Annotated in this window: 90 protein-coding genes, 2 tRNA genes and 4 pseudogenes (1 of these 96 running past the window's edge); 55 read left to right on the plus strand and 41 right to left on the minus strand. The window is 71.8% G+C overall.

What is annotated here, in order from left to right; genetic code table 11:
* The 9 genes from ACIRP7_RS24185 to ACIRP7_RS24225 all read left to right on the plus strand — a co-directional run.
* On the plus strand, positions 1-462 hold the final stretch of the coding sequence (locus ACIRP7_RS24185; RefSeq protein WP_403663115.1) for a class I adenylate-forming enzyme family protein. It extends 1,104 nt beyond the left edge of the window; the window shows 462 of its 1,566 coding nt (coding positions 1,105-1,566); the start codon falls outside the window, past its left edge; its stop codon occupies positions 460-462.
* Position 463: 1 nt separating this feature from the next.
* Positions 464-3,388 (plus strand): amino acid adenylation domain-containing protein, encoded by a 2,925-nt coding sequence (locus ACIRP7_RS24190; protein WP_403663118.1) that lies wholly within the window; start codon positions 464-466, stop codon positions 3,386-3,388.
* Positions 3,385-4,626, plus strand: a complete 1,242-nt coding sequence (locus ACIRP7_RS24195; RefSeq protein ID WP_403663121.1) for a cytochrome P450 — start codon at positions 3,385-3,387, stop codon at positions 4,624-4,626. Before ACIRP7_RS24190 ends, ACIRP7_RS24195 begins: the two co-directional genes overlap by 4 nt.
* Positions 4,627-4,640: 14 nt before the next feature.
* Positions 4,641-4,874 (plus strand): MbtH family protein, encoded by a 234-nt coding sequence (locus tag ACIRP7_RS24200; protein WP_403663124.1) that lies wholly within the window; start codon positions 4,641-4,643, stop codon positions 4,872-4,874.
* Complete coding sequence (locus tag ACIRP7_RS24205; RefSeq protein WP_403663127.1) at positions 4,871-5,581, plus strand: O-methyltransferase; 711 nt, start codon at positions 4,871-4,873, stop codon at positions 5,579-5,581. Before ACIRP7_RS24200 ends, ACIRP7_RS24205 begins: the two co-directional genes overlap by 4 nt.
* Positions 5,582-5,622: 41 nt before the next feature.
* On the plus strand, positions 5,623-6,891 hold the full coding sequence (locus ACIRP7_RS24210) for a cytochrome P450 (protein WP_403663130.1): 1,269 nt from the start codon (positions 5,623-5,625) through the stop codon (positions 6,889-6,891).
* Between the two features lie 138 nt (positions 6,892-7,029).
* Positions 7,030-22,659: an SDR family NAD(P)-dependent oxidoreductase gene (locus tag ACIRP7_RS24215; protein WP_403663133.1), complete on the plus strand. Its 15,630-nt coding sequence runs from the start codon at positions 7,030-7,032 to the stop codon at positions 22,657-22,659.
* Positions 22,660-22,719: 60 nt separating this feature from the next.
* Positions 22,720-23,538 carry an arylamine N-acetyltransferase gene (locus tag ACIRP7_RS24220; protein ID WP_403663136.1) on the plus strand — a complete coding sequence of 273 codons (819 nt, stop codon included), beginning with the start codon at positions 22,720-22,722 and terminating at the stop codon, positions 23,536-23,538.
* Between the two features lie 142 nt (positions 23,539-23,680).
* Entirely contained in the window at positions 23,681-24,922 is a 1,242-nt protein-coding gene (locus ACIRP7_RS24225) for a condensation domain-containing protein (protein ID WP_403663139.1), read from the plus strand.
* 12 nt (positions 24,923-24,934) lie between these two features.
* On the opposite strand, the gene ACIRP7_RS24230 is transcribed toward ACIRP7_RS24225, so the two are convergent.
* Complete coding sequence (locus tag ACIRP7_RS24230; RefSeq protein WP_403663142.1) at positions 24,935-25,726, minus strand: putative protein N(5)-glutamine methyltransferase; 792 nt, start codon at positions 25,724-25,726, stop codon at positions 24,935-24,937.
* Between the two features lie 231 nt (positions 25,727-25,957).
* Between ACIRP7_RS24230 and ACIRP7_RS24235 the strand changes: the two genes are divergently transcribed.
* From ACIRP7_RS24235 to ACIRP7_RS24250, 4 genes are all read left to right on the plus strand, one after another.
* Positions 25,958-27,619 (plus strand): acyl-CoA carboxylase subunit beta, encoded by a 1,662-nt coding sequence (locus tag ACIRP7_RS24235; protein WP_403663145.1) that lies wholly within the window; start codon positions 25,958-25,960, stop codon positions 27,617-27,619.
* Positions 27,620-27,654: 35 nt separating this feature from the next.
* Positions 27,655-28,857: an acyl-CoA dehydrogenase family protein gene (locus ACIRP7_RS24240; RefSeq protein ID WP_403663148.1), complete on the plus strand. Its 1,203-nt coding sequence runs from the start codon at positions 27,655-27,657 to the stop codon at positions 28,855-28,857.
* A 132-nt stretch (positions 28,858-28,989) separates the two neighbouring features.
* The gene (locus ACIRP7_RS24245; protein WP_403663151.1) at positions 28,990-29,958 is read left to right on the plus strand and encodes a zinc-binding dehydrogenase; all 969 of its coding nucleotides are present in this window, start codon (positions 28,990-28,992) and stop codon (positions 29,956-29,958) included.
* A gap of 545 nt (positions 29,959-30,503) precedes the next feature.
* A complete protein-coding gene (locus ACIRP7_RS24250; RefSeq protein ID WP_403663154.1) occupies positions 30,504-30,989 on the plus strand; it encodes a hypothetical protein in 486 nt (161 codons plus the stop codon).
* On the opposite strand, the gene ACIRP7_RS24255 is transcribed toward ACIRP7_RS24250, so the two are convergent.
* Genes ACIRP7_RS24255 through glyA form a run of 5 tightly spaced genes read right to left on the minus strand, consistent with a single transcriptional unit; the run spans position 30,929 to position 37,193 of the window.
* Positions 30,929-31,549 (minus strand): sarcosine oxidase subunit gamma, encoded by a 621-nt coding sequence (locus tag ACIRP7_RS24255; RefSeq protein ID WP_403663157.1) that lies wholly within the window; start codon positions 31,547-31,549, stop codon positions 30,929-30,931. The genes ACIRP7_RS24250 and ACIRP7_RS24255 overlap by 61 nt on opposite strands.
* A complete protein-coding gene (locus ACIRP7_RS24260) occupies positions 31,542-34,367 on the minus strand; it encodes a sarcosine oxidase subunit alpha family protein (protein WP_403663160.1) in 2,826 nt (941 codons plus the stop codon). Before ACIRP7_RS24260 ends, ACIRP7_RS24255 begins: the two co-directional genes overlap by 8 nt.
* Entirely contained in the window at positions 34,364-34,645 is a 282-nt protein-coding gene (locus ACIRP7_RS24265) for a sarcosine oxidase subunit delta (protein ID WP_403663163.1), read from the minus strand. Before ACIRP7_RS24265 ends, ACIRP7_RS24260 begins: the two co-directional genes overlap by 4 nt.
* A 26-nt stretch (positions 34,646-34,671) precedes the next feature.
* On the minus strand, positions 34,672-35,892 hold the full coding sequence (locus ACIRP7_RS24270) for a sarcosine oxidase subunit beta family protein (protein WP_403663166.1): 1,221 nt from the start codon (positions 35,890-35,892) through the stop codon (positions 34,672-34,674).
* Positions 35,889-37,193 (minus strand): serine hydroxymethyltransferase, encoded by a 1,305-nt coding sequence (gene glyA / locus ACIRP7_RS24275; RefSeq protein WP_403663169.1) that lies wholly within the window; start codon positions 37,191-37,193, stop codon positions 35,889-35,891. The genes ACIRP7_RS24270 and glyA overlap by 4 nt, the downstream gene beginning before the upstream one ends.
* 95 nt (positions 37,194-37,288) lie before the next feature.
* Between glyA and ACIRP7_RS24280 the strand changes: the two genes are divergently transcribed.
* Complete coding sequence (locus tag ACIRP7_RS24280) at positions 37,289-37,948, plus strand: GntR family transcriptional regulator (RefSeq protein WP_403663172.1); 660 nt, start codon at positions 37,289-37,291, stop codon at positions 37,946-37,948.
* 84 nt (positions 37,949-38,032) lie between these two features.
* Here the strand turns inward: ACIRP7_RS24280 and ACIRP7_RS24285 are convergent, their stop codons facing one another.
* Positions 38,033-39,028: a glycoside hydrolase family 43 protein gene (locus ACIRP7_RS24285; RefSeq protein WP_403663592.1), complete on the minus strand. Its 996-nt coding sequence runs from the start codon at positions 39,026-39,028 to the stop codon at positions 38,033-38,035.
* A gap of 178 nt (positions 39,029-39,206) precedes the next feature.
* Positions 39,207-39,866 carry a TetR family transcriptional regulator gene (locus ACIRP7_RS24290; RefSeq protein ID WP_403663175.1) on the minus strand — a complete coding sequence of 220 codons (660 nt, stop codon included), beginning with the start codon at positions 39,864-39,866 and terminating at the stop codon, positions 39,207-39,209.
* A gap of 93 nt (positions 39,867-39,959) precedes the next feature.
* Between ACIRP7_RS24290 and ACIRP7_RS24295 the strand changes: the two genes are divergently transcribed.
* From ACIRP7_RS24295 to ACIRP7_RS24305, 3 genes are all read left to right on the plus strand, one after another.
* A complete protein-coding gene (locus ACIRP7_RS24295; protein ID WP_403663178.1) occupies positions 39,960-40,655 on the plus strand; it encodes a class II aldolase/adducin family protein in 696 nt (231 codons plus the stop codon).
* Positions 40,652-41,581 carry a carbohydrate kinase family protein gene (locus tag ACIRP7_RS24300; protein WP_403663181.1) on the plus strand — a complete coding sequence of 310 codons (930 nt, stop codon included), beginning with the start codon at positions 40,652-40,654 and terminating at the stop codon, positions 41,579-41,581. The genes ACIRP7_RS24295 and ACIRP7_RS24300 overlap by 4 nt, the downstream gene beginning before the upstream one ends.
* Before the next feature lie 108 nt (positions 41,582-41,689).
* The gene (locus ACIRP7_RS24305; RefSeq protein ID WP_403663184.1) at positions 41,690-42,019 is read left to right on the plus strand and encodes a DUF2218 domain-containing protein; all 330 of its coding nucleotides are present in this window, start codon (positions 41,690-41,692) and stop codon (positions 42,017-42,019) included.
* Between the two features lie 9 nt (positions 42,020-42,028).
* On the opposite strand, the gene ACIRP7_RS24310 is transcribed toward ACIRP7_RS24305, so the two are convergent.
* The 4 genes from ACIRP7_RS24310 to ACIRP7_RS24325 are packed head-to-tail and all read right to left on the minus strand — an operon-like array spanning position 42,029 to position 46,010.
* The gene (locus tag ACIRP7_RS24310) at positions 42,029-42,565 is read right to left on the minus strand and encodes an NUDIX hydrolase family protein (protein ID WP_403663187.1); all 537 of its coding nucleotides are present in this window, start codon (positions 42,563-42,565) and stop codon (positions 42,029-42,031) included.
* Between the two features lie 33 nt (positions 42,566-42,598).
* Complete coding sequence (locus ACIRP7_RS24315; protein WP_403663190.1) at positions 42,599-43,753, minus strand: amidohydrolase family protein; 1,155 nt, start codon at positions 43,751-43,753, stop codon at positions 42,599-42,601.
* A 2-nt stretch (positions 43,754-43,755) separates the two neighbouring features.
* Positions 43,756-45,159, minus strand: a complete 1,404-nt coding sequence (locus tag ACIRP7_RS24320) for a glutamine synthetase (protein ID WP_403663193.1) — start codon at positions 45,157-45,159, stop codon at positions 43,756-43,758.
* Positions 45,160-45,197: 38 nt separating this feature from the next.
* Positions 45,198-46,010 carry an SAM-dependent methyltransferase gene (locus ACIRP7_RS24325; protein WP_352380608.1) on the minus strand — a complete coding sequence of 271 codons (813 nt, stop codon included), beginning with the start codon at positions 46,008-46,010 and terminating at the stop codon, positions 45,198-45,200.
* A 170-nt stretch (positions 46,011-46,180) separates the two neighbouring features.
* On the opposite strand from ACIRP7_RS24325, the pseudogene ACIRP7_RS24330 reads away from it, so the two are divergent.
* A pseudogene (locus tag ACIRP7_RS24330) lies at positions 46,181-46,622 on the plus strand (ion channel).
* Between the two features lies 1 nt (position 46,623).
* Here the strand turns inward: ACIRP7_RS24330 and ACIRP7_RS24335 are convergent.
* The 4 genes from ACIRP7_RS24335 to ACIRP7_RS24350 form a co-directional block, all read right to left on the minus strand.
* The gene (locus tag ACIRP7_RS24335; protein WP_403663196.1) at positions 46,624-47,325 is read right to left on the minus strand and encodes a response regulator; all 702 of its coding nucleotides are present in this window, start codon (positions 47,323-47,325) and stop codon (positions 46,624-46,626) included.
* Between the two features lie 408 nt (positions 47,326-47,733).
* Positions 47,734-49,722 (minus strand): FtsX-like permease family protein, encoded by a 1,989-nt coding sequence (locus ACIRP7_RS24340; RefSeq protein WP_403663199.1) that lies wholly within the window; start codon positions 49,720-49,722, stop codon positions 47,734-47,736.
* Between the two features lie 15 nt (positions 49,723-49,737).
* On the minus strand, positions 49,738-50,421 hold the full coding sequence (locus tag ACIRP7_RS24345) for an ABC transporter ATP-binding protein (protein WP_403663202.1): 684 nt from the start codon (positions 50,419-50,421) through the stop codon (positions 49,738-49,740).
* Positions 50,422-50,441: 20 nt separating this feature from the next.
* The gene (locus ACIRP7_RS24350; protein WP_403663204.1) at positions 50,442-50,810 is read right to left on the minus strand and encodes a DUF4333 domain-containing protein; all 369 of its coding nucleotides are present in this window, start codon (positions 50,808-50,810) and stop codon (positions 50,442-50,444) included.
* A 191-nt stretch (positions 50,811-51,001) separates the two neighbouring features.
* Here ACIRP7_RS24350 and ACIRP7_RS24355 point away from each other — a divergent pair, with 191 nt between their 5' ends.
* From ACIRP7_RS24355 to ACIRP7_RS24390, 8 genes are all read left to right on the plus strand, one after another.
* Entirely contained in the window at positions 51,002-52,147 is a 1,146-nt protein-coding gene (locus ACIRP7_RS24355; protein ID WP_403663207.1) for a sensor histidine kinase, read from the plus strand.
* 539 nt (positions 52,148-52,686) lie between these two features.
* Complete coding sequence (locus tag ACIRP7_RS24360; RefSeq protein ID WP_403663210.1) at positions 52,687-53,316, plus strand: helix-turn-helix domain-containing protein; 630 nt, start codon at positions 52,687-52,689, stop codon at positions 53,314-53,316.
* A 52-nt stretch (positions 53,317-53,368) separates the two neighbouring features.
* A complete protein-coding gene (locus ACIRP7_RS24365; protein WP_403663213.1) occupies positions 53,369-54,733 on the plus strand; it encodes a M24 family metallopeptidase in 1,365 nt (454 codons plus the stop codon).
* Positions 54,720-55,697 (plus strand): thiamine pyrophosphate-dependent dehydrogenase E1 component subunit alpha, encoded by a 978-nt coding sequence (locus ACIRP7_RS24370; RefSeq protein ID WP_403663215.1) that lies wholly within the window; start codon positions 54,720-54,722, stop codon positions 55,695-55,697. Before ACIRP7_RS24365 ends, ACIRP7_RS24370 begins: the two co-directional genes overlap by 14 nt.
* Positions 55,685-56,665, plus strand: a complete 981-nt coding sequence (locus ACIRP7_RS24375; RefSeq protein WP_403663218.1) for an alpha-ketoacid dehydrogenase subunit beta — start codon at positions 55,685-55,687, stop codon at positions 56,663-56,665. The genes ACIRP7_RS24370 and ACIRP7_RS24375 overlap by 13 nt, the downstream gene beginning before the upstream one ends.
* 22 nt (positions 56,666-56,687) lie before the next feature.
* A complete protein-coding gene (locus ACIRP7_RS24380) occupies positions 56,688-58,034 on the plus strand; it encodes an amidohydrolase family protein (RefSeq protein ID WP_403663221.1) in 1,347 nt (448 codons plus the stop codon).
* On the plus strand, positions 58,031-58,903 hold the full coding sequence (locus ACIRP7_RS24385; protein WP_403663224.1) for a cupin domain-containing protein: 873 nt from the start codon (positions 58,031-58,033) through the stop codon (positions 58,901-58,903). The genes ACIRP7_RS24380 and ACIRP7_RS24385 overlap by 4 nt, the downstream gene beginning before the upstream one ends.
* Positions 58,900-59,589 carry an SDR family oxidoreductase gene (locus tag ACIRP7_RS24390; protein ID WP_403663227.1) on the plus strand — a complete coding sequence of 230 codons (690 nt, stop codon included), beginning with the start codon at positions 58,900-58,902 and terminating at the stop codon, positions 59,587-59,589. Before ACIRP7_RS24385 ends, ACIRP7_RS24390 begins: the two co-directional genes overlap by 4 nt.
* A gap of 5 nt (positions 59,590-59,594) precedes the next feature.
* On the opposite strand, the pseudogene ACIRP7_RS24395 reads toward ACIRP7_RS24390, so the two are convergent.
* Positions 59,595-59,880 (minus strand): annotated as a pseudogene (locus ACIRP7_RS24395) (histidine kinase); the annotation flags it as partial.
* A gap of 46 nt (positions 59,881-59,926) precedes the next feature.
* Positions 59,927-60,721 (minus strand): SAM-dependent methyltransferase, encoded by a 795-nt coding sequence (locus tag ACIRP7_RS24400; RefSeq protein ID WP_403663230.1) that lies wholly within the window; start codon positions 60,719-60,721, stop codon positions 59,927-59,929.
* A gap of 36 nt (positions 60,722-60,757) precedes the next feature.
* Here ACIRP7_RS24400 and ACIRP7_RS24405 point away from each other — a divergent pair, with 36 nt between their 5' ends.
* Complete coding sequence (locus ACIRP7_RS24405) at positions 60,758-60,994, plus strand: hypothetical protein (protein ID WP_403663233.1); 237 nt, start codon at positions 60,758-60,760, stop codon at positions 60,992-60,994.
* Here the strand turns inward: ACIRP7_RS24405 and ACIRP7_RS24410 are convergent.
* The 3 genes from ACIRP7_RS24410 to ACIRP7_RS24420 are packed head-to-tail and all read right to left on the minus strand — an operon-like array spanning position 60,984 to position 62,083.
* The gene (locus ACIRP7_RS24410; RefSeq protein WP_403663236.1) at positions 60,984-61,316 is read right to left on the minus strand and encodes a DUF3140 domain-containing protein; all 333 of its coding nucleotides are present in this window, start codon (positions 61,314-61,316) and stop codon (positions 60,984-60,986) included. The genes ACIRP7_RS24405 and ACIRP7_RS24410 overlap by 11 nt on opposite strands.
* Positions 61,317-61,349: 33 nt before the next feature.
* Entirely contained in the window at positions 61,350-61,829 is a 480-nt protein-coding gene (locus tag ACIRP7_RS24415) for a Dps family protein (RefSeq protein ID WP_403663239.1), read from the minus strand.
* Complete coding sequence (locus tag ACIRP7_RS24420) at positions 61,826-62,083, minus strand: WhiB family transcriptional regulator (protein ID WP_403663242.1); 258 nt, start codon at positions 62,081-62,083, stop codon at positions 61,826-61,828. Before ACIRP7_RS24420 ends, ACIRP7_RS24415 begins: the two co-directional genes overlap by 4 nt.
* Positions 62,084-62,309: 226 nt before the next feature.
* Between ACIRP7_RS24420 and ACIRP7_RS24425 the strand changes: the two genes are divergently transcribed.
* The 3 genes from ACIRP7_RS24425 to ACIRP7_RS24435 all read left to right on the plus strand — a co-directional run bounded on the left by ACIRP7_RS24425 (position 62,310) and on the right by ACIRP7_RS24435 (position 65,196).
* Positions 62,310-63,497, plus strand: a complete 1,188-nt coding sequence (locus tag ACIRP7_RS24425) for a thiolase family protein (protein WP_403663245.1) — start codon at positions 62,310-62,312, stop codon at positions 63,495-63,497.
* Positions 63,498-63,574: 77 nt separating this feature from the next.
* Positions 63,575-64,348: a sulfite exporter TauE/SafE family protein gene (locus ACIRP7_RS24430; RefSeq protein WP_403663248.1), complete on the plus strand. Its 774-nt coding sequence runs from the start codon at positions 63,575-63,577 to the stop codon at positions 64,346-64,348.
* A gap of 98 nt (positions 64,349-64,446) precedes the next feature.
* Positions 64,447-65,196, plus strand: coding sequence for a cobalt-precorrin-6A reductase (locus ACIRP7_RS24435; protein ID WP_403663251.1), 750 nt, complete (start codon positions 64,447-64,449; stop codon positions 65,194-65,196).
* 55 nt (positions 65,197-65,251) lie between these two features.
* Here the strand turns inward: ACIRP7_RS24435 and cobF are convergent, their stop codons facing one another.
* Entirely contained in the window at positions 65,252-66,025 is a 774-nt protein-coding gene (gene cobF, locus ACIRP7_RS24440; RefSeq protein ID WP_403663254.1) for a precorrin-6A synthase (deacetylating), read from the minus strand.
* Between the two features lie 468 nt (positions 66,026-66,493).
* Positions 66,494-67,015, minus strand: coding sequence for a DUF309 domain-containing protein (locus tag ACIRP7_RS24445; RefSeq protein WP_403663257.1), 522 nt, complete (start codon positions 67,013-67,015; stop codon positions 66,494-66,496).
* A gap of 100 nt (positions 67,016-67,115) precedes the next feature.
* Between ACIRP7_RS24445 and ACIRP7_RS24450 the strand changes: the two genes are divergently transcribed.
* A tRNA-Pro gene (locus tag ACIRP7_RS24450) sits at positions 67,116-67,189 on the plus strand.
* Between the two features lie 578 nt (positions 67,190-67,767).
* On the opposite strand, the gene ACIRP7_RS24455 is transcribed toward ACIRP7_RS24450, so the two are convergent.
* From ACIRP7_RS24455 to dhaK, 4 genes are all read right to left on the minus strand, one after another.
* Entirely contained in the window at positions 67,768-69,243 is a 1,476-nt protein-coding gene (locus ACIRP7_RS24455) for a cellulase family glycosylhydrolase (RefSeq protein WP_403663595.1), read from the minus strand.
* Between the two features lie 145 nt (positions 69,244-69,388).
* The gene (locus tag ACIRP7_RS24460) at positions 69,389-70,567 is read right to left on the minus strand and encodes a cellulose binding domain-containing protein (RefSeq protein WP_403663260.1); all 1,179 of its coding nucleotides are present in this window, start codon (positions 70,565-70,567) and stop codon (positions 69,389-69,391) included.
* Between the two features lie 16 nt (positions 70,568-70,583).
* Positions 70,584-71,846: a cellulose binding domain-containing protein gene (locus ACIRP7_RS24465; protein ID WP_403663263.1), complete on the minus strand. Its 1,263-nt coding sequence runs from the start codon at positions 71,844-71,846 to the stop codon at positions 70,584-70,586.
* Positions 71,847-72,449: 603 nt separating this feature from the next.
* Positions 72,450-73,454, minus strand: a complete 1,005-nt coding sequence (gene dhaK / locus ACIRP7_RS24470) for a dihydroxyacetone kinase subunit DhaK (protein ID WP_403663266.1) — start codon at positions 73,452-73,454, stop codon at positions 72,450-72,452.
* A gap of 578 nt (positions 73,455-74,032) precedes the next feature.
* Here dhaK and ACIRP7_RS24475 point away from each other — a divergent pair.
* The 5 genes from ACIRP7_RS24475 (at position 74,033) to ACIRP7_RS24495 (ending at position 80,934) form a co-directional block, all read left to right on the plus strand.
* Entirely contained in the window at positions 74,033-74,887 is an 855-nt protein-coding gene (locus ACIRP7_RS24475) for an MIP/aquaporin family protein (RefSeq protein WP_403663269.1), read from the plus strand.
* A gap of 86 nt (positions 74,888-74,973) precedes the next feature.
* On the plus strand, positions 74,974-76,491 hold the full coding sequence (glpK, locus tag ACIRP7_RS24480; protein ID WP_403663272.1) for a glycerol kinase GlpK: 1,518 nt from the start codon (positions 74,974-74,976) through the stop codon (positions 76,489-76,491).
* A gap of 81 nt (positions 76,492-76,572) precedes the next feature.
* Positions 76,573-78,285, plus strand: coding sequence for a glycerol-3-phosphate dehydrogenase/oxidase (locus ACIRP7_RS24485; protein WP_403663275.1), 1,713 nt, complete (start codon positions 76,573-76,575; stop codon positions 78,283-78,285).
* 247 nt (positions 78,286-78,532) lie between these two features.
* Positions 78,533-79,579, plus strand: coding sequence for a glycosyl hydrolase 53 family protein (locus ACIRP7_RS24490; RefSeq protein WP_403663278.1), 1,047 nt, complete (start codon positions 78,533-78,535; stop codon positions 79,577-79,579).
* Positions 79,580-79,593: 14 nt separating this feature from the next.
* Entirely contained in the window at positions 79,594-80,934 is a 1,341-nt protein-coding gene (locus ACIRP7_RS24495; protein ID WP_403663281.1) for a right-handed parallel beta-helix repeat-containing protein, read from the plus strand.
* Positions 80,935-80,952: 18 nt separating this feature from the next.
* On the opposite strand, the gene ACIRP7_RS24500 is transcribed toward ACIRP7_RS24495, so the two are convergent.
* A complete protein-coding gene (locus ACIRP7_RS24500; RefSeq protein ID WP_403663284.1) occupies positions 80,953-82,962 on the minus strand; it encodes an acyltransferase in 2,010 nt (669 codons plus the stop codon).
* A 133-nt stretch (positions 82,963-83,095) separates the two neighbouring features.
* Between ACIRP7_RS24500 and ACIRP7_RS24505 the strand changes: the two genes are divergently transcribed.
* Both ACIRP7_RS24505 and ACIRP7_RS24510 read left to right on the plus strand, forming a co-directional pair.
* Complete coding sequence (locus ACIRP7_RS24505; protein ID WP_403663287.1) at positions 83,096-83,758, plus strand: NUDIX domain-containing protein; 663 nt, start codon at positions 83,096-83,098, stop codon at positions 83,756-83,758.
* A gap of 104 nt (positions 83,759-83,862) precedes the next feature.
* Positions 83,863-84,846 carry an aldo/keto reductase gene (locus ACIRP7_RS24510; protein ID WP_403663290.1) on the plus strand — a complete coding sequence of 328 codons (984 nt, stop codon included), beginning with the start codon at positions 83,863-83,865 and terminating at the stop codon, positions 84,844-84,846.
* A gap of 31 nt (positions 84,847-84,877) precedes the next feature.
* Here ACIRP7_RS24510 and ACIRP7_RS24515 read toward each other — a convergent pair whose 3' ends face one another.
* The 3 genes and pseudogenes from ACIRP7_RS24515 to iolC all read right to left on the minus strand — a co-directional run bounded on the left by ACIRP7_RS24515 (position 84,878) and on the right by iolC (position 88,646).
* On the minus strand, positions 84,878-85,663 hold the full coding sequence (locus ACIRP7_RS24515; RefSeq protein WP_352380548.1) for a GntR family transcriptional regulator: 786 nt from the start codon (positions 85,661-85,663) through the stop codon (positions 84,878-84,880).
* Positions 85,664-85,698: 35 nt separating this feature from the next.
* Entirely contained in the window at positions 85,699-87,576 is a 1,878-nt protein-coding gene (iolD, locus tag ACIRP7_RS24520) for a 3D-(3,5/4)-trihydroxycyclohexane-1,2-dione acylhydrolase (decyclizing) (RefSeq protein WP_403663293.1), read from the minus strand.
* A gap of 94 nt (positions 87,577-87,670) precedes the next feature.
* Positions 87,671-88,646 (minus strand): annotated as a pseudogene (gene iolC, locus ACIRP7_RS24525) (5-dehydro-2-deoxygluconokinase).
* A gap of 257 nt (positions 88,647-88,903) precedes the next feature.
* Between iolC and ACIRP7_RS24530 the strand changes: the two are divergent.
* From ACIRP7_RS24530 to ACIRP7_RS24555, 6 genes are all read left to right on the plus strand, one after another.
* Positions 88,904-89,923 (plus strand): sugar ABC transporter substrate-binding protein, encoded by a 1,020-nt coding sequence (locus ACIRP7_RS24530; RefSeq protein WP_403663296.1) that lies wholly within the window; start codon positions 88,904-88,906, stop codon positions 89,921-89,923.
* Positions 89,923-91,002 (plus strand): ABC transporter permease, encoded by a 1,080-nt coding sequence (locus tag ACIRP7_RS24535; protein ID WP_403663299.1) that lies wholly within the window; start codon positions 89,923-89,925, stop codon positions 91,000-91,002. The genes ACIRP7_RS24530 and ACIRP7_RS24535 overlap by 1 nt, the downstream gene beginning before the upstream one ends.
* A 7-nt stretch (positions 91,003-91,009) precedes the next feature.
* Positions 91,010-91,927, plus strand: a complete 918-nt coding sequence (locus ACIRP7_RS24540; protein WP_403663302.1) for an ATP-binding cassette domain-containing protein — start codon at positions 91,010-91,012, stop codon at positions 91,925-91,927.
* Position 91,928: 1 nt separating this feature from the next.
* Complete coding sequence (locus ACIRP7_RS24545) at positions 91,929-92,831, plus strand: sugar phosphate isomerase/epimerase family protein (protein WP_403663305.1); 903 nt, start codon at positions 91,929-91,931, stop codon at positions 92,829-92,831.
* A gap of 10 nt (positions 92,832-92,841) precedes the next feature.
* Positions 92,842-93,861: a Gfo/Idh/MocA family protein gene (locus tag ACIRP7_RS24550; RefSeq protein WP_403663308.1), complete on the plus strand. Its 1,020-nt coding sequence runs from the start codon at positions 92,842-92,844 to the stop codon at positions 93,859-93,861.
* A gap of 130 nt (positions 93,862-93,991) precedes the next feature.
* Positions 93,992-94,948 (plus strand): hypothetical protein, encoded by a 957-nt coding sequence (locus ACIRP7_RS24555; protein ID WP_403663311.1) that lies wholly within the window; start codon positions 93,992-93,994, stop codon positions 94,946-94,948.
* Here ACIRP7_RS24555 and ACIRP7_RS24560 read toward each other — a convergent pair.
* The 5 genes from ACIRP7_RS24560 to ACIRP7_RS24580 form a co-directional block, all read right to left on the minus strand.
* Positions 94,945-95,946: a Gfo/Idh/MocA family protein gene (locus tag ACIRP7_RS24560; RefSeq protein WP_403663314.1), complete on the minus strand. Its 1,002-nt coding sequence runs from the start codon at positions 95,944-95,946 to the stop codon at positions 94,945-94,947. The genes ACIRP7_RS24555 and ACIRP7_RS24560 overlap by 4 nt on opposite strands.
* Positions 95,947-95,992: 46 nt before the next feature.
* Positions 95,993-97,264 carry a protoporphyrinogen/coproporphyrinogen oxidase gene (locus ACIRP7_RS24565; protein WP_403663317.1) on the minus strand — a complete coding sequence of 424 codons (1,272 nt, stop codon included), beginning with the start codon at positions 97,262-97,264 and terminating at the stop codon, positions 95,993-95,995.
* A 140-nt stretch (positions 97,265-97,404) separates the two neighbouring features.
* On the minus strand, positions 97,405-98,409 hold the full coding sequence (locus ACIRP7_RS24570) for a Gfo/Idh/MocA family oxidoreductase (RefSeq protein ID WP_403663320.1): 1,005 nt from the start codon (positions 98,407-98,409) through the stop codon (positions 97,405-97,407).
* Between the two features lie 71 nt (positions 98,410-98,480).
* Positions 98,481-99,257, minus strand: a complete 777-nt coding sequence (locus ACIRP7_RS24575) for an SDR family oxidoreductase (protein WP_403663323.1) — start codon at positions 99,255-99,257, stop codon at positions 98,481-98,483.
* A gap of 37 nt (positions 99,258-99,294) precedes the next feature.
* Positions 99,295-100,461, minus strand: coding sequence for a phytanoyl-CoA dioxygenase family protein (locus tag ACIRP7_RS24580; protein WP_403663326.1), 1,167 nt, complete (start codon positions 100,459-100,461; stop codon positions 99,295-99,297).
* Positions 100,462-100,568: 107 nt separating this feature from the next.
* Here ACIRP7_RS24580 and ACIRP7_RS24585 point away from each other — a divergent pair, with 107 nt between their 5' ends.
* On the plus strand, positions 100,569-101,588 hold the full coding sequence (locus tag ACIRP7_RS24585; RefSeq protein ID WP_403663598.1) for a LacI family DNA-binding transcriptional regulator: 1,020 nt from the start codon (positions 100,569-100,571) through the stop codon (positions 101,586-101,588).
* A gap of 11 nt (positions 101,589-101,599) precedes the next feature.
* Here ACIRP7_RS24585 and ACIRP7_RS24590 read toward each other — a convergent pair whose 3' ends face one another.
* Positions 101,600-102,748 (minus strand): Gfo/Idh/MocA family protein, encoded by a 1,149-nt coding sequence (locus ACIRP7_RS24590; protein ID WP_403663329.1) that lies wholly within the window; start codon positions 102,746-102,748, stop codon positions 101,600-101,602.
* Between the two features lie 116 nt (positions 102,749-102,864).
* Here ACIRP7_RS24590 and ACIRP7_RS24595 point away from each other — a divergent pair, with 116 nt between their 5' ends.
* A complete protein-coding gene (locus tag ACIRP7_RS24595) occupies positions 102,865-103,875 on the plus strand; it encodes a LacI family DNA-binding transcriptional regulator (RefSeq protein ID WP_403663332.1) in 1,011 nt (336 codons plus the stop codon).
* Here ACIRP7_RS24595 and ACIRP7_RS24600 read toward each other — a convergent pair.
* Positions 103,865-104,209 carry a cupin domain-containing protein gene (locus ACIRP7_RS24600; RefSeq protein ID WP_266511061.1) on the minus strand — a complete coding sequence of 115 codons (345 nt, stop codon included), beginning with the start codon at positions 104,207-104,209 and terminating at the stop codon, positions 103,865-103,867. The two genes, ACIRP7_RS24595 and ACIRP7_RS24600, sit on opposite strands and share 11 nt — an antisense overlap.
* 123 nt (positions 104,210-104,332) lie before the next feature.
* Between ACIRP7_RS24600 and ACIRP7_RS24605 the strand changes: the two genes are divergently transcribed.
* Positions 104,333-104,845: a hypothetical protein gene (locus ACIRP7_RS24605; RefSeq protein ID WP_403663601.1), complete on the plus strand. Its 513-nt coding sequence runs from the start codon at positions 104,333-104,335 to the stop codon at positions 104,843-104,845.
* A 226-nt stretch (positions 104,846-105,071) separates the two neighbouring features.
* On the opposite strand, the gene ACIRP7_RS24610 is transcribed toward ACIRP7_RS24605, so the two are convergent.
* Entirely contained in the window at positions 105,072-106,550 is a 1,479-nt protein-coding gene (locus ACIRP7_RS24610) for an MFS transporter (protein WP_403663335.1), read from the minus strand.
* Positions 106,551-106,664: 114 nt separating this feature from the next.
* On the minus strand, positions 106,665-107,180 hold the full coding sequence (locus tag ACIRP7_RS24615) for a hypothetical protein (RefSeq protein WP_403663338.1): 516 nt from the start codon (positions 107,178-107,180) through the stop codon (positions 106,665-106,667).
* Between the two features lie 152 nt (positions 107,181-107,332).
* On the opposite strand from ACIRP7_RS24615, the gene ACIRP7_RS24620 reads away from it, so the two are divergent.
* The 5 genes from ACIRP7_RS24620 to ACIRP7_RS24640 are packed head-to-tail and all read left to right on the plus strand — an operon-like array spanning position 107,333 to position 111,512.
* Positions 107,333-107,983 carry a GntR family transcriptional regulator gene (locus tag ACIRP7_RS24620; RefSeq protein ID WP_403663340.1) on the plus strand — a complete coding sequence of 217 codons (651 nt, stop codon included), beginning with the start codon at positions 107,333-107,335 and terminating at the stop codon, positions 107,981-107,983.
* A 49-nt stretch (positions 107,984-108,032) separates the two neighbouring features.
* Positions 108,033-108,782, plus strand: coding sequence for a PIG-L deacetylase family protein (locus ACIRP7_RS24625; RefSeq protein WP_403663343.1), 750 nt, complete (start codon positions 108,033-108,035; stop codon positions 108,780-108,782).
* Positions 108,779-109,483: a 4-carboxy-4-hydroxy-2-oxoadipate aldolase/oxaloacetate decarboxylase gene (locus ACIRP7_RS24630; protein ID WP_403663345.1), complete on the plus strand. Its 705-nt coding sequence runs from the start codon at positions 108,779-108,781 to the stop codon at positions 109,481-109,483. The genes ACIRP7_RS24625 and ACIRP7_RS24630 overlap by 4 nt, the downstream gene beginning before the upstream one ends.
* Positions 109,480-110,562 (plus strand): 4-oxalomesaconate tautomerase, encoded by a 1,083-nt coding sequence (locus ACIRP7_RS24635; protein WP_403663348.1) that lies wholly within the window; start codon positions 109,480-109,482, stop codon positions 110,560-110,562. The genes ACIRP7_RS24630 and ACIRP7_RS24635 overlap by 4 nt, the downstream gene beginning before the upstream one ends.
* On the plus strand, positions 110,562-111,512 hold the full coding sequence (locus ACIRP7_RS24640; RefSeq protein WP_403663351.1) for a catechol 2,3-dioxygenase: 951 nt from the start codon (positions 110,562-110,564) through the stop codon (positions 111,510-111,512). The genes ACIRP7_RS24635 and ACIRP7_RS24640 overlap by 1 nt, the downstream gene beginning before the upstream one ends.
* A 502-nt stretch (positions 111,513-112,014) precedes the next feature.
* Here ACIRP7_RS24640 and ACIRP7_RS24645 read toward each other — a convergent pair.
* Positions 112,015-112,593 (minus strand): TetR/AcrR family transcriptional regulator, encoded by a 579-nt coding sequence (locus ACIRP7_RS24645; protein ID WP_403663354.1) that lies wholly within the window; start codon positions 112,591-112,593, stop codon positions 112,015-112,017.
* Between the two features lie 175 nt (positions 112,594-112,768).
* Between ACIRP7_RS24645 and ACIRP7_RS24650 the strand changes: the two genes are divergently transcribed.
* From ACIRP7_RS24650 to ACIRP7_RS24660, 3 genes and pseudogenes are all read left to right on the plus strand, one after another.
* Positions 112,769-114,196 (plus strand): MFS transporter, encoded by a 1,428-nt coding sequence (locus ACIRP7_RS24650; protein WP_403663357.1) that lies wholly within the window; start codon positions 112,769-112,771, stop codon positions 114,194-114,196.
* Between the two features lie 80 nt (positions 114,197-114,276).
* Positions 114,277-114,350 (plus strand) — tRNA-Pro (locus ACIRP7_RS24655).
* A 396-nt stretch (positions 114,351-114,746) separates the two neighbouring features.
* A pseudogene (locus ACIRP7_RS24660) lies at positions 114,747-114,998 on the plus strand (transporter); the annotation flags it as partial.
* Positions 114,999-115,030 lie beyond the last annotated feature (32 nt).

Consider the following 115,030-nt stretch of genomic DNA (forward strand, 5'->3'; position numbering starts at 1 on the left):
CAGATGGCCGGCTACTGGAACGAACCCGAACTGACGGCGCGTACGGTGCGGGACGGCTGGGTGCACACCGGGGACATCGGACACCTCGACGAGGCGGGCTGGCTGCACCTGCACGGCCGGATCGCGGACGTCATCAAGGTCAAGGGCATCAAGGTCCATCCGAGCGCCGTCGAGCGCGTGCTTCTGGAGCACCCGGGTGTGGAGGCCGCCGCGGTCTTCGGCGTCGAGGACGAGCAGCGCGTCGAGCGGATCTGCGCCGCCGTGGTGCCGCGCGACGGCGTGACCCTGGACCGCGCGGTACTGGAACGGCACATCACCGCCGAGCTGTCGGCGAACCATGTGCCCGCCGAGATCGAACTGCGGGAAACGCTGCCGCTGGTGGGTCCCGGCAAGCCGGACCGGGTGCGGCTGCGCACCGAGGCCGTGGCACGGGCCGCGCGGGCCGAAGGGACGGCGAGCTGACATGGCGCGAGCGACACTCCCCACCCACGTGGTCACGCTGGTCGACGTCGACGGCCCCCTGGACGGCGCCGCGCTGCGGCAGGCCGTCGCCGAACTGGCGCGGCGCCACCCGCACCTGCGGTCGGCGCCGGACGCGGAACTGCCCTGGCGCGAGATCGACCTCGGCACCATGGACGGGCCCCGGCGCGAGGCCGAACTGGACCGGCTCGACGCCGAGGAGGACGAGGGCCCGGCGGTCCCGCTGCGGCTGCTGCTCGCCAGCCTCGGTCCCGAACGGCACCGGCTCCGGCTGAGCAGCGCCCCGGCGGCCGTCGACGCACAGTCGCACCGCGTGCTCATCGACGAACTGCTCACCGTGTACGGCGGAAGGAACGCTGACCTGCCGCGGGTGCCGAGCCACGCCGACTACGCCGGCTGGCTGGCCGTTCAGGACCGCGAAGCGGCCGACCTGGTCTGGTCGACCCACCTCGCCGAGGCCGAGCCGACCCTGGTGGGCGGCCAGGCGTCCCCTGTGCGGCCGGGCCCGGTCGAACGGGTCTCCGGTGAGCTGCCCGCGGACGTCGGCAGCGGCCTCCTGGGAATGGCCCGTGACCATGGGCTGGCGTTCGAGACGGTCGCGCAGGGGGTGTTCGGCATCCTGCTGGGCTGGCTGACCGGCCGGGACGACGTCGTACTCGGGGTCGCGGCCCGGCCGCGCTTCCTCGGGATCGACATCATGGCCGGCCGCTTGGCCGAGCCGAGGCCGGTGGTGGTGCGGGCCGCCGCAGGGGACGCGCTGCTCGACGTGTTCTTCCGGCTGGCCGATGAACAGGCCCGGCTCACCGGCGTCCTGGCGCCCCGCGCGGTCGACGGCATCTTCGACACGCTGGTCTCGGTCGACTGCGGCGAGCCGGCGTCGGTCGCCGACATCCGGGTGGTGGCCGTGGAACAACGGCCACAGGTGCCCGGTGCGCTCGCCTTCCGGGTGCGCGGGACGGGCGAGCGGCTGCGGCTCGACCTCGACTTCCGCCCGGACCTGCTGGAGCGCGCCGATGTCGAACGGATGCTGGAGGTGCTGACCCGGCTGTTCGGCGCCGTGGAGAAGGACCCGACTCAGCGCGTCGGCGCGGTGGACCTGCTGCCACCGGCGGAGCGGCGGCGCGTGCTCCAGGAGTGGAACGACACCGGCACAGCGGCACCACCCTGCACGCTCTCCGAACTCCTGCGCCGCCCGGTCGTCCGGACCCCGGACGCGACCGCGCTGATGTCGGCGGGCGAAACCCTCTCCTTCGCCGAACTCGGCCGACGTGCGGACCGGCTCGCCCGGCTGCTCGCCGACCGCGGAGCGCAGCCCGGACGGCTGGTGGCGCTGGCGCTGCCCCGTTCGGTCGACCTCGTCGTCGCCGTACTGGCCGTGGCCCGGACCGGAGCCGCGTTCGTGCCGATCGACCCCGGCTACCCCGCCGAGCGGGTCGCGTTCATGCTCGAGGACGCCGCGCCGTCGCTCGTCTGCACACACTCCACCACCGATCTCGCGGACCTGCCGCACTCCCTGCTCCTGGACCGGCCGGAGGTACGGGACGCGGTGTACGGGCACGCCGGGACGGACGGGACGGAGTACCCGTACCCGGTCCCCGCGCCGGCCGATGTCGCCTACGTCATCTACACCTCCGGCACCACAGGGCGGCCCAAGGGCGTCGTTGTGCCCCATGCCGGGCTCGTCGACCTGGCCACCACCATGGCCGAGGGCATGGGACTGGACGGTGACAGCAGGCTCCTGCAGTTCGCGTCGCCCAGCTTCGACGCGTTCATCGCGGAACTGCTCGGCGCCCACCACGTGGGTGCCGGGCTGGTGATACCGCCGGACGTGCCGCTCGCCGGTGACGCCCTCGCCGAGGTGATCACCGAGTACGACGTGACGCGTCTGCTGCTGCCGCCGGTGGCCGCCGCGAGCGTGGAGCCGGAGCAACTGACCGGGGTTCAGGGCCTTATGACCGCGGGGGAGGCCTGCTCGGCCGACCTGGTCGCGCGCTGGTCGCCGGGGCGCCGGATGGTCAACGCGTACGGCCCGACCGAGGTCACCGTCTGCGCCACCTGCAGCGAACCGCTGACCGGTGACGGCACGCCTTCGATCGGACGGCCGATCGCCGGCGCCTCGGTCTACGTGCTCGGCAAGGGACTTCAGCCGCTGCCGCCGGGTGTGCCCGGCGAGCTGTATGCGGCGGGCGACGGACTGGCGCGGGGATATCTCGGGCGTCCGGGGCTCACCGCGGAGCGATTCGTGGCCGACCCGTTCGGGCCGCCCGGCTCCCGCATGTACCGGACCGGTGACATGGTCTCCTGGCGGCCGGACGGGACGCTGGCCTTCCACGGCCGCGTCGACGACCAGGTGAAGCTGCGTGGCTTCCGGATCGAACTCGGCGAGGTCGAGACGGTCCTGTCCGACTGCCCGGGCGTCGTGCACGCGGCGGCCGTGGTCCGCGGCGGGGACGGGGAGCGCGACGTGCTCGTCGGGTACGTCACGCCCCAGGACGGAGTGACGCTCGACGCGGCCGACGTGCGGGAGCACGCATCCCGGTTCCTGCCCGACTACATGGTGCCCGCCGCCGTCGTCGTGCTGGACGCCTTCCCGGTCACCCCGGGCGGCAAGCTCGACCGGTCGGTGCTCCCGGCGCCCCGGGCCGTCGTGCCGGAGAGCGGCGGCCGTGCGCCGCGCACCCCAGCGGAAGACGTGTTCTGCACGATCTTCGGAGAGCTGCTCGGTGTCGCCCCGGTGGACGTCGACGCCGACTTCTTCGCCCTCGGCGGCGACAGCATGCTCGCCATCAGCGTGATCCAGCGGGCCCGCGCCGCCGGTTTCGCCGTCTCGCCCAAGGAGATCATCAACAACCCGACGGTCCGCGCGCTCGCCGCGGTCGCCACCTCCACGCAAGGCGGCGGCCGATGACGTCGCTGCCCCTGGTCTCACCCGACGAACTGGACGAACTGGACTTCGCCGACCTCCGGCTGCACGCCGAGCACGACCTGACCGAGGTGTGGCGCCGGCTGCGGGCCGAGCGCCCCTTCCACTGCCAGCCGGCGCGCGGCTCGCAGCCGGCGTTCTGGGTGATAACCCGGTACGCCGACGCGGTGGAGGTCTACCGCAGCCGGGAGTTCACCACCGAGCACGGCAACGGCCTGCCGACCCTGCTCACCGGAGGGGACGCGGCCGCGGGAACGATGCTCGCGGTGACCGACGGGCCGCGCCATCAGCAGATCCGCACGATTCTGACGAGGGCGTTCTCCCCGCGGGTACTCGCCGCCATCCGGGACGGCGTCCACCGCACGGTGGACGAACTCATGGCGGCGGCCGTCGCCAAGGGCGAATCCGACTTCGTCCGGGACGTCTCCGCGAACATCCCGCTCGGCGCGGTGTGCGACCTGCTCGACGTGCCGCGGCGCGACCGGCAGTACCTGCTCGGCCTCACCTCGCAGGCATGGAGTTCCGAGCACGCGGACGCCCCGCCGGAGGACTCCTGGACCGCCAAGAGCGAGATCCTGCTCTATTTCGCGGACCTGGCGCGGAACCGGCGCGGCGGTGACGGCAACGACGTGGTGAGCCTGCTCGCCAACTGCCGCATCGACGGGGAACCGCTCAGCGACGCCGAGCTGATGGCCAACTGCTACGGCCTGATGATCGGCGGCGACGAGACCGGCCGGCACGCCATCTCCGGCGGCCTGCTGGCGCTGATCGAGAACCCGGAGCAGTGGGACGCGCTCAAGAGCGGCGCCCTGAACCTGCAGACGGCCGCCGACGAGGTCCTGCGCTGGACCGTGCCCTCGCTGCACGGCGGCCGGATGGCCACCGCCGACGTCGAGGTGAACGGACAGCTGATCCGGGCGGGCGAGATCGTCAGCGCCTGGATCGCCTCGGCCAACCGGGACGGCGACGCCTTTCCCGACCCCGATCGCTTCGACCTCACCCGCACGCCGAACAAGCACCTGACCTTCGCCTTCGGCGCGCACTACTGCCTCGGCCACTACCTTGCCCGGGCCGAGATCGAGGCCGTGCTCGACAGCCTGCGCCGGATGGTGTCCGGCGTGCGGCAGACCGCGCCCGAGACCTGGATCTACTCCAGCGTCCTGCACGGCATGAACACCCTGCCCGTCGCGTTCGAAGCCGATCCGGCGGGTCTGTCCCCATGAACGAGGAGCACGGAGTGTCCCCTGTGTTCGAAGACGACGACGCGGACTATCTGGTGTTGCGCAACGGGGAGCGGCAGTACTCCCTCTGGCCGGCGTATCTCGCCGTACCCGGGGGCTGGCACGTCGTGTCCGGACCCGCCGCCCGCACCGACTGTCTCCTCCACGTCGAGCAGAACTGGCATGACCTGCGGCCGGCTTCGCTCGCCGCGACCGGCGACCGGACCCAGCAGAACGGAATACATTCGTGATCAACACATCATTGCCCATAGTCCCGCAGGACAGCGCCGACCAGCGGGAGGTCTTCGCCACCGCTCTGGTCCGCCAGGCGCCGCTGCCCGAGCCGCTGAACAGCGTCATGATGGAGATGGAGAAGGTCGCGAGGGACGAGGGCATCCCGGTCATCGGGCGCCTCGAAGGCGCGATCGTCCGGACGCTCACCGCGCTGCGCGGCGACGCCGTGACGCGCGTGCTCGACATCGGCACCGCGATCGGCTACTCGGCCCTGTGGCTGGCGTACGCGCTGCCCGAGGGCGGCAAGGTGACCAGCATCGAACTGGACTCCGAACGGGCGGCACGTGCCGCGGACTTCATCAGCCGCGCGGGCATGGCCGACCGCATCGAGATCCTCGTCGGCGACGCCTTCGAGCTGATCCCGGAGCTCGGTGCCTACGACCTGATCTTCCAGGACATCATGAAGCACCGGTACTTCGGCAGCGACCCCTCGCTCGCCACCGAGTTGCTCAAACTGTCGAAGGCGCATCTCGAGGTGAACGGCTTCTTCATGATCGACAACGCCTTCTGCGGCGGCGGCGTCGTCGCCGGGGAGTCGGCCGAGCACTCCAACGAGCTGATCGGCGTACGGAACATGAACAAGGCGCTCGCCGAGGATCCCGACTTCGACGGCGTGATCCTGCCGGTGCGCGACGGTCTCTGGATCGCGCGGCGCACGGCCTGAGGACCGGACGACAGCCCAACGACACCGACGAGGGGAGCGCCATGACGACCGGGCAGGACATCGAGGAGCTGGTGCGGTTCGTGCTGGCGCCGGGCAGGAGCGACGACCCGTTCGCCCACTACCTCCGGCTGCGTGAACTCGCCGACGTCCACCGCAGCGAACGAACGGGCATGACGCTCCTGTCGCGGTACGCGGACTGCCGGCAGGTTCTGGGCGACCAGGAGACCTTCCGGGTCGTCGACACCGACTGGATGGCTGCCAACATCCCCGGATGGCGGCCGTCGCCGGGCCAGGAGCAGTTCCTCTCGTCGCTGTTCTTCCGCAACCCGCCGGACCACACCAGGCTGCGGCGGCAACTGTCGCGGGGGTTCACCGCACGCCGGTTGCAGGTGCTGCGTCCGTTGGCGGAGAAGGAGGTGCTGCGCGCGCTCGACCGGCTCGCCGCCGTCCCGTCCGGCCAGGTCGCCGACTTCCAGGAACTCGTCTCCGTTCCGCTGAGCCTGGCAGTGCTCGGCGGCCTGCTGGGCATCCCGGCGAGTGAACACACCCGCTGCTGGACGCTGCTGAACGAAGCGGTCCCGGCACCCGACCCCGCCGCGGACGAGGCGGCCAGGGCGGCCATGAGCAAACGGGCGGACGAGGCCGCGGCCGAACTCGCCGCCTTCTTCACCGAGTTGATCGCCCGAAAGCGCACCGAGCCCGGCGACGACCTCGTCAGCGCCTGCCTGGCGGAACAGGTGGGCGACCCGGAGCAGTTGACCGACAGCGAGCTGGCGCTCGCGATGCTCCCCGTCTTCGGGGCCGGCCTGACGACCCTGAGCGACACCCTCGGCAACATCATGCACACCCTGCTGACCAACCCCGACCAACTGGAACGGCTCTCGGCCGACCCGACACAGGCCGAGCGGGCCGCCGCCGAGGCGTTCCGCCACTGCGGCGGTTACCACATCACCCGCCGCTATGCGACGCGCGACACCGAGATCCGCGGGGTTCCGGTCGCCGCGGGCTCGGTCGTGGTGCTCCTGCTGGCCGGGGCGAACCGTGACCCGGAGGCGTTCGGCCGACCGGAGGAGTTCGACATCGAGCGCCCCGAAACCGCCTCGCTGGCGTTCGGTTCCGGAATCCACCACTGCCTCGGCGCGGCGCTGGCGAAGCTGCTGGTCGAAACAGTGTGCGGGGCGCTGCACCGGGCGCCGGCGCTGCGCCCCGCCGGGGCGCCGCAGTGGCGGCCGTCCGTGCTGTTCTTCGGACCGGTGCGCCTGCCGGTCACGGTGGTGGCGGACCCCCGCACGGTGCGGCCGGCGCGGTAGCGGCCGACCGCCGCCGACAGCGCACGCACACAGACCCACTCGCTCCCGGACCGGCGGCACGGGGCGCCGTCGATCGGCGAACCGCACCGACGCCCCGACGCCCCGACGCGTTCGATTCGACAAGCCTGGAGGACGGACTTGAGCACGCCGGAACAGGATCTCGTAAAGGCTCTGCGCGCATCGGTCAAAGAGACCGCGCGCCTCCGGCAGAAGAACGCCCAGCTGCTCGCTGCCGCCTCCGAACCGATCGCCGTCGTGTCGATCGGCTGCCGCTTCGCGGGCGGGATCGCCGGTCCGGAGGACTTCTGGAAGGTCGTCTCCGAGGGCACGGACGTGTACACGCCGTTCCCCGACGACCGTGGCTGGGATCTCGAAGGGCTCTACGACCCCGACCCGGACACCCCCGGCACGACCTATGTGAACCAGGGCGCCTTCCTCCACGACGCGGCCCAGTTCGACGCGCGGTTCTTCGGGATCTCCCCGACCGAGGCCATGGCGATGGACCCCCAGCAGCGGCAACTCCTCGAGGTGTGCTGGGAGACGCTGGAGCGGTCCGGAATCGACCCGCAGAGCCTGCGCGGCTCCGAGACCGGCGTCTACGCCGGCATCGTGCACCAGGACTACGCGCCCGACCTTCCCGGAGTGGAGGACTTCCTCAGCCTGGAGCGCGCGCTCGGCAGCGCCGGCGGCATCACCTCCGGCCGGGTGGCCTACTGCCTCGGGCTGGAGGGCCCGGCCGTCACCGTCGACACCATGTGCTCCTCGTCGCTGGTCGCCATCCACCTGGCGTCCCAGGCGCTGCGTCGCGGCGAGTGCTCGCTGGCCCTCGCCGGCGGGGCCACCGTGATGGCCACCCCGGGCGGCTTCGTCGGTTTCGCACGCCAGCGCGGCCTCGCCTTCGACGGACGGTGCAAGTCCTTCGCCGCCGCCGCGGACGGCAGCAGCTGGGCCGAGGGTGTCGGCGTCGTTCTGCTGGAACGGCTCTCCGACGCGGAGCGCAACGGACACCGGGTCCTCGCCGTGATCCGCGGCTCGGCGGTGAACTCCGACGGCGCCTCCAACGGGCTGACCGCTCCGAACGGGCCCTCGCAACAGCGCGTCATCCGCAGCGCACTGGCGGCCGCGGGCCTGTCCACCGACGACGTCGACGCCGTCGAGGCCCACGGCACCGGCACCACCCTGGGCGACCCGATCGAGGCGCAGGCGCTCATCGCCACGTACGGGCAGGGCCGCGACCCGAAACGTCCTCTGCTCCTCGGCTCGGTCAAGTCCGTCCTCGGCCACACCCAGGCCGCCTCCGGTGTGGCCGCCGTGATCAAGACCGTGCTCGCGCTGCGCCACCGCCACCTGCCGGCGACCCTGCATGTGGACGCCCCGACCCCGCAGGTCGACTGGTCCGCCGGAACCGTCGAGCTGCTCACCGAGGGGCGCGAGTGGCCGAAGAGCGGCCGGCCGCGCCGGTGCGGCATCTCCTCGTTCGGCGCGAGCGGGACCAACGTCCACATGATCCTGGAGGAGGCTCCCGACACTCCGGAGGCCGAGGTCCCCGTCGCCGGTCCGACCGAGCCGGAGCAGAAGCTTCCGTTCATCGTCTCGGCCCGTACTCCGACGGCGCTGGCCAACCAGGCCCGGCTGCTCGGCGGCTCCGTCGACGACGGCGTCGCACTCGGTGACCTCGCTTCCACCCTGGTGACCGGCCGCGCGCTGATGAGCCATCGGGCCGTACTCCTCGCCCGCACCCGGGACGAGCTGCGCTCCGGACTCGCGCTGCTGGCCGAAGGCCGCGCCGGCACCGGGGTGATCACCGGTGCCGCGGGCCAGACCGGGCCCGGCAAGACCGTCTTCGCGTTCCCGGGGCAGGGCACCCAGTGGGCGGGCATGGGGCGCGAACTGCTCGACGCCTCTCCGGTCTTCGCCGTCCGAATAGCCGAATGCCAGGAGGCGTTCGAGCCATGGGTCGACTGGTCGCTGACCGACGTGCTCCGAGGTGACGGCACCGAGCTGGAGCGCGTCGATGTCGTGCAGCCCGTGTGCTTCGCGGTGATGGTCGCCCTGGCCGAGGTCTGGAAGTCCGCGGGCGTCGTCCCGGACGCGGTGATCGGCCACTCGCAGGGCGAGATCGCGGCGGCCTGCGTGGCCGGCGCGCTGTCCCTCGCCGACGCCGCCCGGGTCGTGACCCTGCGCAGCCAGGCCATCGCCGAAGTGCTGCCGCGCGGCGGCGGGATGGCCTCCGTCGGGCTGCCGGTGGACGAGGTGCGCGCACTGATCGAACCGTGGGCCGAACGGCTGCAGATCGCCGCGGTCAACGGGCCGTCCACGGTGGTTGTGGCCGGCGAGAGCGCCGCCCTGGACGAACTGACCACTCACGCGGCCGAACAGGACTTCCGGTTCCGTCGGATTCCCGTCGACTACGCCTCGCACAGCCACTACGTCGAGAGCATCAGGCCCACTCTGGAGGCCGACCTCGGCGGGCTGGCATCGTCGGCGCCGCGTATCCCCTTCTACTCCACGGTCGAGAGCCGGTGGCTCGGTGAGGAGGACCGGCTCGACGCCGACTACTGGTACCGCAATCTGCGGCAGACGGTCCAGTTCGATCCGGCCGTCCGGGAGCTGATCGCCCAGGACCACCGGGTCTTCGTCGAACTCGGAGCGCACCCCGTCCTGGTGCCGTCCGTCACCGACATCGCCGAGGAACTGGACGCGGACGTCCTCGCGGTCGGCTCGACGCGGCGGGACGAGGGTGGCACGGATCGAATCCTCGCCTCGATGGCCGAGGCGTTCGTGCGCGGCGTGACGGTCGACTGGAACACGGCCGTCCCCGAACGCGGGCCCGCCCCGGTGGAACTGCCCACCTACCCGTTCGACCACCAGCGGTACTGGATCACCATGCCCGGCACCGGGGCCGGCGCCGAGTCACTGGGCCAGGTGACCAGCGACCACCCACTCCTCGGCGCGGTGGTGGAACTGCCGCAGACCGACGGCCTGGTCTTCACCTCGCGGCTGTCGCTCTCCACCCATCCCTGGCTGGCCGGCCACCGCATCCAGGACACCGTGCTGGTGCCCGGAACCGCCTACGTCGATCTGGCCATCCGGGCCGGCGACCAGTTCGGCCACGGAGTCCTCGACGAACTCGTGATCGAGGCACCCCTCGTGCTCCCCGCCGAAGGCGCCGTCCGGGTCCAGGTCGCGGTCGGCGGCGCGGACGCGACGGGACGCCGCCCGGTCGAGGTGTACAGCTCCCGGGACGGGGAGGGCTGGACCCGCCACGCGGCGGGCATGCTGGCCGACTCCTACGCCGGCACCGGCGGCAGCGGATTCGACTTCGGCCAGTGGCCGCCGCCCGGCGCACGTCGGGAGGACACCGACGACTTCTACGCCCGCCTCGCCGAACGCGGATACGACTACGGGCCGGCCTTCGCCGGACTGACCGCCGTCTGGCGGCGCGGCGAGGAGATCTTCGCCGAAGCCGTGCTGCCCGCCGAACACCGCGAGAACATCGAGAAGTTCGGCATCCATCCCGCGCTCCTGGACGCCGCGCTGCACGCGAACGCCTTCCACCGGCGCGACGACGACCGCAACGTCCTTCCCTTCGCCTGGAACGGCGTCCAACTGCACGCTGCGGGCGCCGACGCACTGCGTGTCAGGGTCGCGCCGTGCGGTCCGGACGCCCTGTCCTTCGACGCCGCGGACGAGAGCGGGTCGCTGGTCCTGACCATGCAGTCCCTGGTCTCCCTGCCCATGTCGGACCTGAGCGCGACGCCCGCCCGTCAGGCCCCCGACACGCTCTGGCAGCTCGACTGGGAGCGCGTGCCGTCGGGGGCCGGGCAGCCGGCGGGCGACCAGGCCGTCGTCGCCACATCCGGTGACGTGGCGCGGATGGCGCTCGCCGAGGATCTGGGCGAGCCGGTGCCCGGCCTCGCCCTGCTCGACCTCACCGCACACACCGACGCCGACGCCGGCGCCGGTACCCGCACGGGGGACGATCCGCTGCCGCTGCTGGGCCGGGTGCTCGGAGTGCTCCAGGCCTGGCTCGACGAGCCGGTCCTCGCCTCGGTGCCGTTGGTCGTGGCGACCCGGGGCGCGGTACCGGCACCCGGCCCCGTCACCGACCTGGACGGCGCCGCGGTGTGGGGACTGCTGCGCGCGGCGCAGGCCGAGAACCCCGGCCGGTTCGTCCTGGTCGACATCGAGTCCGGAGCCGACCGGGACCGGGCGATCGCGGCGGCCCTCGCGACCGGCGAGCCGCAGACCGCCGTACGCGACGATGCCGTACTCGCGCCGCGACTGGGCCGCGCCCGGCTCACCGAACCCGACGCGCCCATGGAGTTCGCCGAGGACGGCACCGTGCTGATCACCGGCGGTACCGGAGTGCTCGGCGCGCTGCTGGCCCGGCACCTGGTGAACGAGCACGGGGTGCGTCGCCTGGTGCTGGCGAGCCGGCGCGGCACGGCCGCCGAGGGCGTGACCGCGCTCGTGGACGAACTGACCGAGCGGGGCACGTCCGTCGTCGTCGCCTCGTGCGACGTGTCGGACCGTGACGCGCTCGCCTCGCTGCTCGCCTCCATCCCGTCCGAGCACCCGCTGACCGGCGTCATCCACGCCGCCGGTGTCCTGGACGACGGCGTGGTCGCCGGCCTGGACCCGCACCGCATGGCCGGCGTGTTCGCGCCGAAGGCCGGCGCGCTGCGCCTGCTGGACGAGCTGACCCGCGAGCGGCCGCCCCAGGTCTTCGCCGCGTTCTCCTCGGCCGCGAGTGTCTTCGGCTCCGCGGGCCAGGGCAACTACGCGGCGGCCAACGCCTACGTCGACGCGGTCGTCTCGGCCCGGCGAGCGGCGGGGCTGCCCGCCGTGTCCCTGGCCTGGGGCCTGTGGACCCCGGTCACCGGGATGACGGGACAGCTCGCCGAGGTCGACCGCACCCGGATGAGCCGGGGCGGCGTCCGTCCGATGTCGACGGCCGAGGCACTCACGCTCTTCGACCTCGGCATCCGCTCGGGCAACCCGCTCCTCGTACCGATCCGGCTCGACCTCGGCGCCGTACGCGCCGAGGCAGCCGCGGACGGGACCGTTCCGCCGCTGTTCCGCGCCCTCGTGCGTCCGCCGCGGCGGACGGCCCAGGCCGGTCCCGGCGCCGCGAGTGCGCTGGCCCGCCGGCTCGCCGGGCTCTCCGACCAGGAGCAGACCGAGCTGGTGCTCGAACTCATCCGCACCGAGGTGTCGGTCGTCCTCGGGCTGGGCGAGGCCGACCCCGCCATGGACTCCGAGCGGTTCGGCGACATCGGCTTCGACTCGCTGACCGCCGTCGAACTGCGCAACCGGCTGTCCGCGGCCACCGCCGTCAAGCTGCCCGCCACGCTCGTCTTCGACTACCCCACGCCCCGCGTGCTCGCCCGGTACCTGCTCGAACAGGTGGGCGGCACGGTCGACGCCGTCGCACCCGTGCGCCAGACCGCGCCGGCGGAAGCCACGGACGACGACCCCGTCGTGATCGTCGGCATGGCGTGCCGGCTGCCCGGCGGGGTCACCTCGCCCGCCGAACTGTGGCAACTGGTCACCGACGGCCGGGACGGCATCTCGGAGTTCCCGGACGACCGCGGCTGGAACCTCGACGGTCTCTTCGACTCCGACCCCGACCGCGCAGGCACGGCCTACACCCAGCGGGGCGGATTCCTCCAGGACGCCGGGTACTTCGACGCCGCCCTGTTCGGCATCTCCCCGCGTGAGGCACTGGCCATGGACCCGCAGCAACGGCTGCTGCTGGAGACCACCTGGCAGGTGCTGGAGGGCACGGGCATCGACCCGTCGTCGCTGCGCGGGGAACGCGTCGGCGTCTACACCGGCATGTCGATCCACGACTACCTCGGCTCACTGGCCGACGTACCCGCCGAACTCGAAGGCTTCACCACCACCGCCACCGCGGGCAGCGTCGCCTCCGGCCGGGTGTCCTACGTGTTCGGGCTGGAGGGCCCGGCCATGACGGTGGACACCGCCTGCTCCTCGTCCCTCGTCGCGATCCACCTCGCGGCACAGGCGCTGCGCCAGGGCGAGTGCGAACTGGCCCTCGCCGGCGGCGTCGCCGTCATGGGCTCCCCGGTCGGTGTGACCGGCTTCTCGCGCGCCCGCGGACTGGCCGCGGACGGCCGGTGCAAGGCCTTCGCCGCGGCGGCCGACGGCACCGTGCTGTCCGAGGGCGTGGGCGTCGTACTCCTGGAACGGCTGTCCGACGCGCGGCGCAACGGTCACCGCGTCCTCGCGAAGATCCGCGGCTCCGCCGTGAACCAGGACGGCGCGTCCAACGGCCTCACCGCGCCGAACGGTCCGTCGCAGCAGCGGGTGATCCGCGCGGCGCTGGCCGCCGCCGGGGTCGCACCGGACGAGGTCGACGCGCTGGAGGCGCACGGCACCGGCACCACGCTCGGCGATCCCAGCGAGGCCGAGGCGATCATCGCCACCTACGGCCGGGACCGCTCGCCCGACCAGCCGCTGTGGCTGGGCTCGGTCAAGTCCAACCTCGGCCACACCCAGGCCGCGGCCGGCGTGACCTCGGTGATCAAGATGGTCGGGGCCCTGACGCGTGGCGTCCTGCCCGCGACCCTCTTCGTGGACGAACCGACACCGCACGTCGACTGGTCCGCGGGCACCGTCGCCCTGCTCACCGAGGAACGCCCCTGGCCGGAGACCGGCAGGCCCCGCCGGGCCGCTATCTCCTCCTTCGGCATCAGCGGCACCAACGCGCACCTGATCCTCGAACAGGCCCCGGCCGAACCGGCCGCGTCCGACGCCGCGGCCACCGCGCCCGAGCCATCGGACGACGGAGCCGACGCCGTACTGCCCTTCGTCGTCTCGGCGCACAACCCGGTCGCCCTGGCAGGCCAGGCGAAGCGGCTGCGCGCGGCCGTGGCGACCGGGCTGTCCCTGCCGGGCACAGCGCGGACTCTGCTCAACGGCCGTGCCCTGCTCGCCCATCGGGCCGTCGTCGCCGCGGCGGACCGGGAAACCCTCATCGAGCGGCTCGACGCGCTCACCGCCGGTGAGTCCGTCCCCGGCGCCACTGTCGGGACGGCGGCGGCCGGCGCCGCCACGTCGGTGGTGTTCGTGTTCCCGGGGCAGGGATCGCAGCGGCCCGGCATGGGAGGCGAGCTGTACGCCCGCTTCCCGGTGTATGCGGCGGCCTTCGACGAGGCCTGCGCCCGCCTCGACGACCGGCTCCGCGGCGCGATCGCCACCTCCGTGCGGGATGTCGTCCTCGCCGAACCGGACAGCCCGCAGGCGGCACTGCTGGACCAGACCGTCTACACCCAGGCGGCGCTGTTCGCGGTCGAGACCGCGCTGTTCCGCCTGGCCGAGTCGTGGGGCATCCGCCCGCGGATGCTGCTCGGCCACTCCATCGGCGAGATCACGGCGGCGCACGTCGCCGGAATGCTCTCGCTGGACGACGCGGCGACCGTGGTGGCCGCCCGCGGCCGACTCATGCAGGCGTTGCCCGCCGGCGGTGCCATGGCCGCCGTGGCCGCCGACGAGGACGAGGTCCGCCCGTTCCTCGGCTCCGGTGTCGACATCGCCGCCGTGAACCAGCCCTCCTCGGTGGTGCTGTCCGGCGACGAGGAAGCGGTGCTCGCCGCCGCCGACGCGCTGCGCGCACAGGGCCGCAAGGTCAAGCGGCTCCAGGTCTCCCACGCCTTCCATTCCGCCCGGATGGACCCGATGCTCGCCGAGTTCCGCGCGGCGATCGCCGACGTCACCTGGCAGCCGGCGCGGATCCGCATCGTCGCCCACCAGGACGGCGACATGACCAGCACCGAGTACTGGGTCGAGCACGTACGCCGCACGGTGCGCTTCGCCGACGGCATGGCCGCCGCGCTCGATGGGAGCGGACAGCTGTTCGTGGAGATGGGGCCGGGCGCCGCCCTGACCGCGCCGATGCTGGAGACGGCCGCCGCCGCGGGTGCCGAACCGCTGTGCACGCCGATGCTGCGCGACGGCCACGACGAGGCACAGACCGCGATCGGCGCGCTCGCCGAGCTGTTCGTACGGGGCGTGCCGACCGACTGGCAGGCACTGCTCCCGGCCGACGCGCCCCCCGTCGAGCTGCCGACGTATGCCTTCGACCGCACGCACTACTGGCTGAAGACGGCAGGCGGACGCACCGACGCGACCGGCCTCGGGCAGGTGGCCGCCGACCACCCGCTGCTGTCCGCCATCGTCCCCGTGCCGGACACCGGCGGGCTCGTCGGCACCGCCCGGCTCTCGTCGGCCACTCACCCGTGGCTGGACGAGCACCGGGTGCACGGGGCCACGGTAGTGAGCACCGCGGCCCTCCTGGACCTGGCTGTCCGGGCCGGCGACGAGGTCGGATGCGGGGTGGTGGCGCGCCTCGCCGTCGAGACCCCGCTGGTCGTTCCGCCGAACGCCGGGATGCGGGTGGAGGTCGCCGTGGGCGCGGCCGACGAGCAGGGCTGCCGTCCGGTCACGATCCACGGCGCCCAGGACGGTTCCGGCACCTGGGTCCGGCACGCGAGCGGTGAGCTGTCCGCGCGCACGCCGGTCGCCCCCGACCCGGAGCCGGAGGCATGGCCGCCGGCCGGGGCCGAGCCGGTCGAGACGCACGCGGAGAACCCCTGGCTGCTGGGCGTGTGGCGCCGAGGCGAGGACACGTACGCCGAAGTCGCGCTCCCCGACGACGGCAGCGACCCGGGTGGCACTGCGCAGTTCGGCCTTGATCCAGCCCTGCTGGACGCGGTGACGCGGGCGGTGACGGCCGACGCCACGGCCGCCACGGTGTGGGAGGAGGTCGTGCTGCACGCGAGCGGCGCACGCTGCCTGCGCGCCCGGCTGGCCCCGCTCGGAGACGACCGGTGGACCCTCGACGCGACCGACGAGTCCGGGATCCCGGTCCTGTCCGCCCGGTCCTGGACGGCGGCGCCGATCCGGCCGGAGGACGTGGGCACCAGCGCCGCCGCGAACGCGATGTACCGAGTCGTCTGGACCGCCACGGAACCGTCCCCGGCGCTGCCCGAGCGGACGGCGACGGCCCCGGTGGCCTGCCCGGCGGACGTGACGGCGTTCGCCGGGCGGATCACCGCACCGGCCGCCGGACCCACGCAGACCGCCGCGGAGGAGATCGGACACCGCGCACGGCAGCACGGCCTGCCGACCACCGCGGTGCTCGATGTCGCCGCCTGCCGCGACGCGCAGCCGCTGCTCGCGGACGTCCTCGCCGTGCTCCAGGCCTGGCAGCACGAGGCTCCGGCCGACGCCCGGCTCGTTGTCGTGACCCGCGGTGCCGTTCCCGCCGGCACGACCACCGTCACCGACGTCCCCTCGGCCGCCGTCTGGGGCCTGGTCCGCGCCGCCCAGGCCGAGACGCCGGACCGGATACTGCTGCTCGACCTCGATCCCGGGGCGGAGACCGATACGGCGGTCGCGACGGCCCTGGCCACCGGCGAACCGCAGGTGGCGGTGCGCGGCACCACACTCCTGGTGCCCCGCCTGGCGCCCGCCGGACCGCTCGCGGAGCAGAGCGCCGAGCAGCCCCTGGACCCCGACGGCACCGTCCTGATCACCGGCGGCACCGGCTCCCTCGGCGCCCTCGCGGCCCGCCACCTGGTCCGCGCCCGAGGTGTCCGGCACCTCCTGCTGGCCGGCCGGAGCGGACCGGCGGCCGAAGGCGCCGAGGAACTCGTGGCCGAACTGTCAGAACTGGGCGCCACGGTGACCGTGACCGCTTGCGACGTCTCGAACCGCGACGACGTGGCCGCGCTCCTCGCCGGCATTCCCGCCACTCATCCGCTCACCGCCGTCGTGCACACCGCCGGCGTCCTCGACGACGGGTTGCTCGGCGCGATGGACCCGGCCCGCCTCGCCGCGGTCCTCGGCCCGAAGGCCGAAGGCGCGCGGCACTTGGACGAGCTGACCCGGGACCGCGATCTCGCCGCGTTCGTGGCGTTCTCCTCGGCCGCCGGCCTGCTCGGCTCCGCCGGACAGGCCAACTACTCCGCCGCCAACGCCTATGTGGACGGGCTCATGACGGCACGCCGCGCGGCCGGCCGGCCGGGCGTGGCCCTCTCCTGGGGCCTGTGGGACCAGGCCGGCGGCATGACCGGGCACCTGGACGCCGCGGACCGGGCGCGGATGAGCCGTGGCGGCGTGCTGCCGCTGCGCCCGGAGGAGGGACTCGCTCTGCTCGACGCCGCCCTCGACAGCGGCGAGGCCCACCTGGTGCCGATCAAACTGGATCTCGCCGCGGCCCGCGCCGACGCGGCTTCCGGCGGCACGGTCCAGCCGCTGCTGCGGCAGCTCGTCAGGGCGCGCCGGCGCGCAGTCGGCACGGCTGCCGCGGGCGATCTGCTCGCCGCGCTCGTCGGCCGGTCCCCGGCCGAGCAGGAGACGCGGTTGCTGACCCTGGTCCGTTCCCGGGCCGCCCTGGTCCTGGGACACAGGTCCGCCGACGACATCGAGCCGGACAACGCCTTCCAGGCCGTCGGCATGGATTCGCTCGGCGGGGTGGAACTGCGCAACCGCCTGGCCGCCGCGACCGGGCTGACCCTGCCCGCCACCCTGGTCTACGACTACCCGACCCCCCGGCAGCTGGCAGGATTCCTGCGCGATGAGCTGGCCGGCACCGCCGCGCCCGCCGAGGCGGCACCGGTGGTGGCCGGAGGAGCGCACGACGACATCGCCGTCGTGGGACTCGGCTGCCGGCTGGCGGGCGGGGTGCGGGGAGTGGACGACTTCTGGGAACTGCTGGTCCGCCGCGGCGAGGGACGATCGCCGTTCCCGACCGACCGTGGCTGGGACCTGTCCACCCTCCCGGTGGAGGCCGGCAGCTTCCTGACGGACGCCGCGGAGTTCGACGCCGGCTTCTTCGGCATCTCCCCGCGCGAGGCGGTGGCGATGGACCCGCAGCAGCGGCTGCTGCTGGAGGTGGTGTGGGAGGCGCTGGAGGACGGTGGCCTCGACCCGGCCAGCCTGCGCGGCACCGACGTGGGCGTGTTCGTCGGCGTGATGGGCCAGGGCTACGGCATGTTCGGCGGCGACGCGCAGTCCGACGGCCTGCGCGGCACCGGCGGCGCGGTCTCCGTGGTCTCCGGCCGGGTGTCCTACGCGTACGGCTTCACCGGCCCGGCGGTGTCCGTGGACACCGCCTGCTCCTCCTCCCTGGTCGCGATGCACCTGGCCATCCAGTCGTTGCGCAACGGGGAGTGCTCGCTGGCCGTGGTCGGCGGCGTCACCGTGATGGCCACGCCGGGCGCATACGTCGAGTTCGCCAAGAACGGCGGACTCGCCGGCGACGGCCGCTGCAAGGCGTTCGCCGCCTCGGCCGACGGCACCGGCAACGGCGAGGGAGTCGGCGTGGTGCTGCTGGAACGCCTGGCCGACGCCCACGTCAACGGACACGCCGTCAGCGCCGTGGTACGCGGTTCCGCGGTCAGCCAGGACGGCGCCTCCAACGGGCTCACCGCGCCCAACGGGCCGGCGCAGCAGCGGGTGATCCGGCGCGCCCTCGCGGTCGCCGGGGTGGCGCCCGCCGACGTGGACGTCGTGGAAGCGCACGGAACGGGCACCCGGCTGGGCGACCCGATCGAGGCCCAGGCGCTGTTGGCCACCTACGGCCGCCGCGACCCCGAGCAGCCGCTGTGGCTCGGTTCGGTGAAGTCCAACATCGGGCACACCCAGGCCGCCGCAGGCGTGGCGAGCGTGATCAAGATGGTGCTGGCCCTGCGTCATCAGGCCCTGCCGGCCACCTTGCACGTGGATGCCCCCACGCCCGAGGTGGACTGGTCCAGCGGCACGATCCAGCTGCTGACCGACGCCCGGCCGTGGCCGTCCCGGCCCGGCCGGACCCGCCGCGCGGGCGTGTCCGCGTTCGGCCTCAGCGGCACCAACGCCCACCTCATCCTGGAGGAGCCGCCGCAGCGCCCGGGCGAGCCGGCGCAGAGCCCCGCCGAGGACGTCCCCCTGCCGTTCGTCCTGACGGCCGGGAACCCGGCTCGGCTGGCCGCGCTCGCGGCCCGGCTGGCCGACTTCGCCGAGCGCGGCACCGCGCCGTTGCCGACGCTGGCCGCCGCCCTGGCCCACGGGCGGACGCGCCACGAGACGCGAGCCACCGTGATCGCGGCCGACCGCGCCGAACTCGTCGACGGATTGCGGGCGTTGGGGACGGGCGACGCCGACCGTGCGCCGGCCGGCGGACCGTCCGGACCGGGCACCGAGGTGGTGTTCGTCTTCCCGGGCCAGGGCGGCCACTGGGTCGGCATGGGCCGCGAACTGATGGACCACTCGCCCGACTTCCGGGCCTGGGTGCAGCGATGCGACGCGCTGCTCGCCGAGTACGACCTCGACTGGACGCTGGAGCAGGCGCTCGGCGGCGAGAACGATCTGTCCCGGGTGGACGTGATCCAGCCCGCGTCGTTCGTGATGATGACCGGCCTGGCCCAGCTCTGGGCGGCCACCGGCGTGGTGCCGGACGTGGTGCTCGGCGCGTCGCAGGGCGAGATCGCCGCCGCGTGCGTCGCGGGTCTGCTGTCGGTGGAGGACGGGCTGCGCGCGATCGTGCTGCGCTCCCGCATGGCCGCGCGGCTGCCGTCCACCGGTGCGATGCTCGTGGTCGGCGTGAGCCGCGCCCGGATGACGGAGATGCTCGCCGACTACCAGGGCCGGGTGGAGATCGGTGCGGTGAACGGTCCGGCGACCGTGGCCGTCTCCGGCGAACGCGCCGCCATCGAGGAGCTGGCCGCCACCATGGCCGACCAGCAGCTCTGGTTCCGCAGGATCCAGGCGGACTACGCCTCCCACTCGTTCCTCGTCGACGAACTCCGGGAGCCGATGCTGGCCGCCCTGGACGGGATCGGGGAACGGCCGGCGCAGGGCCTCGTCCCGGGCTGCCGGTTCTACTCCACCGTCGACGGCCGCTGGATCGGCCCGGACGAACTCCTGGATGCCGCCTACTGGTTCCGCAATCTGCGCCGGCCGGTCGAACTGGACGCCGCCGTCCGCGCCGTGAGCGCCGACGCGCGGGCCGTGGTGGAGGTCTCCGCCCACCCCGGGCTGGTCCCCTCCCTTCTCGACATCATCCAGGACACCGGTCGGACCACGCCGGTGCTCGCCACCCTGCGGCGCCGTGAGGGCGGCCGGGAGCGGTTGACGACGGCCTTCGCGGAGGCCTTCGCCGCCGGGCTGCCGGTCTCCTGGGAGACGACAGTGCCGGCCGAACCCGCCGACTGGCGGGAACTCTGCCGCGAACTGCCGACCTATCCGTTCGACCACCGGCGCTACTGGCTGCGCAGCGCGCCGACGACCGACACCGGCGCTCTCGGGCTGGCGCGCACCGAGCATCCGCTGCTCGCCACGATGATCGAACTGCCGCAGTCGGACGGGCTGATGGCCGTCACGCGGCTGTCAGGGCACGACCAGCCCTGGCTCACCGCCGGCTCCGAGGGCGGTCCGGTCGAGGTGCCCGGCTCGGTCTGGGTCGAGCTGGCCATCCGGGTCGGGGATGAGGTCGACTGCGGCAACCTGGACGTGCTGGACCTACGGGCACCCCTGATTCTGGGCCCCGGCGACGCGGTGCGGCTGCAGATCTGCGTCGACGGCCTCGACGCAGCCGGCTGCCGCCCGGTGACCGTGCGGTCGGCGCCCGTGACGACGGACCGGCGCCGACCGGAGTGGACCCTGCACGCCCAAGGAGTGCTGTCGCCCCCGACCACTGCCGCCGCGCGCGAGCCGGACCCGGCCCCCTGGCCGCCGACGGGCGCCGAACCGGTCGCTCTCCACGAACTGCCCGGCGCCACCCTGCCGCCGGCCCTGCACGCGGTGTGGCGGCGCGGCGAGGACACCTACGCGGAGGTGGCCGTACCCGCGGACCAGGACTACGAGGCCGACCGCTTCGGCGTCCACCCGCTGCTGCTGGAGGCCGCGGCGCACGCGGCGGGCTTCCCCGCGGGTCACACCCCGTCGGCCTGGCAGCAGGTCGTGCTGCACGCGTCCGGCGCCTCGGCGCTGCGTGTCCGGCTGCGGCGGACCGGCGACGGCGTGAGCCTCGAAGCGGCCGACCGTACGGGCCTGCCGGTCCTCACCGCGGCCCGTGTCACGGCCGGGCCGGCGACCGTCGCACCGGCCGACCGGCGGAGCCGTGCGCTGCGGACCGAATGGGTCCCGCTCGACAACGGGCGGGCCGGCACCGCCGTCGAGGTCGTCACCGTGGACAGCGACAGCGCCGTGTTCGAACTCGCCGCCGAGCCGCCGACCGTGGGGGCTGTGGCTGCCGTGTTCGACGTGGGCGCCGGCCAGGAGCCCGAGGACGCCTGCCGTCGTGCGCTCGCCGTCGCACAGGCGTGGCTGGACGAGCCGGACCTGGAGGGCCGCCCCCTGGTGGTGCGCACCCGTGCCGCGGTGCCGGCCGGTCCCCGGGGCACCGGTCCCGCGGCGCTCGACCCGGCAGCGCCCGACCCGGCAGCGGCGGCGGTGTGGGAGATGCTCGCCGCGGTCCAGGCCGCGTACCCGGGACGGTTCGTACTGCTCGACGCCTCGCCCGGGGACGCCGACGCCTCGCCCGAGAACTCCGGTGAGGCGAGCCTCGGCCGTGTCCTGGCCGCGGACGTACCGCAGGCCGCCGTGCGGCTCGGCCGGGTGTACGTTCCGCGGCTGGTACCGGTCGATGCGACGGTAGATGCGACGATCACGACGGCCCCGCCCGTCGACCCGGACGGCACCGTCGTGATCGTCGGCGGCACCGGCACGGCCGGCGGCCGGGTGGCCCGGCACCTGGTCGCCGAGCACGGGGTGCGCCACCTCGTTCTCGTCGGCCGGGGCGGGCCTGCCCCCGAGGACACCGAGGACGCCGAGGCGCTTGCCGCCGACCTCACTGTGCTCGGCGCGTCGGTGACCGTCCGGGCCTGCGACGCCGACGACCGGGACGCACTGCGACGGTTGCTGGACGGCATCCCGGACGACCACCCGCTCATCGGAGTGGTGCACGCCGCGGGGCTGCCGGACGACACCCGGCTGGCGGAACTCGACGCGAAACGGCTCACCGAGGTGCTCGCCGCGCGCACCGTGTCGCTGCGGCACCTCGTCGACCTCACCGCCGACGACCGCCTCGCCCTGTTCCTGGTGATCACGTCGGCGACGGCCTTGCTGGGACCGGCGCATCATCCGGCGAACGCCGCGGCCGACGGCTTCGCGCGGGCGATCGTCGCCCGCCGCCGGACCGCCGGGCTCGTCGGCTGCGCCCCCGTGCTGTTGCCCGCCGCGGCCGTGACCGACGCCGACGGCACGCCGGATCAGGACGTGTCGCTGTCCGCGGTGTCCGAGGCGCTGCGCTCCGGCGAGCCGTTCCCGGTGCCCGGCCGGCCCGAACTGTGGGCCGCTCCGGCGGCGGGCCGTCCTGTGCCGCCGCTGCTGCGCGGGCTGGTACGGCCGCGTCGGCGGTCGGCCGCCCACACGGCGGAGCCGGGCGTGGGCGCCGAGAACGGGTGGACGGACCTGCTGAACGGGCAGAGCCCCGAGGAGCGGGAGCGGACCGTACTGGACCTGGTGCGCGCGCAGTTGGCCGAGGTACTCGCACTGGATCCGGCCGAGCCGGTCGACGCGCAGCGCGGGTTCTTCGAGCTGGGCCTCGACTCGCTGCTGGCGATCGAGCTGTCCCGGCGGCTCGGCGGCCGCACCGGCACCGCGCTGGCTCCCGCCGCCGTCTTCGGCCACCCGACCCCGGCGGCGCTCACCGGCTACCTGCTGGCACGCCTGGAGGACACGAAGGCCGATGCCTGACGGATCCTCACCCGCGGCGGTGACCGGACGCACAGCGCGACTCCCCGGAGCAGAGAGGCAGTGACCGTGTTCGACACCGACATCTACCTGCGGCGGCTGGGCCACGACAGTGAGCGGGCCGGGCGTCCGGCACCCGACCTGGACACCCTCGTCCGGCTGCACAAGCGGCACATGGAGACCGTGCCCTTCAGCAGCACCGGCTCCCTGGCCGTGCCGACCACGAGCGGCGAGGTGGTCGATCTGGTCGACTTCGACCAGGACGCCACCTTCGACGCCGTCGTCGCGGCGGGCCACGGCGGCGGCTGCGTCCAGATGACCCGGCTGTTCCTGCGCCTGCTGCGTGACCTCGGCTACGACGTCGACCTGATCGCCGGCACCACGGCGGAGGGGGAGGCGGACTACGGGGTCGATGTCGAGCACATGCTGATGGTGGCCCACGTCGACGGCGTGCGCTGGCTCGTCGACGTGGGATACGCCGGGCCGTCGTTCCTCGCGCCGCTGCGTCTCGACGGTGCCACGGACGGGCGGGAGCAGGTGCAGTACGGCTGCCGGTACCGCCTCGTCGAGGACGGCGACGGCGTGCTCCTGCAGCGCAGGCCGCGGCTGGGACGCTGGAGCCTGGTCTTCCGCTTCACCCCGAAGGTCCGCGAGCCGGCCGAGTGGTGCGCCTTCCAGGACCTGGCGAACGTGAAGCTGGCCGCGGTGACCCAGGAGAGCGCGCCCCAGCTGTACAGCCGGGCCGTCGCAGACGGCCAGGTGGTGCTCAAGGGCCGGCGCCTCCTGACGGTGCGGACCGGCATCGAGAAGTCCCGGACCATCACCGACGACGAGGAACTGCGCGCGGTCCGGGACGGGATCCTCGGCGGCACGCTCGACTGAAGCGCGGCACACCGTTCCCTCGCTCGATACGGGGCCCACACCGCTCATCTCGTCACCGTCGACAGAAGTCGACAGAAGTCGACAGAACAGGATGGACATGCGTCGCAACCTATCCCGCTCGGAGAGCCTCTATGCCGGGGAGATGAGAACCCAGGCCGTGCGCATGTACATGGTGCGCGGCGGCGTCGACCCCGACGCGCTCGACGCGGCGTTCGCCGCGGTGCTGGCCGACCATCCCTCGCTGCGCAGCTGCCTCGAGCGGGACGCCGAGGGCGGTTTCCTCAGCCCGCTGAAGCCCGACGAGCTGCCAAGCCTGGTCGTGCGTCCCGACGGCCCGGACGTGCTGGTCCAGGAGTGGAACACGCCTCTGCCGCTGGGCGGCCCGCTGGTCCGCGCGGTGCTGCTGACCGGCGAGCACGAGGACACGCTGCTCCTCGGCGCCGACCACGCGATCTGTGACGGCCGCAGCGCGACCGCCCTGTGTTTCCGCTTGTGGCAGTACTACGCCGACATCAAGGCCGGCACGCACCCGGCCGACCGGCCTGTCCAGGAGGACTGGCCGACGGCGATCGACGACCGCCTGGCATCCGTCTCCGAGGCCGACGTGGCCGCCTACGTCCAGGCGCGGCTCGACCGGGCCGAGGGCGCCCCCGTCGCCGCCCTCCCGTACCTCGCGGCCCGGAACGGCGAAGTGGCGCCCCAGCAGGGCCGGACCCAGTCACGCCGGCTCCGGTTGACCGCTTCCGAGACCACGGCGCTCCTGGCGTTCGCCAGGAGCGCCGACGTGTCGGTGCACGGACTGGTCGGCGCGACGGTTCTGGCAGCCGTACGTTCCGGCCTTCCCGCGGAGTACGCCGACCACCGGCTGGCCTGCGTCTCCACGGTGGACCTGCGCGAGCGTGTGGAGCCCGCGCTGAGCCGTGAAGTGATGGTCCCCGCGGCCTCGTGGTACCAGGATCTGGTCGACGTACCGGCGGGGGCCGACCTCGTCGCGCTCGGCCGTCGTCTTGGCGCGGGCCTGAGCGCCGCGGTCGACCGGGGTGATCCGGCCCTGGAACTGCGGGCGCTGGACCGGCTGCTGGCCACCCCGCAGCTGCTGGCGGCGAGCATGGTGATGACCAACATCGGACGGGTCACCCTCCCGCCGTCCCCGCCCGGACTGGAGATCGTCGACATGCGAGGGTTCGCGGTGTCCAGCAAGGCGCCGTCGTTCCTGCAGCACGGCCCGGTGCTCGCCTCGCTGACGACGGTCCGCGACCGCTTCCGCATCGAGATGCCCTACAGCACCGAGTGCTTCACGGAAGAGCAGATGGACGCGGTCCACGATCATGTCCAGGCGACCTTGCGGGAGTTCACCGAACGTGCGCCGATTCCGGTCGGGTGAGGCCCCGGCGTGCTATTGGCCCGCGCGGGTTCCGACGACGACCGTGCAGTACATCTCGTCGTTCGTCGACACGCGCGGGACGAGGCCGTGGTCGGCCATCGCCTGCGCGGTGAGCGGCGCCTGCTCCTCGCTGGTCTCGATCAGCAGGCTGCCGCCCGGAACCAGCCACGCCGGTGCGCCGGCGGCGACCCGCCGGTGCACCTCGACACCGTCGGCGCCGCCGTCGAGCGCGTGCTTCGGTTCGTGGTCGCGTGCCTCGGGCGGCATCATCGCGATCTCGTCCGTCGGCACGTACGGGGCGTTGACGACCAGGACGTTCACGCGACCTCGCAGCGAGCCGGGCAGCGCGTCGTAGAGGTCACCCTCGTACACATGGGCGTCGGGGCCGGCGTTCAGCCGGGCGCAGCGGACCGCGCGCGGGTCGACGTCGGCGCACGACAGGTCGATCCCGGGGACCCGCGCGGCGACGGCGGCGCCGATCGCTCCGGTTCCGCAGCACAGGTCGACCACGACCGAGCCCGGCCGGGCCAGCTCCGCCGCGAGGTCGACCAGGAACCGGGTGCGCTGACGCGGGACGAACACACCGGCGTCCACCCGGACCCGCAGGTCGCAGAACTCGGCAAATCCGAGGATGACTTCGAGCGGTTCGCCGACGACGCGGCGGTGCACCAGCACGTCCAGCTCGGCGGGTGTCGCAGCGGCATCGAGGAGCAACTGCGCCTCCTCCTCGGCGAACACGCATCCAGCGCCTCGCAGTGTGGTCACCGTGCGTGACAGCACGTCATCGGCGGGGGTGATCGACATCGAAGCCTTTCGAGGAAGAACCCGGCCTGCCCGGCCGATCCGCCGGCCGCGGATGCGTCACGTGCCGTCAGACCGGGGGATGTGGCATGAGGGGATATCAACTTACGGTGACCAGCGGACGGTTCACGCAGCTTAGCAGGAGAGGTCAATGGAGCTTGTGACCAGGGAAGTTGACGTCGTCTGTGGTCCGGCGGCCATGAGGGCCGCACGGTGGCGGGCGGCTGGGCGATCATGAGTACGGTCACCGGCCCCGCGCACGTCTCCGCGGTCGCCGCCCCCGATACCCCCGATACCCCTGATACGCCTGATACGCCCGACCCGCGCACGACGGCAGGCAGGCTGGCCGACCTCCAACAGCGCACCGACGCCGCGATGCACGCCGGCAGCGCCGCCGGGGTGGAACGCCAGCGGGCGAAGGGGCGCGGAACGGCCCGCGAGCGCATCGATGCCCTGCTCGACCCCGGCTCCTTCGTCGAACTCGACGCGCTGGCCCGGCACTCGTCGGCTCCCGGCACACAGGAGCGTCACACCATGGGGGACGGCGTCGTCACCGGCACCGGCACGATCGACGGCCGCCCGGTGGCCATCTACAGCCAGGACGCCACCGTGTTCGGCGGAACACTCGGCGAGGTGCACGGCGACAAGATCGTCAAGCTGATGCGCCTGGCGGCCAAGGTCGGCTGCCCGCTCGTGGGCATCAACGACGGCGGAGGTGCGCGCATCCAGGAGGGTGTCGGCACGCTCGGCCGCTACGGCGAGATCTTCTACCACAACGTGCGCTGCTCCGGCGTCGTTCCGCAGATCTCGCTGATCATGGGCGCGTGCGCCGGGGGTGCGGTGTATTCGCCGGCGCTCACCGACTTCACCGTCATGGTCGACCGGACCAGCCACATGTTCATCACCGGGCCCGAGGTCATCAGGACCGTCACCGGTGAGGAGGTCGACTTCGAGACCCTCGGGGGCGGCCGCCCCCACAACGCACGGTCGGGGGTGGCGCACTATCTGGCCTCCGACGAGGACGACGCGCTGTCCTACGTCAAGGACCTGCTCAGCTATCTGCCGAGCAACAACCTCTCCGTGCCGCCGGTCTACTCCTCCCCGGAGCCGGCGGGTTCGAGCGCCCACGGGCCGACCGCCACCGATCTCGAACTCGACACGATCGTCCCGGACTCGCCCCACCAGGCCTACGACATGTGCGAGGTCATCACCAGAGTGCTCGACGACGGCGAATTCCTTGAGGTACAGAGGATGTTCGCGCCCAACATCGTCGTCGGCTTCGGCCGGGTGGACGGGCGCAGCGTCGGCGTCGTCGCCAACCAGCCCACGCATGTCGCGGGTTGCCTGGACATCAACGCCTCGGAGAAGGCCGCGCGGTTCGTGCGCACCTGCGACGCGTTCAATGTGCCCGTCCTGACGTTCGTGGACGTGCCGGGTTTCCTGCCCGGCGTCGACCAGGAATGGGACGGGATCATCCGGCGGGGCGCCAAGCTGATCTACGCGTACGCGGAAGCCGTCGTCCCCAAGATCACGGTGATCACGCGCAAGGCGTACGGCGGTGCCTACGGCGCCATGGGCTCCAAGCACCTCGGCGCCGACGTCAACCTGTCCTGGCCGACCGCGCAGATCGCCGTGACGGGCGCGGCGGGAGCCGTCGGCATCCTCTACCGCAAGGAACTGGCGACGCTCCAGGGCGATGAACTGCTGGAACGCCGCGCCCAGTTGGTGCGGGAGTACGAGGACCAGGCCACGCCCTACGCCGCGGCCGACCGCGGTTACGTCGACGCGGTCATCCAGCCGTCGCGCACACGGGCACAGGTCGGGTGGGCGCTCCGGCTCCTGGCGACCAAGCGCGCCGAAGGGCCACCCCGGAGGCACGGGAACATCCCGCTCTGACCTGACAGTTGACGGACCGAAAAGGGCGTACACACATGAGTCTCCCCGAAAGCGCTACGCGTTCCGAGTCGGTGAAGACACCCGATCCCCATGACTTCCTGGCCCTGGACGACGAACTGGACGCCGCCGAGCGGGACGTGCGCGACACCGTGCGCGCCTACGCGACGACCGAACTCCTGCCGCACGTCGCCGACTGGTACGAGCGCGCGGAGCTGCCCCGCTCGATCGCCAAGGAACTCGGCGCGCTCGGGCTGCTCGGGATGCAGCTGGACGGCTACGGCTGCGCCGGGCTCTCGGCCACCGCCTACGGCCTCGCCTGCCGCGAACTGGAAGCGGTGGACTCCGGGCTGCGCAGTTTCGTGTCTGTGCAGGGCTGCCTCGCCATGTGTGTCATCCACCGCTGGGGCAGTGAGGAGCAGCGGCAGGAATGGCTGCCCCGCATGGCCGCGGGCGAGGCGCTCGGGTGCTTCGGCCTGACCGAACCGGAGTCGGGCTCCGACCCGGGTTCGATGCGTACGTTCGCCCGTCGCGACGGGGACGACTGGGTGCTCAACGGCACCAAGGCGTGGATCAACAACGGCACCCTCGCGGACGTCGCCGTGATCTGGGCGCACGCGGAGGACGAGGTGCGCGCCTTCCTCGTGCCCACCGACACGCCGGGATTCGCCGCCGAGGAGATCACCCGCAAGCTCGCCCTGCGGGCCTCGAACACCGCCGGACTCACCCTGGACGAGGTACGGGTCCCCCATTCGGCCGTCCTTCCCGGAGCCCGCGGTTTGAAGACGGCGTTCTCGTGCCTGAACGAGGCCCGCTTCGGCATCATCTGGGGTGTGGTCGGCGCCGCTCGCACCTGCTACGCCGGCGCACTCGACTACGCCGCCGGCCGGGAGCAGTTCGGCCGCTCGCTCGCCTCCTTCCAGCTCTCCCAGCGCAAGCTCGCGGACATGGTGGTGCACATCACGCACGCCGGGATGACCGCGCTGCGGCTGGCCCGGTTGAAGGAGGCCGGCCGACTGGCGCCCGTGCAGCTCAGCCTCGGCAAGCTCGCCAACGTGCGCGCCGCGACCGAGGTCGCCCGCACGGCCCGCAGCATCCTCGGCGCCAACGGCATCACCCTCGAATACCCGGTGATGCGGCACATGTCCAACTTGGAGGCCGTGCTCACCGTCGAGGGGACCGAAGAGGTCCACACCCTCAGCATCGGCCGTGCGGTCACCGGTGTTCAGGCATTCCGCTGACGGTCCCGAGCGTGACACCCGCCCGCCCCACGCACAACGAGGAGTTGCCATGCAGCGGCGCGACATTCCACCGCCCCTTCGAGCCACGGGCCATCGCCCGCGGGCCATGCGTCGGGGCAGGAGGGCGGGAAGGTGAAGGCTGTCTACGCGGCACGTCCCGACGCCGAGGACCCGCTGGCCGCCCTGGTCGTCGGCGAGCGACCCGATCCCGAGGTGCCCGATGGGTGGTCGCGCGTCCGGGTCAGGTCCGTCTCCCTCAACCACAAGGATCTGTGGACCCTGAGGGGCGTCGGCCTGAACCACGACAAGTATCCGCGGATCCTGGGCTGCGAGGCGGCGGGGGAGGATTCCGACGGTCGGCGCGTGGCGCTCTACCCCGTACTGGAGTCCCCGCCGGGCACTGCGGACGAGACCCTGATCCTGCCGGCCGCTCAACTCGTCGGCGCCCGGCCGGGCACGCTGGCCGAGTACGTCACCGTGCCCGCGGCCAGCCTGCTGTCGGTCCCGGACCAGCTGACCTGGGAAGAGGCGGCCTGCCTGGTCTGCACCTGGCTGCCGGCGTACCGCATGCTGTTCACCAAGGCCAGGCTGCAGCCCGGCGATTCGGTGCTCGTGCAGGGCGCCGCCGGCGGACTCTCCACCGCGCTGATCGCGCTGGGTGCGGCCGGCGGACTCCGGGTGTACTCCACCAGCCGTACCGCCGACAAGCGAGAGCTGGCCAGGAGCCTGGGGGCCCACGATGTGTTCGAACCCAAGGCGCGACTGCCCGAACAGGTGGACGCCGTCATCGACAGTGTGGGCCGGGCGACGTGGACGCACTCCCTGCACAGTGTGCGCCCCGGTGGCACGGTCGTCGTCGCCGGCGCCACGTCCGGCGACGTCTCGCCGGCCCGCCTGCACCGGGTCTACTTCCACCAGATCAACATCGTCGGGTCGTTCAGCGGCACACGGGACGAATACGCGCGGATGCTGGCGCTGATGCGCACCACGGGAATCCGGCCTCTCGTGGACGACGTGATGCCGCCCCAGGACGCGCGAGCGGCGTTCAAGCGCCTGCTGGACGGCGACGTCCGGGGCAAACTCGTACTGAGCTGGCCGTAGGGTACGCGGCGCGGCGCCCGGGTCCAACGCCCCGGGTGGTCCTGCCCGCCGGCCGCAACTGACGGCACTGAGAGTCGGTGCCTGTGCCGTGGGACCGGTTGAGGACCGCACGGTGTCCGCGCACTTGAACGGCACGCACGGCACCGAACGTCGTGCACTCCGGGCCTTTTCGTACGGGGCCGCCTCAGGTTCGTACGGGCCCCCTCAGGACCTCTCCGCCGGAAACACCTGACGCGGACATGGTCGTATGGCGGAGGCGCGCGGCCGGACCCGCGGGCGAGGGGGGGGAGCCGCTTCCGCCCCCCTGCCTCCAGGAGTACGCCATGCGGCGCACGTTCCTCGTCGGCGCCGTCGGCGGTTCCCCACCGTGGTCGCGCTGGGCGGCCTCGCCACCCATCTGCTCTCCGGCACCGAGTCGACCACGGGACTGGACGAGCACAGCACGGCATCGGTGGGAGGCCACAGGGCGCTCGCGGCGAACATCGTCGCGGCCCGCACCCAGAGCAAGTACCACTCGCTGCCCTGGGTCGGCGACCGGCTCTCCGGTGTCACCTGCCCGACCGGGGGCCGTGCCGCTGGGCGTGGTGCTGCTCGTCATGCCGGTCGTCGTGCTGGCCTCGGCCGCCGGACGGCTGGGCGCGGCCCGGCGCGAGCAGCGGCTCGCCACGCTGCGACCGGCCGGGGCGACCCCGCGGCAGATCCTCGCCATGACCGCCGTCGAGGCGGCGGGAATCGGCGGCGCCTGGTACACCGGTCAGCTGTGGGTGGGACTGCCGTGGCTCGCGGCGGTGGTGGCGGCCGTCACCGCGCTGATCACCGTCAGCGCAGTGACCATGCTGGGCCAGGTGGCCACCTCGCCCCTGGGCGTGGCCCAGCAGTCCGATCCGCGCCGCACGCGCGCGATCCGCCTCGTGCTGTTCGTCGCGGTCCTGGGCTACATCTGCCTTTTCGGTTTTTTGTGGGGCGCCCGTCAGGCGACCCGCGGCCCGCCGTACTCGCTCATCGCGTCGATGAGCCAACGGGCCAGATAGTCGGCGAACGAGGACCGCGGAAGCAGTCGGTACGCCGGAGAGTCGTCGAGCTGCCAGAGCAGCACCGCGACGGGGCCCACCGTGGTCGACACCGCGCGGCCGGGGCCGAAGGCGCGGGGGTGCAGGTCCAGCGGGCAGCCCTTCTCCAGCACCTCCCGGGCGGCCGGGCCGCTCAGCTCCAGTGTGGTGCGGTTCGCCGAGACGTCCACGACCGAGCCGGGAGCACCGTCGAGGGCCTGCCGTACCTGGGTGGTCACGGTGCCCGGGTCGGCCCGGGACAGCACGAGCCACTCGTCGGGGCCGAGCCACAGGACCGTATGGAGGCTTGAGGCGGCGGTGTCGCCGCACCGGCGGGGGAGCGGCGCCCCCAGGGTCCTGCCGATCCGGTCGGCCGCCGCGGACGCGGGGTCGACCCGCACGTTCACCATCGTGAGGAACGGCAGTTCGGCCAGCGTGACGCTCCGGGCACCGGTGACGGCGGCGGCGCGCATCCGCTCCTGAAGGTGGGACAGGGGGCTGGTGCGCAGGGCCACCGGTCCCGCCATGATCGGTTCAGCCATCTCGCCGGGTCCCTTCGGGGTCGTAGAGCACGAAGTCGGTCACCTCGACCGGCACCAGCGCCTCACCCACCGGGGCGAGCAGCGTCTGGCCCTTCCTCGCCTGCCCGTCGGCGACGAGCGCGAGGGCGAAGGGGCGGCCCAGGGCCGGGCTGTGGTAGCTGGAGGTGACGTGGCCGAGCATCGGCACGGGCACCGTCGCCAAGTCCACGTCCGGCGCGACGAGTTGGGTGCCCTCGGGCAGTCGGGTCGTGCGGTCGGCCGGGAGCAGGCCGACCAGTTGCTTGCGGTCGGTGCGGGCGGTGTCGGCCCGGGTGAAGGACCGCTTGCCGATGAAGTCCTTCTGCTTGGAGACCACCCAGCTCATGCCCGCGTCCTGCGGGGTGACCGTGCCGTCGGTGTCCTGGCCGACGATGATGTAGCCCTTCTCGGCCCGCAGGACGTGCATCGTCTCGGTGCCGTAAGGGGTGATGCCGTACGGCCGGCCGATCGCGTCCACCTCCTCCCAGACCGCGAGGCCGTACCAGGCGGAGACGTTGATCTCGTAGGCCAGTTCGCCGGAGAAGGAGATGCGGCAGATACGGGCCGGGACGCCCGAGGCCAGGGTCGTCTCGCGGAAGGCCATGAACGGGAAGGCCTCGTTCGACAGATCCACGTCCGGGGCGAGTTGGGCGACGACCGCGCGCGACTGCGGGCCGACGACGGCGATCGTCGCCCACTGCTCCGTCACCGACGTGCAGTGCACGTCGAGTTCGGGCCACTCGGTCTGTGACCAGTCCTCCAGCCAGTCCAGGACGCCCGCGGCGCCGCCGGTCGTGGTGGTCATGAAGTAGCGGTTGTCGTCGAGGCGCAGGGTCACACCGTCGTCGAAGATCATGCCGTCGGGCTTGCACATCACGCCGTAGCGCGCCGTGCCGGGCTTCAGTTTCTTGAAGGCGTTCGTGTAGATCCGGTTGAGGAACTCGCCCGCGTCCGCACCCCAGATCTCGATCTTGCCGAGGGTGGAGGCGTCCATGAACGCCACCCCCTCCCGGGCCGCCCGGCACTCGCGCGCCACGGCCGCGTCCATGTCCTCACCGGCCTGCGGGTAGTACCAGGGGCGCTTCCACTGCCCGACATCCTCGAACTTGGCGCCGTGCGCCACATGCCAGCTGTGGATCGACGTCGTCCGCTCCGGATCGAACAACTCACCGCGCTCGCGCCCCGCCAGGGCGGCGAAGGCGATCGGCGTGTACGGCGCCCGGTAGGCCGTGGTGCCGATCTCGCCCAGCGAACCGCCGAGAGCCTCGGCGATCACCCCGATCGCGTTGACGCCGGAGGTCTTGCCCTGGTCGTTCGCCGTGCCGAGCGAGGTGTACCGCTTGACGTGCTCGACGCCGCGCATACCGGCGCCGGTGGAGCGCCAGACGTCGGCGACCGTGACATCGCGCTGGAGATCGACGAAGTGACCGTCCCAGACGCCGGGTTCGCCCGCGGGGGCGGGCACCAGCCACAGGGCGCGCGTCGGGCCGGGTGCGCGCCGCGCCCCCTCGGCCGGCACGGGCACCGGGAACCCCGCCGCTGTGGCCGCCAGTGCTCCGGCCCGTGCCCCCTCGGCCAGACAGTCGTCGAGGTCGTACGTCCCCCGGGCCGCTCCCACGACCTGCTGATCCCGTACGGCCCCGTCCAGCACGAACGCGGCGAGCCCCAAGTCCCAGCGCAGCTTGCCCTGACGCTGGCTGTGCAGATGCACCACCGGGCTCCAGCCGCCCGACACGGCGAGCAGGTCGCAGGCGAACGGCTTCGGCTCACCCGCGAGTCGACCCTCGGCGTCAAGGGCTTGGACGGTGACGCCGGTGAGCCCGCGGTCGCCCGAGGTGTCGACCACCGCGCTGCCCGTCAACACCCGCACCCCGGTCGCCGCGGCCACCTCCGCTGCCCGGTCCGACAGTTCGGGGCGCGCGTCCACGACGACGGCAACGGGGATCCCGGCCGAACACAGGTCGGCGACCGTGTCGTAGGCACTGTCGTTGGTCGTGCTCACCACGGCCCGCGAACCCGGTGCCACGGCATACCGGTTGAGGTAGGTGCGCACGGCCCCGGCGAGCATCACGCCGGGCCGGTCGTTGCCGGCGAAGACCAGTGGACGTTCGTGCGCCCCGGTCGCCAGGACGACCTGACGGGCCCGGATGTGCCACAGCCGCTGCCGCGAAACGCCTTCGGGGGCGTCCGTGCCGAGGTGATCGGTGCGCCGCTGAAGCGCCAGCACGTAGTTGTCGTCGTACGACCCGAAAGCCGTGGTCCGATGCAGTACGACGGCCTCGGGGGCGGCGTCGAGGGCCGCGCGCAGCTCGTCGGAAAGCTCCCGGTCACCTGGATCGGGCTGCTCGTCGACGAGGATCACCCGGGCGCCGGACTCCGCGGCAGCGGCAGCCGCCGCGAGGCCCGCCGGGCCGGCGCCGACGACCAGGACGTCGGTGTGCACGTACTTCTTGTCGTAGACGGCGGGATCCGGGGTGGCGTCCAGCCGGCCCATCCCGGAGAGCGTGGTGGCGGACAGGCCGTCGTACAGCTCGACGGTCGTGGCCGGGAGCATGCCCTCCGAGCACGGACCACCCAGCTGGACCAGGGCATTGGGCTCCTCGACACCTGCGGAGACGATGCCGCGGGGGCGGCCGCGGTAGAGCGAGGGGGCGACCTCGACGAGCCCGTTCGCCAGCATCGCGGAGGCGAGGGTGTCGCCGGGGTGGCCGGTCAGCTCCCGTCCGTCGACGGTGAAGCGCAGCACGGTGCCGCGGTCGACGCGGCCACCTCGCGGCAGTCGGAAGCGCTGGTCGGTCATCGGGTCCCTCCCGGGCGTGGCTCGTCGAGCCGGTACGAGGTCAGCACCTCGTGGGTGGCGGTGTCGCGCAGGACGTTGAACCAGCGGCGGCAGCCGATGCTGTGCATCCACCGTTCCGCGAAGGGGCCCTTGGGGTTGTCGCGGTAGAAGACGTACTCGGCCCACTGCTCGTCGGTGAGGTCGGCGGGGGAGTCGGGGTAGGGGACATGGGCCTGTCCGCCGTAGTGGTACTCCGTCTCGTTGCGCGGACCGCACCACGGGCAGGTGATCAGCAGCATGGCGTTCTCCTCAATGCCTCAATGCCTCAGTGGGCCACGGCTGCTGCGCCGTGCTCGTCGATCAGCGCGCCGGTCGTGAAGCGGCCGAGGGCGAACGGGGCGTTCAGTGGATGCGGTTCGCCCGTGGCGATGGTGTGCGCGAAGGTCCAGCCGGCCGCCGGAGTGGCCTTGAAACCGCCGGTGCCCCAGCCGCAGTTGACGTAGAGGTTCTCGACCGGGGTAGTGCCGATGATCGGTGAGGCGTCCGGGGTGACGTCGACGATGCCGCCCCAGGTCCGCAGCACATGCGCCCTCGCGAAGACCGGGAACAGTTCGACGGCGGCCGCCATCTGCTGCTCGATCACATGGAACGAGCCGCGCTGGCCGTAGCCGTTGTACGAGTCGACGCCCGCGCCCATCACCAGCTCGCCCTTGTGGGCCTGGGAGACGTAGACGTGCACATGGTTCGACATGACGACGGTCGGATGCACCGGCTCGTGCAGTTCGGAGACCAGGGCCTGGAGCGGGTGGGACTGCACCGGCAGCCGGATGCCCGCCCGCTCGGCCAGCACGCTGCTGTGTCCGGCGGCCGCGAGCCCGACCCGGCCGGTGTGGATGCGGCCGCGATTGGTGTCCACGCCCACCACCCGGTCGCCGTCCTTGAGGAAGCCGGTGACCTCGCAGCCCTGGATCAGGTCCACGCCCAGCTCGTCGGCGCGGCGGGCCAGCGCCCAGGCGACGTGGTCGTGCTTGGCGATGCCGGCCCGGGGCTGGAAGGTGGCGCCGAGCACCGGATACCGGGTGCGGGACGAAACGTTGAGGATGGGGCAGACCTTGGCGACCTCCTCGGGCTCCAGCCACTCGGCGTCGACCCCGTTGAGGCGGTTGGCACCCACGCGGCGCATGCCCTCGCGGACGTCCTGCAAGGTGTGCGCGAGGTTGAGGACACCGCGCTGGCTGAACAGGAAGTCGTAGTCCAGCTCCTCCGGGAGGCGCTCCCACAGTTTCAGCGCGTGCTCGTAGATCGCCGCGCTCTCGTCCCACAGGTAGTTGGAGCGGATGATCGTGGTGTTGCGGGCCATGTTGCCGCCCGCGAGCCAGCCCTTCTCCAGGACGGCCACATTGGTGATGCCGTGGTTCTTGGCGAGGTAGTAGGCGGTGGCGAGGCCGTGGCCGCCCGCGCCGACGATGACGACGTCGTACGAGGGGCGCGGATCGGGGTTGCGCCAGAGGAAGTCCGGGTGTTCCGGCAGCGGTTCGGCGGTCATGCCGGGCCTCCGTCGAGGTGGGGGTAGAGCGGGAAGGCGGCGGCGAGCTTCTCGACCCGGGCGCGCAGTTCGTCGTCGGGCCGTTCGCCCTTCAGGGTCTCGGCGATGATGTCGGCGACCTCGCGGAACTCCGTCTCGCCGAAGCCGCGGGTGGCCAGGGCGGGCGTGCCGATCCGCAGACCGGACGAGATCATCGGTGGGCGCGGGTCGAACGGGACCGCGTTGCGGTTGACGGTGATGCCCACGCGGTGCAGCAGGTCCTCGGCCTGCTTCCCGTCGAGCTCGGACTTTCTCAAGTCGACGAGAACCAGATGGACTTCGGTGCCGCCGGTCAGGACGGTGATCCCGGCCTCGGCCACGTCGTCGGCCAGCAGCCGTCCGGCGAGGATCTTCGCTCCCCGCAGTGTGCGCCGCTGGCGCTCCTTGAACTCCTCGCCCGCCGCCACCTTGAAGGCCACCGCCTTCGCCGCGATCACATGCTCCAGCGGGCCGCCCTGCTGGCCGGGGAAGACCGCAGAGTTGATCTTCTTGGCGAGGCCGGCGCGGCTGAGGATGACACCGCCGCGCGGGCCGCCGAGGGTCTTGTGGGTGGTGGTCGTGACGACGTCGGCGTACGGCACCGGGCTCGGGTGCAGGCCCGCGGCCACCAGACCGGCGAAGTGCGCCATGTCCACGAGCAGATACGCGCCCACCGCGTCGGCGATCCGGCGGAACCCGGCGAAGTCCAGCTGCCGGGGGTAGGCCGACCAGCCCGCGACGATCATCTTCGGCCGGTGGGCGAGGGCGAGCTGTTCGACCTCGTCCATGTCGACGCGCAGGTCGGACTCGCGCACGTGGTACGGCACGACGTCGTACAGCTTGCCCGAGAAGTTGAGGCGCATGCCGTGGGTCAGGTGCCCGCCGTGCGCCAGGTCGAGGCCGAGGATCGTGTCACCGGGATCGAGCAGGGCGGACATCGCGGCCGCGTTGGCCTGGGCGCCCGAGTGCGGCTGGACGTTCGCGGCCTCGGCGCCGAAGAGCTCCTTCACCCGGGTGATGGCCAACTGCTCGATGACGTCGACGTGTTCGCAGCCGCCGTAGTAGCGGCGGCCCGGGTAGCCCTCGGCGTACTTGTTGGTCAGGACCGAGCCCTGGGCCTCCATCACGGCGGCCGGGGCGAAGTTCTCCGAGGCGATCATCTCGAGGGTGGACTGCTGGCGGCGCAGCTCGGCGGCCACGGCCTCGGCGACGTCCGGGTCGAGTTCGCTGAGGGGGAGGGAGAGCGGCGAGGTGGGCGTGGTGAGCGACGTACTCGTTGCCATCTGTGCACCATCCTGAGAGCCAGCTAATGAGCAACTGATATATCAGCCTGTGCGGTAAGGTATGGGAGCTCGCCGCACAGGTCAAGGGGGCATCCATGCAGCAGGTCGCGACCGAGATCGAGGAGCTGTCGCTCGCCGAGCGCGCGTACCGCGCCATCCGGGACCGGCTGGTCATGCTGGAGATCCGGCCCGGAGCGCCGATCAACGAGGAGCAGCTGGGGCAGTCCCTCGGCGTCGGACGCACACCGGTGCGCGAGGCCCTCAAGCGGCTCCAGTACGAGCGGCTGATCACCACCTACCCCCGGCGCGGCACCTTCGCCACCGAGGTCAACATCACCGACCTCGCCCACATCTCCGAGGTGCGCCAGGAACTGGAACCCCTGGCCGCGGCGCAGGCCGCCCGCCGCGCCACGGCCACCGACCGGGCGAACCTGACGGCTTTGCGGCGGGAACTCGACACCGCCGGGGCTCCCGGGCGGGACTCCACCGAACTGATGCACCTGGACCTCCAGGTCCACCGCGCCATCTACACGGCCACGCACAACCCGTACCTGGAGGACACCCTCGTCCGCCACGACAACCTCGCCACCCGCATCTGGTGCCTGTTCGTGGACCGGCTCGCCGACATGGCCGGCCATGTCGAGGAGCACGGACCGCTGATCGAGGCGATCGTCGCCGGGGACCCCGACACGGCGGCGCGGCTCGCCCGCAGCCACGTCGTGGGCTTCGAACAGGCGATCCGCGAGGCGATCTGAGGTCGGCGGGTCGTCGTGCGGCGCCATCCCGGGCCGACCGAGTGACAGTGCTCCCGCCTGCCTGAGCACCGTCGCATACGTACTTCAGGCGCTGATGTCGTCGCCGTCCAGGTCCGTGCACTGCCGCAGCACCCGCAGCTCGTCACCCTGGACCCGCATCTCGTACAGCTTGCCGCGGGCGTTCTCGAAGGGACGGTGGAGGATCATCATCAGCCGGCCGTCGAAGGTCCGGAACAGCATGCCGTGCCCGCTGTCCTCCCGGACCAGCGGCCGGCGCTGCTCCCAAGGCCCGCTCAGCTCACCGGACGTGGAGACCGCGTAGGTCTGCACGTACCCGCCGCTGACGGTGCCGTCCGCACCGGCCGTGTCCTTCTCGTACGTCGACCACAGCATGAGAAGGGCACCGTCAGGGGTGCGGTGGAGCTGCGGGCCGTCGGTGACGTAGGGGGCGAGCTGGTGCGGTACGCCCGCGGGGATCTGCTCACCGAGCCAGAACGCGTCCGAGCCCTTGAACAGGAAGACGGGCTCACCGACCGTCCCGGTCAGATCGGGGGCCAGCCGGACGGCCTCCATCGTCCCGTCGACGGTCTGCAGCCACTCGTGCGCGTACACCATCCAGGGCTGCCCGGCCGGATCGACGTACAGCGTGCCGTCGAGAGTCATCAGGTGCGCGGGCGGGGTGGGCCCGGACGGATCGACGACGGTGAAGGGGCCGAGCAGCGAGTCGGACACGGCGGTGACCGTGCCGCGCGCGTGGTTCGGCAGCTGGAACGGCGTGCCCCAGCGCCCGGCGGGCGGCACCGGCAGCACCCGGCCCTCGTCGTGCAGGGTGGTGAACAGGTAGTACCTGCCGCCCCACGCGTGCACCTCCGGCGCCCAGGCTCCGTCCCGCGCCCAGATCCCCTCCTGCTCGTCCGTCCGGAACACCACGTCGGGCCGCGTCCAGTCCCGCAGGTCGTGACTGCGGTAGACCATCGTCCCGACGCCCTCCACCCCGGACACGGACGGCTCGTTGGACGTGTAGAGCCAGTACGTCCGCGTCTGCTCGTCGGCGACGACGAAGGGGTCGTGCAACGGCATGTCGGGCAGGCGCAGGGGCTCGGTGTCGGTCACGGGGGCACGATACGTGGAGGCCGTGATGAGCCGGCCGCGAGGCCTCGTGCGTCGGCGCCACCCGGTCCGGCCGCGCCGGTGTTCATGAAAGCGGCTTACATCCTGCGCAACGCCCGCGCGGGCGCCCGCCTTTGTCCCGACGACGTCAGGACGGTCCGTACCGCGCCGCGATGTCCGTGAGATAGCCGCGCAGCAGGATCTTCGCCTCCTCCAGCAGCGCGGTGTCTCCCTTCGTGTCCCGGCGGAAGGCCTCCTGGGCGAGGGCGTCGGCGGTGAGGATCGCGGCGTGGCAGACGCGGGCCAGGGTCTCGTCGTCCTCGGCCAGACGCAGCGCGAGCAGGATACGGCGGATCCCGTCGCCCATCCGGTGCTTGTGCTCGCGGTCCGCGGCCCGGGTCCGCTCGGTCAGTCCGCTGCCGAACCACAGGGAGCGGAAGCCGTGTTCGGTGCGGTAGATCTCGGCGTACGCGTCGACGAGGACACCGACCGGGTCCTCCCAGCGCTCGGCGGCCGCGGCCTCCACGAGCGCCTCCATCGCCGCTTCCAGCTTGGCGAAGTAGCCGGCCGCGAGCGCCTCGATGATCGCCCCGCGGTCGGGCAGGTACTGGTACAGCGAGCCGACCGACACCCGCGCCTCGGAGGCGATCCGGGTCGTGGTGAGCGACTCGACGCCCTCCTCGACCAGGATACGCTCCGCGGCTTCGAGCACCCTGGCCAACCGCGCCCGGCTGCGGGCCTGTTGGGGGGTGCGGCGCAGGGAGGCGATCCATGCGGCCGGGTCGGCGGCCGGGGCGGACTCAGCCACGGCACGACCTCCGCTCACCCACGTGACCACCTCACGGGACAACCTCCGAACGTGAACGTGACTTTGTTTCAGGTTTAGGTTAGCGTCGCGCGCATGACCGACTCAAGCCCGGCGCTGAGCGAGGAGCGGGCCGCAGTGGCGGACGCCTGCCGCCGTCTGGGGGCCGAGGGGCTGCTCATCGGTACGGCGGGGAACGTCAGCGTCCGTGTCGAGGACCGCGTGGCGATCACCGCGACCGGTGCGATCCTGGCCGAGCTCACCCCGGACCAGGTCACCGTCGTCGACCTCGACGGCGAGATCGTCGCCGGAGGTCTGCTGCCGACCTCGGAGCTCGACCTCCATCTGGGCGTCTACCGCCGCTACGGCACCGCCGCCGTCGTGCACACCCACGCCCCGATGGCCACCGCGCTCTCCCTCGTCCTCGACGAACTCCCCTGTATCCACTACCAGTTGCTGGCCCTCGGCGGCACCGTCCGGGTGGCGCCGTACGCCACCTTCGGCACCCCTGACCTCGCCGAGTCCGTCCTCACCGCGCTGGAGGGCCGGGGCGCCGCCCTGATGGCCAACCACGGGGCCGTCACCCACGCCCCGACCCTCGACAAGGCGGTCGAGCACGCACTGCTCCTGGAGTGGGCCTGCGGCGTCTACCAGCGCGCGGCCGCCCTGGGACAGCCCCGCGTCCTCGACGAACAGCAGCAGATCGCGGTGATCGAGGCCGCCCTCGCCCGCAATTACGGCACCACGCAATCCGTAGATTCCGCACCATCCGCGCAGGAGGGGAACCGATGAACGTCGTCACCATGGGCGTGCACGTGCTGGACGTCCTGGTCCGGCCGGTCGAGGAGATACCCGAGGGCCAGGGCGCGACCCTGGTCGAGGACATCCGCATGACCGCCGCCGGCACGGCCGCGGGCACCGCCCTCACCCTGGCCAAGCTGGGCGCCTCGGTGCGCACCGCCGGGGCGATCGGCACCGACCCGACGGGCGACCTGCTCACCCAGCTCCTCGACAAGGCCGGGATCGACACCGGGCTGCTCGTCCGCCGCATCGACACCTCCACCTCCGCGACGGTCCTGCCGATCCGGCCCAACGGAGACCGCCCCACCCTCCACCTGCTCGGCGCCAACATCACCTACGGCCTGGACGACGTGCCCTGGGACGCGGTCGCCGAGGCGAGCCACCTGCACCTCGGCGGCCCCGAGCTGATCGGCGCCGACGTCGCCGCCCGCATCCTGGCGCACGCCAAGGAACACGGCGTGGTCACCTCGGTGGACCTCCTCGCCCCGGGCGAGCTCGGCACCTTCGACCAGATCGAACCGCTGCTCCCGTACGTCGACTTCCTGCTCCCCAACGAGGACCAGGTCCTCGGCTTCAGCGAGGAACAGGACGTCGTCACCGGCGCGAAGAAGTTCCTGGCCGGCGGGGTGGGCCTGGTCGCGGTCACCCGCGGCGGCGACGGCGCCCTCCTGGTCACCGCCGAGGGCACGGAGACCGTCCCCGCCTTCGAGGTCGAGGTCGTCGACACCACCGGCTGCGGCGACGCCTTCTCGGCCGGCTTCCTGCGCGGGATGAGCCTGGACCGCACACCACGCGAGGCGGCGATCCTGGGCAGTGCCGCGGCGGCACTGGTGGCGCAGGGCCTGGGCAGCGACCACGGCGACTTCGACCTCGCTGAGGCCGACGAGTTCTCCATGACGAGCGCGACCCGCGCATAGCCCGCACTCCCGCTTCACGGGGCGCGAGGGGTGCGGAATGGGCGTGGGGCGGCCGGTGTTGCGGCAGCATCGAGTCCGTACCGCGCCCTCGCACTCCTGGGAGTTCCCATGCCCCGCTCCGAAGCCCGCGTCGCCACCGACCGGCCGCACCGCTACGCCAAGCAGCTCGCCTCGCACCTCGGGCGTCGCAGCCGGACCACGTGGGACGAGGAGAGCGGTGAGGGCACCCTGCTCTTCCAGAACGGAGGCAAGGGCTCCCTCACCGCCACCGAGGACGCGCTGCTGCTGACACTGGAGACGGAGTCCGAGCACCTCGATCTCCTGGAGAACGTCGTCGGCAGCCACCTCGTCCGCTTCGGCAGCAAGGACGAACTGGTCGTCGAGTGGACGCGGGACGGCGGCGAGCCCGGCACGACGCAGCGCAAGGAGACCGACTGACCGGGGGCCTCAGATCGCGCAGCCCACGTGGGCCAGCGCCTGCTTGAGCAGCACTCCGTGACCGCCGGGCATCTCGCTCGCCACCGCCGGTGACAGGGCCTCCTGCGGGCTGAACCACACCAGGTCCAGCGCGTCCTGCCGCGGCCGGCAGTCGCCGGTCACCGGGACGACGTAGGCGAGGGACACGGCGTGCTGACGCGGGTCGTGAAACGGCGTGACCCCCTGCGTGGGGAAGTACTCGGCCACCGTGAACGGCTGGAGCGAGGACGGGATCCGGGGCAGCGCCACGGGGCCCAGGTCCTTCTCCAGGTGACGCAGCAAGGCGTCCCGGACCCGCTCGTGGTGCAGAACGCGGCCGGAGACAAGACTCCGGCTGACCGTCCCGTCGGGTCCCATGCGCAGCAGCAGGCCGACGCTGGTGACTTCGCCGCTGTCGTCGACGCGCACGGGCACGGCCTCGACGTACAGGATGGGCATCCGGGCGCGCGCGTGCTCGAGATCGTCGGCGCTCAGCCAGCCGGGCGTGGTTTCGGTCAAGTCAGACATTGCTAGATCATACTTTCCGGGGACAGCGGGCGCTCAGTCGCGCTCGCCTGGTGGGACGGGGACCGGGGCGGGAAGCCCGTAGAGACGGCGGGCGTTGTCGCCGCTCGTCCAGGCCGCGACGCGCAACGCGTCCGCCAGGCTCAGCTCGTCGGCGTCCACCCGCTCCTGGAGCAGACCGGCGAGGCCCTGCCGGAAGGACAGCGCGCCGAGCAGATGGAATTCGGCCACTCCGTACGCGTCGGAGCTGTACAGCAGCTTGCGGAACGGCGTGATCTCCAGCGCCTCCGCCAGGATCGCCCGGGACCGCGCCGGGCCGACGTAGTGCAGGGTCAGGCCCACGTCCAGGTACACCTGCTCGAACACGGCGGCCAGATAGGCGGCCTGGCGCTGGTACGGCCAGCAGTGCAGCAGCAGGACCGGGATGGTGCCCGCGGTCAGGTGCAGCCAGTCCGTGAGGTGGGTCGGGTCCACCCGATGCATCCGGATGTCACTGTCGCCGAACCCGGTGTGCAGTTGGAGCGGCAGCCCCAGGTCCACGGCGGTCCACAGCAGATGCCGTACCAGAACCGGATCGGCCAGTCGGCCACCGTGAGCGAGCCAGTCGGCGGCGGCACGGGTGACCTCCGCGTCCGAGGGGCGCGCCGGGTCCAGGTCGAAGCCGGTGCGGTAGGCGGCGACCGACTTCACGGCCACCACACCCGGCCGCCCCACGGCCTCCAGAGCGGCCGCCCGGAACAGGTCGGCGTACGCGCGCGGCTCCACGCCCCGCGCCGCCACCGCCTCGGCGACACTCTCCAGCCGTACGACCTCGTAGGCCGTCCCGCCCGCGATCCGGGCCAGCTGCCCGGGCGAGGTGATGCGGTCCGGCGCGTACCCGGTGTCGACGCAGAACACCTCCGTGCCCGCGGCGGTCAGGAAGCGGCGGTTGACCTCGTGCGGGCCGAGTTCGGCACGGCGGGCCAGGTAGGCGTCCGGCGGCGCGTGGCGGGGGAGGTCCAGCAGGGGCGCGCAGTGGCGGCGGACCGCCACACCGACGGGGCTGTCGAACGGGGAGATCCCGGGCCAGACCGTGCCCTCGGTGAGCAGCGACTCGAAGCCCGTCCGGTCGAGTCCGTCGGTGACGACCCCGTGGCAGTGGTGGTCCACCAGCCGGGTGGCGGCGAGGGCCTCATGGACAGCTCCGCTCATGCTCAGTACTTCCAGCGGTACGCCGCCGCGATCTGCTCGTCGTCCAGCTCGGCCACGGAATCGCTTTCTCCGAAGCGCACGGCGACCACGGCGTCGGCGAGGACCGGGCCCAGCGCGGCCCGCAGCTGTTCGTCGGCGCGGAAGGCCCGGACCGCCTGGGAGAGGGAGGTCGGCAGCCGGCGTACGCCCATGGCGGCGGCCCGGTCGGCGGGGAGCAGGGCCGGATCCCCGGTGATCTCCCTCGTCAGGGGTAGGGCCGAGGTCAGTCCGTCGAGTCCGGCGGCGATCAGACCGGTGAGGGCGAGATACGGGTTCGCGGCCAGGTCGACCGGCTTCAGCTCCAGGTTCGCGGCTCGGTCGGTCAGGCCCGCCGTACCGGTCACGATCCGGACCGCCGCCTCCCGGGCCTCACGGCCCCAGGCGGTGAACACCCCGGCCCACTGGGACGGTTTGAGGCGCAGATAGCTGGCCGGGCTCGGCGCGGTCAGGGCCGCGAGCGCGTGCAGGTGGGCGAGGACACCCGCGACGAACGACTCGGCCTCGAACGTCATGCCGTACCGGCCCTTGCCGCCCGAGTGCAGGTTCTCGCCGTCCCGCCAGGCGGACAGGTGGAGATGGCCGCCGTTGCCGACACCCTCCGCGAAGACCGCCGGGGCGAAGGAGACGACGAGCCCGTGCCGCTGGGCCACCGCCCGGATCGTCTGCCGTACCAGCACGCTGACGTCGGCCGCCGCCACCGGATCCAGCGCGCCCGTGGAGATCTCGAACTGCCCGGCCGCGTACTCGGGGTGGAGCTGTTCCACCTCGATGCCCTGCTCGGCGCAGGCCGCCAGCAGGTCGGCCGCGTAGTCGCCGAGCTCCACCTGGCGGGTGGCGCCGTACGCCGGTCCCGACACGGCGGGCAGGAAGTCACCCTCCGCCGCCGGGCCCCGGCCCACTGCCCACTCGATCTCGATGCCCGCCTTGAAGGTGATCCCGTGCCGCTCGGCCGCCTCGGTGACGATCCGTCTGAGGACCGTGCGGGAGCAGCCCGGATGGCGCTCGCCCTCCTGTGTGATCCGGTCGACCGGCGCCCATGCCCAGCCGGGCTGCCCGGCCAGTGCCACGAGCCGGTCGAGATCGGGGTACAGGCGCAGATCGCCGTCGGGGGAGCCCAGGGTGTCCGTGGTGACGATGGAGTCGTTCGCCAGGAAGGTGTCGAACACCGGCGACATGCCCACGCCCCAGGCCGCGGCGGAAGGCAGCTTCGCCGTCGGGATCGTCTTCACCCGGCAGATGCCCGCGGTGTCGACATAGGCCAGGACCACGCCGTGCACACCCTTCGAGGACAGCTCCTCGCTCAGTGCGGCGGCCCGGTCCACGTCCCCGGGACGGCCTCCGGGGACGGGGTCGGCAAGGGTGGTCATACGTCCTCCACGACGGGCTCGGCCGATCGGATCCCGCGTCAGGGTTTCACGGCCACCGCGCCGAACTGCGGTACCACGGCCGGGGAGTCGGACTCGGCACGCCACTGCGAGCAGGAGACCAGGCCCGGTTCGAGGAGGTCGAGTCCCTCGAAGAAGGTGGCGATGTCCTCGCCGCTGCGGGCCGTGATCGGCGGAGTGGCGTTCTCGTTCCAGAACTTCATGGCCGGGATCTGGCCCTCGCCGCCGAGGTCGGCGTCGAATGTCGGGTGCGTCAGGGCCAGATGGCTGCCGGCGGGCATCGCGGCCATGATCTCGCGCGCGATCCTGCGCGCCTCGTCGGTGTCGAGGACGAAGTTCAGGATGCCGAGCATCATCACCGCGACCGGCTTGCTGAAGTCCAGGGTCCCCGCGGCCCGTTCGAGGATGGCGGCCGGGTCGTGGACATCGGCGTCGATGTAGTCGGTGACGCCCTCGTGGGTGCTGGTCAGCAGGGTGCGGGCATGGACGAGGACGATCGGGTCGTTGTCGACGTAGACGATCCGTGAGTCGGGCGCGATGCGCTGGGCGATCTCGTGGGTGTTGTCCACCGTCGGCAGCCCGGTGCCGACGTCGAGGAACTGCCGGATGCCCTGCTCCTCGGCGAGGAAGCGCACCGAGCGGCCCAGGAACCAGCGGTCCGCGCGGGCGATCTCCCGGATGATGGGGAACATCCCGGCGACGTGGTCGCCGACCCGCTGGTCGACCTCGTAGTTGTCCTTGCCGCCGATCCAGTAGTTCCACACGCGCGCGTTGTGCGCCACACCTGTGTTCAGCCTCGCCGACGCACCCGACGAGGTGTGGCTCTCGCTCACGACTGTGCTCCTTCTCGCGCCTGCGGCCGTTGCCGCCATTGTGCCGTCCGATGATCAGCTTGTCCTGGAAACCGCGACTCGCACGCCCTGCCCGACGTGCCGGGCGCCCTCCCAGCGGTGACACTGGCCCCGTACGCCCCGCCCCTGCCCGCGGACCGCCAGGAGTGAGCATGCTGCCCGGATTCCTCGTCAGGGTCGTCGGGATGATGCTCGGCAGAGAGGGGCGCTCGCTCCATATAAAGGCGGCGGGAGGCGCAACCTCGTGCTCCTTGCTGTGATGCTGACCGGATCCTGGGCGGTGCTCGACGCCGAGGAGCGGGCGCGTGGCGCGACCTCACGTCCTATCCGAAAGCCCCGTGGTGGTCGGTCGAGACGGCGACGACCGTCGGATACGGCGACTTCTCCCCCGTCACCTGGTGGGGCCGGGTCGTCGGCACGGTGGTCATGGTCGTCGGGATCACGACGTACGGCATGGTCACGGCGGCGCTCGCCACCTGGTTCGTGGGGCGGGAGCAGAAGCGCCTGCACTCTGTGGGTACCCGGACGCTGCATGCCCTGCACGAGCGGTTCGACCGGCTGGAAGAACTGCTGGAGGCGAAGAAGAACGGGTGACTCAGCTCTCCGGCCGCGCGTGCCCGTGCTGCCAGGCCCAGGCGGCGATCTCCACGCGGTTCCGTGCGGCCAGTTTCAGCTGGACGCTGGACAGGTGGGTCTTGACCGTGGAGAGGGACACGTACAGCTCGGCGGCGATCTCGGCGTTCGTACGGCCGAGGGCGACCAGGCGGACCACGTCGAGTTCACGGTCGGTCAGGGGTTCGGTGGCCGGTGCGGGGCGGGCCGCGACGACCGGCGTGGGCGCCGGGCCCTCCGTGAGGTGCCGGAGCAGGCGCACGGTGACCGAGGGGGAGACCAGCGAGTCACCGGCCGCGGCGGCACGGACCGCCTCGGCGAGGAGCGTGGGCCCGGAGTCCTTCAGCAAGAACCCGCAGGCACCGCCGCGCAGCGCGCCGTAGACGTACTCGTCGAGGTCGAAGGTGGTGACCACGACCACCCGCAGGGGATCGGCCACCTCGGGCCCCGCCAGCAGCCGGGTCGCCTCCAGCCCGTCCAGCTTCGGCATCCGGATGTCCAGCAGACACACATCGGGCCGCATCTCCCGGGCCAGCCGCACCGCTGTCTCCCCGTCGGCGGCCTCGGCGACCACGGTGATGTCCGGCTGCGCGTCCAGGAAGAAACGGAAGCCGGTACGGACCATGTCCTGGTCGTCGGCGATCAGTACACGGATGGGCACGGCCGGCGGGGTGGGGCTCGTCATGGGTCGATCATGCCTCAGGGAGGGACGGGCGCGGTGGCGCTGTGGACGGGGCGGAACGGGACGGGACGGGGGCTGTGGCACCGGGCCCGGCCGGAGGGTGACGGTCGGGTCCGGTGCCGGTTCGAGGGCGGGCTGTGTATTGGTCAGGGGCGGTTCTTCGCACCAGTTTCCGTGTCGGCGCGAGGGGCTCCGCTGGGTCTACGCGGGCTGGGCCCCGACGATCGGTCGGCCAGTCCGCCCACCTCTCGGGCGGGCGCCAGCCCGTGGCCGGCACTGTCTCCGCCGGGGTCCACGCCGGGCCGGGAGCCGAGGGTCGGCCGGTAGGGCCGCCCTCACCGCTCGGGCGGGACGCCGGCTCGTGGGCCTCGGCACCGCCTCCGAGCAGCGGAGCCGCTCTCGGCCGGGGTCTCAGTCCACGCTCCGTGCGGCGTCCTCCGTCACTCTCCGCAGCAACGGCCTGCTGCCGCCGATCGCCGCGAACATCGCCAGCGCGCCCACGGCCACGCACACGGCCAGTTCCAGGACGCCCGTCATATTGATCGAGGCGCCGACGGCCTGGTTGAGGCGGTAGGAGACGTAGACGCCGACGGCGGTGGTGCCGCCGGCCAAGGCGACCAGGGGGATCACCGTCTCGCGGACGCGGGCCCGGTCCAGCACCTTGAGGGGAGTGCCGGCCAGGCGGAGAAGGCCGTAGATCCGGCGTCGGTCGAGGACACCCGCGGCCGCGGTGAGGCCGGCCGAGGTCGTGGCGACGAGGAAGCTCAGCGCCAGAGTCGCCGTGCTGACCTCGGCGAAGCGGCCGATGGCGGTACGGTCGCCCGCCGTCACGTAGTCCTGGGTGAGGGGCGACCGCGCCGGGCTCGCGGCCGTCAACGCGGTGACGGCGGTGTCGAGACGGGCCCGGCCGCCGCCGGATATGTGGGCGATCACGCCCGGTGTGCCGCTCAGCAGCCCGTCCCAGTCGTCCTCGCCCACCGTGTCGACGGTGGCGGTGACACCGGCGTCACGGAGCAGCGTACGGACCTGGGAGGCGTGCGCACCGGCCACCGCGACCTGGTCCCGGTGGGCCGAGCCGTCCATGCCGACCATGCTCACGGCGAAGAACCCCGCCGCGAACCCGGCCAGCACCAGACCGCTGACCGTACGCCAGGCACCGCGCGGGTCGTCGCTCAGACGACGGCCCGCCAGCAGGGTCGCCGGACTCCGGGCGAAGCGGCCGACCAGTCGGCCGAGCCGGTCCACCACCCACGGCCCGAACAGCCAGAACGCTCCGTAGAACAGCAGCAGCAGACCGATCACCTGCCGGGTCGACAGCTGCCCGCCGCCCGTGGAACCCCACAGATACAGCAGGACCACGACGAACAGGACGAGCCGGATGATCCTGGTCCGCCGCGGGTCGGCCTGCTGGGCGACGCCGAGCGGCGAGGTCGCGACCTGACGCAGCATCGACACCGCGCTGAGGGTGATGAGCGCGGTGACCGCCACGACGACCGTCGCCAGCCACGGCAGCCCCACCCACAGCTGACTCACGTACCAACCCCCGATGCCGTACGGGATCTCGACGAGCAGGGGCAGCAGTCCCGCGTACAGCGCCGCACCGGTCAGGGCACCGGCCGCGCCGAGCGCCGCGGTCTCCAGCGCGGTCATGCCGATGATCTGCCGCGGGGTCGCCCCGGCCAGTCGCAGCGCGGCCAGTTGCTGCTCGCGCCGGGCCGCGCCGAGCCGTCCGGAGGCCGCCGCGAGGACCACCACAGGCATCACCAGCAGCGCCATACCCACCAGGGCGATCTGCTGGTCGTAGGCGGTGAACAGGCTCGCGTGGGTGCCCGAGAAGCCGGTGATCTCGGCACGCGCCGCCTGATCGATGTCGGAGACCGTGGACCCCTCGGCCGCTCTGGACACCGCGGGATCGGTCGGGGCACGCCCGACGACGGCCACCAGCTCGTCCGGCGAGGCCAGACCGGCGGCGCCGATCGTGCCGTACGAGGACACCTTCGGGAAGCGGTCGGCCAGTTGGTTCGCGGGCAGCTCGTGCAGCAGTGAGGCCAGGGCGGGGGAGACGTACACCTCGCCCTTCGCCGGGAAGGACGTCAGGCCGGGCGGTGCGGGGGTGCCGCTGCGCTCGGGCAGTTGGGCGAGGGAGACGACGGTGACCGGCTCGTGGCGGACGTATGTCGTCGCGAGTGCTTGGACCGCGGTGCCGTGCTTCGCGGGTTCGGGGGTGCGCCAGGCGGTGTGGTCGGCGCGGGCGCCGGAGCCGAGGGCGGCGGCGACGATGACCAGCAGGACGAACGTGCCGACCGCGGCCGCGCCGGCCGCCAGCAGCCGGCTCTGCAGGCCACGGCGGCCGGAGGACCGGACGATGTGCCAGGTCAGCGGAATGACGGGGGAACGCATGGCATCTCCTGCCGCTCAGGCGGCCGTGTATGGGCTGTGGCCACTGACGCGGCCGTCGCGAACCTGGAGGACCCGGTCGCAGTGGCCGGCGACTTCCGCGTCGTGGGTGACCATCACCAGGGCGGCGCCCTGTTCCCGCGTGACAGACGTCAGCAGCCGGACCACCTCCGCGCTCGTGGCCTGGTCCAGGGCGCCGGTCGGCTCGTCGGCGAAGACCACGTCCGGTTCGACCGCCAGGGCGCGGGCGATCGCCACGCGCTGGGCCTGACCGCCGGAGAGCTGACCGGGCCTGCGGTGCGCGAGGCCGTCGAGGCCCAGTGGCGCGAACCAGCGGCGGGCCCGCTCGACGGCCTGTCTGCGGGGCATGCCCTCCAGCATCAGCGGCAGCGCGACGTTCTCCTCGGCGGGCAGCTCCGGGAGCAGCTGACCCGACTGGAAGACGAACCCGAACCGCTTGCGGCGCAGCGCGCTCAGTCTGTTCTCGCCGAGCCGGTCGATGCGCTCGCCGCGCAGCAGCACCTCGCCGCCGTCCGGTCGGACGATCCCCGCGAGAGTGTGCAGCAGGGTGGACTTGCCGGAGCCGGACGGGCCCATGATCGCCAGCGAGTCGCGCTCGCGGACGTCGACGTCCACTCCGGCGAGCGCGGTGGTGGAGCCGTACTTCTTGACGAGACCGTAACCGGCCAGGACGGTGTTCATGATGTGAGCCGGTCCTCTTGTCAGCGGTCGAATTTCCAGGTGACGGACGTGTCCGAGGCCTTGACCACGGTCACCGGTATGTCCACGGTCCCGCCGCCGCTCCTCGTGCCGGTGCAGGTGAGGGTGGCGCCGGTGACGGCCTTGAGCCCGCTCGGGCACGAGACGTCGGTGACCTTCACGCCGACCCACGGCAGCGGGTGGTACTTGCTCTGGGTGCGGCCCTCGACGACGTACGCGGCCAGTGCCTTGTGGCCGCCGACGGACGCCGTGCTCTGGGTGTCCAGGGAGGTGGTGGACTCGGTGCCGGCCAGGAAGTGGCTGCCGAGTCCGAAGACGACGGCCGCGCCGGCCACGGCGCCGACGGCGCCGACGAGGTACTTGCTCTGCATCACGAACTCCTGAGGACAGGGGAAGGAGGGGCCTCCGGCGGGAGAGGCGTCTCCTCGGAAGTGCCTCCACTCTCGCCCGCGGAGCCGGGCGCCCGCCTCGGCCGAACGGCCAGGGTCTCCGGGCTCGGCACGGCGGCGTCTCGACCGTTCGGCCGATCCCGTGAGCGGCGGCTGCGCATAGCGTGAGCGGCATGAAGTCCGTTTCCGCCCGGGGCTGCGTAGGGGCCGCAGGCATCGGTGCCCTCGTCGCGGCGGCCGCTGTCGACCTCTTTGCCTCGGGCACCGACAAGGGCGTCGGCTGGCCACAGACCGCCGTGCTGCTGCTCGGCACCGCCGCCGTACTGTGGCCGGCCCACCGGCGCCCGCCCTGGCTCACCCCCCAGCTGCGCGCCGTCGTGCCGGCCGTGGCCTCCCTCCTGTGCACGGCCGACTCCGTGCTGCGCTCCGGTGCCCTGTTCGGACCTGGCGAGCCGGCGATCCTGCTGTGCCTGCTGTTCGTCGCGGTACGGCACTGTCCGCGCTCCTCGGTGATGGCGTGCGCGACGCTCGACGGCGCCGCCGTCCTCGCGCTGCCGGTGCGCCCGTTCCTCGACGACGAGGACGTCATGCTGGCGTACATGCTGATCGGGTTCGTCCTGATCGGCCTCACCGCGGCGTTCGCCGCGTATCTGCGCTCGCAGGACTACCGGCGGACCATCGCCGTCAGTGAGACCCGGCGGGCGGAGCGCCTGGCCATCGCCGCCGACCTGCACGACTTCGTCGCCCACCATGTCACCGGCATCCTGGTCCAGACGCAGGTGGCACGCATGATGGCGGACACCGACGCCGAAGAACTCGACCCCGTCCTCGCCGGTATAGAGCGGGCCGCGACCGAGGCGCTGGCGTCGATGCGTCGTACGGTCGGTGTGCTGCGCGACACCGAGGACCCGGCCGACCGGCGTCCGGTGGGCGACCTAGCGGGCATCACCGGTCTCATAGAAGGTTTCGCGAGTCCCATCCAGAAAGCCACCCTCAACCGCGCACCCGAGGTGCCCGACGACCTTCCGCACGAGGTTCAGGCGGCCGCCTTCCGCGTGGTGCAGGAGGCGCTGACCAACGTACGGCGACACGCGGGCGACGCCGGCCAGGTCACCGTGGAGCTGCGCTACGAGCGGGGCCGCCTGGAGGTGTCCGTGTCCGACGACGGGCGTGGCGGCAGCCAGTTGCCGCCGGCGGCGCACGGGGGCGGCTTCGGCCTCGTCGGCCTGAAGGAACGGGTGACAGCACTCGGCGGCGAACTGCACGCGGGACCGCGGGCGGAGCACGGGTGGGAGGTGTGGGCGCTGCTTCCGGGATGACGGGGGCGCGGGGGCGGCGGGGGTGCGGGTGGTCTCTGCCGGATGGCGCGGGGGCGGCGGGGTGCGGGTGGTCTCTGCCGGATGGCGCGGGGGCAGTGTCCGGGGTGCGGGTGGTGGGGCTGTGCCGGGGGCTGCGCGCGCTCGTTCCCGGATGGCTCAGGAGCTCTTTCCCGGGGTGTGGGTGGTCTTCGCCGATGGTGTGGGAGCTCGGTCCCTGAGGTACGGGGGCTCGTGCCTGGAGGTGCGAGTGTCGGTCGCGGGGCATGCAGGGGCTCGTTCTCGGATGTTGCGGGCACGTCCTCGGGGGGGTGTGGGTGGTCTGGAGTTCGGTCGCGGAGTGCGGGGGCCCCGCCGAGACCGTGGCAGTTCCGCTCGCCGGAGACGCGCATGGTGCTCCCCGGATGACGCGGGAGCTCCTCCCGGGCGTACCGGCGGTCCGTCCACGCCCGCCCGGCGCTCTCGCCCCGATGACGCGGGCAGTCTTCCCCCGCCGTAGGGCCGGGCTGTTCAATGGTGCTGCACAGGAGAGGAGCCCGCCCGTGTCCCCTGTTCCCGTGCCGGCCGTCGGGGCGCGCATTCGGCAGGCGCGGCTGGAGCGTGGTCTGGGCTTGCGTGCCCTGGCCCGTGAGGTCGGCGTCTCCGCGAGTCTGGTCTCCCAGATAGAGACCGGGAAGAGCCAGCCGTCGGTCAGCACCCTGTACGCGATCACCACGGCTCTCGGCATCTCCGTCGAGTCGCTCTTCGAAGGGCGGGAGGCCGCCGCGGCGCGTGAGGCCACCGTCGTACACGCCCTGGCGGCCTTCGCGGCCGATCCCGGCCGACGCATCGGCCCCCTGGTCGGCCGCCGTGAGCGGGAGGTACTGGAGCTGGACTCCGGTGTCGTGTGGGAGCGGCTCGGGCACGTCCCCGGCACGGACGTGGACTTCCTGCTCGTCACGTACCGGCCAGGCGGCTCCTCCTCGGGCTCGGGCGGCCTGATGCGGCACGCCGGCACCGAGTACGGCTATCTGACCTCCGGCGAACTCGTCCTCACCCTCGGCTTCGACGAGCAGCTCCTGCGCCCCGGCGACGCCGTCAGCTTCGAGTCCACCACCCCCCACCGCTACCGCAACGACGGCGACGAACCGGCCGTCGGTGTCTGGTTCGTGTCGAGCCAAACTGTTCAGTGACGCTTGACACTCCTCGCGGACGGTCGTTGACTCGATGGTGGGGGTGGTCGCGATGGCGATCCGTACATACGGCCCCAATGCCGTCGACTGGGAAGAGCGCGTCGACCTGGACCGGCTGCGCAGACAGCGCCTGGCCCGCCTCCACGACACGCTGAACCGCTCCGAACTGGGCGCGGTGCTCAGCTTCGACTTCGCCAACATCCGCTACATGACCGCCACCCACATCGGCACCTGGGCGATGGACAAGCTGATCCGGTTCGCCCTGCTGGTCCGCGGCGGCGAACCGATCGTCTGGGACTTCGGCTCCGCCGCCCGCCACCACCAGCTCTACAACCCGTGGCTCGACCACAGCGACGGCAAGGGCGGGCCGCCCACCGGCGCCCGCGCCGGCATCTCCACGCTCCGCGGAGCCTTCCACCCGGACGCCGGGATCGCCGAGGACGTCGCCACGAAGATCGCCGACGAACTCCGCGCCCACGGCCTCGCCGGCGAACCGCTCGGCATCGACGTCGCCGAGATGCCCGTCCTCGCCGCCCTCCGCGCCGAGGGCATCGACGTCGTCGACGGCCAGCAGGTCCTCCTCGAGGCCCGCCGCATCAAGACCGGCGACGAGATCTCCCTGCTCGCCCAGGCCTGCGCGATGGTCGACGCGGCCTACGAGGAGCTCTACGCCCACCTGCGCCCCGGAGTCCGCGAGAACGAGTGCGTCGGACTGGTCAGCAAGGTCCTCTACGACCTCGGCAGCGAATACGTCGAAGGCGTCAACGCCATCTCCGGGGAGCGCTGTTCACCTCACCCGCACGTCTACAGCGACCGGCTGATCCGTCCCGGTGACCCCGCCTTCTTCGACATCCTGCACAGCCACCTCGGCTACCGCACCTGCTACTACCGCACCTTCGCCGTGGGCAGCGCCTCCCGCGCGCAACGGGACGCGTACGTCCGCTGCCGCGCGTACATGGACCAGGCGATCGCCCTCGTGCGGCCGGGAGCCACGACCGCCGACATCGTCCAGGTGTGGCCGCGCGCCGAGGAGTTCGGCTTCGCCGACGAGACCGCCGCCTTCGCGCTTCAGTACGGCCATGGGGTCGGCCTGTCCATCTGGGAGAAGCCCATCTTCAGCCGCCTGGTCTCCCTCGACCACCCCGAAGTCCTCGAAACGGGCATGGTGTTCGCCCTGGAGACCTACTGGCCCGCCGCCGACGGCTGGTCCGCCGCCCGGATCGAGGAGGAACTGGTCGTCACCGCCGACGGCTGCGAGGTCATCACCAAGTTCCCGGCCGAGGAGCTGCTGGTCGCGGGACGCAAGTACTGGACGGTGGGCGGCGAACTCAACACCGCCCGGGAGGCCCAGTCCCACCTGAACACGGCGACCGGAACCGCGCACGGACACCAGGGGACCGGCGATGGACACCGCTGAACTCCTCGCCCTCTACGAGCAGATGGCCCTCATCCGCCGCGCCGAGAAGGCCGCCCACGACCTGTTCCTCCAAGGGCTCGTCAAGGGCACCACCCACCTCGCGGCCGGCCACGAGGCGATCGCCGTCGGCGCGAGCGCCGCCCTGCGCGGTGACGACTACGTCTTCGCCACCTATCGCGGCCACCACCACGCGATGGCCCGGGGCGCCACCCCCGAGGAGTGCCTCGCCGAACTCATGAGCAGGGCAACGGGCTTGTGCAAGGCCAAGGGCGGCTCCATGCACCTCACCAAGGCCGCGACGAACATGCTCGGCTCCTACGCCATCGTCGGCGCCCACCTCCCCATGGCGGTCGGCGCCGCCTGGTCGGCGAAGCTGCGCGGCACCGGACAACTCGCGGTCGCCTTCTTCGGGGACGGCGCCACCAACATCGGCGCCTTCCACGAGGCGCTGAACCTGGCCGCCGTGTGGAAGCTGCCCGCGCTGTTCGTCTGCGAGAACAACCTGTACATGGAGTACACCCCGATCGCCGACGTCACGGCGGTGCCCCGTCCCGCCGCCGACCGGGCGCCCGCGTACGGCATCCCCGGCGAGGTCGTCGACGGCAACGACGTCGTCGCCGTCCAGGAGACGGTGGCACGGCTGGCGCGACGGGCCCGGGCCGGAGACGGGCCCGCCGTGCTGGAGGCCGAGACCTACCGCCACTTCGGGCACTCACGGACCGACCCGGCGACCTACCGGCCGGCCGAGGAGGTCCAACGCTGGCTCAAGCACGACCCGTTGGACATCGCGCGCGGGCGGCTCATCGAGGCCGGGGTTCCCGAGGACACGGTCACCGCGGCCGACGAGCGCGCACAGACGGTCGTACGGGAGGCGGTCGAGGCGGCGAGGAACGCGCCGCCGCCGGATCCGCGCGAAGCGTTCACCGACGTATGGGCGGACGGGGGTGCGGCATGGCGGACGTGATCACGTATCGGGAGGCGGTCGCCGAGGGCATCGCGCGGGAGATGCGGCGCGATCCGTCCGTGGTGTGCCTGGGAGAGGACATCGGGGAGGCCGGCGGGGTGTTCAAGACCACCGCGGGGCTGCACAAGGAGTTCGGGTCCGAGCGGGTGTGGGACACGCCGATCTCCGAACAGGCCATCGTGGGCGCGGCGATGGGGGCCGCGATGACCGGGATGCGGCCCGTCGCGGAGATCATGTTCTCGGACTTCTTGGCCTGTTGCTGGGACTACCTCGCCAACGAGATACCCAAGGTGCGTTACATGACGGGCGGTCAGGTCACCGTGCCTCTCGTCGTGCGCACCGCCAACGGCGGCGGACTCGGTTTCGGCGCCCAGCACTCGCAGGCCACCGAGAACTGGGCGCTGACCGTCCCCGGGCTGAAGATCGCCGCCCCTTCCACGCCCGCCGACGTGATCGGGATGATGGCGGCCGCGATCCGCAGCGACGACCCGGTCGTGTTCTTCGAGCACAAGGGGCTGCTGGCCACGAAGGGGCCGCCCGCGCCGCCGGACCACGTGGTCCACCTGGGGCGCGCCGCCGTCGTGCGGGAGGGTGCCGACGTGACGCTGGTGGCGCTGGCCTCGATGGTGCCGGTCGCGCTCACGGCCTCGGAGAGGCTCGCGCAGGAGGGCATCGATGCCGAGGTCGTCGACCTGCGCTCCCTGGTGCCGCTCGACATGGCCACCGTCCTCGCCTCGCTCGGCCGGACCTCCCGGCTGGTCGTCGTCGAGGAGAACCCGTACCAGGGCGGCTGGGGCGCCACCGTCGTCTCCGTCGTGGCCGACGAGGGGTTCGGGCTGCTGGACGCGCCGGTGCGCCGGGTGGCGGGGGAGTGCGTGCCGCTGCCGTTCGCGGACGTGCTGGAGGAACAGGTCATTCCCACCGTCGACAAGGTCGTGGCGGCCGTCAGGAGCCTCGCCGCGTACTGAACATCCCCCAGGAGGAAGCGCGATGACCCATCGGACACTCCTTCGAGCCGGACACGTGCTCTCCATGGACCCCGACATCGGGGATCTGCCGAGCGGGGACGTCCTCATCGAGGACGGGAAGATCGCGGCCGTGGACCGCGAGATCGGCGCGGACGCCGAAGTCCTCGACATGACCGGCCGCATCGTGATCCCCGGCTTCGTCGACACCCACCGCCACACCTGGGAGGCCTCGATCCGGAACGTGGCGCCCGACGCCACCCTCGACGACTACTTCGTCGACATCCTCGACACCTTCGCACCCCTCTACACACCCGAGGACGTGTACGCGGCCAACCTCGCGGGCGCCCTGGAGTGCCTGAACGCCGGCATCACCACGCTCGTCGACTGGTCCCACATCAACAACACGCCCGAGCACCCGGACGCGGCGATCCGTGCCCTCACGGAGACCGGTATCCGCGCCCAGTACGCCTACGGCAGCGCCAACACCTCCCTCGCCGACTACTGGTTCGAGAGCAAGATCGCGATCCCCGGCGACGACGTCCGCCGGATCCGCAGCGAGTACTTCGCCTCCGACGACGGTCTGCTCACCCTCGCCCTCGCCACCCGCGGCCCCGGCTTCTGCGTCAACGACGTCGTCACCTCGGAGTGGGCCCTCGCCCGCGAGCTGGACATCCCGATCACCGTGCACGTGGCCATGGGACGGCTCGCCGGCCGCTTCGGGATGGTCAAACAGCTCCACGACCTCGGCCTGCTCGGCCCCGACACCACCTACGTCCACTGCTGCTACCTCAGCGAGGAGGAGTGGCGGCTGGTCGCCGACAGCGGCGGTACGGTCTCCATCGCGCCGCAGGTCGAGACGCAGATGGGGCACGGCTGGCCGCCGGTCATGAAGGCGATCGAGCACGGCCTGCGGCCCTCTCTCAGCATCGACGTCGTCACCACCGTGCCCGGCGACATGTTCACCCAGATCCGCGCGGCCTTCGGCGCCGAGCGCGCCCGCGTCAACGCGGCCAGCTGGCAGGCGGATGTCCCGGTCCCCGAGACAATGTTGACGGCACGTCAGATGCTGGAGATCGCCACCCGCAACGGCGCCCACGTCGCAGGCCTGGAGGACCGTACCGGTTCCCTCACCCCGGGCAAGCGGGCCGACGTCGTCGCGATCGACGCAACGGCCCTGAACGTGGCCCCGGTTCACGACGCGGCCGCTGCGGTGGCCCTCAGCGCCGACGTGTCCAACGTGGAGACGGTCATCGTCGACGGTGCGGTCCGCAAGCGCGACGGCAGGCTCACGGCCGACGTGGCACGAGCCCGGCGCCTGGTCGAGGAGTCCCGCGACCGGCTGCTCGCCGCGAAGGAGACCCCGGCGTGACGCGACACCTGGTGCGCCGGGCCACCGACCTCCCGGAGCCGCCGTACGACGAACACGGCTACCGGCGACGGGAGTTGGTCGGCGAGGCCGACGGCAGCTCGCACACCGGTTTCGGGGTGTGCGAGCTGCGCCCGGACGGCGCGGTCGCGGCCCATGTGCACTCGTACGAGGAGAGCTTCCACATCCTCGACGGGACCGTGATCCTCGATGTGCCCGAGGGGTCGTATCTGCTGGAGGAGGGTGACTACGGGCTCCTCCCGACCGGGGTCCCGCACGCCTGGCGCGGCGCCGGGGACGGTGTCGCCCGGTGGGCGGACATGCTCGCGCCGGTACCGCGGGCCCGGTACGGGTACGACACCCAGACGGTCCCTCCCTGGCCTGTGCGCCCGCCCGTCCGCATCGATGTCCGCGACCCGCGCACCCGGTCCTTCGGGCACTTCGAGCCCGCCCAGATGGACCCGGGGAAGCAGTCCCAGGACCTGCTCGCGGTGTCGGCGAGCATGCGGACCGCGCTCCTCGTCTACAGCGGGATCACCGTGAAGACGATGGTCGACAGTGATCTGGGCGCGGTGGCCTCGACGATGTTCATGGTGCAGTACGCGCCCGACGGCGTCGCAGGGACCCACGACCACCCCTTCGAGGAGACGTACCTGTTCCTCGAAGGCGAGGCGGACGCGGTGTTCGACGGTTCGCCGTACCGGCTCGGGCCGGGCGACTGCGCCTGGGCGGGGGCCGGTTGTGTGCACGGCTTTACCAACGCCGGTGACGGGTCGCTGCGTTGGCTGGAGACCCAGGCGCCACAGCCGCCGGTGCGGCACTCCTACCGGTTCACACGGGACTGGGAGTACCTGAGGGAGGCTTCCCGATGAGCGGTGTGGTGGTGGTCGGCGGCACCTCGGGGATCGGGCGGGAGTTCGCCCGGGTGCGCGCGCAACGCGGCGACGACGTGGTGATCACCGGTCGGGACCCGCACCGCACCGGCACCGCGGCCAAGGAGATCGGCGCCCGGGGCCTCGCCCTGGACCTCGCGCGGCCGAAAGAGATCGTCGACGCGCTGAGCGATGTGGGGGCCGTCGACCACCTGGTGATCGCGGGCGTCTCCCGCGACGAGAACCGGGTGGCCGCGTACGACATCGACGCCGCCGTCCATCTCGTCACCCTCAAGCTCGTCGGCTACACCGCCGTCGTGCACGCGCTGCGGTCCCGGCTGCACGACGACAGCGCCGTCGTGCTGTTCGGCGGACAGGCCAAGGAGCGGCCCTACCCGGGGGCGACGACGGTGGCGACCGTCAACGCCGGGGTGACCGGGCTGATGCGCACCCTGGCCGTCGAACTCGCTCCGGTCCGGGTCAACGCGATCCATCCCGGTGTGGTGGGGGACAGCCCCTATTGGCGGGCCAAACCCGAGGAGGTCCTGGCGGGCCTGCGGGCCAGGACCCCGACCGGACGGCTCGCGACCGTGGCGGACGTGGTGGACGGCGTGGACTTCCTGCTGCGCAACGGCTCGGTCAACGCGGTGGAGTTGAGCGTGGACGGGGGATGGCTGCTTGGGTGAGGGCCCAATCCCGACAGCACGTCCGGGGCCTGGTGCTCGCGTTCCAGTGTGTGCAGGCGGCTGAGCTGCAGGTTGACCAGGTGCTGGCTCTGCCGGGCGATCCCGAGGATCACCTTCCGGAACCCCCGCCGGGTGTCGGCGAGTTCGACGGCGGTCACCAGGCCGTCCGCTGTGCCGCGTCGAAACACCCTGGCCCCACCCCGCTCCAGCCGCGCGACCACGTCCGGCAGCCGTTTCCGGGCAAGGCCCGGCGTGGCCTCTCTCAGGCCCCCGCAGCCGCCGGGACCGCGAGGGCTCGCGGGGTTCGGCGCCCGATGCCGACCGCCCCGTGCAGGGTTCAACGCTTGACGCCGACCGCCCCGTACAGCGACACGGGCTCGCCGTGCTCGGGCTCGTCCGGACGCCACCGCGACAGGGACACGATCCCGGGCTCCAGCACCTCAAGTCCCTTGAACAGGCGGCTCACTTCGTCGTGCGAGCGGGCCACGAGAGTCACTCCGCTCGCCGTGTACGCCGCGATGCCCGCGTTCACCTTCTCCGGGTCGAAGTCCGCCGTCATGGCCGACAGCACCAGACAACTGCCCGGCGCCAGTGCGTCGACCAGTGTGTCCACCAGCTCCTGGGCGCCGTCCTCGTCGGAGATGAAGTGCAGCAGCGCGACCAGCGACAGCGCGACGGGCTGGTCGAAGTCGAGGACGGCGGAGGCTCCTTGGAGGATCCGCTGCGGCTCGCGGGCGTCGGCCTGGAGGTAGTGCGTCGCCCCCTCCGGCGTGCCGTGCAGCAGGGCCGCCGCGTGGGCCAGGACGATCGGGTCGTTGTCGACGTACACCACCCGCGCGTCCGGCACCGCGGACTGGGCGATCTGGTGGAGATTGGGCTCGGTGGGGATACCGGAGCCGATGTCGAGGAACTGGCGAATTCCCGCCTCCCGTACCACGACCCGCGTGGCCCGCTCCATGAACCGGCGGTTGGCGCGGGCCTGCCGGGGAGCGTCGCCCTGCGCGGTGATCCGCCGGCCGAGCTCCTCGTCGACGGGGTAGTTGTCCTTCCCGCCGAGGAACCAGTCGTACACCCGGGCCGGATGGGGCCTGCTCGTGTCGATCCGCCGGCCGGCCGACTCGGTCCCGGTCACGCAAAACTCCTCTGCTCGACAAGATGTGCGAGCAGTGTGCCATGTCACCCAGGCGCGGCGGAGGCGGTCTTCGGCCACCCCTGCGCCGGTTGCGCCCGGTACAGCTCGCACGGCGACGCCGCGGAGGCGGGCACCGCGCAGAAGGAACGGCACCAGCAGCCGGTACAGGGGCTGCGGGGTGTCCTTCGGCGTGATGCCCGCCTCCGCGGCGTACGTCCGTCCGTGCGCGCCGACGCGTTCCGCTACGACGCCTCGGCCCCGGTCACCGCCTGAGCGGGTCGTGTCCGACGGACATCAGCCGCTGCCTGCGGACACTGTCCTCGGCCCGGGGTTCGTTCTCCACGTCGGCATCCGCGGTGACGGTGTCCACCACCTCGTACATGACCTCGATGTCGTCGTCGGTCAGGTCCGTGCGCCGCTTCTGGAGGATCGCGAGGACATGCTGCCCGGTCGGCTCACCGGCGTGCTCCGGCAGCGGCTCCGTGGACTCGGCGGCGTCGCTGACCCGCAGCCAGGCGGCCAGTTCCTGTGAGGTCATGTTCACCACGCGGTGGAAGTCCTCCCACAGCGCGTCGAGTTCGAGGGCGTCGGTCATCGCCTGCGCCTTTCTGTGGGGTTTTCGGGCCGGTCAGTCCCGGGGCCAGTTCTCGGCCTCGAACATCCAGCGCTGCTTCTCCAGCTCGGCGGTGATGCCGATCAGCAGGTCCTGCGTGACCGGGTCGGCCTTCTCGGTGGCCTCGATGCGCTCGCGCAGCCGGCCGATGGCCGCCTCCAGCGTCTCCACGATCAACCGGACGACGTCGTCGTCCCGGATCCAGCCGTTCTTCGAGCCCGGCAGCGTGTAGGCGGAGGCGATCGTCTCGGGGCGGCCGTCGGGCGACACCCCCAGGGCCGCGGCACGCTCCGCCACCGTGTCGGAGAACGAGCGGGCCGTCGACACCACCTCGTCCAACTGGAGGTGGATGGACCGGAAACGCGGGCCCACGATGTTCCAGTGCGCCTGCTTCCCGATCAGCGACAGGCCGATCAGATCCACCAGGGTGCTCTGCAGGGCGTCCCCGGCCGTCTCGCGGGCCGAATCGGACAGGGTGCTCCTGACCACAGTCATACCGTGCTCCTCCTTCTGGCATGGTCAATGCCGGTGCGGAGCAGTTCGTCGCGCTCCTGCTCGCAGGTCCCGCCCCACACGCCCGAGGTCTGCCCACTGCTGAGCGCCAGGTCCAGGCACTCGGGGGCGACCGGGCACCGGGCACAGACGCGTTTCGCCGCCGCCATGTCCCGCAGCGCGGGTCCTTGCGTGCCCACGGGGAAGAACAACTCGGGGTCCTCTCCCACACAGGCCGCTCGACGCAACCACTCCATGGGGGCGCGGGTGCCCCGGCCGCAATCGTGCAAACAACGGCGTCTCAGGGTGTGAGCACACCGCCGAGGAAACCCGTCACATCTGCGAAGACCTGCGACCTGGCAGGCGGGCCCCGTGCTCGGCCCCGTCTCCTGCGGCTATAGTCCGAAACTAGCGGTGCTAATTAAAGTACTGCCGAGGAAAATCCTCCCGGTCCCCCGGATCCCGACGGTCAGGAGTCAAGTCGTGCGCCCCGTCCACTTCGCGGCCGCCCGCCGCACCCCCATCGGCAGACTCCGCGGCGCACTGTCCGCCGTACGCCCCGACGACCTCGCCGCCGCCGTGATCCGCGCCCTGGTCGCCGACGTCCCCGCGCTCGACCCGGCGCGCATCGACGACGTCTACTGGGGCGCCGCCAACCAGGCCGGCGAGGACAACCGCAATGTGGCCCGCATGGCCGCGCTGCTCGCCGGACTGCCCGAGACCGTGCCCGGCGCCACGGTCAACCGGCTGTGCGCCTCCGGCCTGGAGGCCGTGACGCTCGCGGCCCGTACCATCGCCGCCGGTGAGGCCGACATCGTGCTCGCGGGCGGCTCCGAGTCGATGAGCCGTGCCCCCTTCGTGCTGCCCCGCCCCGACGAGGCGCTGCCGCACCGGATGGAGACCCACGACACCCGGCTCGGCTGGCGCCTGGTCAACCCGGCCATGAAGGAACTCCACGGCCTGCTGCCCATGGGCGAGACCGCCGAGGAGGTCGCCCAGCGCTACGGCATCCCGCGCGAACGCCAGGACCAGTTCGCCCTGCGCAGCCACCGCCTCGCCGCCGAGGCCCGCAAGAACGGCCACTTCGACGACGAACTCCTCCCGGTGGAGCGCCCCGACGGCGTGCTCGTCGACAGCGACGAGTGCATCCGCGAGGACACCTCCTACGACAAGCTGGCCCGTCTGAAGCCCGTCTTCCGGGCAGGCGGCACGGTCACCGCGGGCAACGCCTCCCCGATGAACGACGGCGCGGCGGGACTCCTTCTGGTCAGCGAAGAGGCATTGAACGACCTGAGGCTGGAATCCCTGGGCCGCTACGCCGCCGGAGCCTCGGCCGGCGTCCACCCCGACGTGATGGGCATCGGCCCGGTCCCCGCCACCCGCAAGGCGCTCGCCCGCGTGGACTGGAGCATCGGCGACATCGAGGAGGCCGAGTTCAACGAGGCCTTCGCCGCCCAGGCCCTCGCCTGCGTCGACGAACTCGGCATCGACCCCGAGCGGGTCAACCCCACCGGTGGCGCGATCGCGCTGGGCCACCCGCTCGGCTGCTCGGGCGCCCGCATCCTCACGACCCTGCTGCACCGGATGCGACGGACGGGGGCGGCGCGCGGACTGGCGACGATGTGCGTGGGAGTCGGCCAAGGGAGCGCGGTCCTGGTGGAACGGCACTAGCCCGAGGGCGCCGACAGGACCACTCGGCGAGACGGCACTTACGGCACCGGTGACCTGCACTTAGCATCGGTCTCCGCATGGACACGATGACGCTCTGGCACATTTCCGTCTGGGGGTTCGCCGCGCTCGCCGCCGCGGCCCTGCTCGTCGGCTTCTCCAAGACGGCGGTGAGCGGGGCCAACACGGTCAGCCTCGCGATCTTCGCCGCGGTGCTGCCCGCCCGCGCCTCCACCGGAGCGCTGCTGCCGATCCTGATCGCCGGGGACGTGCTCGCGGTGCTCACCTACCGGCGGCACGCCCACTGGCCCACCCTGTGGCGGCTGTTCCCAGCGGTCGCGGTCGGCGTGGTCGCCGGCACGCTCTTCCTGCAGTGGGCGGACGACGGGATGGTACGGACGTCGATCGGTGCGATCCTGCTGTTCATGGCCGCGGTGACGGTCTGGCGCCGCCGCACGGCCGACGCGGAGAAGGACCCCGACTCGGTCGTCACCCGGACCGGCCGTGTCAAGGCCCGCTCCTACGGCGTCCTCGGCGGCTTCACCACCATGGTCGCGAACGCCGGCGGCCCGGTGATGTCGATGTACCTGCTGTCGGCGGGCTTCCGCAAACTCGGTTTCCTCGGCACCTCGGCGTTCTTCTTCCTGATCGTCAACGTCTCCAAAGTGCCCTTCAGTGTCGGCCTCGGCCTGATCGACGGCCATTCGCTGCTGCTCGACCTCGCCCTCGTGGCGTTCGTCGTGCCCGGCGCGCTCCTCGGCAAATGGGCGGTGAACCGGATCAACCAGCGGCTCTTCGAACAGCTGGTGATCGCGGCGACGATCGTGGGCGGCGTACAGCTGCTGCTCCGCTGACGCGCCGAGCGGCGCCGACAGGTCTCATGACCCAGGGCTCTCTGGCGCTCGTCACCCGGCCCGCCGCGCCTCGCCCCTGACCTCGTACGCTACCCGCCATGTCCCCGCACATCCTGATCCTCGGCGGTACCACCGAAGCCCGTGAACTGGCCGCCGCGCTCGCGTCGCGGCCGGGAGTCCGCGTCACCACCTCTCTCGCGGGGCGGGTGACCCGGCCGGGCACGGTCGCGGGGGAGGTGCGGATCGGGGGGTTCGGCGGGGTGGAGGGGCTGGCCGGCTGGCTGCGGGAGGAGCGGGTCGACGCACTGGTCGACGCCACGCATCCCTTCGCCCGGGCGATCACCGCCCATGCGGCCCGGGCGGCCTCGATGACCGGCGTGCCCTCCGTGGTACTGCGCCGCCCGGGCTGGCGACCGGGACCGGGGGACCGCTGGCATGCGGTCGACTCCCTGGACGAGGCAGCGGAGTTGCTGCCCAGCCTCGGCCGACGGGTGTTCCTGACCACCGGCCGCACAGAGCTCGCCGCCTTCGCCCACCTCACCGATGTGCACTTCGTCGTACGGTCGGTGGAACTGCCCGAGCCGCCCATGCCCCCGCACACCGAAGTCCTCCTGGCCCGCGGCCCCTTCACGGTGACCGACGAGTCGACGCTCCTCCACGACCACTGCATCGACGTCCTGGTCACCAAGGACAGCGGGGGAACGGCCACGTCCGCCAAACTCACGGCCGCCCGCGAACTGGCCCTGCCCGTGGTGGTCGTACGCCGGCCGCTTCTCCCGGACGGGGTGAGTACGGCGCCGGACGTGGCGGGCGTGCAGAGGTGGCTGGACCAGCTCGGCACACCGTGAGGACCATCCCTGCCCACGGGGCGGTCCGCCCGGGTGCCCACTGTGCTTCCGGCGCCTACCGCTGCTTCGGATTCCGGCGCAGCAGATACGTGTCCATGATCCAGCCCTTGCGCTCCCTGGCCTCGGCGCGCAGCCGCTCGATCCGGGGCGCCGTCTCGGCGATCGGACCGGAGGCGAGGATCTCGTCCGGCGTGCCTATGTAGGCACCCCAGTAGATGTCGATGTCCTGGTCGGCGTAAGCGCGGAAGGCCTGGTGGGCGTCGAGCATCACGACCACGTCGTCCACACCCTCCGGGAAGCCCTCGGAGAGACGCCGCCCGGTGGTGATCTGGACCGGCCGGGCGACCCGGTTCAGGCCGGTGCGATGCCGTGCCACCAGCGCCGACACACTGCTGATGCCGGGCACGACGTCGTACTCGAAGGCCACCGAGCCCCGCTCCAGGATTTCCTCCAGGATGCCCAGCGTGCTGTCGTACAGCGCGGGATCCCCCCACACCAGGAACGCGCCGCTGTCCTCCTCGCCGAGTTCCTCGGAGATCAGCCGCTCGTAGATGTCGGCGCGGGCGCTGCGCCAGTCACCGACGGCGGGGGAGTAGGCGGAACCGCCCGCGGCACGGTCCCGCTCCGGGTCCCGGGCCTCCACCACCCGGTACGACCCCTCCGGTATGTGCGCGTCCAGCATGTCCCGGCGCAACTGTGTGAGATCGCCCTTCACCTCGCCTTTGTCCAGGACGAAGAACACGTCCGTGTTCCGCAGCACCCTGACCGCCTGGAGGGTGAGCTGTTCGGGGTCGCCCGCGCCGATACCGATGACATGAATCTTTCGCACACCCCGAGTCTGCCCCACACCACTGACAGCGACGGCACCGCGTCCGGGTAGTGCGCCCACGACCACGGCTTTCCGGCTCGCGCGTCGGGAAGGACGGCCACGACCGCGGTCCCCGACACCCGTGGCCGTGGTGGTGGGCCGGCGTGCTGAGGTATCCCCTGGCCGCCGTGAGGCGGGCTTGTTCGTGGCCGTCATCCCCGCGGGCGACGTAGGGCTTGTCCGCCTGGCATGACCCCCGCGGCCAATCTGCAGGGCTCGTGCACCGGGCCACGTGTCCGCGTCGTGGTGGGGGAGGCGTGCTGGGTGTCGCGCCCGCAGCCGTGTCGAGGGGGACCGGCCGCGCCCGCGCGGCGGGACCGCGTGCCGACGTTGCCCCGCGCCCTGGCGTCACTCCCGCAGCAAGGTGCAGAGCCCACCCGCACTGGGCATCGCCCCAAAAGCCGCTGCGCAGCGCTCACGTGCCCCGCGTCACCCTCGTAGCCGAGGACTGCGGGCCCGGGCGTCCACCGCCGAGCCGCTCTGCTCCACCTCCTGTGCCAGCTGCCGGGCCCACCCGGTGAGCCCGGCCAGATCCATCCCGTACGACTGCTTCCCCCGCCCGACAGTCGACGCGCCCCACTCCTCCAGGGCACCGGCGCCGCGCCGCAGCAGCCTCGCCCCGCCCGTGACGTTCCCCCGGGCCGCGTGGGTCAGCCCCACCGCGAGCTGGGCCAGCCCCCGCCACAGGGCGCGCTCCTCGTCGGGCCCCGACTTCCAGGCGTCCTCGAAGACCTCGTGCGCGTGGAAGGGGCGCCCGGCGTTCAGTAGTTCCTGAGCCTCGGCCACGGTCTGCTGCGGGGTGCGCACCACGCCCTCCGGCTGCCGGGCGACGCCGTCGGCGCCGTACGGAAGTGGCCGCCCGAGCCCGTCCCGCGGTCGGGCGTTGCGCGCCCGCCCCTCGCTGTCCCGGTCCCGGGCGTCCGTCTGCCGTCCTGAGGATGTACTGGCCATACGACGATTGTCCCGCGCTCGGTGCCGGCTTCGGTCCGGCCCCCGACGTGGGGTAAAGTTCTGACCGCGCGTTCCCGCGGTCCGCCGCGGGGCAGCGCACCGGGACGTGGCGCAGCTTGGTAGCGCACTTGACTGGGGGTCAAGGGGTCGCAGGTTCAAATCCTGTCGTCCCGACTGGAGACAGTCGCAGGTGAGGGCCGGTTTCGGAGGTTTCCGCAACCGGCCCTTGATCATTTGTGGGGACCGGTCGGGGACCGCGCCTTCGCAGCGGGCGGTCGCCCCAGTCCAGATCCATCGGCTGGTGTCGATGTCTCCGAAGCGGCAGCCTGAGACCTCGCCCATCCGGGCGGCGGTGCAGGCGGCGAAGGGTCGCGATCTCCCCAGCCGCGGTAGTGGTCGCCGGCCGGCGCCCGGGCGGGGTTGACCTCGACGATGCCGTCACCGGTGGCCTGGAGCCGGTCGCCAAGCGCCCGCGGCCTGCACTGTCAAGCAGATCCCCCGCCCGCACGCACGAGGAATTCTGTCGGACAAGGACGCATGGGCATCCGGCCGGTGAGGGACGCTCCGATGCCGGCCGCCGACCGGGTTCACACCCGGAGTCCGGGAGCAGGCGACTCCCCTGTGGGCTGCGGTTCGAGCACCTCGCCACACTCACACTCGTGGTGGTCGAGAGCCGCCCGGGCCGAGTTGTGCCGTTGGGGCATCCGGCCGGGGCGGCGTCGTACGCGGCTGGGCAGCCGCTGGGTGCGCGGCTACGAGGTCGTGTAGGGGTCCTGGCTGATCAGGTGGGCCTTCAGCCCCTCGCCGACGCCAGGTTCCGGGGTTCCGGCCCAGTCCTTGATGAGTACGGCGCCGGTGCTGCAGCCCCACGGGTTCCAGGTCCATGCGAGATAGCCCATGTTGTGCGCGTCGGCCCAGTCGACCAGCCGCTGCATGTAGTCGAAGCCGCAGTTGTCCTGGCCGAACTCACCGATGACGACCGGTACCTGTTGTGCGAGCGGCGCGACCTGGCTGTCCCAGCAGGATTCGGTCGCGCAGGCGTTGAAGCTGTAGGAGTGCCAGGACGCGGCGAGGTTGTTCAGTGGGTCGGTCGGCTTGTACGTCAGCCACTCCCGCATGTCGTTGGCCCACTCCAGGCCACCCAGCATGAGGACGTTGGTCGCTCCGGTGGCCCGAACAGCGTCGACCAGGTCCTGCATGCCGGCGGTTTCATAGGGGAGGCCGGTGCAGGTGCCGCCGTCTCGCCAACACGTCCAACCGAGGGTCTTGTCCCAGTTGCTTGCGACCTCCGGGTACGGCTCGTTGAACAGATCGAAAACGACGGCGTCGTCGCCCTTGAACGCGTTGGCGACACCGGTCCAGAACTGGGGGGCGTACAGCGCGTCCGGCATCGGCTTCTGGCACGTCGCGGTGGCGTCCTTGCAGTGCCAGTCCGGCCCGTTGGTGTACGCACCCCGGGTCCAGTGCAGATCGAGGATCGGGGTGATGCCGTTGGCCACCAGCAGGTTGACGTAGTCCTTGACGCCCTGCTGGTAGGTGGCTCCACTGGGCGAGCCGTTGATACCGAGCCAGCATTCCTCGTTCAACGGCACGCGTACCGCGTGGATGTTCCAGGTCTTCATCGCGTCGACGGACGCCTGGTCGACCGGGCCGCTGTCCCATAGCCCCTTGCCCTGCACACAAGCGTATTCACCGCTGGAGCGGTCCACACCCAGCAGCCGGTACTGCTTGCCGCTCGCGGTGACGATCTTGTTACCGGAAACCTTCAGCTCCGGGGCCGGATCACTGGGACCGTTGGTCGGAGTGGTGGTGGGGCTGGGGGTCGGAGATGTCACCGAGCCGGTACAGGTCACGCCGTTGAGCGCAATCGGTGCGGGTTCCGGATTGGCGCCCTTCCACGCACCGGTGAACCCGATGGAAGCCGACTTGCCCGTATCCAGCGCTCCGTTCCAGTCGAGGCTGGTGGCGGACACGCGGGTTCCGGACTGTGTCCACGTGGCACTCCAGCCGTTGGTGACCCTCTGGTCGGAGTTCGGGAAGTCGAACGTCGCGGTCCACCCTCGCACGGGGGAGCCGAGATTGGTGATGGCCAGGTTCGCGGTGAACCCTCCCGGCCATTCGCTCTGCACCTTGTACGCGATCGAGCAGCCGTTGGCGGCTGCCGACGCGGGCAGGGTGGCGATTGCAAGGCCACCCAGGATCAGTGCACCGGCGGCGCCGGTGGCCATCAAGGCGTGACGACGTTTCACTTGATCTCCTCGTTGCCGTAAGAGATCGATGAGCTCGATACGGGTACTGCGTGCCGTACGGATCAAGGAATCAACAACTGTCGCGCGTTCAGATCCTGTCTTGCCGACGGATCCCATGCGGGCGTCAGCAGCCGATCGGTGAGGAGCCCAGGGCCACGTCGTCGAACCAGAGAGTGTCGTCCCCGGTGCCGTAGCTCTCCCACCCCAGGCGCAGGCCGGTGGGGCGGGGAGGGGTCCTGCGGGCGAGCCACTGCCCGTCGACGTTCTGGGTCGCCACCCCGTCCACGTGCAGTCCGGCGACCTCCTGGTCGTCGACCCAGGTGCGCATGGACTGGGCGGTGGTGTCGATCTGGAACCGCAGGCACAGCCACCGGCCCGTCGGCAGCGGCGTGCTGAGCGCGACCCCCGCCGGGCTCTGTTCCGGCAGCGTCGCGTCGTCGCTCTCGCGGTTCCACTGCAGCGCGCCGTTCTGCCCGCCGACGCGCAGCGCCCTGCCGCCCTGTGAGGCGTCCGGCATGGATACGAAGGTGACGTGGTCGATGGGCAGGGCGGTGGTGTGCCGGACCCGCATGCGTACGTACACCACGGGCCCGACGGAGGACAGATCGCGGGTGGAGGCTGCGAAGACGTGGTTGCAGTAGCCGGCGCCGCCGTCGACGCGCAGCGACCTGGTGCCGCTGTAGGCGACGGACGTGTCGACGCTGACCTTCCCCGTGCCCTGGCAGTCGGGTGCCGTGGTCTGCCAGGGGCCCGAGGGCACGGTACCGGTCTGGTCCTCGAAGTCGGAGCAGATCGTCGCCCCGGCGCATTCGGCCGGCGCCGTGGCTGTCGCGGTCGCTGTCGGTGAGGCGGTCGCCGTCGGGGTGGGACCCGCGGTTCCGCCGCACGGCGTGCCGTTGAGGGCAAAGGCGGTGGGAGCCGGGTCGGCGGTGCGCCAGATGCCCTGGAACCCGAAGTCCACGGACCCGCCGGTGGCGAGCACGGCATTGTGCGCGACGTTCACAGCGGCCACCGCGCTGCCCGACTGGGTGACCTGCGCGTTCCAGGCGGACGTGACCTGCTGGTCGCCGCCGTAGGTCCACTCCAGCCGCCAGCCGTTCAGGGCGGCGCCGAGATTCGTGACGCGGATCTGGGCGGTGAAGCCGCCGGACCACTCGTCGGTGGTGTACGTGACCGTGCAGCCCGTCGCCGCACCCTGAGCGCGCGACGCCGCGATGGCAGGAAGCGCCACCGCCACCACGGTCAGCACCAACGCCCAGACCGGCATGCGGTGGCGGCACACGCGTAATGAAGTCATGGCCATGATCAATCCTTGAGAGTCAGGACGCGGTGCAGGAGAGTGTGCCGAGGTCTCGGGCGTCGCCGCTGAGCGTCATCCCCCAGGTCGTCGACGCGCCCGGTGTCAGCGAGCCGTTGTAGGAGGCGTTGTGAACGGTGGTGGCGGGGCGGGACGGATCCACCACCGCGTTCCAGCGGTTCGCCACGGTCACACCGCCCGGCAGGGTGTGGTGCACCGACCAGTCGGTGACCGGCCGGGACCCGCTGTTGGTGACCGTGACGTCGGCCTGGTACCCGCCCTGCCATGAGCCGGTCAGCTTCCACTCCGCCGTGCAGGCGGTGTCGCCGGAGGGGCTCGGCGCGGGAGTGGGAGGTGGTGTCCCTCCAGAGCTGCCGGTGGTGTAGGAGACGGCGGTGTAGTCCTGCGAGCAGCCTCCCGCGCAGCCTGACGGCAGCGAGAAGGAGTACGTACGGCCGCCGCCCAGCCAGGCGTCGGCTGCGTCGCGGATACGTATGGTGAAGCCGCTCTGGCCGGAGGCCGTCGCGCCGATGACGTAGGACTGCCCCATGTCGCTGTTCATCGCGGCGTCGGTCCAGGTGCCGTTCGCCAGGTACTGGACGCCGTGGATGCCGTCCGGGAGATGGGAGACGGCGATGGCGGGCCAGTACCGCTGGGCTCCCCTGAGGAAGCCGATACGGATGTCGCCGCTGTAGTCCGGGGCCGGGACGAAGCTCCAGGAGACATGACGGTTGTTCCAGCGGTCCGGGTACATCGTCCCCACTGGGGTGCCGCCGATCCGGAAGCGGTTGAGGGAGTCGGTTGCCAGGTCGAGGTGGTTGGGGTCGTCCCGGCACCAGGCGTTGGAATCGGCGCAGCTGTCCGCGACGAGCATGGTCATGGTGGCCCCGTTGTACTGGTCGGCCACCCAGGAGCCGTCGCGGCAGAAGGGCCGGCCCGGGGCGCCGTCGTTGGTGCCGGTGCAGTAGTCCCCGATGGTGACCTTGACCCAGCGGCCGCAGTTGCGGCCGTTGTCGAAGGCGCCCTTGACCGCTGCGCTTGAGTCCGGCACCGGGCGGGGGTAGGTGCTCGAGTAGTCGCCGGGTGTGTTGAACACGTTGAGCGCCACGAAGTCCTGGCTGTCCAGTTCGCGCTGCGGCAGACCGCAGCCGCCGTAGGGGCTGCCGAGCCCGGCGAAGTGGGTCGCGTTGCCCAGGACCTCAGAGGCGGCGGCACTCGCCGCGGGCGGCTGGGCCGCCGCGGCCACGACGGGTAACGCGGCGCAGCAGAGCGCTGCCAGCAACATGGCGGTGCGCCTTCGGGCGGGCGAGCGGGGGGTCGAAAGAAGCTGCATGGGGGGATCCGCCTTCTTCGTGACGGGGCGCCGTGACGTTCGTACGGGAGTCCTCTCGGAGGGAGGGGAGTGAGCGCTGGACCACCTCCCTCATGGGAGCGCTCCCATGGTCTCCGTGTCCGGGGACTGTAGAAGAGGGTCATGGCCCTGACAAGGGGGCGCGTTCCTTTCGCTTCGCCGCGTCCGGGCCGGGGCGTGCCCGGCCCGGACAGGGGTGGAGTCAGCTGAGGTTCCACTTCTGGTTGGTGCGTCGCACGGCCACATCACGGATCCGCACTGGCGTACCTGTCCGGGCACTTGCCTGCACCCACCGCGTGCACCCTCGCGGTCCCACCCCTCCAAGGCCCCCGGACCGCGGTGAAACCACCTGGCAGGTTGCTCCCGTGGTCGGCGTCCCCGACGAGGAGCCGGCTCGGCCGGCCGGGTCCGCCTCACGCTCCGCGGTGGCCATGGCGGCCGCAGCGGCCGCCCTCCAGCGCCGGAGGAAGTCCTCGCCCCCGCACCGGATGTCCTCGCCTCGCATCGGGTGCGGCCGGTCCTACCGCCACCATGGGGTCAGCGGCCCCAGCGCAGCGCGGCGGTCTGCACGGGCGCGTCCCACAGCCGCAGCATCTCCGCGTCGGCCCGGCACAGTGTCACCGAGCAGCCCGCCATGTCCAGCGACGTGACGTAGTTGCCCACGAGCGTCCGCGCCACCGGCACGCCCCGGGCCTCCAACAGCCCGGCCACCTCGGCGTGGAACCCGTACAGCTCCAGCAGCGGCGTCGCACCCATCCCGTTGACAAGGGCCAGTACCGGCCCGTCGGCCGGAGCCACCTCCACCAGCTCGTCGAGTACGGCGCCCACCGCGACCTCCGCGATCGCCCGGGCCGGCATCATCGCGCGCCGCTCCCGGCCCGGCTCGCCGTGGATCCCGACCCCGAGCTCCATCTCCCCGTCCGGCAGGTCGAAGGTCGGGCCGCCTTTCGCGGGAGTGGCGCAGGCGCTGAGCGCCACGCCGAAGCTGCGCGAGGACTCGTTGACGCGCCGGGCGATCGCGGCCACCTGCTCCAGCGGTGCGCCCTCCTCGGCGGCCGCCCCGGCGATCTTCTCCACGAACAGGGTCGCCCCGGTGCCCCGCCGCCCGGCCGTGTACAGGCTGTCGGTGACGGCGACGTCGTCGTCGACCAGGACCCGCTCGACCCGGACGCCGTCCTCCTCGGCGAGCTCGGCGGCCATCTGGAAGTTCAGCACGTCCCCGGTGTAGTTCTTGACGACGAACAGCACGCCCTGGCCGGCCTCGACGGCGCTCGCCGCGCGCAGCATCTGGTCCGGAACGGGCGAGGTGAACACATCGCCGGGACACGCGGCCGACAGCATCCCGTACCCGACGAACCCGGCGTGCAGCGGCTCGTGCCCGGAGCCGCCCCCGGACACCAGCCCGACCCGCCCGCCCTCCCGCGCGTCTCGCCGTACGACCACCCGCCGCTCCACGTCCACGTCCAACTCCGGGTGGGCGGCAGCCACCCCCCGCAGGGCATCGGCGACCACGGTCTCCGGACTGTTGATCAGCATCTTCATGGGAACCTCCCGGGTGGAACCGGCGGCGGAGCCCGTGCCTCGTGTCCTCACGGAGCTCGGGCACAGCCGGTGACAGGCGGGCGCATGCGCGATCGCACACCACACGACCAGTGTCCGTCTCCCCGCGGACATCCGCGATCGGTGCTCGCTGCCGCCCGCCTCCCAGGGGCGGGGGCGCGGCCCCTTCGGTCCAGGCAGCCGCGTGGACCGCGAGGGCGGGTGCCGCCCGAGCGCCGCGGGTCCCGGGAGCCCACCCGGTTTGCCGACGGCGTAATGCTTGCCGGGACCGCAGTTGCGGCCGTTGTCGAAGGCGCCCTTGACCGCTGCGCTTGAGTCCGGCACCGGGCGGGCAGGACTTCGTGGCGCTCAACGTGTTCAACACACCCGGCGATGACGACGCGGAACCCGTTGCGTGCGTCGCGTCCACATCGGCGCCCAGGTCGCCCGCACCGCCGAAAGCTGCTCGTGAGTCGCAATGTCGCCTCGCGCGCGCATAACTCTGGCCCGTTTTACACTGATGTGTGGAGTACTCGGGGGAGTCGACGGCCGGTCCTCGGGCCGGCGGGAAGCGGGTACCCATGGCTGAGCGACTCAAGAGATCAGGACTGGTCGGCGAGCTTTCAGCGGAATTCGCCGGCACGATGATCCTCATCCTCTTCGGTTGTGGCGTGGTGGCTCAGGTCGTGGCAGGCGGAGCCCTCACGACTCCACCGGGTGGCCTGGGAAACCACGACAGCATCGCCTGGGCCTGGGGCCTCGGCGTCACCCTGGGTGTGTATGTCGCGGCGAGGCTGAGCGGTGCTCACCTCAATCCCGCGGTGACCGTCGCGCTGGCGGCGTTCAAGGGTTTCCCGTGGAGCAAGGTGGCTCCCTACGCGCTGGCCCAGACGGCCGGCGCCTTCGTGGCAGCCCTGCTCGTCCGGTGGAACTACACCGAGGCGCTGGCGAAGGCGGATCCCACCCACACGATCAAGACGCAGGGCGTGTTCTCCACCCTGCCCGCCAACGGCAACCCGAACCTGCCGGTCCACGAATGGGGCGCCTTCCGCGACCAGATCATCGGCACCGCGATCCTGCTGCTGCTGATCATGGCGGTCACGGACCTGCTCAACACGCCCCCCGGTGCCAACCTGGCGCCGTTCATCGTCGGTCTGATCGTCGTGGGCATCGGTATGGCCTGGGGTACCAACGCGGGTTACGCGATCAACCCGGCACGCGACTTCGGTCCCCGGCTGGCCAGCTTCTTCACCGGGTACGGCGGAGCGTGGCGAGATCAGTACGGGAACTTCTACTTCTGGGTGCCGATCATCGGTCCGCTGATCGGAGGTCTGCTGGGAGCGGGCCTGTACAAGGTCTTCATCGGCCGGTTCCTGCCGACCGCCGAGCCGGAGCCCCCGGGACGGGTACCGGCCCCGGACGAGACCGAGACCTGACACGAGAGCGGCACGAAAGCTGACCGGCTTCCGGGGTTGCCGTGATCCGGCTGCCCCGGGAGAGCCCCAAGGAGAGGCGGCATCCCATGGCGGACTTCGTCGGCGCGGTGGACCAGGGGACCACCAGCACCCGTTTCATGATCTTCGACCATGCCGGCAACGAGGTGGCGAGGCACCAGCTGGAGCACTCACAGATCCTCCCGCGCTCGGGGTGGGTCGAACACGACCCGGTGGAGATCTGGGAGCGCACCAACTCGGTGATCCAGAACGCCCTCCGGCACGGAAACCTCTCGCCGGAGGACCTGGCGGCCATCGGTATCACCAACCAACGGGAGACGACCGTCGTCTGGGACCCGCGCAACGGCCGCCCCTACTACAACGCCATCGTCTGGCAGGACACCCGTACCGACTCCATCGCGGCGGCGCTGGACCGCTCGGGCCAGGGTGACGTCATCCGCCGCAAGGCAGGGCTGCCACCGGCCACGTACTTCTCCGGCGGCAAGATCCAGTGGATCCTGGAGAACGTCGACGGAGTCCGCGAGGCGGCCGAGCAGGGCCATGCCCTCTTCGGCAACACCGACGCCTGGGTGCTGTGGAACCTCACCGGCGGCCCCGACGGCGGCATCCACGCCACCGACGTGACCAATGCCAGCCGCACCATGCTGATGGACCTGGAGACCCTCGACTGGGACGACGAACTGCTGGGTTTCTTCGGCGTTCCCCGGGCGATGTTGCCGACCATCAGCCCGTCCTCCCACCGGGAGGCGTTCGGACAGACCCGTACGTCCCGGCCGCTGCGGGCCGCCATCCCCATCACCGGGGTGCTCGGCGACCAGCAGGCAGCCACCGTCGGGCAGGTCTGCTACGCGCCGGGCGAAGCCAAGAACACCTACGGCACCGGCAACTTCCTGGTGCTCAACACCGGCACGGAACTCGTGCGGTCCCAGCACGGCCTGCTGACCACCGTGGCGTACCAGTTCGGCGACAGCCCGGCGATCTACGCCCTCGAAGGCTCCATCGCCGTCACGGGCTCCGCGGTGCAATGGCTGCGCGACCAACTGAAGATCATCAATGACGCCGCCGAGAGCGAACGCCTGGCGCGTACCGTCGAGGACAATGGCGGGATCTACTTCGTCCCCGCCTTCTCCGGCCTGTTCGCCCCGTACTGGCGTTCCGACGCCCGCGGCGCGATCGTCGGCCTCGCCCGGTACAACGACGGCGGCCACCTGGCGCGGGCCGCCCTGGAAGCCATCTGCTATCAGAGCCGCGACGTGGTGGAAGCCATGGAGCAGGACTCCGGCGTCCACCTCGACGTGCTCAAGGTCGACGGCGGTGTGACGGCCAACGACCTGTGCATGCAGATCCAGGCCGACGTGCTCGGCGTCCCGGTCAGCCGCCCGGTCGTCGCCGAGACCACCGCGCTCGGCGCCGCCTACGCAGCCGGTCTGGCCACCGGATTCTGGCGGGACACGGACGAACTGCGCACCCACTGGCAGGAGTCCAAGCGCTGGGAACCCCAGTGGTCCGAGGAACAGCGCGAGGAAGGATACGCGGGCTGGAAGAAGGCGGTGGAGCGCACGCTCGACTGGGCCAAGGTCGAATAGGTCCCGGCCGGGAGCGACCGAACGGGGCCGCGCGAGCCGCGTGCGCGGCCCCACCCGCACCCGCTGCACGAGGAGGACACCATGGCGAACCCGGTGGCTCTCTCGCCCGGGGCACGCGCGGAGGCCCTCGTCCGACTGGGAGAGGGTGAGCTCGACGTCCTCGTCGTCGGGGGCGGCGTCGTCGGCGCCGGCGCGGCCCTGGACGCCGCCACCCGGGGCCTGAGAGTCGGCCTGGTCGAAGCCCGGGACTGGGCCTCGGGCACGTCCAGCCGCTCCAGCAAGCTCATCCACGGCGGCCTGCGCTACCTGGAGATGCTGGACTTCCGGCTCGTCGCCGAAGCCCTGAAGGAACGCGGACTCCTGCTGCAGTTCCTGGCCCCTCATCTGGTGCGTCCGGTGCCGTTCCTCTACCCCCTGCGACACCGGATCCGGGAACGTCCGTACGTCGGCGCCGGCGTGCTGCTGTACGACACCATGGCCGCGGCCTCCGGTACCTCCAGAGGTCTGCCCCACCACCGCCACCTGCTCAAGCGCCGAGCCCTGCAAGAGGCGCCCGCGCTGCGCTCCGACGCCCTGGTCGGCGCGATCCAGTACTGGGACGCCCAGGTCGACGACGCCCGGCACACCATGTTCCTCGTCCGCACGGCCGTCGCCTACGGAGCGCTGGCCGCCAACCGCACCCGCGTCAGCCGCTTCCTGCGGCAGGGCGAGCGGGTGGTGGGAGCCGCTGTCACGGATCTGGAGACCGGCGACGAGACCGAGGTGCGAGCCAAGCAGGTCATCAACGCGACCGGCGTGTGGACCGACGACACCCAGGCCCTCACCGGCACGCGCGGCCAGTTCCACGTCCGCGCCTCCAAGGGCGTACACCTGCTGGTCCCCCGTGACCGGATCAACTCCCGCACCGGGCTGATCCTCCGCACCGAGAAGAGCGTGCTGTTCGTCATCCCCTGGGGACGACACTGGATCATCGGGACCACCGACACCGACTGGTCACTCGACAAGGCCCATCCCGCCCTCAGCTCCAAGGACGTCACCTACCTGCTGGAACACGTCAACAGCGTCCTGGCCACGCCGCTGGCTCCGGAGGATGTCGAAGGCGTCTACGCCGGTCTGCGTCCCCTCCTGTCGGGCGAGGCCGCGGAAACCAGCAAACTGTCGCGGGAGCACCTGGTCGCACACCCGGTACCCGGTCTCGTCGTGGTGGCGGGCGGCAAGTACACGACCTATCGGGTGATGGCCAAGGACGCGGTCGACGAGGCGGCCCGCGGCCTGGACGAGAAAGTGCCCGACTGCGTCACGCACCGCGTTCCGCTGCTCGGCGCCGACGGCTATCCGGCCCTCTGGAACTCCCGCCACAACCTCGCCCAGTCCTCCGGGCTGCATGTCGCCCGCGTCGAGCACCTGTTGAACCGCTACGGCTCCCTGGTGCACGAGCTGCTCGCCCTGGTCGCGGCCGACTCCTCGCTCGGCGAGCCGTTGCCGAGCTCCGACGACTACCTGCGGGTCGAGGCCGTGTACGCGGTGACCCATGAGGGTGCCCGTCACCTGGAGGACGTGCTCGCCCGCCGGACCCGGATCTCCATCGAGTCCTGGGACCGTGGGGTGGACGCGGCGCAGACCGTTGCGGAACTGATGGCGCCACACCTGGGATGGGACCGAGCGCGCCGGCACCGCGAGGTCGACCACTACCTGAAGCGGGTGGCCGCCGAACGAGAGGCCCAGCAGCAGCCGGACGACCGGACCGCCGACGCGGTACGGCTCGGCGCCCCCGACATCATTCCGGTGCACTGAGGCGTGCCTGAGGTAATTCCGGTGAACCGCACTGGCGAAAGCCTGCGGGAACCCTTTCTCGAGCGTTCCGGAGACTGAGTGCGGCTTTCGCTGCAGTGGCAACCTCGTCGGGACCGGCGGCCACCTACAGGCGAAGTCCCGGACGGCTCCCGCCCCGGTACCGGCCGCCACGCGGCCGAGCCCGCCGGTGGGAGGTGTTCCGTACCGCCACACCCCCCGCCCGGATCTCGCGAACCGAGGAACCCACATGACCGACACCGAACGAACCGGCCCCTCCGGCTTACCGCGGCGCACCCTCCTGCTCGGCGCGGCAGCCGGCGCCGGCGCGCTCGCCCTGGGCACGGGCCCCCTGGCGGCCCCCGCGCAGGCCGCGACCTTCGTCAAGGGCGCCGACGTCAGCTGGCTGCCGCAGATGGAGGCGCAGGGCTACTACTGGAACAACAGCGCCGGAGTGCGCCAGGACCCGTTCACGATCCTCAGGGGGTACGGCATCACCGCGGTGAGCCTGCGCACCTGGGTCAACCCCTCCAGCGATCCGGCCAACGGGCACTGCGGCATCGAGGAGACCGCCCAACTCGCGCAGCGGGCCAAGAGCGCCGGCATGCAGGTTCTCGTCGGCTTCCACTTCGGCGACACCTGGAACTCGGTCGGGGTGCAGAACCCGCCGGCGGCCTGGGCGGGCATGACCTACAGCCAGATGCTCGACGCCATGTACGACTACGTGTACCACTCGTGCAACGTCATCAAGAGCCACGGTGTCACCCCGGCCTGGGTGAAGATCGGCAACGAGACCAACTCCGGTATCTGCAAGCCGGTCGGCAGCGTCACGCGGCCGGCGCAGATGACGGGCCTGCTGAACGCGGCGTACGACATGTCCAAGCAGGTCTTCCCGAGCACACCGGTGCTGGTGCACCTCGCCCAGCCGCAGAACCTGGCGAGCATCCAGACCTTCCTCGACGCGTACCGGGGCAACGGCGGAAGGTGGGACATCACCGGCCTGTCCTCGTACGCGCAGGGCGGCAACGTGCCCGCCGTGCTGGCCAACATGCAGACCATCCAGTCCACTTACGGCAAGCCGGTCATGCAGGTCGAGTACGGCGGACCGGTCGGCAAGCCCACCCAGGTGCGCGACTCGCTGAAGGCGTTCGTCACCGGGCTGCAGGGCTTCGGCGGTCTCGGCACCTTCTTCTGGGAGCCCGAGGGCTACCCGTCGTTCAACGGCTACAACAGCTCGGCCTGGGACGAGAGCACGCGGCGCCCCACGGCGGCCCTGGACGGATTCCTCAACGGATGAACCTGGAGTCAACGATGAGTTCTGCCCAGCTTGTGGGGCGGGCGCTGCTGATCTCGGCGGTCGCCCTGAGCCCCCTCGTGACCCCGGCCGGTTCGGGGGCCGTGAGCAGCGCGGCGGCCGTGACCACCTATTACGTCTCCCCGAACGGCAGCGACAGCGCGGCAGGGACGCAAGCCGCCCCCTGGGCTTCCATCGCCCACGCCCAGGCCGTCGCCCAGCCCGGCGACACCGTGTACTTCCGGGGCGGCACCTACCGCTACACCCGCGCCAACAGCGACTGCACGAGCCAGACGGCCAGAGTCGACGCCATCACCCTGAACAAGAGCGGCAGTTCGGGAAGTCCGATCCGCTACTGGGCCTATCCGGGGGAGAAGCCGGTCTTCGACTTCTCCGGGATGACGGACGACTGCCGGATCAAGGGCTTCGACGTCACCGGCAGCTGGATCCACCTCAAGGGCCTGGAGGTCACCGGCGTCCGGCAGAACAACAAGCTGAACCACGAGTCCTGGGGCATCTGGATCTCGGGCAGCGACAACACCTTCGAGCAGATCGACACCCACCACCACATGGGACCCGGCCTGTTCATCCAGAACGGCGCCGGCAACCTCGTCCTCAACTCCGACTCGCACGACAACTACGACACCAACTCCTCCAACGGGGCGGGACAGAACGCCGACGGGTTCGGCGCGCACATCGCGGCGGGCCGCCCCGGCAATGTGTTCCGGGGCTGCCGCGCGTGGTGGAACGCCGACGACGGCTTCGACCTCATCAGCGCCTACTCGTCGGTGACCATCGAGAACTCGTGGGCGTGGCGCAACGGCTACCTTCCGGGCACCACCACCGCGGCCGGCAACGGCACCGGCTTCAAGGCGGGCGGCTACGGCGGCGACTACGACGCCGGGGCCGTCAAGCACACCGTGCGCACGTCGGTGGCGTTCCTCAACCGGGCGTCCGGCTTCTACGCCAACCACCACCCGGTCGCCAACGACTACTTGAACAACACGGGGTACGGCAATCACCCCGACTTCAACATGCTGGGCGTCGACGCGGCCGGCGCCGCCGTGGGCCGGGGCAACCTGCGCAACAACCTCGCGTACACCGGCACGTTGACATCGAACATGACCGGCACGAGTGCCACGAACAACTCCTGGAACCTGGGCGTCACCCTGTCGGACGGCCAGTTCCAGAGTGTTTCGACGTCCGGCTGGGACGCGCCCCGCCGGACCGACGGGAGCCTGCCCGTGCCGCCCGGCCTCCGCCCCAGGGCCGACAGCACCTTGATCGACAAGGGCGTGAACGTCGGACTGCCGTACCAGGGGCAGGCGCCGGACCTCGGAGCGTTCGAGATCTCCTGAGCCGAGGGCGGTCCCCGGTCAGCTCAGCCCAAGACCGCCGATTCCCTGCCGGGCCGGTTCGGGGCGGTGGATGCCGCGGGGGCGGTAGCCGAGTTCGTCGGAGCGGCCCAGCAGATCGGCGAGGTACCAGGTGATGGCCAGCCACATCTCCGTGCCCTGGAGGCCGGGCTCCGGGCCGGGCCCCGCGGCGCCGGGGCCGAAGCCGAGGCCCCGGCCGCCCTGCCAGCGGCGCAGGACCGTGGACAGCTGTGCCTCTGCCCAGTCGCGGATCTCGCCGGAGCGGTATCCGCCGTAACCGCCGGTGGCTTGGCCGAGCTGCCGGGTGCACAGCCACAGGGGGTGAGCGACGTCGAGCACGTTGCAGGCGTTCTCCCGCCCGGGCCCGAAATGCCGGGTGTCGCGGGCATGGTCCAGGACCGTGTCCACGACCCGCTCGGGATACGGCACCGGCAGCCCGAACTGAGCGAACGATCCCCGGGTCAGCCGGTAGTAGCCGTTGACCATCTGGAGCCGGCCCTCCTCGGCGGAGGGGCTGCCCCACATCCCGGTCCATGGATCGACCCTGGTCAGCAGCCAGCCGAACAGCGACTCCGGCGTCCCGTTGCCCGCGCCGCCACCGTCGCTGTGCCGCAGGTTCCAATGGGCCGCGGTGGCAAGGCTGTCGACCCAGGCACCGGCGCCCCATGCCCCGGTCCGCCAGGGCAACGCGTCCAGTCGTACAAGGAGTTGGTGCGCAGTCATGTCCTCGGCCCCGCACACCGGATGAGGGAGACCGGTGCCCAGCAGATCGAGGGCGTATCCCACGCACAGCACGTGATAGAGAGCCGCTCCCTCGCCGATGAACCCGTCGGCGTCCGTCACCGGAAGGGGTTCGCCGAACTCCGGCACGAGACCGCTCTTCGGATCCTGGAGCCCGCTCAGCCGCTCGATGTGCTCCTCGGCGGACAAGTGCTCCGGTACGGCCCCGAGCAGCACGTCGGCGATCTCCACGGCATCGCAGTGGGCCCGCACGGTAGGCGCGACACCGGGCCGGTCGACGTATCGCCCACCGTCCCAGCAACGGTCGAGCAGCTCGCCGGCCTGGGCCCGCGCGGTGTCGGCGAAGGCGGCCAGATCACCACCGCCGAGTCCGAGTCCGGCGCCGGACACAGGCGTACGGCCGCCTCCCGGCCGCGCCCCCGCCGGACCCACCGCTGCCCATGCGCTCCCGACCGTGGAAGCCTCCGCGTCCTTCGCCGCCGGGCGGGTCGTAGCCGTGGGGCCGCCGTCCGGCCGTACCGCTGCCCCTGGCGCCACGGCCTCCACCGCTGCGTCCACCACCCCCTCCTTCCGCCGGTCCCGCAGTGCCCGCGCCGGATCGTTCTCGGCCGGCGTCCCTGGTCCGGGAGGGGGACCGGTCTCCGAGTCGGTCGCAGCCGTGGGGTCGTCGGCCGGTCGTGGCTCGGTGTGTCCGGTCGCCGTCTCCCGGCGATCCCGCAGCACGCGTGCCGGATTCCCCGCGGCCACCGACCATGCCGGGAGATCTCGGGTGACCACCGCTCCCGCCCCGATCACGCAGTGGTCGCCGATGGTCACGCCGTCCACGACGATCACGTGTGAGCCGATCCAGACGTCGTCCCCGACCAGGATGCCGCGGCTGGTGAGCGGCTGGCGGAAGACGGGCCGGTCGGGGGCCATGGAGTGGTTGAAGCCGAGCAGCGAGGTGTGGGCGCCGATGCGGACGCCGTCGCCGAGAACGACGTTCCCGCGCACCGTGGTGAACGGGTTGAGCGTGCAGTCCGAGCCGGTGGTCAGCTCGTCGGTGACATAGGCGTGCGCGGCGATGTACGAGTCGTCGCCGAGCCGCAGCCGGTCCGGGAACACCGCCGCGGATTCGGCGACGTAACACCGCTCACCGATCCCGGTGTCGCCGCCGATCGCCTCCTGCACCTCCCGCTGAGCGGCGCGCTGTTCCTCGGTCGCCTCGTCGGCGAAGAGCCAGGGGCAGTGGTCGAAGTGCCGTGGGGACGGCTGCCGCGGATGATCCATACGAGCACGCTAAGCACCGTGCGGCCCGCCGGGGAAGGGGTGCCGCACGGGACGCGGCCCGCCCCACAATGGTAGAAGCGGTCATGACCAACTCGCACTTCTCCCGCTCCTCCACCCGCCCGGCGGGTGTCCGATGACCGAGGGCGCCGACATCCCCGACCGCCGGGGCCGCACCGGACTCGACCGCACCGGCCTCGCCCTGACCGGCAACCCGCGCGTCAAGGTCCGGGAGGTGAAACTGCTGTCCAGCCACTGGTACGTCGAGCGGGCCACGACCTTCGACCTCCAGCGCGCCGACGGAACCTGGAGCACCCAGCAGCGCGAGACCCACGACCGCGGCAACGGCGCCACCATGCTGCTGTACGACGCGGAACGCGAAACCGTCCTGCTCACGCGCCAGTTCCGCTTCCCGGTGTATGTCAACGGCCACCCCGACGGGCTGCTGATCGAGACCCCCGGCGGTCTGCTCGACGACGATGACGAGCACCCCGAGCTCGCCGTACGGCGCGAGGTCGTCGAGGAGACCGGGCACACCATCGGCGAGGTCCGCCACGTCTTCGATGTCTACATGAGCCCCGGCTCGGTCACCGAGCGCGTCAGCTTCTACGCCGCCGAGTACGCCTCGTCGACCCGTACCCACGAGGGCGGGGGCCTCCACGAGGAGGGCGAGGACATCGAGATCCTCGAACTGCCCTTCCGCAGGGCCCTGGAGATGATCCGTACCGGGGAGATCGCCGACGCCAAGACGATCATGTTGCTCCAATGGGCGGCACTGGAGGGGCCGTTCGCCAAGTGATCCCGTTCACCAAGTGAGCACGCGGGCCCTTGACTTGAAGTGCGCTTCAAGATGAAGACTCCCGTGTGTGCCCCGAAGACGGGTACCCACGGGAGGACATCATCATGAAGTACCGCACCATCGGCACCGACCCGGCGACCCGCCGCGAGGTCAGTGTCCTCGCGCTCGGCGCGATGCTGTTCGGCTCACGGACCGACGAGGAGACCTCCTTCGCCGTCCTCGACCGCTATGTCGAGGCCGGCGGCACCTTCATCGACACGTCCGACAACTACGCCTTCTGGGAGGACGGCGGCCAAGGCGGCCAGAGCGAGGAACTGCTCGGCCGCTGGCGGCGCAGCCGCGGCATCGGCGACGAGATCGTCATCGCCACGAAGCTCGGCGCCCGCCCCCTGGCCCCCGGCACGAGCTACCTCGACAACGCGGAGGGCCTGTCGGCCAAGGTGATCCGCGAGTCCGCGGAACGCAGCCGGGAACGCCTCGGCGTGTCCAAGCTGGATCTCCTCTACGCACACATAGAGGACCCCAGGGTCCCGCTCCAGGAGACGGTGGAGGGGTTCGCCGAACTGGTCGCCGAGGGCACGGTGGGCCTGCTCGGCGTGAGCAACCACGCGGTGTGGCGGGTGGAACGGGCCCGGGCCCTCGCGGCAGCGGCCGGCCTTCCCGGCTACGAGGTCCTCCAGTACGCCCACAGCCACCTGCGCCCCCGCACCGACGTCCCCGACCCCCTCTTCCCCGACGGCAGCCTCGGCCACGCCGGCGCGGACCTGCTGAGCTACCTGCGCGCCGAGCCCGCCCTCACTCTGGTCGCGTACTCACCCCTCCTGAAGGGCGCCTACACCCACCCGGACCGCCTCCCCGCAGACTTCGACCACCCGGGCACCCCGCCCCGGCTGCGGGCCCTGGCCGAGGTGGCGAAGGAAACGGGCGCCACCGTCAACCAGGTGGTCCTGTCCTGGCAGATCGGCTCGGACCTCCCGATCGTCCCGCTCGCGGGAGTCTCCTCCCTGGCGCAGCTGGAGGAGAACCTGGAGGCGGTGGATCTGGAGCTGACAGCGGAGCAGCGGGCGCGGCTGGACGGGGCGCACTGAACCGGCCTCGGCTGGGGTCCAGCCCCCTGTGTCAGGGCCTGACGAGCAGCTGGAAGTCGAAGGTGTACCGCGACGCCCGGTAGATGTGGCTGCCGTACTCGACCGGGCGGCCGGTGTCGTCGTAGGCCGTGCGCTGCATGGTCAGGACCGCCGCGCCCTCCTCCTCGTCGAGGCGGGCGGCCTCCTCGGCGGTGGCCGAGCGGGCGCCGATGGTCTGGCGGGCGCTGTGGAGGGTGACACCGGCGGTGCGCAGCATGCGGTAGAGGCCGGTGGACTCCAGGCGGGCGTCGTCGAGGTCGAGGAGGTCGGTGGGCAGGTGGTTGCAGAGCAGGGCCACCGGTTGGCCGTGGGTCAGGCGCAGGCGCTCCAGTACCGTGACCGCGCTGCCCTCCGGGAGGGACAGGGCGGCCGCCACGTCGGCGGAGGCCGGCACGGTCTCGTGGCGCACGACGCGCGTCGCCGGACCCTGCCCGGCCGCCTCCAGGTCGTCGTAGAGGCTGCTGAGTTCCAGGGGGCGCTTGACCTGGCTGTGCACCACCTGCGTGCCCACCCCGCGCCGGCGGACCAGCAGGCCCTTCTCCACCAGGGTCTGGATGGCCTGGCGGACGGTCGGGCGGGACAGGCCGAGGCGGATCGAGAGGTCGATCTCGTTGCCCAGGAGGTTTCCCGGGGCGAGCTTCCCGTGCTCGATCGCCTCCTCCAGCTGCCGGGCGAGCTGGTAGTACAGCGGCACCGGACTGCCCCGGTCCAGGGCGAAGTCCAGGCAGTCGAGCGCGGGCGCGGTCGCGGCACGTGACGTGGCGCCGGGTTTCGCCATGGAGATACCTCCCTCAAAGGGTCGGGGGCGGGACGTCACAGGTGGGTGCGGCGAGCGGCCGCCTGACGGTCGTACTCCGTCCGCGCCCGCACGGCGGCCTCGCGCGACGCCGTTTGCGCCACCGGCACGTCCCACCAGGCCTCCGCCGGGGGAGCGGTCGGGGTCGCGGTGTCCGTCTCGACGTAGACGCAGGTCGGGCGGTCCGAGGAGCGGGCCGTGGCCAGGGCCTCGCGCAGCTCCCGGACGGTCTTGGCGCGCAGGACGTCCATGCCGAGGCTCGCCGCGTTCGCGGCCAGGTCGACCGGGAGCGGGGCCCCCGTGTATGAACCGTCGGCAGGGTCACGGTGGCGGTACGCCGTGCCGAAGCGCTCACCGCCCACCGACTCCGACAGGCCGCCGATGGAGGCGTAGCCGTGGTTCTGGATGAGGACCAGGTTGATCGGCAGGCCCTCCTGGACCGCGGTGACCAGCTCCGTCGGCATCATGAGATACGTGCCGTCGCCGACCAGTGCCCACACCGGGGTGTCCGGGGTCGCCTGCTGGACCCCGATCGCCGCCGGGATCTCGTAGCCCATGCAGGAGTAGCCGTACTCCAGGTGGTACTGGCGCGGGCTGCGGGCCCGCCACAGCTTGTGCAGGTCGCCGGGGAGCGAGCCCGCCGCGTTGATCACCACGTCCTCGTCGCCGACGACCGCGTCCAGCGCGCCCAGCAGCTGGGTCTGGGTCGGTACCGCGCTCTCGTCCGCGGCCTCGAAGGCCCGGGTCACGACCTGCTCCCAGCGCGCCTTGCCCGTGCCGTACTCGGCCTCGTAGGCCGCGTGCACGCGGTGGCCCTCCAGCGCCGACGTGAGCGCCTCCAGACCCGCCCGCGCATCGCACACGACCGTCCGCGCGGCCAGCTTGTGGGCGTCGAAGGCGGTGATGTTGAGGTTGAGGAAACGGACGTCCGGGTTCTGGAAGAGGGTGCCGGAGGCGGTGGTGAAGTCGGAGTAGCGGGTGCCCACGCCGATGACCAGGTCCGCGGTGCGCGCGAGGTCGTCGGCGACTGCCGTGCCGGTGTGGCCGATGCCGCCCACGTCGGCGGGGTGGTCGTGGCGCAGGGAGCCCTTGCCCGCCTGGGTCGAGGCGACCGGGATGCCGGTGGCGTCCACCAGGGCCTTCAGCGTCTCCTCGGCCTCGCTGTGGTGGACTCCGCCGCCCGCCACGATGAGGGGGCGGCCGGCGGACCGGATCGCCCTGACCGCCTCCGCCAGCTCCACCGGGTCCGGCGCGGGCCGCCGTACCCGCCACACCCGTTCGGCGAAGAACTCCTCCGGCCAGTCGTACGCCTCCGCCTGCACGTCCTGGGGGAGGGCGAGGGTGACCGCGCCGGTCTCGGCCGGATCGGCCAGCACCCGCATGGCCTGCAGGGCGGAGGGGATCAGGGCCTCGGGGCGGTGGACCCGGTCGAAGTAGCGGGACACCGGGCGCAGGGTGTCGTTCACCGACACGTCCGCCTCCGTGGGGTGCTCCAGCTGCTGGAGGAGCGGGTCGGCGGCGCGGGTGGCGAAGTAGTCGCCGGGCAGGAGCAGGACCGGGAGGCGGTTGATCGTCGCCAGGGCCGCGCCGGTGACCAGGTTCGTGGCGCCCGGACCGATCGACGTGGTGACCGCCTGGGCCGACAGGCGGTTCAGCTGGCGGGCGTGGCCGACGGCCGCGTGGACCATCGCCTGCTCGTTGCGGCCCTGGTGGAAGGGCATCGCGTCCTCGCCCGCCTCCAGGAGGGCCTGCCCGATGCCCGCCACGTTGCCGTGGCCGAAGATGCCCCAGGTCCCGGCGATCAGCCGGTGCCGTACGCCGTCCCGCTCCGTGTACTGGACGGACAGGAACCGGACCAGGGCTTGGGCGACGGTCAGGCGGGTGGTGGTGCTCATGAGAACTTCTCCGGTGCGGTGTAGAGGGGGAAGGAGGACCGATTGCCGCCGGGTGCCGGGATCGATGTACGGCAGCCAAGTGGCCCGTCCGCGGTCACGAGGAGACGCCGTTCAGGAGACCGTCGACCTCCGCCTGCGTCGGCATCGCGAAGGAGCAGGCGAGGCGGGCGGCGACATGGGCGCCGGCCGCGTTGGCGTACCGGACGGTCCTCTCCAGTTCCCAGCCGGACAGCAGGCCGTGGCAGAGCGAGCCGCCGAACGCGTCGCCGGCGCCGAGACCGTCGACCACCTCGACCGGGATCGGCGGGACCTCGGCCGTGGTGCCGTCCCGGTGCACGGCGAGGACACCCTTCGGGCCCTGCTTCACCACGGCGAGCTCCACGCCCGCCTCCAGCAGGGCCTCGGCGCACGCCCGGGGGTCGCGGACCCCGGTGGTGATCTCGCATGCGTCGAGATTGCCGATCGCGACCGTCGCGTGCCGCAGGGCCTCGGCGTAGTACGGGCGGGCCTCGTCGGGGTCCGCCCAGGCCGTGCCGCTCCACAGCTCGGGCCGCCAGTCGAGGTCGAAGACCGTGGTGCCGGCCCGGTCGCGGCACTTGAGCGCGGCGAGCGTGGCCGAGCGGCTCGGCTCCTCGCTGAGACCGGTGCCGGTGATCCAGAAGATGGGCCGCGCGGATGGCGGAGTAGTCGAGCTCGTCGGTGTGTATCCGCAGGTCAGGTGCCGTGCGATGGCGGTAGGAGTACAGCGGGAAGTCGTCCGGCGGGAAGAGTTCGCAGAAGGTGACCGGGGTCGGACAGGCCTCCACCGGTGTCACCCAGCGGTTGTCGACGCCGAGATCCGTGAGGGTCCGGTGGAGATACGTACCGAAGGGGTCGGCTCCGGTGCGGGTGATGACCGCGGTGGAGCGGCCGAGCCGGGCGGCGGCGACCGCGACGTTGGCGGCCGACCCGCCGAGGAACTTCCCGAAGGACCGGACCTGGGCCAGCGGCACCCCGGACTGCTGCGGGTAGAGATCAACTCCGATCCGGCCCATACTGATCACGTCGAACTGCTGGACTGGCTCGACCATGCGCGACGCTCCTCGATCCGGACTGGGGATGCGAGGCCCTCCGGGCCCGTTGCATCCCAGGTGTAGGGCTCGAAGGGCGACGCTGTCAATAGTTTGTACTTACATTCGGACCTGATCGTGAAATGATGTCTTAACAAAGTATTGACAGCGGCCGCGCCAGGGGAGTTGGATCCCGTCCCAACGCAAGTTGGCGCGTTTTCGTAGATCCCGCCCCCTTTCCCGACGTTCCCCCGTCGCACAGTGAGGTGCAAGGAAAGATGGACCGCTCTTCTCTCTCCCGTTCGCGGAGATTCGCTCCCGCCGTGGCCCTGGCTGCGGCCGCGGCCCTGACGCTCGCCGGCTGCTCCAGCAGCTCGGGCGGCAAGAAGTCCGAGGAGAGCGCGGACGGCGCCTCCGCGGGCAAGGCCACCACCCCCCGGATGACCATCGCGTTGGTGACCCACCAGTCGCCCGGCGACACCTTCTGGGACATCGTCCGCAAGGGCGCCCAGGCCGCCGCCGCCAAGGACAACGTCAAGCTGGTCTACTCCGCCGACCCGAGCGCGGGCGGCCAGGCCAACCTCGTCCAGAACGCCATCGACCAGAAGGTCGACGGCATCGCCATCACCCTCGCCAAGCCCGACGCCCTCAAGGACGTCGTCGCCAAGGCGAAGGCGCAGAACATACCCGTCGTGGGCCTGAACTCCGGCGTGAGCGAGTGGCAGAAGCTCGGCCTCATGGAGTTCTTCGGCCAGGACGAGACGGTGGCCGGTGAGGCGCTCGGCAAGCGGCTGAACCAGGAGGGCGCCAAGAGCGCCGTCTGTGTCATCCAGGAGCAGGGCAACATCGGCCTCACCCAGCGCTGCGACGGTGTGAAGAAGACCTTCTCCGGCAAGTTCCAGACGCTGAACGTCAACGGCGCCGACATGCCGTCCGTGAAGTCGACGATCACCGCCAAGCTCAGCCAGGACAAGTCCATCGACTACGTCGTCGCCCTGGGCGCCCCCATCGCGCTGACCGCGTCGCAGGCGGGCTCCGACGCCGGGAGCAAGGCCAAGGTCGCCACCTTCGACCTCAACAAGGACCTGACGACCGCCATCAGCAAGGGCACCATCGCCTTCGCCGTCGACCAGCAGCCCTACCTCCAGGGCTACCTGGCGATCGACTCGCTGTGGCTGTACAAGAGCAACGGCAACTACATGGGCGGCGGCGAGCAGCCGGTGCTGACCGGTCCGGCCTTCGTGGACAAGTCGAACGTCGAGGCCGTGGCCAAGTTCGCCGCGAAGGGCACCAGGTGATGGGTATGACCCAGCACGCCGAGCCGGCGGTGACCACACCGCCGGCCTCCGGCCCCAGCAAGGCCAAGGACGGCCGGACCACGGAACGACCACTCGCCCTGCGGCTCCTGGCGCGCCCCGAGGTGGGCGTGTTCCTGGGCGCGGTGGCGGTGTGGGTGTTCTTCCTGATCGCTGCCCCGCCGGTGCGCGACGGCAGCTCGATGGCGAACATCCTCTACCAGTCGTCGACGATCGGGATCATGGCGTTGCCGGTCGCGCTGCTGATGATCGGCGGGGAGTTCGACCTCTCCTCCGGTGTCGCGGTGATCACCTCGGCGCTGACCGCGTCGATGTTCGCCTTCCAGCTCACCCTGAACGTGTGGGTGGGCATCGTCGTGGCGCTGCTGGTGGCGCTGGCGATCGGGTTCCTCAACGGCTGGCTGGTCGTCAGGACCGGACTGCCCAGCTTCCTGATCACCCTGGGCACGTTCCTGATCCTGCAGGGCGTGAACCTGGCGGTGACCAAGCTGGTCACCGGCAACGTGGCCACCGACGACATCTCCGACATGGACGGCTTCGACCAGGCCAAGAAGGTCTTCGCATCGTCCTTCGACGTCGGCGGCGTCCAGATCAAGATCACCGTCGTGTACTGGCTGATCTTCGCCGCGCTCGCCACCTGGGTGCTGCTGCGCACCAGGTACGGCAACTGGATCTTCGCGGTGGGCGGCAACAAGGACTCCGCCCGCGCCGTGGGTGTCCCCGTGACCTTCACCAAGATCAGCCTGTTCATGCTGGTCGGCTTCGCCGCCTGGTTCGTCGGCATGCACAACCTGTTCTCCTTCAACACCGTGCAGTCCGGCGAGGGCGTCGGCCAGGAGCTCATCTACATCTCGGCCGCGGTGATCGGCGGCTGTCTGCTGACCGGCGGCGCGGGCAGCGCGATCGGACCGGTGTTCGGGGCGTTCATGTTCGGCATGGTCCAGCAGGGCATCGTCTACGCCAACTGGAACCCGGACTGGTTCAAGGCCTTCCTCGGCGTGATGCTGCTGGGCGCCGTCATGATCAATCTGTGGGTCAGCCGCACCGCGACCCGGAGGTAACCGCACTATGACCACTGAAGAGACCGGCCCGCACGGCGCGATCCTCGCCGACACCCCCGAGACCGCCCCCGGCGGCGACGGCGGGGCGATCGTCGAGCTGCGCGGCGCGGGCAAGTCCTACGGCAACATCCGCGCCCTGCACGGGGTGAACCTGACGGTCCATCCCGGCCAGGTCACCTGCGTGCTCGGCGACAACGGGGCCGGCAAGTCCACCCTGATCAAAATCATCTCCGGGCTGCACCAGCACACCGAGGGCGACTTCCTCGTCGACAACACCCCGGTGCGCTTCACCACCCCGCGCGAGGCCCTCGACAAGGGCATCGCGACCGTCTACCAGGACCTGGCCGTGGTCCCGCTGATGCCGGTGTGGCGCAACTTCTTCCTCGGCTCCGAGATGACCAAGGGCCCCTGGCCGGTCCGGCGTCTCGACATCGAGAAGATGAAGCAGACCGCCGACCACGAGCTGCGCGAGATGGGCATCGTCCTGGACGACCTCGAACAGCCCATCGGCACCCTCTCCGGCGGCCAGCGCCAGTGCGTGGCCATCGCCCGCGCCGTCTACTTCGGCGCCCGCGTCCTGATCCTGGACGAGCCCACCGCCGCCCTGGGCGTCAAGCAGTCCGGCGTCGTCCTCAAGTACGTGGCCGCCGCCCGCGACCGCGGTCTCGGGGTCATCTTCATCACCCACAACCCGCACCACGCCTACATGGTCGGCGACCACTTCAGCGTGCTGCGCCTGGGGACCATGGAACTGTCCGCTCCCCGCGAGCGGATCACCCTGGAGGAGCTGACCAACCACATGGCCGGCGGCGCCGAACTCGCCGCGCTCAAGCACGAGTTGTCCCAGGTCCGGGGTGTCGACACCGAAGCCCTCCCCGAGGAGGACGACCTCACCGCGGCCACCGCCGGCGAGGGGAAGGCCTGAGATGGCGGCCCCGCTCGACCGTATCCGCGTCGGTTCGGCCCCGGACTCCTGGGGCGTCTGGTTCCCCGACGACCCGGCCCAGGTGCCGTGGGACCGCTTCCTGGACGAGGTCGCCGAGGCGGGCTACTCCTGGATCGAGCTGGGGCCGTACGGCTATCTCCCCACCGACCCGGCCCGCCTCACTGACGAGATCGCCCGGCGCGACCTCAAGGTCTCGGCGGGCACGGTCTTCACCGGTCTGCACCGCGGCCCCTCGGTGTGGGAGCCGACCTGGGAGCACGTCAGCCAGGTCGCCGCGCTCACCCAGGCCACGGGCGCCCGGCACCTCGTCGTCATCCCGTCCTTCTGGCGCGACGACAGGACCGCCGAGCTCCTGGAGCCGCCCGAGCTGACCCACGAGCAGTGGGCGCACCTCACCAAGGGCATGGAACGGCTGGGCCACGAGGTGAAGGAGGTATACGGGCTCGACCTCGTCGTCCACCCGCACGCCGACACCCACCTCGACACCGAGGACCACGTCGAGCACTTCCTGGACTCGACGGACTCCGAGCTCGTCAACCTCTGCCTGGACACGGGGCACTACGCCTACTGCGGCGGGGACAGCGTCAAGCTCATCGAGACGTACGGCGAGCGCATCGGCTATCTGCACCTCAAGCAGGTCGACCCGGTGATCCTCGCGGACGTCGTGAAGAACGAGGTGCCGTTCGGCCCGGCCGTCCAGCGCGGGGTGATGTGCGAACCGCCCTTTGGCGTACCGGAGTTGGAGCCGGTGCTGGTGGCCGCGCAGAAACTCGGTGTGGAACTGTTCGCCATCGTCGAGCAGGACATGTACCCGTGCGAGCCGGACAAGCCGCTGCCGATCGCGGTGCGCACCCGTAAGTTCCTGAGGTCCTGCGGCGCCTGAAGGGATGACCATGACCGAGCGAGCCACGCTGGGCGTCGCCGTCATCGGCACCGGCAAGATGGGCGCCGACCACGTCCGCCGCCTCCACGAGGTCGTCAGCGGCGCCCGGGTGAGCGCCGTCGTGGACCTCGACGCGGAGCGCGCCCAGCAGATCGCCGCCCGCGTCGAGGGCTGCACCGCCCATACCGACCCGGCCTCCGCGATGGCGGCGGCCGACGTGGACGCCGTCCTGATCGCCTCACCGGGCCCCGCCCACGAGGCGGCACTTCTCCAGGCCTTCGAGCACGACCTGCCGGTACTGTGCGAGAAACCGCTCACCCCCGACGCGGCCTCCGCGCTGCGCGTCATGGAGGCCGAGCAGCGACTGGGGCGGCGGCGGGCCCAGGTGGGCTTCATGCGGCGCTACGACGCCGAGTACATGAAGCTCAAGTTCCTTTTGGGAACCGGCCAGTTGGGGCGGCCGCTGATGCTGCACCACCGGCACCGCAACGCCGCGAGCCCGCCCTTCTTCACCAGCCCCATGCTGATCAGCGACTCCGTGGCCCACGAGGCCGACGTGACCCGCTGGCTGCTCGGACACGAGATCACGGCGGTCACGGTGCTGCGCCCGACCCCTTCGGCGAACGCCCCCGACGACCTCCAGGACCCCCAGTTCGTCGTCTTCGAGACCGACGGCGGCGCCCTCTCCGACGTGGAGATCTTCGTCAACTGCGGCTTCGGCTACCAGGTCCAGGCCGAGGCGGTCTGCGAACGCGGCACCGCCCGGGTCGGCGACGGCCACGCCATGGTCACCAACATGGCGGGGCGCTGGGGCGGCACCATCGCCCAGGACTTCGTCGAACGCTTCGCCGACGCCTACGACCGTGAGATCCAGGCATGGGTCGACGCCACCCGCCGCGGCGAGGTCACCGGCCCCGGCGTGTGGGACGGCTACGCGGCGGCCGCGGTGTGCGAGGCGGGCGTACGGTCGCTGAACGAGGGCGGCCGGGTGCCGGTGGAACTCGTGGAACGGCCCGCGCTGTACGGCTGACTGCGTGCTGTGCGGGGAGTTCGGCGAAGTTCCCCCGTGCTCGCTACGTACTCGGTGAATCGCGGCCTCGGCGTGAGCCCTTGTGCGACCATGGCGCGGCTGTCCTCGGCGGGGCGGCGAGGGGGTGCCCATGGGACTCGTACGGATACTGCTGCCGTTGCCGCGCGCGGCGGCCCGGCTGGCGCCGGAGAGGGGCGGACCGCTGCTCGGGGCGGCACTGTCGCACTGCGTCACGCCCTCCTGGGCGGGGCTGCGGTCGCCGTCGGCCGCGCGGCGGCTCGCCTGGGCCGACGAGGCGGTCTCGGTCTACCGCGCGACGGCCGATGAGGACGGTCTCAGCCGCGCCTTGGCGCTGCGCGCCCACGCGTTGCTGCTGTCCGGCCGCCACGAGGAGGCATACGCGGCCGCAGCCGACGTGCCGGACCAGGAGCCGCCGGCGCTGACCGCCTTCCTGGCAGACGTGCGGGCGCAGGCGCTCGCGGGCATCGGCCGGGCGGAGGAGGCCGTGGCGGTGGCCCACGCGAGCGTGGAGGCGTACCGCGCGTTGTCCGCCCCCGACCGCAGGGACCGCGCGCTCGGAAGCCTGCCCGGGGCGCTGCGCACCTACGGGATGCTGCTCGCCGCGGTCGGCCGCAGCGAGGAGTCCGTGGCCGTCTACGAGGAGTGTGCCGCGCTCCTCGCCGCCATGTCACTGCGGGAGCTGGCGCACGTCGAGTTGGTGCGGCCGCAGGCCCTTTCCGAACTGGTCGGTGTGCTGCGGGCGTTGGGCCGGTACGAGGACGCGCTGGGCGTGGGCCCCGAGGCCCGGGCGGCGCTTCGGGGGCCACTCGCGTGGGCCGCCCCCGGGATCGTCCTGCCGCTGCGGGTACGGCTCCTGGTCGACCTCGCCCGCTGCCACAGCGCCACCGGCGACCCGGCCGAGGCCGGCGCGTACGCCGTGGAGGCGGTGGCCGAGGCCCGCAAGCCGCACGGCATCGGCGAGTTGGACTCGGCGCTGGGCTGCCTCGCCGACGTACTCGGTGAACTCGGCCAGACCCAGAAGGAGTCGCGCACCCGGCGCGAACTCGCGCGACTGCGCGACACCTAGGACGAGCGCGGCCGCGGCTCGAACCCGGCCGCCCGGTAGGCGGCGTCGATCAGCGTCATCGTCGACACCGCGTCGTCCGCGTCCAGCGGCAGCGGCGCACCCCCGCGCACCCGGTCCGCGAACGCCTCCAGCTGGTAGGTGTACGACGACCGGGTGCCGAGCCGTTCGGTGCGCTCGCCGTCGGCCGTGCGCACCACGACCCGGTCGTCCGTGTGCGGCAGCACGAAGTTCGGCGCGCGGACTTCCCCCCGCGAACCGATGATCCGGCAGCTCATCTCCAGCCGGTCGTACGCCATGTGGCAACGCGCCGACCCGGTCGCACCGCCCGGGAAGGCCAGATCGGCGTCCAGCCACTCGTCGACGCCCGGAGCGCCCGCCCTCTCCCCGCCCCGCGCGGACACCAGGCGCGGGGCGCCGCCCGCCCAGGGGGTCAGCATGCGCAGCGCGTGCAGGCTGTAGCAGCCGAGGTCCATCACCGCCCCGCCGGCCAGCGGCAGCGACCAGCGGGGATCGGCATCCGGCGGCGCCTGGATCGCGACCATGGTCTCGACGTGCCGCAGCTCCCCGATCTCCCCGCTCGCGAGGATCTCGTGGAGGCGCCGGGTGACCGGGTGGAACAGGTAGTGGAAGGCCTCCATGAAGACCGTCCCGGCCTTCGCGGCCGCCTCCCGCACCTCCGCGGCCTCCTCGGCGTTGCTCGCCGACGGCTTCTCGCTCAGCACATGCTTGCCGGCGGCGAGCGCCGCGAGGTTCCACGGCCCGTGCAGCCCGTTGGCGAGCGGGTTGTAGACGGCCTCCACCTCGGGGTCGGCGATCAGTTCGGCGTACGACCCCGCCACCCGCTCCACACCGTGCTCGGCCGCGTAGGCCTCGGCGCGGGCCCGGTCGCGCGCGGCCACCGCCACGACCCGGTGGCCGGTCGCCCGGGCCGGGCCGATCAGCGAGGCCCCGCTGATCCGTGCGGCTCCCAGGACTCCGATGCGCAGCGGTTCGCTCATGTCTGCCGTTCCTCCTCGATCGTGGCAGGGCCGTGATCCTGCCGGGTCAGTGTGCCCCGGTGGGCGGGAAGTGGCGGCGCGCGAGGTCCTGGGCGTGGGCCACGGTGCACTCGACGAGCTCGAAGCCGGGCAGTCCGCCGACGTGGTAGGTGCGGTTGCGGCCCTGCAGCGCGTCGAGCCGGTCCAGCGCGCCGTCCATGAGGTCGGCGCTGCCGAAGTGCGGCATGAACGCCCACTCCCGCTGGAGATGCACCTCGGTGAGGCGCCCGCCGAGCGTCTCGATGTCCTCCCGCAGCAGCTCGGTGACGTCACCGGGGCGGCCGTAGGAGTAGAAGGTCCGCACCTCGCTGCCGGGATAGCGGTGGTGGTACGACACACAGTGGCCGGCCGTCTCGCGGCTCGCGGTGTGGGCGGCCAGGAAGTAGAAGGCGTCCCCCGGGAGCCCGGACGCGGCGGCGAGGGTGGTGTGATAGGCGTTGCCGCGGATCCGCGCCGCGAGGTCGCGCTCCTCGTCGGTGGCGTCCAGGACCGGCAGGACACGGTCCGGCGCGACCGCGATCACCACGTCGTCCGCCTCGACCGGCCCCGAGTCGGTGCGCACCCGCACCCCGTCCCCGCGGCGCTCCACCGACCTCACGCGCACCCCGCACCGCACGTCCTTCAGCTCTTCCGCGACCCGGCGCCACAGTGTGGCGAATCCGCCCACGAGGGTGAAGTCGCCGGGGTGGCCGAGGAGTCCGCGGCCCGGGTCCAACAGCCCGGTCATCTCCGCGTACTTCACGAAGTACAGCGCGGGAATGTCGTCGTCGAGATGGCCGTACCCGGCGGCCGTGTACCCGGTGCCGAAGGAGTCGGCCATGGAGTCGAGACCGTGGTCGGCGATCCACCGGGCGACGGGGGCGGCGAGCGCTCGCGCGGAGTGGGCGAGCCCGGGTTCGCCGATGCGGGGGAACTCCCTCTCGCGCAGGGCCCGGTAGCGCTGCAGGGAGCCGTCGCGCAGGAACGCCATCGGCTGCCGCAGGGCACGTCCCCCGGCGTCCAGGACGCGGTAGCGGCTGGTGCGCTCCGTCTCCACGTCCAGTTCGGTCAGCAACTGCGCGATCCGCTCGTACCTGTTGGTGCAGATGTGACCGCCGAGGTCGAAGGCGTGCCCGTCGACGTGCACGCTCTGGCACTTCCCGGCCACCGTGTCCTGCTCCTCCAGCACCGTCACCCGGTGCCCGGCGCGCTCCAGTTCACGGGCGACGGCCAGGCCGCTCGGTCCCGCCCCTACGACGGCCACGGTTCGGGGGCCTGCGGTCTCGCGTAACTCCTGCATGCTCGTGACTCCTGGGTCGGTCGGACGTGGGAGGCTCTCATGGTCGTACGGAGAGATCACGTGACCGTAAACGGGCGTCGCGGGCGCAGCGTTCACCCCCGCCTGTCCCGGGCACGGGCGCCCGGGACACGGCGGCGGGCTCAGGCGGAGCGGACCTCGGCGATCGTCACCGGGCGGTGCTCGTGCAGGGACAGCGTGCACGCCTCGGCGATCCAGCCCGCCTCCAGGGCGTCCGCGATGGTGCACGGGGAGGGCCGGGTGCCGGCCACGACCTCGGTGAACGCGGTGAGTTCGGCGCGGTAGGCCGCGGTGAAGCGGTCCATGAAGAAGTCGTGCGGGGTGCCCGCGGGGAAGGTCACCCCGGGCTCGACCGAGCGGAGCGGGAGCTTGTCCTCCAGGCCGACGGCGATGGAGTCCGTGAAGCCGTGGATCTCCATGCGGACGTCGTAACCCCGGGCGTTGTGGCGGGAGTTGGAGACCACCGCGATCGTGCCGTCGTCGAGGGTGAGGATCGCGCCGGTGGTGTCGGCGTCGCCCGCCTCCTTGATGTAGTCGGCGCCCCGGTTGCCGCCGACGGCGTACACCTCGACGACCTCGCGGCCGGTGACCCAGCGGATGATGTCGAAGTCGTGCACCGAGCAGTCCCGGAAGATGCCCCCGGAGGCGGCGACGTACGCGGCCGGCGGCGGGGCCGGGTCCAGGGTGGTGGAGCGCACGGTGTGCAGCTTGCCCAGCTCACCGCTCTGCACGGCGGCCCGCGCGTTGACGAAACCGGTGTCGAAGCGGCGGTTGTAGCCGATCTGGATCGGCACGTCGCTGCCCTGGACGGCCCTGAGGACCTCGACGCCCTCGCTCATGTGCTTGGCGACGGGCTTCTCGCAGAAGACGGGGATGCCGGCCTCGACGCCGGCCAGGATCAGCCCGGGGTGGGCGTCCGTCGCCGCCGCGACCACGATGCCGTCCACGCCGGAGGCCAGCAGGGCCTCGGGCGAGTCGACGACCTCGCCGCCGAACCGCTCCGCGGCGGACTTGGCGGCCTCCGCGAAGGGGTCGGTGAGCACGAGTGACTCGACCGCGTCGAGTCCGGAGAGGGTCTCGGCGTGGAAGGCGCCGATGCGGCCGAGGCCGAGGATTCCGATACGCATGAGGGTGCAGCTCCTTGAGGGTGTTTCTTGCGAGCGGTGTTTCTCAAGTCGGGAACACGTGGGGAAAGGGGTCAGTCGAGGCCGCCCAGGACGTTCTGGTCCCAGTCGATCACCGAACCGGTGACCACGCCCGAGCGGTCGGACAGCAGGAGGACCACGAAGTCGGCGATCTCGTCCGGCTGGCCGAGCTTGCCCATGGGGAGTTTGGCGGCGGCCTCCTCACGCCAGTCGTCACCGGCGCCGTGGAAGGTCTTCTGGGTGGCGTCCTCGCCCTCGGTCGCCGTCCAGCCGATGTTCAGGCCGTTGATCCGCACCCGGTCCCAGCGGTGGGCGTGCGCCGCGTTGCGGGTCAGGCCGATCAGGCCGGCCTTCGCGGCCACGTAGGGCGCGAGGAACGGCTGCCCGCCGTGCGCCGAGGACGTGATGATGTTGACGACCGTGCCGGGTGCCTTGCGGCCGACCATGTCCGCCACCGCCGCCTGCATCGCGAAGAACGGCGCCTTCAGGTTGATCGCGATGTGCTGGTCGAACAGCTCGGGCGTGGTGTCGAGGAGCGTGCCCCGGGAGGTGAGCCCGGCAGAGTTCACCAGGCAGTCGACCCGGCCGTACGCCTCGACGACCCGGGTGACGGACGCCTTGGCCTGCTCGGCGTCGGCGAGGTCGGCGCGGACGAACAGCGCCTTGCCGCCCGCCGCCTCCAGCTCCGCCACCAGCGCCGCGCCGGGCTCCGGGCGCCGGCCGGTGACGGCCACGACCGCGCCCTCGCGGACGGCGGCCCGGGCGATGGCGGCACCGACGCCCTGGCTGCCGCCGTTGACGAGGACGACCTTGTCGTCGAGAAGTCCCATGAATGTGCCAGTACCTTTCAGTTCGTGCGGCGCCGAGTCAGCTCGTGCGCCGCTCGGCGCCCGCCCGCAGTTCGTCCCGGAGCGTCCGCGCGGTCCAGCCCTCGGCGAGGGCCCGTCGTACGAGGTCCGCCTGGGAGGGCGGGGCGAGTCCGTCGACCGGTGGGTCGCAGTCGAGGTTGGTGGGGAAGGGGTAGCCCTCGGCGCTCGCGGCGATCACGTTGTCCAGCCACTCGGCGTCGGCGCCGTCGGCCTTGCGGCGCAGCAGGGCCGGGTAGACGGCGTTCGACACCGCCTCCCGGTCCACGGTCTCCATGGCACGGCCGAAGGCCGAGGACACCTGAAGGAGGTTGGCCATGCGCCGCACGTCGGTGGTGCGGTTGGTCCCGGCCGCGTGGAACAGCGCCGGGTTGAAGAAGACGGCGTCGCCCTTCGCGAGCGGCAACTGGACGTGGTGCTCCTTGAAGTACGCCTGGAACTCCGGCCGCCGCCACGCCAGATACCCGGGCTCGAACAGCTGCGAGAACGGCAGGTACAGGGTCGGCCCCGACTCCACCGGCATGTCGCAGTGCGCGACGGCGCCCTGGAGCGTGAGCACGGGCGAGAGCCGGTGCACGTGCGCCGGATAGGCCGAGGCGACCTCGTCGGAGAGGAAGCCGAGGTGGTAGTCGCGGTGCACGGTCTGCGCGAGGCCGCCCGGGTTGACCACGTTGACCTGCGAGGTGACCTGGTAGGCGGGGCCGAGCCAGGCCTCGGACACCAGGGCGAGGACCGGGTTGGCGTAGTAGTCGGCGAACGCGGCCGGGTCGTAGAGGGCGGCCTTCTCCAGCGCGTTCCACACCCGCTCGTTGGCACCGGGCTTCGCGAAGTGGTCGCCCGCGGTCGTGCCCGCCGCGTACTGCTCGCGGATCAGCGAGTCGAAGACCTCGGTGAACCGGTCCACGACCGCGTGATCGGGAAACGCCCCTTGGAAGACGACGACCCCGGGGCCGTCGGCCAGGGCCCGCACCAGCTCCTCCTGGACCTCCCTGCGGTCCTTGGCACCGAGGAGGCGCTCGGTGTCGTACAGCAGGACGTTCCGCTCCGCGGCTGCGGCGTGCGGGTAGTCGGCGGGGTCGGCCGTCCGCTCGACGAGCGCGCGGAACGAGTCGAGGTCGCAGTCCTGCTCGGACAGCCAGGCACGGCGGTGTACGGCGGTGAAGGACATCGGTGTCCTCTCGGTGACAGGGGCGACTCAGCGCTGTCATTCTTGTCATGACAAAGCCGTCGAACAACCAGCAGGCAGCCATCAAAAACCCCTCAAGGAGCACGCGCGTGGGCCACCCCTATCCGATCCGGGAGATCGCACGTCAGGCGGGGCTGAGCGAGGCCACCGTCGACCGGGTCCTGAACGGCAGGGGAGGGGTCCGGGAGAACACCGCCCGCGAGGTCCGTCAGGCGATCACCGACCTGGACCGGCAGCGCACCCAGGTCCGTCTGGTCGGCCGCACCTTCATGATCGACATAGTGATGCAGACGCCGGAGCGCTTCTCGACGGCCGTGCGTGCGGCCCTGGAGGCCGAGCTGCCCGCGCTGCACCCCGCGGTCCTGCGCTCCCGCTTCCACTTCCGTGAGACCGGGCCGGTGGCGGAACTGACCAAGACCCTCGACCGGATAGCCCGGCGCGGCTCCCAGGGAGTGATCCTGAAGGCCCCGGACGTCCCCGAGGTCACGGCGGCCGTCGGCCGGCTCGCGGAGGCCGGCATCCCCGTGGTCACCCTCGTCACCGACCTGCCGTCCACGGCCCGCCTCGCCTACGTCGGCATCGACAACCGGGCGGCGGGAGCGACCGCCGCCTACCTCATGGGCCAGTGGCTCGGCGACCGCCCCGGCAACGTCCTCACCAGCCTCAGCAGCGGCTTCTTCCGCAACGAGGAGGAGCGCGAGATGGGCTTCCGCAGCGCCATGCGCACCCGCCACCCGGAGCGGGCGGTGGTGGAGATCGCCGAGGGCCAGGGCCTGGACGCCACGCAGTACGACCTCGTCCGGGCCGCGCTGGAGCGGGATCCGCAGATCCGCGCGGTCTACTCGATCGGCGGCGGCAACATCGCCACGCTCAGGGCCTTCGAGGACCTGGGCAGGGAGTGCGCGGTGTTCGTGGCCCACGACCTCGACCACGACAACGACCGGCTGCTGCGCGAACACCGCCTGTCGGCAGTCCTCCACCACGACCTGCGGCAGGACATGCGGGAGGCGTGCCACATCGTGATGCGGGCGCACGGGGCGTTGCCGCCGGCCGGGCCGACGACACCTTCGGCGATACAGGTGGTGACGCCGTACAACATGCCGTACTGAAGGGGCTCCTCCTACACGTCCACCCACGAACCGCTCTCCGCGGACCGGGACATCGCGTCCAGTACGGCGGCGCTGTGCACGGCGTCCTGCAGAGTCGCCCCGTACGACGTGCCCTCGGCGACCGAACGCAGGAAGCGGTACGCCTCCACGACCTTGAGGTCGTCGTAGCCCATGGCGTTGGCCGCGCCCGGCTGGAAAGCGCCGAACTCGCCGTCGCCCGGGCCGACATACACCGTGCTGACCGGCTGGTCCTGGTAGCCGGTGCCGCGGCTGATGCCCAGCTCGCCCATGCGGCGGAAGTCCCAGAACACCGCGCCCTTGGTGCCGTGCACCTCGAAGCCGTAGTTGTTCTGCTCGCCGACCGAGACCCGGCAGGCCTCCAGGACACCCCGGGCGCCGGAGGCGAACCGCAGCAGGCAGTTGACGTAGTCCTCGTTCTCGACCGGCCCGAGTTCTCCGGTGGCGAGGGTGTGCCCGGCGGTGGCGCCGGTGGGCCGGGCGCGCTCCGGCACGAAGACCGCGGTGTCGGCCGTGAGGGAAGCGATGTCGCCGAGCAGGAAGCGGGCCAGGTCGGCGCCGTGCGAGGCGAGGTCGCCGAGTACTCCGCTGCCGCCGCGTTCGCGTTCGAAGCGCCAGGTCAGGGCGGACTGCGGGTGGGCCGCGTAGTCGCTGAAGAGCCGGATGCGGACATGGGTGACCGTGCCGATCTCCCCGGAGGCGATCAGCTCGCGGGCGGCCTCGACGGCAGGCGCGTTGCGGTAGTTGAAGCCGACCGTGCTCCGCACCCCCGCCTTGGCGGCCGCCTCGGCCACCGCCCGGGCGTCCCCGGCGGTGAGGCCCACCGGCTTCTCGATCCAGATGTGCTTGCCCGCCTCGGCCATCGCCACGCCGATCTCGCGGTGCAGGAAGTTCGGCGCGGTGATGCTGACCGCCTGGACCCGCGGGTCGGCGGCGACCTCGCGCCAGTCACGGGTCGTCGAGGCGAACCCGAACTGCGCGGCGGCCTCCTCGGCCCGCCCCGGCACCTCCTCGGCGACGGTCACGAGCTGCGGACGCAGGGGAAGCCGGGGGTAGTGGTGCGGGACACGGGCGTACGCCTGGGTGTGCACCCGCCCCATCCAGCCGAATCCGACGACGGCGACGCCGAGCGTGTCCACCATGACTGACAGCCCCTCTTTGGACCGGTCCATATCCTGTCCAGGTCACCTTGGGTGCCGTCTTGGCTCGCTGTCAACCCTTTGACAAGCCGCCGGACGGCATGGAACGGTCCATATCCATGAGAGCGCCGACGATCCGTGATGTGGCCGACCGGGCCGGTGTCTCGAAGTCGCTGGTCTCCCTCGTGCTGCGGGGCTCCGACCAGGTACGCCCGGAGAAACGGGAGGCCGTGCTGCGGGCCGTGCGCGAGCTCGGCTACCGCCCGAACGCCGCCGCCCGCAGCCTCAGCGAACAGCGCACCCGCACGGTCGGCGTTCTCCTGAACGACCTGCGCAACCCCTGGTTCGTCGACCTCCTCGACGGCCTCAACTCGCTGCTCCACGACAACGGCCTGCGCATGCTCCTGGCCGACGCCCGTCTCAACCGCCGTACCGGGCAGGACCCGGCGGGCCCGTTCCTGGACCTCGGGGTGGACGGCCTGATCGTCGTCGGCACGCTGCCCGAACCGGCCGCGCTCGGGGCGGTGGCCGAACGCCTTCCGGTGGTCGTGGCCGGCGCGCGCGAGCCCAGGCTGCCGGGGGTGGACGTGGTCGCCAACGACGACGAGCGCGGCGCCCGCCTGGTCACCGAGCACCTGATCGCGCTCGGCCACCGCCGCGTCGCGCACATCGCGGGGTACGGGGCGGTCGGCGAACTGCGCCGGGGGAGCTTCGAGGCGACGATGCGGGAGCACGGTCTCGGGGACGAGGCGCTCGTCGAGCCGAGTGACATGACCGAGGAGGGCGGCTACCGCACGACGGTCCGGCTGCTGAGCCGCCCCGACCGGCCGACGGCCGTCTTCGCCGTCAACGACATCGCCGCGATCGGCGCGGTGTCGGCCGCCGAGGAACTGGGCCTGAGCGTCCCACGCGACCTGTCCGTCGTCGGCTACGACAACACGAGCATCGCCCGGTTGCGCCACGTCTGGCTCACCACCGTCGACAACGCCAGCCACGAGGTCGGCCGCCGCGCCGCACGCTGTCTGCTCGACCGGTTCGAGGGCCGCGGGGGAGCGGGCCGTACGGATCTCGCCGCGCCGGCGCTGGAGGTCCGGGGGACGACGGCGGGCCCGGCCACCGTCACAGGTTGATCGCGTACGCCTTGCGCAGCGTCTCGTGCACGGTCCAGGTCGTACGGTCGCCCTCGCGCAGTACGGCCATGTCGCCGGGCCCCACCTTCAGCGTCGGCCCGCCCTCCACCTCGATGGTCGCCGAGCCGCTGATGACGACGAACAGCTCGTCCGCCTCCGTGTCGGTGACGACGCCGGGAGTGATCTGCCAGATGCCCCGGATCTGCCGTCCGTCCTCCGACTCCCAGACCACCTTCCCCGTCACCTCGGGCGTCCCGGAGACGATCTGCTCCCGGGCGAGGGGCTCGGACTCGAGTTCGGCGTCGGGGATGTGCAGTACGAAGCTGTGGTCCATGGAGCGACCCTAGCGAGATCGTTCCCGGCCCGTCCGCCGACAGTGTGTGGAGTGTCGGCGCAGGTGGGCGTACACTCCGTCGCGAACTGGCGGCACCTGGCGGCCCGGGTGATCGTGGAGCACATGGTGGACACCGAGGCTGCCGCGTCCCGGCCGCACCAGCACGACACCCGTGAGGCCGTTCTCTTCGGCGGCGTCTACGGCTCGGTCCTCGCCTGCTCCATGGTCGCCGCGCTCACCCAGTACGGGCACACCTCCCAGGACAGCCGTCGCTACGACGCCGCGTGGCTCCTGGTCAGCGCCCTCGCCTCCGCCCTCGCGCACGGCTACGCCCACTACATCGCCGAGCGCGCCCCGCACCGCCGCGGGGACGCCCTGCGCACCCTGGCCGACGAATGGCCGCTGATCGCCGCGGTCCTGCCGACGGTCGCCCTCCTGGCCGGGGCCGGCTGGGGCTGGTGGCCCGCGAACGGCGTCGAGTACCTGGCCTTCATCCTCAACATCTCCCTCCTGTTCGCCCTGGGCCTGGTCACGGCCCGCTGGTCCCACCGCCCGTGGACGATCGCCATCGGTATCGGAGTGGTGGACGCGATGCTGGGAGTCGTGGTTGTGGTGGCGAACGCGGTGATCAAGTAGGGGGTGCGGGGTGTGCCCGACCCTGCGGTTTCCGTCGATCGCGGGGATGGTCGTACGCCTGCTCCGAGGACGGTGTCGCTGTCCGGCGATGCCACAGCGGCCCGAGTCGTGCTACTCGCCGAGTCGGCGCTCAGGTGACTGGCCCCGTTCCGCAGGCCCTGCTACGCAGATCGGCCGCCTCTCCCACAAGGAAGCGGCGGCCGATCCATCTGCAACAGACCAGGCCCTACGCCTTGGCGCCGACCTCCGCCGGCTCCACCGGCCCGTCCATCGGGGCCTGCGGTGACGTCCGGCGCCGGCGCGGGATGAACGTCGCGACGGCGAAGGCGAGCAGCGCCGCCCCCGCACCGATCACCATGACGACCTTGAAGCCGTTCTCCGAGGGCAGCGCGTAGCCGCCGAAGTCGGTGGTCATCTGGGCCAGGATCACACCGGCGATGGCGCTGGCGAAGGAGGTGCCGAGGGACCGCATCAGCGTGTTGAGGCTGTTGGCGGCGCCCGTCTGGGTGGGATCCACGGCGCCCATGATCAGGGCGGGCAGTGCGCCGTAGGTGAAGCCGATGCCGGCGCCGATGATGCAGGAGACCAGGACGAGGTGCCAGACCTCGGACATCAGGACGATGTTGAGCCCGTAGCCCGCGGCCACGATCAGCGTGCCGATCAACAGTGTGATCTTGGGACCCTTGGCCTTGGTGAGAGCCGCGGAGACCGCGGACATGGCCATCATCACCAGTCCTTGCGGGGCCAGCACCAGACCGACGGTCAGCATGGACCTGCCGAGGCCGTAGCCGGTCCGCTCGGGCAGCTGGAGCAGCTGCGGGAGCACCAGGGACATCGCGAACATCGAGACGCCGAGGGCGATCGAGGCGAGGTTGGTGAACAGCACCTGCGGCTTGGCGGTGGTGCGCAGGTCGACCAGCGGTTGCGGGCTGCGCAGCTCCCACCAGCCCCAGGCCAGCAGGATCAGGACCGCGGCGGTGCCGAGACCGAGCGTGGTGCCGCTGGTCCAGCCCCAGTCGCCGCCCTTGGAGACGGCCAGCAGCAGCGAGATCAGACCGGCCGACAGACCCAGCGAACCGACCAGGTCGAACCGGCCCCCGGCGCGCACCTCGGACTCCGGCACGATCAGCAGGACGAGGACGAAGGCGACGACACCGAGCGTGGCGGAGACCCAGAACAGGATGTGCCAGTTCCAGTTGTCGGCGATGAACGCGGCGGCGGGCAGACCCAGGGCGCCACCGACACCGAGCGAGGCGCTCATCAGCGCGGTGGACCCGGCGAGCCGGTCGGCCGGCAGCGCGTCCCGCATGATGCTGATGCCGAGGGGTACGACGGCGGCGGCCAGCCCCTGCAGGGCCCGTCCGATGATCATCGGGACGAGGGAGTCGGCGAGGCCGCAGACCACCGAACCGGACACCAGCAGCACGATGCTGAGCAGCAGCATCCGCCGCTTGCCGAACATGTCGCCGAGCCGCCCGACGACCGGCGTGGCCACCGACGCGGCGAGGAGAGTGGCGGTGACCGCCCAGGCGGTGTCGGAGGCCTCCGCGTGCAGGAGCCTGGGCAGCTCCGGAACGATCGGGATGACCAGGGTCTGCATCAGCGAGACGACGATTCCGGCCAGGGCCAGCACCGCCACCACGGCATTCGGTTTCGGCGGGGCTGACGACCCCGCTGCGACGGGTTCGGCAAGGGCGTCGGACATGGCTGGTCCTCCGGTCGGGAACAAGGGGGATAAGTGGGTTGCTTGACTTACTCAAGTGAATCGCAATTGATTGACTTAAGCAAGTTCAGTCGGATGTGGGCTGGGCAACACGGCTCAGTCGGCCTGTGCCTGCGGGTGGTACGGCAGCTCGACGACGACCTCGAAGCCACCCCGGTGCGCGGTGCCGTCGTTGGTGACGACCACGGGAAGGTCGTCGGTCCGGTAGACGTGCCGTACCCGTGCCGTGTCGACGGCCGCGTGCTTCGTGACGTCGGTGAGGGCTTCCTGGACGATGCGGTACGCCGTGGGCTCGGTACCGGCGGGCAGGGGCCTCGCCGTTCCCTCGAAGGTGCGGGCGACCTTGAGGCCGGCGTGCCGGAAGGAGGCGGAGAGTGCGGGCAGTTGGGCGAGTCCGGGGGCGGGCTCCGGTGGCTTGTCGGTGTCGTCCGCACGGTCGGTGTGATGCCGGAGCAGGCCCATGGTCGTGGTCGCCTTGAGTTCGCGCAGTGCCGACGAGGTGGTGGCGGCCGGCTCGACGGCGATCTTCCCGGGCTCGCCGGGCCGCGCGGGCAGCATGCGACTGACCGTGCCGGCCTGGATGTTGGCCAGGGGAACGGCTTCATGGCCCACACGGAACCTTGGCGACGCCCGGTGTATGTACCGCGACCATCCACCGGCGGGCCGCCCCTTGGGGGTATGCCCGCGATACGGCGGACAAAATTGTTGACAATCTTGTTTGGCTAGATTTAGGTTCGACAGGCACTCACTCAGGGAGGGCAACGATGCCGAAAGAAGCCCGTCCGAGCACCGGGGAGCAGGCCAAGCAGCATGCGTTCGCGCAGCTGCGGCAGGCGATCCTGCACGGCGAGATGGCACCGGCACAGCGGCTGGTGGAGAACGAGCTCGCCGAGCAGTTCGGTGTGACACGGGCCAGCATCCGGGCCGCACTCATCGATCTGGAGGCCCAGGGTCTCGTCGAGCGGATCCGCAACCGGGGTTCCCGGGTGCGGGTGGTGACCGTCGAGGAGGCGGTCGCCATCACCGAGTGCCGCATGGTCCTCGAAGGACTGTGCGCGGCCAAGGCGGCGACCCTGGCCAGTGACGAGCAGCTCGCCGAGCTGACCGAGCTGGGCACGGCGATGACCAAGGCCGTGGCCGACGGCGAACCGATGACCTACTCCGAGCTCAACCAGGAGCTGCACGCCAGGGTGCGGGAGTTCTCCGGCCAGCGGACCGCCGTGGATCTGCTGGAGCGGCTCAACGCCCAACTGGTGCGCCACCGCTTCCAGTTGGCGCTGCGCCCCGGACGCCCGCAGCACTCCCTCAACGAGCATCTGGCGATGATCGAGGCGATCAGGGCCAGGGACCCGCAGGCGGCCGAGAAGGCCGTCCGCGCCCACCTCACCAGCGTGATCGAGGCGCTGCGCGACTGAGCGACGCAGAGGTGGGCGCGAACCTGTCCATTCCAAGGAGATTCACGTGATGACGCAGTCAGGCGCGCCCGCCACTCCACGTTCGACACTGGTGATCACCGCGCACGCCGGGGACTTCGTGTGGCGCGCAGGCGGAGCCATCGCCCTGGCGGCCTCACGGGGCGAGAGGGTCACCATCGCCTGTCTGACCTTCGGCGAGCGCGGGGAGTCCGCGAAGGCATGGCGCGAAGGGAAGAAGCTCGACGAGATCAAGGCGATACGCCGGGACGAGGCCGAGCGTGCCGCCGCGACCCTCGGCGCCGAGGTCCGTTTCTTCGACGCCGGCGACTACCCGCTGCTCCCCACCGCCGAGTTGACCGACAGGCTCGTCGAGGTCTACCGGTCCACCCAGCCCGATGTCGTGCTCACCCACCCGATGGAGGACCCGTACAACGGCGACCACCCGGCCGCCAACCGCATGGCCATGGAGGCCAGGATCCTCGCGCAGGCCATCGGCTATCCGGGAGAGGGCGAGATCATCGGCGCCCCGCCGGTCTTCTACTTCGAGCCCCACCAGCCCGAGATGAGCGGCTTCAGGCCCGAGGTCCTCCTCGACATCACCGAGGTCTGGGAGACCAAGCGCAAGGCGATGGAGTGCCTCGGCGCCCAGCAGCACCTGTGGGACTACTACACCGACCTGGCCGTGCGCCGGGGCGTCCAGCTCAAGCGCAACGCGGGCCCGAACCTGGGCCTGGCCCACAAGACCATGGCCGAGGCGTACATGCGTCCCTACCCGCAGATCGCGAAGGAGCTGGCATGAGCGGCGTGATCGTCACCAATCCCCCGAAGGCGGACCTGAAGGACGTCGACGCGCTCGCGCGGTTCGGCGTGGCCACCGTCAGCGAGGCCATGGGGCGAACGGGCCTGCTGGGCCCGGCGATTCGCCCGATCCAGCAGGGTGTACGGGTCGCGGGCACGGCCGTCACCGTGATCGGCTGGCCCGGCGACAACCTCATGATCCACGCGGCCGTCGAGCAGTGCGGCGAGGGTGACCTCCTCGCCGTCACCACCACCTCGCCCTGCACGGACGGACTGTTCGGCGAGCTCTTCGCGACCGCTCTGCGGCAGCGCGGAGTGCGCGGAGTCGTCACCAACACCGGCATCCGTGACACACAGGAGCTGCGGGACATGGGCTTCGCCGCCTGGTCCCGCGCGGTCTCCTCGCAGGGCACTGTCAAGGCCACCGGCGGCTCGGTCAACGTGCCGATCGCCATCGACGGCCAGGTGATCGACCCGGGCGACGTGATCCTCGCCGACGACGACGGTGTCGTGGTCGTCCCGCGCGGACGCGTGGCCGAGACGGTGGAGAAGGCGGAGGCCCGCGAGGCCAAGGAGGCCGCCACCCGCGCCGCCTTCATCGAGGGTCAACTCGGCCTGGACCGGTACGGGTTGCGGGAGACGCTGCAGAGGCTCGGAGTGGAGTACCGCACGTACGAGGAGTACGAGGGAGAGCGGTCGTGAATGAGCAGGTGCCCTGCATGCTGATGCGGGGCGGCACCTCCAAGGGCGCCTATTTCCTCGCCGACGACCTGCCCGCCGAACCCGCCCTGCGCGACGACCTGTTGCTGCGGATCATGGGCAGTCCGGACGACCGGCAGATCGACGGCCTGGGCGGCGCGCACCCGCTCACCAGCAAGGTCGCCCTGATCTCGCCGAGCGCCGACCCGCAGGCCGACGTGGACTATCACTTCCTCCAAGTCGCCGTGGACCGGGCATCGGTGAGTGGCCGTCAGAACTGCGGGAACATCCTTGCCGGCGTGGGTCCGTTCGCCGTCGAGCGCGGAATCGTCACGGCGGGGGAGCGGGAGAGCTCCGTCCGGATCCGCATGGTCAACACCGGCGACTACGCGACCGCGACCTTCCCGACCCCGGACGGCCGCGTCGACTACACCGGAGACGCCGAGATCTCGGGTGTGCCGGGGACGGCCGCGGCCGTGGTGATCGAGTTCCCGCCGGGCGCCGGGGAGCTGCTCCCCACCGGCAACACCGTCGACGTGATCGACGGCGTCGAGGTGACGTGCGTGAACAACGGCATGCCGACCGTCCTGATCGCGGCGACCTCCCTCAAGGTCACCGGCTACGAGCTGCCCCGGGACCTGGAGGAGGACGTGGCCCTGGCCGACCGTCTGCGCACCGTCCGCCTGGCGGCGGGCCGACTGATGGGCCTCGGTGACGTGTCGGACGCCACGGTCCCCAAGCTCACCCTGCTCGCTCCGCCCCGCGACGGCGGTGCGGTCACCACGCGGACCTTCATCCCCGTGCGCTGCCACACCTCCATCGGCGTCCTGGGCGCGGCCAGTGTGGCCGCGGGCCTGCGGATCGACGGGAGCGTGGGCGCCGGGCTCGCGGAGATCGATCCCGGGAGCGACCGCGTGCGCATAGAACACCCCACGGGGTTCCTGGACATCGAGAGCAGCCTGGCCGCCACCCCCGACGGCCTGCCCCGGGCCGGCCGCACCGCCGTGGTCCGCACCGCCCGCAAGATCTTCGACGGCGCCGTCTTCCCCCGGGCCGCCGACCGACCCACAGGAGGTCACTGATGACTCCGCCGCTCGGCGACATCGCCCACATCGGCCACACCCAGCTGTTCACGCCGGAGCTCGACGCCAGCGTCGCCTTCTTCACCGACTTCCTCGGTCTGACGGTCAACGGCCAGGACGGCGACACCGTCTACCTGCGGACCTACGACGACTACGAGCACCACAGCCTGGTCCTGACCGCCCGCGAGCAGCCCGGCCTCGGCCGGCTCGCCCTGCGCGCATCCAGCGAGGAGGCACTGCACCGCCGTATCAAGGCAGTTGAGGACGCGGGCGGCACCGGCACGTGGGTCGAGGACGAACCCGGTCTCGGCAAGCTCTACGTCACCACCGACCCGGACGGCCACGAACACGTCCTCTACTGGGAGAGCGAGTACTACCGGGCCCCCGACGAGCTCAGGCCCGCGCTGAAGAACCAGCCGCAGGCCAAGCCCAACAGGGGAGTGGGCGTACGGCGGTTGGACCACATCAACTTCCTCGCCGCCGACGTGCTCGCCAACTCCGAGTTCCAGCAGAACATCCTCGGCGCCCGGCCCACCGAGCAGATCCGGCTGGACAGCGGGAAGATCGCGGCGCGCTGGCTGACGTACACGAACAAGTCGTACGACGTCGTCTACACCTCGGACTGGACCGGCAGCGAGGGGCGGCTGCACCACATCGCCTTCGCGACCGACACCCGCGAGGACGTCCTGCGCGCGGCCGATCTGGCCATCGACAGCGGGGTGTTCATCGAGACCGGCCCGCACAAGCACGCCATCCAGCAGACGTTCTTCCTCTACGTCTACGAGCCCGGCGGCAACCGCATCGAGCTGTGCAACCCGCTCACCCGGCTGGTGCTCGCGCCCGACTGGCCGCTGGTCACCTGGACCGAGGAGGAGCGGAAGAAGGGGCAGGCCTGGGGGCTGAAGACCATCGAGTCGTTCCACACGCACGGGACGCCGCCGGTCGGCTGAGGTGGCGCGAGCGACGTGGGAGCCATCCGGCAAGACTGTCGATGAAATTATTGACAATAGCGTTGACCCTCAGTCGGGTGGCTCCTTAGCGTCTGGTGCACCACGTACGAGAGGTAACCAACGATGTCTTCCTCCTCCCCCGCTCCTGTCCGCCCGGGGCAGCGGACCAGGACCTTCGGTCGGCCCCTGGCTCGGCGGCCGGCTGCTCGCCTCGGGCAACGGCGACCGGGGCTTTACCGCCTTCGCCCTCGCCGGCCTCTCGTCCATGGTCTTCATCGGCCTCGCGGCCCCGCGCACTGATCCACCCCTTGACCAGGGGCGAGGACGAACGCCGGCCCCCGGGAGGGCGGGGGCCGGCGTTCGGCGTGCCGCGTCAGCTCCGGGGTCGCCGAGGGTGTCGTCGGCCGGTGCGGCGCGCCTTCCGCTCACTCCCGCCCGGGCCCGTCCTGGTCGGCGCCCCGAGCGGACCGCGCTTCCCCCGAGCTCTCAGGCGCTCACCGGCTCAGCGCGACACCCGAACCCCGTCCAGCGCGATCGACAACACGCGGTCGCGCTGGACGTCGTCGTCGAAGGCCGTCGCCGTGATACCGGCGATCATCCGCAGCAGGTCGGTGAAATCCATGTCCTCGCGGGCCTCGCCCGCCTCCTGCGCCCGCGCGAACAACGGCCCCCCGGCCGCGTACATCGACTCCCGGCACGCCGCGAAGATCTCCGACTCGTCGTTGAGCGCCTCGCGCACCGCCCGCTTGGTCACCATGTAGCCCGCGAACCGGTCGAGCCAGGCCGTGAGCGCCTCCCAGGGCTCCCGGTCGGCGACCTCCTGGGCCACCCGCACGAGGGTGTTCACCTCGTCCGCGTAGACGCTCTCGAAGAGGTGACGGCGGGTGGGGAAGTTCCGGTACAGCGTGCCGATGCCCACGCCCGCGCGCCGCGCGATGTCCTCCAGGGACGCCTCGGCCCCGTGCTCCGCGAACGCCTCGCGGGCGGCGGCCAGCAGGGCGTCGTAGTTGCGGGCGGCGTCCTTCCGGTGCGGGCGCCGGGACGCGACGATCTCGCTGACGGGGAACGACGGGGCGGTCACGACTGCCTCCCGGGGCTGAAACGGATGTCTACCTCCGGTACGGGTTGAAGCGGAGGAGTGCCTCCGTTAGAGTGGAGGCGCACCTCCACTTTAGCAGTCGAGGTGCGTCCACCGTCCTTTCCGCGACCGCTTCCCACGAGGCTCCGGCCGCACTCCGTGTTCGGAGAGGCTCTTCATGCCCCGCTCGTCCACCCGCCTCACCTTCGCCGTCCTCGCGGCCGGTGCCGGCGTGTTCTCCATGCTCCAGTCCCTGATCGCGCCGGCCCTGCCGACCGTCCAGCACGCACTGCACACCTCGCAGTCCACCGTGACCTGGGTGATGACCGCGTATCTGCTGTCCGCCTCGATCTTCACGCCGATCCTCGGCCGCGTCGGCGACCTGATCGGCAAGAAGCGCACCCTCGTCGCCGTCCTCGTGACCGTGGCCGTCGGCTGTCTCCTCGCCGCCCTCGCGCCGAGCATCGGCGTCCTGATCGTCGCCCGGGTCGTCCAGGGCGTCGGCGGTGCCCTGTTCCCGCTCTCCTTCGGCATCATCCGGGACGAGTTCGCCGCGTCCGAGGTCAGCGGCTCCATCAGCAACCTGTCCGCCGTGATCGCCGCCGGCGGTGGCGTCGGCATGGTCGCCGCCGGTCCCATCGTGACCGCGCTCGACTACCGCTGGCTGTTCTGGATCCCGGTCGCCATCGTGATCGCCGCCACGCTCATCGCCGTACGGTATGTGCCCGAGTCGCCCAACCGGGCGCAGGGCAGCGTCAATTGGCTCGGTGCCGTCCTGCTCTCCGCGTGGCTGGTCGCGCTGTTGCTGCCGCTCAGCCAGGCCGGCCGGTGGGGCTGGGGTTCGGCCCGGGTGCTCGGCCTGTTCGCCGCGGCCGTCGTGCTGTTCGCGCTGTGGCTGTACTCCGAGGCCCGCTCCCGCACCCCGCTGATCGACCTGAAGGTGATGCGCCTGCCCGCCGTGTGGACCACGAACACCGCCGCGCTGCTCTTCGGCGCCGGAATGTACTCGATCTGGTCCTTCCTGCCGGGCTTCGTCCAGACGCCGTCGTCGGCCGGATACGGCTTCGGCGCGAGCGTCACCGCGGCCGGACTGCTCATGCTGCCGATGCTGGTGGCGATGTTCCTCTCCGGTGTCCTCAGCGGCCGCCTGGAGCCGGTCGTCGGCGCCAAGGCCCTGCTCACCACGGGGGCCGCACTGGGCGCGGTGGCCTGCGGCTTCCTCGCCCTCTGGCACGCCGAGCAGTGGCAGATCGCCGTGGTCGCGGGCCTGTTCGGCCTGGGCATCGGGCTCGCCTTCGCCTCCATGGCCAACCTGATCGTGGGCAGCGTCCCGGCCGACCAGACCGGTGCCGCGACCGGGATGAACGCCAACATCCGCACCATCGGCGGCTCCATCGGCGCGGCGGTCACCAGCGTCCTGGTCACCGGTCGTCTCCAGCCGTCGGGGCTGCCGTACGAGTCCGGCTACACGCACGGTTTCTCGCTGCTGGCCGTGCTGTGCCTGGCGGCGGCGCTGGCCGCGCTGCTCGTTCCGGTGCGGCGGAGCGTGCGCCGGGTCGTCACGGGGGCCACGGATGTCCGCGAGACCGTCGCCACCCGGGGCTGACATCCCGCCAGTCGGCCCGGCCGCGCGCGTGAGGTAAGGTCTACCTGCGCGATCACATGGGACACCGTGGCAATCGCGGCCGGGACGTGGCGCAGCTTGGTAGCGCACTTGACTGGGGGTCAAGGGGTCGCAGGTTCAAATCCTGTCGTCCCGACTGGAGACAGTCGCAGGTCAGGGCCGGTTTCGGAGACATCCGGAATCGGCCCTTGATCATTGTTGGGGACCAGTTGGGGACCGGCGCCCTTGACCGGGGGGTCAACGGGTCACGACGATCGGACTCGGCCGTGAGCGTGGTGCGCGCAGCGCACTGAGGTGCGAGGAAAGCGCCGCCCCGGTGGTCGTGATCTTATGTGCGTCCGGGTGCAGGTAGCGCTGAGTGGTGGTCGGGGATCCGTGCCCGGCGATGTGTGTCCTACTCGGCGTACCTTCTCGCCCACTCGCCCACTCGCCTTCCCCTTGCCGCGCATGTCCAGCCCGTGATTACCAGGAAACGGGACAGAACCAGGCGGGCGCGATGCCTGAACGGAGGCGTGGCGCGAGGTTTCCCTGCAAGGAGCGGCCCGACAGCATGGCCTGGATCGGCTTCGCCCGCCCCGCGGAGTCCGAACTCCGTCGTCGAGGGCGCGAACGAGGCCCACCAGCGACACCCTCTTCGTCGTCCTGCGCGCGGCACGGCACCTGGGCGCGCCCGTAAAGATCGACTTCGGCGAACTCCACGTCTTCCTGGGCCCGGCTTCGTCCTGACGGTCCGTCACACAGAACACCCGGCCTCTCCGCCGTACGCCGGCGCGTGGAGGAGACGGCATGAACTTCACACACATGCCGCAGCTGCGC

Origin of the sequence: Streptomyces sp. NPDC102270, assembly GCF_044766405.1 — a bacterium.
In the GTDB taxonomy this organism is placed as follows: Bacteria; Actinomycetota; Actinomycetes; order Streptomycetales; family Streptomycetaceae; genus Streptomyces.

What these genes read in the sequence shown, in the direction of transcription:
- dhaK (WP_403663266.1), bottom strand. Translation starts at nt 73,454, where the DNA reads ATGAAGATGCTGATCAACAGTCCGGAGACCGTGGTCGCCGATGCCCTG.
- ACIRP7_RS24435 (WP_403663251.1), top strand. Translation starts at nt 64,447, where the DNA reads ATGTCCCCGCACATCCTGATCCTCGGCGGTACCACCGAAGCCCGTGAA.
- ACIRP7_RS24600 (WP_266511061.1), bottom strand. Translation starts at nt 104,209, where the DNA reads ATGGACCACAGCTTCGTACTGCACATCCCCGACGCCGAACTCGAGTCC.
- ACIRP7_RS24505 (WP_403663287.1), top strand. Translation starts at nt 83,096, where the DNA reads ATGACCGAGGGCGCCGACATCCCCGACCGCCGGGGCCGCACCGGACTC.
- ACIRP7_RS24605 (WP_403663601.1), top strand. Translation starts at nt 104,333, where the DNA reads ATGGTGGACACCGAGGCTGCCGCGTCCCGGCCGCACCAGCACGACACC.
- ACIRP7_RS24335 (WP_403663196.1), bottom strand. Translation starts at nt 47,325, where the DNA reads ATGACGAGCCCCACCCCGCCGGCCGTGCCCATCCGTGTACTGATCGCC.
- ACIRP7_RS24375 (WP_403663218.1), top strand. Translation starts at nt 55,685, where the DNA reads ATGGCGGACGTGATCACGTATCGGGAGGCGGTCGCCGAGGGCATCGCG.
- ACIRP7_RS24390 (WP_403663227.1), top strand. Translation starts at nt 58,900, where the DNA reads ATGAGCGGTGTGGTGGTGGTCGGCGGCACCTCGGGGATCGGGCGGGAG.
- ACIRP7_RS24195 (WP_403663121.1), top strand. Translation starts at nt 3,385, where the DNA reads ATGACGTCGCTGCCCCTGGTCTCACCCGACGAACTGGACGAACTGGAC.
- ACIRP7_RS24260 (WP_403663160.1), bottom strand. Translation starts at nt 34,367, where the DNA reads ATGACCGACCAGCGCTTCCGACTGCCGCGAGGTGGCCGCGTCGACCGC.
- ACIRP7_RS24240 (WP_403663148.1), top strand. Translation starts at nt 27,655, where the DNA reads ATGAGTCTCCCCGAAAGCGCTACGCGTTCCGAGTCGGTGAAGACACCC.
- glpK (WP_403663272.1), top strand. Translation starts at nt 74,974, where the DNA reads ATGGCGGACTTCGTCGGCGCGGTGGACCAGGGGACCACCAGCACCCGT.
- ACIRP7_RS24650 (WP_403663357.1), top strand. Translation starts at nt 112,769, where the DNA reads ATGCCCCGCTCGTCCACCCGCCTCACCTTCGCCGTCCTCGCGGCCGGT.
- ACIRP7_RS24280 (WP_403663172.1), top strand. Translation starts at nt 37,289, where the DNA reads ATGCAGCAGGTCGCGACCGAGATCGAGGAGCTGTCGCTCGCCGAGCGC.
- ACIRP7_RS24410 (WP_403663236.1), bottom strand. Translation starts at nt 61,316, where the DNA reads ATGACCGACGCCCTCGAACTCGACGCGCTGTGGGAGGACTTCCACCGC.
- ACIRP7_RS24595 (WP_403663332.1), top strand. Translation starts at nt 102,865, where the DNA reads ATGAGAGCGCCGACGATCCGTGATGTGGCCGACCGGGCCGGTGTCTCG.
- ACIRP7_RS24295 (WP_403663178.1), top strand. Translation starts at nt 39,960, where the DNA reads ATGACCGACTCAAGCCCGGCGCTGAGCGAGGAGCGGGCCGCAGTGGCG.
- ACIRP7_RS24475 (WP_403663269.1), top strand. Translation starts at nt 74,033, where the DNA reads ATGGCTGAGCGACTCAAGAGATCAGGACTGGTCGGCGAGCTTTCAGCG.
- ACIRP7_RS24580 (WP_403663326.1), bottom strand. Translation starts at nt 100,461, where the DNA reads ATGTCCTTCACCGCCGTACACCGCCGTGCCTGGCTGTCCGAGCAGGAC.
- ACIRP7_RS24415 (WP_403663239.1), bottom strand. Translation starts at nt 61,829, where the DNA reads ATGACTGTGGTCAGGAGCACCCTGTCCGATTCGGCCCGCGAGACGGCC.
- iolD (WP_403663293.1), bottom strand. Translation starts at nt 87,576, where the DNA reads ATGAGCACCACCACCCGCCTGACCGTCGCCCAAGCCCTGGTCCGGTTC.
- ACIRP7_RS24495 (WP_403663281.1), top strand. Translation starts at nt 79,594, where the DNA reads ATGAGTTCTGCCCAGCTTGTGGGGCGGGCGCTGCTGATCTCGGCGGTC.
- ACIRP7_RS24265 (WP_403663163.1), bottom strand. Translation starts at nt 34,645, where the DNA reads ATGCTGCTGATCACCTGCCCGTGGTGCGGTCCGCGCAACGAGACGGAG.
- ACIRP7_RS24230 (WP_403663142.1), bottom strand. Translation starts at nt 25,726, where the DNA reads ATGTCGATCACCCCCGCCGATGACGTGCTGTCACGCACGGTGACCACA.
- ACIRP7_RS24380 (WP_403663221.1), top strand. Translation starts at nt 56,688, where the DNA reads ATGACCCATCGGACACTCCTTCGAGCCGGACACGTGCTCTCCATGGAC.
- ACIRP7_RS24565 (WP_403663317.1), bottom strand. Translation starts at nt 97,264, where the DNA reads ATGCAGGAGTTACGCGAGACCGCAGGCCCCCGAACCGTGGCCGTCGTA.
- ACIRP7_RS24285 (WP_403663592.1), bottom strand. Translation starts at nt 39,028, where the DNA reads ATGCCGTTGCACGACCCCTTCGTCGTCGCCGACGAGCAGACGCGGACG.
- ACIRP7_RS24560 (WP_403663314.1), bottom strand. Translation starts at nt 95,946, where the DNA reads ATGAGCGAACCGCTGCGCATCGGAGTCCTGGGAGCCGCACGGATCAGC.
- ACIRP7_RS24590 (WP_403663329.1), bottom strand. Translation starts at nt 102,748, where the DNA reads ATGGTGGACACGCTCGGCGTCGCCGTCGTCGGATTCGGCTGGATGGGG.
- ACIRP7_RS24485 (WP_403663275.1), top strand. Translation starts at nt 76,573, where the DNA reads ATGGCGAACCCGGTGGCTCTCTCGCCCGGGGCACGCGCGGAGGCCCTC.
- ACIRP7_RS24350 (WP_403663204.1), bottom strand. Translation starts at nt 50,810, where the DNA reads ATGCAGAGCAAGTACCTCGTCGGCGCCGTCGGCGCCGTGGCCGGCGCG.
- ACIRP7_RS24545 (WP_403663305.1), top strand. Translation starts at nt 91,929, where the DNA reads ATGGCGGCCCCGCTCGACCGTATCCGCGTCGGTTCGGCCCCGGACTCC.
- ACIRP7_RS24355 (WP_403663207.1), top strand. Translation starts at nt 51,002, where the DNA reads ATGAAGTCCGTTTCCGCCCGGGGCTGCGTAGGGGCCGCAGGCATCGGT.
- ACIRP7_RS24535 (WP_403663299.1), top strand. Translation starts at nt 89,923, where the DNA reads ATGGGTATGACCCAGCACGCCGAGCCGGCGGTGACCACACCGCCGGCC.
- ACIRP7_RS24300 (WP_403663181.1), top strand. Translation starts at nt 40,652, where the DNA reads ATGAACGTCGTCACCATGGGCGTGCACGTGCTGGACGTCCTGGTCCGG.
- ACIRP7_RS24555 (WP_403663311.1), top strand. Translation starts at nt 93,992, where the DNA reads ATGGGACTCGTACGGATACTGCTGCCGTTGCCGCGCGCGGCGGCCCGG.
- ACIRP7_RS24420 (WP_403663242.1), bottom strand. Translation starts at nt 62,083, where the DNA reads ATGGAGTGGTTGCGTCGAGCGGCCTGTGTGGGAGAGGACCCCGAGTTG.
- ACIRP7_RS24460 (WP_403663260.1), bottom strand. Translation starts at nt 70,567, where the DNA reads ATGGCCATGACTTCATTACGCGTGTGCCGCCACCGCATGCCGGTCTGG.
- ACIRP7_RS24630 (WP_403663345.1), top strand. Translation starts at nt 108,779, where the DNA reads ATGAGCGGCGTGATCGTCACCAATCCCCCGAAGGCGGACCTGAAGGAC.
- ACIRP7_RS24340 (WP_403663199.1), bottom strand. Translation starts at nt 49,722, where the DNA reads ATGCGTTCCCCCGTCATTCCGCTGACCTGGCACATCGTCCGGTCCTCC.
- ACIRP7_RS24365 (WP_403663213.1), top strand. Translation starts at nt 53,369, where the DNA reads ATGGCGATCCGTACATACGGCCCCAATGCCGTCGACTGGGAAGAGCGC.
- ACIRP7_RS24270 (WP_403663166.1), bottom strand. Translation starts at nt 35,892, where the DNA reads ATGACCGCCGAACCGCTGCCGGAACACCCGGACTTCCTCTGGCGCAAC.
- ACIRP7_RS24255 (WP_403663157.1), bottom strand. Translation starts at nt 31,549, where the DNA reads ATGGCTGAACCGATCATGGCGGGACCGGTGGCCCTGCGCACCAGCCCC.
- ACIRP7_RS24235 (WP_403663145.1), top strand. Translation starts at nt 25,958, where the DNA reads ATGAGTACGGTCACCGGCCCCGCGCACGTCTCCGCGGTCGCCGCCCCC.
- ACIRP7_RS24640 (WP_403663351.1), top strand. Translation starts at nt 110,562, where the DNA reads ATGACTCCGCCGCTCGGCGACATCGCCCACATCGGCCACACCCAGCTG.
- ACIRP7_RS24530 (WP_403663296.1), top strand. Translation starts at nt 88,904, where the DNA reads ATGGACCGCTCTTCTCTCTCCCGTTCGCGGAGATTCGCTCCCGCCGTG.
- ACIRP7_RS24455 (WP_403663595.1), bottom strand. Translation starts at nt 69,243, where the DNA reads ATGGCCACCGGCGCCGCCGGTGCACTGATCCTGGGTGGCCTTGCAATC.
- ACIRP7_RS24190 (WP_403663118.1), top strand. Translation starts at nt 464, where the DNA reads ATGGCGCGAGCGACACTCCCCACCCACGTGGTCACGCTGGTCGACGTC.
- ACIRP7_RS24515 (WP_352380548.1), bottom strand. Translation starts at nt 85,663, where the DNA reads ATGGCGAAACCCGGCGCCACGTCACGTGCCGCGACCGCGCCCGCGCTC.
- ACIRP7_RS24610 (WP_403663335.1), bottom strand. Translation starts at nt 106,550, where the DNA reads ATGTCCGACGCCCTTGCCGAACCCGTCGCAGCGGGGTCGTCAGCCCCG.
- ACIRP7_RS24310 (WP_403663187.1), bottom strand. Translation starts at nt 42,565, where the DNA reads ATGTCTGACTTGACCGAAACCACGCCCGGCTGGCTGAGCGCCGACGAT.
- ACIRP7_RS24540 (WP_403663302.1), top strand. Translation starts at nt 91,010, where the DNA reads ATGACCACTGAAGAGACCGGCCCGCACGGCGCGATCCTCGCCGACACC.
- ACIRP7_RS24575 (WP_403663323.1), bottom strand. Translation starts at nt 99,257, where the DNA reads ATGGGACTTCTCGACGACAAGGTCGTCCTCGTCAACGGCGGCAGCCAG.
- ACIRP7_RS24430 (WP_403663248.1), top strand. Translation starts at nt 63,575, where the DNA reads ATGGACACGATGACGCTCTGGCACATTTCCGTCTGGGGGTTCGCCGCG.
- ACIRP7_RS24370 (WP_403663215.1), top strand. Translation starts at nt 54,720, where the DNA reads ATGGACACCGCTGAACTCCTCGCCCTCTACGAGCAGATGGCCCTCATC.
- glyA (WP_403663169.1), bottom strand. Translation starts at nt 37,193, where the DNA reads ATGGCAACGAGTACGTCGCTCACCACGCCCACCTCGCCGCTCTCCCTC.
- ACIRP7_RS24305 (WP_403663184.1), top strand. Translation starts at nt 41,690, where the DNA reads ATGCCCCGCTCCGAAGCCCGCGTCGCCACCGACCGGCCGCACCGCTAC.
- ACIRP7_RS24500 (WP_403663284.1), bottom strand. Translation starts at nt 82,962, where the DNA reads ATGGATCATCCGCGGCAGCCGTCCCCACGGCACTTCGACCACTGCCCC.
- ACIRP7_RS24510 (WP_403663290.1), top strand. Translation starts at nt 83,863, where the DNA reads ATGAAGTACCGCACCATCGGCACCGACCCGGCGACCCGCCGCGAGGTC.
- ACIRP7_RS24550 (WP_403663308.1), top strand. Translation starts at nt 92,842, where the DNA reads ATGACCGAGCGAGCCACGCTGGGCGTCGCCGTCATCGGCACCGGCAAG.
- ACIRP7_RS24465 (WP_403663263.1), bottom strand. Translation starts at nt 71,846, where the DNA reads ATGTTGCTGGCAGCGCTCTGCTGCGCCGCGTTACCCGTCGTGGCCGCG.
- ACIRP7_RS24210 (WP_403663130.1), top strand. Translation starts at nt 5,623, where the DNA reads ATGACGACCGGGCAGGACATCGAGGAGCTGGTGCGGTTCGTGCTGGCG.
- ACIRP7_RS24320 (WP_403663193.1), bottom strand. Translation starts at nt 45,159, where the DNA reads ATGACCACCCTTGCCGACCCCGTCCCCGGAGGCCGTCCCGGGGACGTG.
- ACIRP7_RS24225 (WP_403663139.1), top strand. Translation starts at nt 23,681, where the DNA reads ATGAGAACCCAGGCCGTGCGCATGTACATGGTGCGCGGCGGCGTCGAC.
- ACIRP7_RS24625 (WP_403663343.1), top strand. Translation starts at nt 108,033, where the DNA reads ATGACGCAGTCAGGCGCGCCCGCCACTCCACGTTCGACACTGGTGATC.
- ACIRP7_RS24315 (WP_403663190.1), bottom strand. Translation starts at nt 43,753, where the DNA reads ATGAGCGGAGCTGTCCATGAGGCCCTCGCCGCCACCCGGCTGGTGGAC.
- ACIRP7_RS24345 (WP_403663202.1), bottom strand. Translation starts at nt 50,421, where the DNA reads ATGAACACCGTCCTGGCCGGTTACGGTCTCGTCAAGAAGTACGGCTCC.
- ACIRP7_RS24570 (WP_403663320.1), bottom strand. Translation starts at nt 98,409, where the DNA reads ATGCGTATCGGAATCCTCGGCCTCGGCCGCATCGGCGCCTTCCACGCC.
- ACIRP7_RS24490 (WP_403663278.1), top strand. Translation starts at nt 78,533, where the DNA reads ATGACCGACACCGAACGAACCGGCCCCTCCGGCTTACCGCGGCGCACC.
- ACIRP7_RS24620 (WP_403663340.1), top strand. Translation starts at nt 107,333, where the DNA reads ATGCCGAAAGAAGCCCGTCCGAGCACCGGGGAGCAGGCCAAGCAGCAT.
- ACIRP7_RS24445 (WP_403663257.1), bottom strand. Translation starts at nt 67,015, where the DNA reads ATGGCCAGTACATCCTCAGGACGGCAGACGGACGCCCGGGACCGGGAC.